The organism is Aureimonas sp. Leaf454 (assembly GCF_001424685.1).
Lineage (GTDB): Bacteria > Pseudomonadota > Alphaproteobacteria > Rhizobiales > Rhizobiaceae > Plantimonas.
This window is the reverse complement of record NZ_LMQT01000012.1, coordinates 113,295-225,139: the sequence shown is the minus strand read 5'-3', so window position 1 is coordinate 225,139 and position 111,845 is coordinate 113,295. Positions and strand designations below refer to the sequence as shown.

Annotated in this window: 105 protein-coding genes and 1 tRNA gene (2 of these 106 cut by a window edge); 55 read left to right on the top strand and 51 right to left on the bottom strand. The window is 67.0% G+C overall.

The window, feature by feature from the left end:
• From ASG43_RS09925 to ASG43_RS09910, 4 genes are all read right to left on the bottom strand, one after another.
• Window positions 1–580, bottom strand: partial view of a hypothetical protein gene (locus ASG43_RS09925; RefSeq protein WP_082490829.1) — the 5' portion only. 434 nt of this gene lie to the left of the window's left edge; the window shows 580 of its 1,014 coding nt (coding positions 1–580); its start codon is at window positions 578–580; the stop codon falls past the left edge of the window.
• A 182-nt stretch (window positions 581–762) separates the two neighbouring features.
• A complete protein-coding gene (gene rpsR / locus ASG43_RS09920) occupies window positions 763–1,011 on the bottom strand; it encodes a 30S ribosomal protein S18 (protein ID WP_056503817.1) in 249 nt (82 codons plus the stop codon).
• A 6-nt stretch (window positions 1,012–1,017) separates the two neighbouring features.
• On the bottom strand, window positions 1,018–1,464 hold the full coding sequence (rpsF, locus tag ASG43_RS09915) for a 30S ribosomal protein S6 (RefSeq protein ID WP_056503814.1): 447 nt from the start codon (window positions 1,462–1,464) through the stop codon (window positions 1,018–1,020).
• A gap of 305 nt (window positions 1,465–1,769) precedes the next feature.
• Entirely contained in the window at window positions 1,770–4,178 is a 2,409-nt protein-coding gene (locus ASG43_RS09910) for an EAL domain-containing protein (protein ID WP_056503811.1), read from the bottom strand.
• Between the two features lie 226 nt (window positions 4,179–4,404).
• On the opposite strand from ASG43_RS09910, the gene fabD reads away from it, so the two are divergent.
• The 7 genes from fabD (at window position 4,405) to gmk (ending at window position 10,761) form a co-directional block, all read left to right on the top strand.
• A complete protein-coding gene (gene fabD / locus ASG43_RS09905) occupies window positions 4,405–5,349 on the top strand; it encodes an ACP S-malonyltransferase (protein ID WP_056503809.1) in 945 nt (314 codons plus the stop codon).
• 73 nt (window positions 5,350–5,422) lie between these two features.
• A complete protein-coding gene (gene fabG / locus ASG43_RS09900; RefSeq protein WP_056503807.1) occupies window positions 5,423–6,160 on the top strand; it encodes a 3-oxoacyl-[acyl-carrier-protein] reductase in 738 nt (245 codons plus the stop codon).
• A gap of 161 nt (window positions 6,161–6,321) precedes the next feature.
• Entirely contained in the window at window positions 6,322–6,558 is a 237-nt protein-coding gene (locus tag ASG43_RS09895; RefSeq protein ID WP_026358398.1) for an acyl carrier protein, read from the top strand.
• A gap of 39 nt (window positions 6,559–6,597) precedes the next feature.
• Window positions 6,598–7,863, top strand: a complete 1,266-nt coding sequence (fabF, locus tag ASG43_RS09890; RefSeq protein WP_056503805.1) for a beta-ketoacyl-ACP synthase II — start codon at window positions 6,598–6,600, stop codon at window positions 7,861–7,863.
• 93 nt (window positions 7,864–7,956) lie between these two features.
• Window positions 7,957–9,105: an endolytic transglycosylase MltG gene (gene mltG / locus ASG43_RS09885; protein ID WP_244488050.1), complete on the top strand. Its 1,149-nt coding sequence runs from the start codon at window positions 7,957–7,959 to the stop codon at window positions 9,103–9,105.
• A gap of 103 nt (window positions 9,106–9,208) precedes the next feature.
• Entirely contained in the window at window positions 9,209–10,099 is an 891-nt protein-coding gene (locus ASG43_RS09880) for a YicC/YloC family endoribonuclease (RefSeq protein WP_056503802.1), read from the top strand.
• The gene (gmk, locus tag ASG43_RS09875; protein WP_056503801.1) at window positions 10,096–10,761 is read left to right on the top strand and encodes a guanylate kinase; all 666 of its coding nucleotides are present in this window, start codon (window positions 10,096–10,098) and stop codon (window positions 10,759–10,761) included. Before ASG43_RS09880 ends, gmk begins: the two co-directional genes overlap by 4 nt.
• A 60-nt stretch (window positions 10,762–10,821) precedes the next feature.
• Here gmk and rsmA read toward each other — a convergent pair whose 3' ends face one another.
• The 6 genes from rsmA to ASG43_RS09845 all read right to left on the bottom strand — a co-directional run bounded on the left by rsmA (window position 10,822) and on the right by ASG43_RS09845 (window position 18,468).
• Window positions 10,822–11,652 (bottom strand): 16S rRNA (adenine(1518)-N(6)/adenine(1519)-N(6))-dimethyltransferase RsmA, encoded by an 831-nt coding sequence (gene rsmA, locus ASG43_RS09870; RefSeq protein WP_056503799.1) that lies wholly within the window; start codon window positions 11,650–11,652, stop codon window positions 10,822–10,824.
• Entirely contained in the window at window positions 11,649–12,686 is a 1,038-nt protein-coding gene (pdxA, locus tag ASG43_RS09865; protein ID WP_056503797.1) for a 4-hydroxythreonine-4-phosphate dehydrogenase PdxA, read from the bottom strand. Before pdxA ends, rsmA begins: the two co-directional genes overlap by 4 nt.
• Window positions 12,683–13,633 carry a SurA N-terminal domain-containing protein gene (locus ASG43_RS09860; protein WP_056503794.1) on the bottom strand — a complete coding sequence of 317 codons (951 nt, stop codon included), beginning with the start codon at window positions 13,631–13,633 and terminating at the stop codon, window positions 12,683–12,685. The genes pdxA and ASG43_RS09860 overlap by 4 nt, the downstream gene beginning before the upstream one ends.
• A 101-nt stretch (window positions 13,634–13,734) precedes the next feature.
• On the bottom strand, window positions 13,735–16,050 hold the full coding sequence (locus ASG43_RS09855; RefSeq protein WP_244488049.1) for an LPS-assembly protein LptD: 2,316 nt from the start codon (window positions 16,048–16,050) through the stop codon (window positions 13,735–13,737).
• Window positions 16,051–16,198: 148 nt separating this feature from the next.
• Entirely contained in the window at window positions 16,199–17,278 is a 1,080-nt protein-coding gene (gene lptG / locus ASG43_RS09850) for an LPS export ABC transporter permease LptG (RefSeq protein WP_056503785.1), read from the bottom strand.
• Window positions 17,275–18,468 (bottom strand): LptF/LptG family permease, encoded by a 1,194-nt coding sequence (locus tag ASG43_RS09845; protein ID WP_056503782.1) that lies wholly within the window; start codon window positions 18,466–18,468, stop codon window positions 17,275–17,277. Before ASG43_RS09845 ends, lptG begins: the two co-directional genes overlap by 4 nt.
• Before the next feature lie 290 nt (window positions 18,469–18,758).
• Between ASG43_RS09845 and ASG43_RS09840 the strand changes: the two genes are divergently transcribed.
• Complete coding sequence (locus tag ASG43_RS09840; protein WP_056503779.1) at window positions 18,759–20,267, top strand: leucyl aminopeptidase; 1,509 nt, start codon at window positions 18,759–18,761, stop codon at window positions 20,265–20,267.
• Between the two features lie 40 nt (window positions 20,268–20,307).
• On the top strand, window positions 20,308–20,760 hold the full coding sequence (locus ASG43_RS09835) for a DNA polymerase III subunit chi (RefSeq protein WP_056503776.1): 453 nt from the start codon (window positions 20,308–20,310) through the stop codon (window positions 20,758–20,760).
• A 32-nt stretch (window positions 20,761–20,792) separates the two neighbouring features.
• Here the strand turns inward: ASG43_RS09835 and ASG43_RS09830 are convergent, their stop codons facing one another.
• On the bottom strand, window positions 20,793–21,587 hold the full coding sequence (locus tag ASG43_RS09830; RefSeq protein WP_056503773.1) for an alpha/beta fold hydrolase: 795 nt from the start codon (window positions 21,585–21,587) through the stop codon (window positions 20,793–20,795).
• 100 nt (window positions 21,588–21,687) lie between these two features.
• The gene (locus ASG43_RS09825; RefSeq protein ID WP_056504471.1) at window positions 21,688–23,574 is read right to left on the bottom strand and encodes an ABC-F family ATP-binding cassette domain-containing protein; all 1,887 of its coding nucleotides are present in this window, start codon (window positions 23,572–23,574) and stop codon (window positions 21,688–21,690) included.
• Between the two features lie 181 nt (window positions 23,575–23,755).
• Between ASG43_RS09825 and ASG43_RS09820 the strand changes: the two genes are divergently transcribed.
• Together ASG43_RS09820 and ndk are read left to right on the top strand one after the other, a co-directional pair.
• Entirely contained in the window at window positions 23,756–24,445 is a 690-nt protein-coding gene (locus ASG43_RS09820; protein WP_056503771.1) for a glutathione S-transferase family protein, read from the top strand.
• A 151-nt stretch (window positions 24,446–24,596) separates the two neighbouring features.
• Entirely contained in the window at window positions 24,597–25,019 is a 423-nt protein-coding gene (gene ndk / locus ASG43_RS09815; protein ID WP_056503768.1) for a nucleoside-diphosphate kinase, read from the top strand.
• Between the two features lie 100 nt (window positions 25,020–25,119).
• Here ndk and purN read toward each other — a convergent pair whose 3' ends face one another.
• Together purN and purM are read right to left on the bottom strand one after the other, a co-directional pair.
• Entirely contained in the window at window positions 25,120–25,785 is a 666-nt protein-coding gene (purN, locus tag ASG43_RS09810; RefSeq protein WP_056503765.1) for a phosphoribosylglycinamide formyltransferase, read from the bottom strand.
• Complete coding sequence (gene purM / locus ASG43_RS09805; protein ID WP_056503762.1) at window positions 25,782–26,864, bottom strand: phosphoribosylformylglycinamidine cyclo-ligase; 1,083 nt, start codon at window positions 26,862–26,864, stop codon at window positions 25,782–25,784. Before purM ends, purN begins: the two co-directional genes overlap by 4 nt.
• Window positions 26,865–27,120: 256 nt before the next feature.
• On the opposite strand from purM, the gene ASG43_RS09800 reads away from it, so the two are divergent.
• From ASG43_RS09800 to ASG43_RS09780, 5 genes are all read left to right on the top strand, one after another.
• Entirely contained in the window at window positions 27,121–28,311 is a 1,191-nt protein-coding gene (locus ASG43_RS09800) for an AI-2E family transporter (protein ID WP_056504468.1), read from the top strand.
• On the top strand, window positions 28,292–29,026 hold the full coding sequence (locus ASG43_RS09795; RefSeq protein ID WP_082490791.1) for a hypothetical protein: 735 nt from the start codon (window positions 28,292–28,294) through the stop codon (window positions 29,024–29,026). The genes ASG43_RS09800 and ASG43_RS09795 overlap by 20 nt, the downstream gene beginning before the upstream one ends.
• 185 nt (window positions 29,027–29,211) lie before the next feature.
• The gene (locus ASG43_RS09790) at window positions 29,212–31,494 is read left to right on the top strand and encodes an RNA degradosome polyphosphate kinase (protein ID WP_082490790.1); all 2,283 of its coding nucleotides are present in this window, start codon (window positions 29,212–29,214) and stop codon (window positions 31,492–31,494) included.
• Window positions 31,487–33,001 (top strand): Ppx/GppA phosphatase family protein, encoded by a 1,515-nt coding sequence (locus ASG43_RS09785; protein ID WP_056503758.1) that lies wholly within the window; start codon window positions 31,487–31,489, stop codon window positions 32,999–33,001. The genes ASG43_RS09790 and ASG43_RS09785 overlap by 8 nt, the downstream gene beginning before the upstream one ends.
• 3 nt (window positions 33,002–33,004) lie before the next feature.
• Complete coding sequence (locus ASG43_RS09780; RefSeq protein WP_056503755.1) at window positions 33,005–33,247, top strand: hypothetical protein; 243 nt, start codon at window positions 33,005–33,007, stop codon at window positions 33,245–33,247.
• A 152-nt stretch (window positions 33,248–33,399) separates the two neighbouring features.
• Here ASG43_RS09780 and ASG43_RS09775 read toward each other — a convergent pair whose 3' ends face one another.
• The 4 genes from ASG43_RS09775 to ASG43_RS09760 all read right to left on the bottom strand — a co-directional run bounded on the left by ASG43_RS09775 (window position 33,400) and on the right by ASG43_RS09760 (window position 35,235).
• The gene (locus tag ASG43_RS09775) at window positions 33,400–33,867 is read right to left on the bottom strand and encodes a molybdenum cofactor biosynthesis protein MoaE (protein ID WP_056503752.1); all 468 of its coding nucleotides are present in this window, start codon (window positions 33,865–33,867) and stop codon (window positions 33,400–33,402) included.
• A 1-nt stretch (window position 33,868) separates the two neighbouring features.
• Window positions 33,869–34,120: a molybdopterin converting factor subunit 1 gene (moaD, locus tag ASG43_RS09770; RefSeq protein WP_056504464.1), complete on the bottom strand. Its 252-nt coding sequence runs from the start codon at window positions 34,118–34,120 to the stop codon at window positions 33,869–33,871.
• Window positions 34,121–34,183: 63 nt separating this feature from the next.
• Entirely contained in the window at window positions 34,184–34,765 is a 582-nt protein-coding gene (gene pgsA, locus ASG43_RS09765) for a CDP-diacylglycerol--glycerol-3-phosphate 3-phosphatidyltransferase (protein ID WP_056503748.1), read from the bottom strand.
• A gap of 149 nt (window positions 34,766–34,914) precedes the next feature.
• On the bottom strand, window positions 34,915–35,235 hold the full coding sequence (locus ASG43_RS09760) for a helix-turn-helix transcriptional regulator (protein ID WP_056503745.1): 321 nt from the start codon (window positions 35,233–35,235) through the stop codon (window positions 34,915–34,917).
• Between the two features lie 92 nt (window positions 35,236–35,327).
• On the opposite strand from ASG43_RS09760, the gene ASG43_RS09755 reads away from it, so the two are divergent.
• A complete protein-coding gene (locus tag ASG43_RS09755; protein WP_056503742.1) occupies window positions 35,328–36,086 on the top strand; it encodes an SDR family oxidoreductase in 759 nt (252 codons plus the stop codon).
• A gap of 28 nt (window positions 36,087–36,114) precedes the next feature.
• Here ASG43_RS09755 and uvrC read toward each other — a convergent pair whose 3' ends face one another.
• A complete protein-coding gene (uvrC, locus tag ASG43_RS09750; protein ID WP_056504461.1) occupies window positions 36,115–38,181 on the bottom strand; it encodes an excinuclease ABC subunit UvrC in 2,067 nt (688 codons plus the stop codon).
• A gap of 343 nt (window positions 38,182–38,524) precedes the next feature.
• Between uvrC and ASG43_RS09745 the strand changes: the two genes are divergently transcribed.
• The gene (locus ASG43_RS09745) at window positions 38,525–39,184 is read left to right on the top strand and encodes an outer membrane protein (RefSeq protein ID WP_056504460.1); all 660 of its coding nucleotides are present in this window, start codon (window positions 38,525–38,527) and stop codon (window positions 39,182–39,184) included.
• A 28-nt stretch (window positions 39,185–39,212) separates the two neighbouring features.
• Here the strand turns inward: ASG43_RS09745 and ASG43_RS09740 are convergent, their stop codons facing one another.
• The 3 genes from ASG43_RS09740 to rlmJ form a co-directional block, all read right to left on the bottom strand.
• Window positions 39,213–39,809, bottom strand: coding sequence for a glutathione S-transferase family protein (locus tag ASG43_RS09740; RefSeq protein ID WP_056503738.1), 597 nt, complete (start codon window positions 39,807–39,809; stop codon window positions 39,213–39,215).
• Between the two features lie 47 nt (window positions 39,810–39,856).
• Entirely contained in the window at window positions 39,857–40,312 is a 456-nt protein-coding gene (locus ASG43_RS09735; protein ID WP_082490789.1) for a hypothetical protein, read from the bottom strand.
• Window positions 40,313–40,378: 66 nt separating this feature from the next.
• Window positions 40,379–41,212: a 23S rRNA (adenine(2030)-N(6))-methyltransferase RlmJ gene (gene rlmJ, locus ASG43_RS09730; RefSeq protein WP_056503735.1), complete on the bottom strand. Its 834-nt coding sequence runs from the start codon at window positions 41,210–41,212 to the stop codon at window positions 40,379–40,381.
• 134 nt (window positions 41,213–41,346) lie between these two features.
• On the opposite strand from rlmJ, the gene ASG43_RS09725 reads away from it, so the two are divergent.
• The gene (locus ASG43_RS09725) at window positions 41,347–42,459 is read left to right on the top strand and encodes an alkene reductase (protein WP_056503732.1); all 1,113 of its coding nucleotides are present in this window, start codon (window positions 41,347–41,349) and stop codon (window positions 42,457–42,459) included.
• Between the two features lie 119 nt (window positions 42,460–42,578).
• Window positions 42,579–44,681 (top strand): molybdopterin oxidoreductase family protein, encoded by a 2,103-nt coding sequence (locus ASG43_RS09720; RefSeq protein WP_056504457.1) that lies wholly within the window; start codon window positions 42,579–42,581, stop codon window positions 44,679–44,681.
• A 200-nt stretch (window positions 44,682–44,881) separates the two neighbouring features.
• Here ASG43_RS09720 and rnd read toward each other — a convergent pair whose 3' ends face one another.
• A complete protein-coding gene (gene rnd, locus ASG43_RS09715; protein ID WP_056503728.1) occupies window positions 44,882–46,036 on the bottom strand; it encodes a ribonuclease D in 1,155 nt (384 codons plus the stop codon).
• A 240-nt stretch (window positions 46,037–46,276) separates the two neighbouring features.
• On the opposite strand from rnd, the gene aspS reads away from it, so the two are divergent.
• Window positions 46,277–48,073: an aspartate--tRNA ligase gene (aspS, locus tag ASG43_RS09710; protein ID WP_056503725.1), complete on the top strand. Its 1,797-nt coding sequence runs from the start codon at window positions 46,277–46,279 to the stop codon at window positions 48,071–48,073.
• A gap of 3 nt (window positions 48,074–48,076) precedes the next feature.
• Here the strand turns inward: aspS and ASG43_RS09705 are convergent, their stop codons facing one another.
• Both ASG43_RS09705 and ASG43_RS09700 read right to left on the bottom strand, forming a co-directional pair.
• Window positions 48,077–48,589, bottom strand: coding sequence for a 2'-5' RNA ligase family protein (locus tag ASG43_RS09705; RefSeq protein WP_056503722.1), 513 nt, complete (start codon window positions 48,587–48,589; stop codon window positions 48,077–48,079).
• A gap of 75 nt (window positions 48,590–48,664) precedes the next feature.
• Window positions 48,665–49,843, bottom strand: coding sequence for a hypothetical protein (locus ASG43_RS09700; RefSeq protein ID WP_056503719.1), 1,179 nt, complete (start codon window positions 49,841–49,843; stop codon window positions 48,665–48,667).
• 316 nt (window positions 49,844–50,159) lie between these two features.
• Here ASG43_RS09700 and parC point away from each other — a divergent pair, with 316 nt between their 5' ends.
• On the top strand, window positions 50,160–52,406 hold the full coding sequence (gene parC, locus ASG43_RS09695) for a DNA topoisomerase IV subunit A (protein WP_056503716.1): 2,247 nt from the start codon (window positions 50,160–50,162) through the stop codon (window positions 52,404–52,406).
• A 33-nt stretch (window positions 52,407–52,439) separates the two neighbouring features.
• Here parC and ASG43_RS09690 read toward each other — a convergent pair whose 3' ends face one another.
• The 3 genes from ASG43_RS09690 to hemB form a co-directional block, all read right to left on the bottom strand.
• Window positions 52,440–53,201: an arginyltransferase gene (locus ASG43_RS09690; RefSeq protein ID WP_056503711.1), complete on the bottom strand. Its 762-nt coding sequence runs from the start codon at window positions 53,199–53,201 to the stop codon at window positions 52,440–52,442.
• Window positions 53,202–53,364: 163 nt separating this feature from the next.
• A complete protein-coding gene (locus ASG43_RS09685; RefSeq protein WP_056504454.1) occupies window positions 53,365–53,826 on the bottom strand; it encodes an RDD family protein in 462 nt (153 codons plus the stop codon).
• Between the two features lie 200 nt (window positions 53,827–54,026).
• Window positions 54,027–55,049, bottom strand: a complete 1,023-nt coding sequence (hemB, locus tag ASG43_RS09680) for a porphobilinogen synthase (RefSeq protein ID WP_056504453.1) — start codon at window positions 55,047–55,049, stop codon at window positions 54,027–54,029.
• Window positions 55,050–55,403: 354 nt separating this feature from the next.
• Here hemB and ASG43_RS09670 point away from each other — a divergent pair, with 354 nt between their 5' ends.
• From ASG43_RS09670 to ASG43_RS09625, 10 genes are all read left to right on the top strand, one after another.
• Entirely contained in the window at window positions 55,404–55,946 is a 543-nt protein-coding gene (locus ASG43_RS09670) for a DUF6163 family protein (RefSeq protein ID WP_244488048.1), read from the top strand.
• 168 nt (window positions 55,947–56,114) lie between these two features.
• The gene (locus ASG43_RS09665; protein WP_056503706.1) at window positions 56,115–56,624 is read left to right on the top strand and encodes a MarR family winged helix-turn-helix transcriptional regulator; all 510 of its coding nucleotides are present in this window, start codon (window positions 56,115–56,117) and stop codon (window positions 56,622–56,624) included.
• Between the two features lie 244 nt (window positions 56,625–56,868).
• Entirely contained in the window at window positions 56,869–58,215 is a 1,347-nt protein-coding gene (locus ASG43_RS09660; RefSeq protein ID WP_056504449.1) for a L,D-transpeptidase family protein, read from the top strand.
• 150 nt (window positions 58,216–58,365) lie between these two features.
• A complete protein-coding gene (gene glyA, locus ASG43_RS09655) occupies window positions 58,366–59,685 on the top strand; it encodes a serine hydroxymethyltransferase (protein ID WP_056503703.1) in 1,320 nt (439 codons plus the stop codon).
• 26 nt (window positions 59,686–59,711) lie between these two features.
• Window positions 59,712–60,230 carry a transcriptional regulator NrdR gene (nrdR, locus tag ASG43_RS09650; RefSeq protein ID WP_056503700.1) on the top strand — a complete coding sequence of 173 codons (519 nt, stop codon included), beginning with the start codon at window positions 59,712–59,714 and terminating at the stop codon, window positions 60,228–60,230.
• A gap of 3 nt (window positions 60,231–60,233) precedes the next feature.
• Window positions 60,234–61,361 carry a bifunctional diaminohydroxyphosphoribosylaminopyrimidine deaminase/5-amino-6-(5-phosphoribosylamino)uracil reductase RibD gene (ribD, locus tag ASG43_RS09645; RefSeq protein ID WP_056503698.1) on the top strand — a complete coding sequence of 376 codons (1,128 nt, stop codon included), beginning with the start codon at window positions 60,234–60,236 and terminating at the stop codon, window positions 61,359–61,361.
• Between the two features lie 10 nt (window positions 61,362–61,371).
• A complete protein-coding gene (locus tag ASG43_RS09640) occupies window positions 61,372–61,983 on the top strand; it encodes a riboflavin synthase (RefSeq protein WP_056503696.1) in 612 nt (203 codons plus the stop codon).
• 105 nt (window positions 61,984–62,088) lie between these two features.
• A complete protein-coding gene (locus ASG43_RS09635; RefSeq protein ID WP_056504447.1) occupies window positions 62,089–62,535 on the top strand; it encodes a 6,7-dimethyl-8-ribityllumazine synthase in 447 nt (148 codons plus the stop codon).
• A 5-nt stretch (window positions 62,536–62,540) separates the two neighbouring features.
• A complete protein-coding gene (nusB, locus tag ASG43_RS09630) occupies window positions 62,541–63,026 on the top strand; it encodes a transcription antitermination factor NusB (protein WP_056503693.1) in 486 nt (161 codons plus the stop codon).
• A gap of 155 nt (window positions 63,027–63,181) precedes the next feature.
• Window positions 63,182–65,332, top strand: a complete 2,151-nt coding sequence (locus ASG43_RS09625) for a sodium-translocating pyrophosphatase (protein WP_056503691.1) — start codon at window positions 63,182–63,184, stop codon at window positions 65,330–65,332.
• Between the two features lie 174 nt (window positions 65,333–65,506).
• Here ASG43_RS09625 and ASG43_RS09620 read toward each other — a convergent pair whose 3' ends face one another.
• The gene (locus ASG43_RS09620) at window positions 65,507–66,004 is read right to left on the bottom strand and encodes an outer membrane protein assembly factor BamE (protein WP_056503687.1); all 498 of its coding nucleotides are present in this window, start codon (window positions 66,002–66,004) and stop codon (window positions 65,507–65,509) included.
• Window positions 66,005–66,159: 155 nt separating this feature from the next.
• On the opposite strand from ASG43_RS09620, the gene ASG43_RS09615 reads away from it, so the two are divergent.
• The 7 genes from ASG43_RS09615 (at window position 66,160) to ASG43_RS09585 (ending at window position 70,884) form a co-directional block, all read left to right on the top strand.
• Window positions 66,160–66,699, top strand: coding sequence for a ubiquinol-cytochrome C chaperone family protein (locus ASG43_RS09615; protein WP_156386617.1), 540 nt, complete (start codon window positions 66,160–66,162; stop codon window positions 66,697–66,699).
• A 5-nt stretch (window positions 66,700–66,704) separates the two neighbouring features.
• Complete coding sequence (locus ASG43_RS09610) at window positions 66,705–67,271, top strand: DUF177 domain-containing protein (protein WP_056503684.1); 567 nt, start codon at window positions 66,705–66,707, stop codon at window positions 67,269–67,271.
• Between the two features lie 243 nt (window positions 67,272–67,514).
• Complete coding sequence (plsX, locus tag ASG43_RS09605; RefSeq protein WP_056504438.1) at window positions 67,515–68,615, top strand: phosphate acyltransferase PlsX; 1,101 nt, start codon at window positions 67,515–67,517, stop codon at window positions 68,613–68,615.
• Window positions 68,612–69,589, top strand: coding sequence for a beta-ketoacyl-ACP synthase III (locus ASG43_RS09600; protein WP_056503682.1), 978 nt, complete (start codon window positions 68,612–68,614; stop codon window positions 69,587–69,589). The genes plsX and ASG43_RS09600 overlap by 4 nt, the downstream gene beginning before the upstream one ends.
• 107 nt (window positions 69,590–69,696) lie before the next feature.
• Complete coding sequence (locus ASG43_RS09595) at window positions 69,697–70,074, top strand: integration host factor subunit alpha (protein WP_056503679.1); 378 nt, start codon at window positions 69,697–69,699, stop codon at window positions 70,072–70,074.
• Between the two features lie 88 nt (window positions 70,075–70,162).
• The gene (locus ASG43_RS09590) at window positions 70,163–70,732 is read left to right on the top strand and encodes a MerR family transcriptional regulator (RefSeq protein WP_056503677.1); all 570 of its coding nucleotides are present in this window, start codon (window positions 70,163–70,165) and stop codon (window positions 70,730–70,732) included.
• A 75-nt stretch (window positions 70,733–70,807) separates the two neighbouring features.
• Window positions 70,808–70,884, top strand: a tRNA-Pro gene (locus ASG43_RS09585).
• Window positions 70,885–71,438: 554 nt separating this feature from the next.
• On the opposite strand, the gene ASG43_RS09580 is transcribed toward ASG43_RS09585, so the two are convergent.
• Window positions 71,439–72,119, bottom strand: coding sequence for a MarC family protein (locus ASG43_RS09580; RefSeq protein ID WP_056503675.1), 681 nt, complete (start codon window positions 72,117–72,119; stop codon window positions 71,439–71,441).
• A 277-nt stretch (window positions 72,120–72,396) separates the two neighbouring features.
• On the opposite strand from ASG43_RS09580, the gene ASG43_RS22685 reads away from it, so the two are divergent.
• Complete coding sequence (locus ASG43_RS22685) at window positions 72,397–72,555, top strand: DUF3563 domain-containing protein (protein ID WP_156386616.1); 159 nt, start codon at window positions 72,397–72,399, stop codon at window positions 72,553–72,555.
• A 154-nt stretch (window positions 72,556–72,709) separates the two neighbouring features.
• Window positions 72,710–73,249 (top strand): formaldehyde-activating enzyme, encoded by a 540-nt coding sequence (locus ASG43_RS09575; RefSeq protein WP_056504436.1) that lies wholly within the window; start codon window positions 72,710–72,712, stop codon window positions 73,247–73,249.
• 24 nt (window positions 73,250–73,273) lie between these two features.
• Here the strand turns inward: ASG43_RS09575 and ASG43_RS09570 are convergent, their stop codons facing one another.
• The 4 genes from ASG43_RS09570 to ASG43_RS09555 all read right to left on the bottom strand — a co-directional run bounded on the left by ASG43_RS09570 (window position 73,274) and on the right by ASG43_RS09555 (window position 78,144).
• The gene (locus ASG43_RS09570; RefSeq protein WP_244488047.1) at window positions 73,274–74,563 is read right to left on the bottom strand and encodes an O-antigen ligase family protein; all 1,290 of its coding nucleotides are present in this window, start codon (window positions 74,561–74,563) and stop codon (window positions 73,274–73,276) included.
• Complete coding sequence (locus ASG43_RS09565) at window positions 74,563–76,104, bottom strand: undecaprenyl-phosphate glucose phosphotransferase (protein ID WP_056503672.1); 1,542 nt, start codon at window positions 76,102–76,104, stop codon at window positions 74,563–74,565. The genes ASG43_RS09570 and ASG43_RS09565 overlap by 1 nt, the downstream gene beginning before the upstream one ends.
• 111 nt (window positions 76,105–76,215) lie before the next feature.
• Window positions 76,216–77,457 carry a glycosyltransferase gene (locus ASG43_RS09560; RefSeq protein WP_056503669.1) on the bottom strand — a complete coding sequence of 414 codons (1,242 nt, stop codon included), beginning with the start codon at window positions 77,455–77,457 and terminating at the stop codon, window positions 76,216–76,218.
• A 126-nt stretch (window positions 77,458–77,583) separates the two neighbouring features.
• Window positions 77,584–78,144, bottom strand: coding sequence for a polysaccharide biosynthesis/export family protein (locus ASG43_RS09555; RefSeq protein WP_056503660.1), 561 nt, complete (start codon window positions 78,142–78,144; stop codon window positions 77,584–77,586).
• 181 nt (window positions 78,145–78,325) lie between these two features.
• Here ASG43_RS09555 and ASG43_RS09550 point away from each other — a divergent pair, with 181 nt between their 5' ends.
• Complete coding sequence (locus ASG43_RS09550) at window positions 78,326–80,491, top strand: GumC family protein (protein ID WP_056503655.1); 2,166 nt, start codon at window positions 78,326–78,328, stop codon at window positions 80,489–80,491.
• Between the two features lie 3 nt (window positions 80,492–80,494).
• Here the strand turns inward: ASG43_RS09550 and ASG43_RS09545 are convergent, their stop codons facing one another.
• Window positions 80,495–81,544 carry a GNAT family N-acetyltransferase gene (locus tag ASG43_RS09545; protein WP_162244702.1) on the bottom strand — a complete coding sequence of 350 codons (1,050 nt, stop codon included), beginning with the start codon at window positions 81,542–81,544 and terminating at the stop codon, window positions 80,495–80,497.
• 80 nt (window positions 81,545–81,624) lie between these two features.
• Here ASG43_RS09545 and ASG43_RS09540 point away from each other — a divergent pair, with 80 nt between their 5' ends.
• The gene (locus ASG43_RS09540; protein ID WP_056503648.1) at window positions 81,625–82,659 is read left to right on the top strand and encodes a polysaccharide deacetylase family protein; all 1,035 of its coding nucleotides are present in this window, start codon (window positions 81,625–81,627) and stop codon (window positions 82,657–82,659) included.
• 6 nt (window positions 82,660–82,665) lie between these two features.
• On the opposite strand, the gene ASG43_RS09535 is transcribed toward ASG43_RS09540, so the two are convergent.
• A complete protein-coding gene (locus ASG43_RS09535; RefSeq protein WP_056503646.1) occupies window positions 82,666–82,890 on the bottom strand; it encodes a DUF2842 domain-containing protein in 225 nt (74 codons plus the stop codon).
• Window positions 82,891–83,084: 194 nt separating this feature from the next.
• On the opposite strand from ASG43_RS09535, the gene ASG43_RS09530 reads away from it, so the two are divergent.
• Window positions 83,085–84,158, top strand: coding sequence for a COX15/CtaA family protein (locus tag ASG43_RS09530; RefSeq protein ID WP_056504429.1), 1,074 nt, complete (start codon window positions 83,085–83,087; stop codon window positions 84,156–84,158).
• Between the two features lie 75 nt (window positions 84,159–84,233).
• Here the strand turns inward: ASG43_RS09530 and argC are convergent, their stop codons facing one another.
• From argC to rplM, 4 genes are all read right to left on the bottom strand, one after another.
• A complete protein-coding gene (gene argC / locus ASG43_RS09525; protein WP_056504427.1) occupies window positions 84,234–85,289 on the bottom strand; it encodes an N-acetyl-gamma-glutamyl-phosphate reductase in 1,056 nt (351 codons plus the stop codon).
• Between the two features lie 100 nt (window positions 85,290–85,389).
• Window positions 85,390–86,346, bottom strand: a complete 957-nt coding sequence (speB, locus tag ASG43_RS09520; protein WP_056503643.1) for an agmatinase — start codon at window positions 86,344–86,346, stop codon at window positions 85,390–85,392.
• Between the two features lie 314 nt (window positions 86,347–86,660).
• Window positions 86,661–87,131, bottom strand: coding sequence for a 30S ribosomal protein S9 (gene rpsI, locus ASG43_RS09515; RefSeq protein WP_056503641.1), 471 nt, complete (start codon window positions 87,129–87,131; stop codon window positions 86,661–86,663).
• A gap of 1 nt (window position 87,132) precedes the next feature.
• Window positions 87,133–87,597, bottom strand: a complete 465-nt coding sequence (gene rplM, locus ASG43_RS09510) for a 50S ribosomal protein L13 (RefSeq protein WP_056503638.1) — start codon at window positions 87,595–87,597, stop codon at window positions 87,133–87,135.
• Between the two features lie 276 nt (window positions 87,598–87,873).
• Between rplM and ASG43_RS09505 the strand changes: the two genes are divergently transcribed.
• The 4 genes from ASG43_RS09505 to ASG43_RS09490 all read left to right on the top strand — a co-directional run bounded on the left by ASG43_RS09505 (window position 87,874) and on the right by ASG43_RS09490 (window position 90,877).
• A complete protein-coding gene (locus ASG43_RS09505) occupies window positions 87,874–88,686 on the top strand; it encodes an enoyl-CoA hydratase (protein ID WP_056503636.1) in 813 nt (270 codons plus the stop codon).
• Window positions 88,683–89,114: a CoA-binding protein gene (locus ASG43_RS09500; protein WP_056503632.1), complete on the top strand. Its 432-nt coding sequence runs from the start codon at window positions 88,683–88,685 to the stop codon at window positions 89,112–89,114. The genes ASG43_RS09505 and ASG43_RS09500 overlap by 4 nt, the downstream gene beginning before the upstream one ends.
• A gap of 122 nt (window positions 89,115–89,236) precedes the next feature.
• Entirely contained in the window at window positions 89,237–90,514 is a 1,278-nt protein-coding gene (locus ASG43_RS09495) for an O-acetylhomoserine aminocarboxypropyltransferase (RefSeq protein WP_056503630.1), read from the top strand.
• An 18-nt stretch (window positions 90,515–90,532) separates the two neighbouring features.
• The gene (locus tag ASG43_RS09490) at window positions 90,533–90,877 is read left to right on the top strand and encodes a cupin domain-containing protein (RefSeq protein ID WP_056503627.1); all 345 of its coding nucleotides are present in this window, start codon (window positions 90,533–90,535) and stop codon (window positions 90,875–90,877) included.
• A gap of 109 nt (window positions 90,878–90,986) precedes the next feature.
• On the opposite strand, the gene ASG43_RS09485 is transcribed toward ASG43_RS09490, so the two are convergent.
• Window positions 90,987–92,042: a heme-binding protein gene (locus ASG43_RS09485; protein ID WP_056503626.1), complete on the bottom strand. Its 1,056-nt coding sequence runs from the start codon at window positions 92,040–92,042 to the stop codon at window positions 90,987–90,989.
• A 413-nt stretch (window positions 92,043–92,455) separates the two neighbouring features.
• Between ASG43_RS09485 and ASG43_RS09480 the strand changes: the two genes are divergently transcribed.
• Window positions 92,456–92,914 carry an SRPBCC family protein gene (locus ASG43_RS09480; RefSeq protein WP_056503623.1) on the top strand — a complete coding sequence of 153 codons (459 nt, stop codon included), beginning with the start codon at window positions 92,456–92,458 and terminating at the stop codon, window positions 92,912–92,914.
• Between the two features lie 7 nt (window positions 92,915–92,921).
• Here ASG43_RS09480 and ASG43_RS09475 read toward each other — a convergent pair whose 3' ends face one another.
• Window positions 92,922–93,710, bottom strand: coding sequence for a metallophosphoesterase (locus ASG43_RS09475; RefSeq protein WP_056503620.1), 789 nt, complete (start codon window positions 93,708–93,710; stop codon window positions 92,922–92,924).
• A gap of 265 nt (window positions 93,711–93,975) precedes the next feature.
• On the opposite strand from ASG43_RS09475, the gene ASG43_RS09470 reads away from it, so the two are divergent.
• A complete protein-coding gene (locus tag ASG43_RS09470) occupies window positions 93,976–95,601 on the top strand; it encodes an EAL domain-containing protein (protein ID WP_056503618.1) in 1,626 nt (541 codons plus the stop codon).
• 232 nt (window positions 95,602–95,833) lie between these two features.
• Here ASG43_RS09470 and ASG43_RS09465 read toward each other — a convergent pair whose 3' ends face one another.
• From ASG43_RS09465 to ASG43_RS09440, 6 genes are all read right to left on the bottom strand, one after another.
• Window positions 95,834–96,178, bottom strand: a complete 345-nt coding sequence (locus ASG43_RS09465; RefSeq protein ID WP_056503615.1) for a hypothetical protein — start codon at window positions 96,176–96,178, stop codon at window positions 95,834–95,836.
• A gap of 207 nt (window positions 96,179–96,385) precedes the next feature.
• Window positions 96,386–97,048, bottom strand: coding sequence for a 2-dehydro-3-deoxy-6-phosphogalactonate aldolase (locus ASG43_RS09460; RefSeq protein WP_056503613.1), 663 nt, complete (start codon window positions 97,046–97,048; stop codon window positions 96,386–96,388).
• Window positions 97,045–97,983: a 2-dehydro-3-deoxygalactonokinase gene (locus tag ASG43_RS09455; RefSeq protein WP_056503610.1), complete on the bottom strand. Its 939-nt coding sequence runs from the start codon at window positions 97,981–97,983 to the stop codon at window positions 97,045–97,047. Before ASG43_RS09455 ends, ASG43_RS09460 begins: the two co-directional genes overlap by 4 nt.
• Complete coding sequence (locus ASG43_RS09450; protein WP_056503607.1) at window positions 97,983–99,785, bottom strand: IlvD/Edd family dehydratase; 1,803 nt, start codon at window positions 99,783–99,785, stop codon at window positions 97,983–97,985. Before ASG43_RS09450 ends, ASG43_RS09455 begins: the two co-directional genes overlap by 1 nt.
• A 44-nt stretch (window positions 99,786–99,829) precedes the next feature.
• Window positions 99,830–100,753, bottom strand: coding sequence for a Gfo/Idh/MocA family oxidoreductase (locus ASG43_RS09445; protein ID WP_056503605.1), 924 nt, complete (start codon window positions 100,751–100,753; stop codon window positions 99,830–99,832).
• Window positions 100,746–101,588 (bottom strand): FadR/GntR family transcriptional regulator, encoded by an 843-nt coding sequence (locus tag ASG43_RS09440; RefSeq protein WP_082490786.1) that lies wholly within the window; start codon window positions 101,586–101,588, stop codon window positions 100,746–100,748. Before ASG43_RS09440 ends, ASG43_RS09445 begins: the two co-directional genes overlap by 8 nt.
• 320 nt (window positions 101,589–101,908) lie before the next feature.
• Between ASG43_RS09440 and chvE the strand changes: the two genes are divergently transcribed.
• The 3 genes from chvE (at window position 101,909) to mmsB (ending at window position 105,936) form a co-directional block, all read left to right on the top strand.
• Window positions 101,909–102,928: a multiple monosaccharide ABC transporter substrate-binding protein gene (gene chvE / locus ASG43_RS09435; protein WP_056503600.1), complete on the top strand. Its 1,020-nt coding sequence runs from the start codon at window positions 101,909–101,911 to the stop codon at window positions 102,926–102,928.
• Between the two features lie 225 nt (window positions 102,929–103,153).
• Window positions 103,154–104,719 carry a multiple monosaccharide ABC transporter ATP-binding protein gene (gene mmsA / locus ASG43_RS09430; RefSeq protein ID WP_056503598.1) on the top strand — a complete coding sequence of 522 codons (1,566 nt, stop codon included), beginning with the start codon at window positions 103,154–103,156 and terminating at the stop codon, window positions 104,717–104,719.
• The gene (mmsB, locus tag ASG43_RS09425; RefSeq protein ID WP_056503594.1) at window positions 104,716–105,936 is read left to right on the top strand and encodes a multiple monosaccharide ABC transporter permease; all 1,221 of its coding nucleotides are present in this window, start codon (window positions 104,716–104,718) and stop codon (window positions 105,934–105,936) included. Before mmsA ends, mmsB begins: the two co-directional genes overlap by 4 nt.
• Window positions 105,937–106,003: 67 nt before the next feature.
• On the opposite strand, the gene ASG43_RS09420 is transcribed toward mmsB, so the two are convergent.
• The gene (locus ASG43_RS09420; RefSeq protein WP_056503591.1) at window positions 106,004–106,738 is read right to left on the bottom strand and encodes a phosphatase PAP2 family protein; all 735 of its coding nucleotides are present in this window, start codon (window positions 106,736–106,738) and stop codon (window positions 106,004–106,006) included.
• 184 nt (window positions 106,739–106,922) lie between these two features.
• On the opposite strand from ASG43_RS09420, the gene pncA reads away from it, so the two are divergent.
• Window positions 106,923–107,552 (top strand): bifunctional nicotinamidase/pyrazinamidase, encoded by a 630-nt coding sequence (pncA, locus tag ASG43_RS09415; RefSeq protein ID WP_056504424.1) that lies wholly within the window; start codon window positions 106,923–106,925, stop codon window positions 107,550–107,552.
• A gap of 7 nt (window positions 107,553–107,559) precedes the next feature.
• Here the strand turns inward: pncA and ASG43_RS09410 are convergent, their stop codons facing one another.
• Window positions 107,560–108,060, bottom strand: coding sequence for a DUF427 domain-containing protein (locus ASG43_RS09410; RefSeq protein ID WP_056503587.1), 501 nt, complete (start codon window positions 108,058–108,060; stop codon window positions 107,560–107,562).
• Between the two features lie 152 nt (window positions 108,061–108,212).
• Between ASG43_RS09410 and ASG43_RS09405 the strand changes: the two genes are divergently transcribed.
• A complete protein-coding gene (locus tag ASG43_RS09405; protein ID WP_244488062.1) occupies window positions 108,213–110,138 on the top strand; it encodes an AI-2E family transporter in 1,926 nt (641 codons plus the stop codon).
• A 602-nt stretch (window positions 110,139–110,740) separates the two neighbouring features.
• On the opposite strand, the gene glgX is transcribed toward ASG43_RS09405, so the two are convergent.
• Window positions 110,741–111,845: the 3' portion of a glycogen debranching protein GlgX gene (glgX, locus tag ASG43_RS09400; protein ID WP_056504423.1), read on the bottom strand. 1,160 nt of this gene lie beyond the right edge of the window; the window shows 1,105 of its 2,265 coding nt (coding positions 1,161–2,265); its start codon lies beyond the right edge, outside the window; it ends in the stop codon at window positions 110,741–110,743.

The following is a 111,845-nucleotide window of genomic DNA, read 5'->3' as shown; positions in this document are numbered from 1 at the left end:
CGAGCGTTTGGATCTCGGCCTCGGAGGCCGGGTCCGTGCCGGTCGCGCCGAGCTGCGCCTTCAACGCCTCGCCGACGGCCGGGCCGATCTCGTTGACGTCGTAGCCGACCAGCCAGCCGACGAAGAGGCAGGCGGTGGTCGTGATGGCGGCGATGGCGAAGAGGATGCGCGAGAGCGGATACCAGTCGAGCGCTGGCGCCGCGGCCGGCACCGCCGCATCGGACATCGGGCCCGCGGCGGATGCGGCCGCGTGCGACGGTTGCGGGACGGTGGCGGCACTGGGCTCGCTTGGCCGGGCGAGCCCGGCGAGATGGCCGATGATCGCGGCCGGCAAGGCCATCGTGGCGAGCAGCATGAGGGCGCTCGACCATGTGCCGGTGAGGCCCGTGATCGCGAGCGCCGAGGCCGCCGCGGCGATGAAGCCGGCGACGCTGCCCCAGCCGAGGCTGGCGATGAAGATCGGAACGGGGGTCGCGAGCGACAGGACGACGGCGGTCGGCGACTGGAGGATCAGCCCGGCGAAGAGGAGCGCTGCGGCGGCGCCGGCGACGAGGCCGATGAGGATCGCTTGGGGCTTCATGATGTCTCGGTCGCTGTCCTGCGGCATTCGCAGTTAGGGGCTCGGCCCCAGCTCGGCGGGTGAAAAGGTCGGTCTCGGCTTCTTGCCGGAAGCGAGAGGGCGGCGCGCCGGATCCCGAAGGGAACCGGCGCGCCGCAGATATCGAACCGTCCGACGCGAAACATCGCGGCGGACGGCGCGCCTTACTTGATGACGTAGGGCAGGAGGCCGAGGAAGCGGGCGCGCTTGATCGCCTGGGCGAGGGCGCGCTGATTCTTCTGCGAAACCGCCGTGATGCGGGACGGAACGATCTTGCCGCGCTCGGAAATGTAGCGCTGCAGGAGACGGACGTCCTTGTAGTCGATCTTCGGCGAATCGCTCGCCGCGAACGGGTCGGACTTGCGGCGGCGATGGAACGGCCGGCGCACGGTCGAGGAGGAAGTGTCGCTCATCGGGGCTTACTCCGCGTCTGCAGGGCGGGGACGGCGCGGACGGTCGTCGTCGTCGCGACGCGGGCGATCGTCGCGATCACGGCGCGGGCGGTCGCCGCCGGGGCGGTCGCCGTCGCGGCGCGGACGATCGTCGCGCTTCTGCATCATGACGGACTGCGCGTCGTCGTGCTTCTCCACCTTGATGGTGATGTAGCGCAGGATGTCCTCGTTGAAGCGCATCTGGCGCTCCATTTCCTGAACGGCCGATGCGGGCGCATCGATGTTCATGAGGGTATAGTAGGCCTTCCGGTTCTTGCGGATCCGGTAGGTGAGGGTCTTCAGACCCCAGCTCTCGACCTTCCCGACATTGCCGCCATTGGCTTCGACCACGCCGCGATACTGCTCGACGAGTTGGTCGACCTGCTGGCCGCTGATGTCCTGGCGGGCGAGAAAGACATGCTCATAGAGAGCCATTGCTTTCGCCTTTCCTTTTGCATCGTCGCAACCTGCCCGAAACAGCGGCTAAGCCTCTGCGACTCTCCAAATGCACGGGGCACCGGCGGAAAGGCGCGTCTTCGAGAAACGGTCGAGAGCGGGGACACGGGACATCGGCATCGCTGCCGCTTGTGCGCCGCCGCCCAAGAGGACAGTTGCGCCGCAGTCCGTTCAGCCCCCGGCTGTTCGCCGGGCAGTGAGACGAGGGGTGCCATAGCGGCAAAGTCGGTGAAAGGCAAGGGCGCTCACGCCGGGCGACGCCCGCCCGCCCGGAGCGGCGAGGATCAGGCGCCGGCCGCGGCGCCCGAGACGAGCCGGCTGTCGTCGAGGCCGTCCTGCCGCAGCAGCCGGCGCAGCGCCGCGTCGGCGGGTTCCGGCATCCCGAGCAGCGATCCCTGGCCGTCGATCTCGCCGATGCCGCGCAGCGCCGCCAGCTGCTGGTCGGTCTCGATGCCTTCGGCGGTGAGCTTGCGGCCGAGCCGCCGGCAGATGGACAGGACGGCGGAGGCGATGGCGCTCGCGTCCTCGTCGCGCCCCACGCCCTCGATGATCGAGCCGTGCAGTTTCACGCGGTCGAAGGGAAGGGCCTGCAGCATGGCCAGTCCGCTGCCCGCAGCGCCGAAATCGTCCAGCGCGACGGTCAGTCCGCCCGCGCGGATCGCGTCGAGCGTCTGCCGGACCGCCGCCATGTCCTTCTCCAGCGGACTGCGCGTCATCTCGATCTCGATCTGCGCGGGGTCGAGCCCGGCGGTTCGCAGATAGTCGATCATCCGCTCCGCGATGCCCGGACGCGACAGCGTCGTCGGCGAGATGTTGACGGACAGGCAGGGCCGCGCGATGCCGGCGCTGTGGAAGGCGCCGATCTGCCGCACCGCGCAGCGCAGCGCCCAGAGGTCGACGAGAACGATCAGGCCCGCTTCCTCGGCGACCGGCAGGAAGACGCCCGGGCTCACCGACGTGCCCAGACGCTTGTTGTGCCAGCGCAGCAAGGTCTCCATGCGCACGATTCGGCCGGATGCGAGATCCACGGTCGGCTGGAAGAACAGCTCGAGGTCGTCATGCGCCAGCGCCAGCGCCAGTTCCGCCGCCAGGCGCCGCTGATCGCTGGTTTCCGACACCTGCGACGGGTCGTAGCAGACGAAGCCGTTCCGGCCGTTGCGCTTGACGCTGTAGAGCGCGACGTCGGCCGCGCGCTGCACTTCGAGACCCGTCGCCCCGTCGAGCGGCATCGACGCGACGCCGGCCGAGCAACCGATGGAGGCGACGATGCCGCCGAGATCGAACGGCTCGCCGATGATGGAGACGATCGCCTCCGCGATGTCGAGCGTCGTTCCTCGGGTGCCGTTGGAAACGATGACGGCGAATTCGTCGCCGCCGAGCCGGAACAGCTCTCCACGCCCGGCGACGACCTGTCTCAGACGTCTGGCGACCTCCTTCAGGAGGAGATCGCCGACGGGGTGGCCGTGATCGTCGTTCACGATCTTGAACCGGTCGAGATCGAGCGCGATGAGATGCGCCGGATAGGCCTCGGTGTCGCTCGCCTCGATGGCGGCCCAGCGGATCGCGAAGAGGCCGCGGTTGCCGAGGCCCGTCAGGGGATCGTGGCGCGCCAGATGCTCGATCTGCTGCTTGGCGTGCCGCAGCTTGGTGAAATCGGCGAGCGTGATGATCGAGGTGCCGCGCTCCTCCACGCTCGGCGCCACCGTCACCATGACGTGGCGGATGTCGGCACCCTCGTGGACCTCGGCGTCGAAGGTCGCGCTCCGTTCGATATGCTCGGCGAGCGAGCGTCGATCGGCAGGCACGAGCGTGCCGAACAGATCGATGTCGGGCGCCGCCGCGCCGAGCAGCGCGCTGGCCGCCGCGTTGGCGAAGATCACGCGACCCGAAGCGTCGAGCTTCACGATGCCGGTGGGCGCCGTTTCCGCGATCGTCCGGTAGTGCTCCTCGGACGCGCGCAGCGCCTCCAGTTCGATCATCCTCTCCGTCACGTCGAGATGGAGCGCCAGCGATCCGCGTCCGTTCGGCCGCTTGCGGGAGCGGCTTTCGACGTAGCGCCCCGACGGGCGATGCGCGGCCCGATACGGCGTTTCCCCGGCGACGATCCGCTCGAGATGGGCCCGCCAGTCGACGACGCCGTTGTCGCCCCGCTCGTAGCAGTGGTGCAGGATCGCTTCGCGCCGCAAGCCTCGGCGAAGAAACCCCGCCGGCGCCTCGATCATCTCCTCGGCGCGAGAATTGAAAAGCCGCACGACATCGCGGCCCTCGGCGTCGCGGTCGTAGAGGATGATACCCTGATCCGTCAGCGTCAGGATCTCGTCGAGCAGTTCGCGGTCCGACAGCTCGCCGAGGCCGGCGGTCTCGGCGTAATCCTCGGACCATTCCACGATGCGGAGCCGGTCGCGACAGGCCGTCGCCTCGATGCGCAGGCGCGTCAGGCCGACGTCGAGCGTCACGATCCCCGTCGACCCCGCGACGAGACGCAGGGCTTCGTTCCGCTCCTCGCGACCGCCACCGCCAAGACGTGCCAGCAAGAGGTCGACGAGGTCCTCCGCGTCGCCGGGCGCCCGGCCGAGATAGCGAAAGGCCGCCAGCCCGACATGTCGCAAGCTGCCGTCACTCGCGACGACGACCTGCGGACGATCGGAGCATGCCAGTTCGCCAAGCCAACCGCTTTGCGCCTCGTCGGTCATGAAGTTCCTTCGTCTGGCAGAATCGCCTCGGCCTCCCGGGCGCCGATCGATCTGGGTCCGGCTATCAGTCTAACGGCGACAAGGTTGCGCTCTTCTTAAGGAAGCACCTCGACTGCAAGCGGTCTCCCGTCTTGACACAACCTTGCCGATCCGCGTTCAAAGCCGACCATACAGGTTTCACCCGCGCGAGGCGCTCGGGAGAGATGAAGAGACTGCGGGAGCGACCATGACGCTGGCACTGATCTTTCCTGGCCAGGGCAGCCAGAGCGTGGGGATGGGCAAGGCCCTCCACGACGCCTTCGCCGAGAGCCGACGGGTTTTCGAAGAGGTCGACGAAGCGCTGGGGGAGGCGCTGTCGAGTGTGATCTTCGAGGGTCCGGAGGACCGTCTGACCCTGACGGCGAACGCCCAGCCCGCTCTCCTGGCGGTCTCGATGGCCGCTTTGCGGGCGATGGAAGCGCGCGGTTTCGACCTGAAGAGCCGCGCGGCCTTCGTCGCGGGGCACTCGCTCGGCGAGTATTCCGCGCTGGCGGCGGCGGGCGCGCTGGAGATCGGCGACGCCGCCCGCCTCCTGCGCATCCGGGGCGATGCGATGCAGGCGGCGGTGCCGCCCGGCAAGGGCGCCATGGCCGCGATCCTCGGCCTCGATCACGATGCGGTCGCCGCCGTCACGGCGGAGGCGAGCGAAGGTGGGAGCCTCTGCCAGCCCGCCAACGACAATGGCGGCGGTCAGATCGTCATTTCCGGCGACGCGGACGCCGTCGAGCGCGCCATGGCGCTGGCGACGGCGCGGGGCGCCAAGCGAGCGATCGCGCTGAGCGTATCGGCGCCCTTCCATTCCGCGCTGATGGCGCCGGCCGCCGAGCGGATGCAGGAGGCCCTGGCCTCCGCCGCCATCCGCCGACCCGCCGTGCCGCTCATCGCCAACGTGCTGGCGAGGCCGGTCGAGGAGCCGGACGAGATCCGCCGGCTTCTCGTCGAGCAGGTCACCGGGCAGGTCCGCTGGCGCGAGTCGATGGAGTTCCTGGCGGCGGCCGGCGTCGACGAGCTCTATGAGGTCGGCAGCGGCAAGGTTCTGGCCGGCCTCGCCAAGCGGATCGACAAGTCCCTGAACGCCCGGTCGATCGGCGCGCCCGCCGATATCGACGCGGTGCTGCCGTCCTCCAGCTGATCCTGTTCAACGCGCAGCCGACCGGGAGACGGTCGGCATCCGGCCCTTGCGGCCGCGTTTCCGGAGATATCCCATGTTCGATCTGACCGGCCGCAAGGCCCTCGTCACCGGCGCATCCGGTGGCATCGGCGAGGCCATTGCCCGCGCCCTCCATCGCAGCGGCGCGACCGTCGGCCTGCACGGCACGCGGCGCGAGAAGCTGGACGCCCTGGCGAGCGAGCTCGGCGAGCGCGCAGCCGTCTTTCCCGCCGACCTTTCCAGCCGCGACGACCAGAAGGCGCTGGCCGAGGCTGCGGAAAAGGCGCTGGATGGCGTCGACATCCTCGTCAACAATGCCGGAATCACCAAGGACGGCCTCTTCGTCCGCATGTCCGACGAGGATTGGGACAAGGTCATCGAGATCGACCTCACGGCGGCCTTCCGCCTGACGCGCGGACTGACCCACGCCATGATGCGCCGCAGGTTCGGCCGCATCATCAACATCACCTCCATCGTCGGCGTCACCGGCAATCCCGGGCAGGCCAATTACTGCGCCGCCAAGGCGGGGATGATCGGCTTCTCCAAGTCGCTCGCCCAGGAAATCGCCTCGCGCAACGTCACGGTCAACTGCATCGCGCCGGGCTTCATCGCGAGCGCCATGACCGAGAAGCTGAACGACAAGCAGAAGGAGGCCATCATGTCGGCCATTCCGATGCGCCGGATGGGCGAGGGCGCCGAGATCGCGGCGGCCGCCGTGTTCCTGGCCTCCAACGAGGCCGCCTACGTCACCGGACAGACGCTTCACGTCAATGGCGGGATGGCGATGATCTGACGGCAAAGGTCCCCGGCCTTTGACCTTCTCCGCGAGCATGCTAAGCGCAATCCTGGAGCGGGGGCATGCCCCGCTTTCCACGGCGCCCGATCGCGAGTGCTTGATTCACCAACGGCCCGCGTCTAACGAGAGCGGCGAAGAAACTCAATTGAGGACGAGACATGAGCGATACCGCTGAACGCGTGAAGAAGATCGTGGTCGAGCATCTTGGCGTCGAGCAGGAGAAGGTGACCGAGAACGCGAGCTTCATCGACGATCTCGGCGCGGACAGCCTCGACACCGTCGAGCTGGTCATGGCCTTCGAAGAAGAGTTCGGCGTCGAGATTCCGGACGATGCGGCCGAGACGATCCTCACGGTCGGCGACGCCGTGAAGTTCATCGAGAAGAACCAGGCCTGATCGCAAGGCTGCGACGCCGCGGGCGCTGAAGAGTGTAGCATGAGACGAGTCGTCATCACCGGCATCGGGATGGTCAGCCCTCTCGGAGCGGGCGCGGACACGACCTGGAAGCGCCTGCTGGCCGGGGAGAGCGGAGCCCGAAAGGTCACGTCCTTCCGGGTCGACGATCTGGCCTGCCAGGTCGCCTGCCAGATTCCGGTCGGCGACGGCTCGGACGGGACCTTCAACGTTGACGATTGGGTCGAACCCAAGGAGCAGCGCAAGGTCGATCCCTTCATCATCTATGCCATCGCGGCCGCGGCCGAGGCTCTGGAGGATGCCGGCTGGCATCCCAAGACCTACGAGGACCAGATCGCCTCCGGAGTCCTGATCGGCTCCGGCATCGGCGGCCTGGAGGGCATCGAGCGGACCTCGCTGCTCATGGCCGAGAAGGGGCCGCGACGGATCAGCCCCTTCTTCATTCCCGGCAGCCTGATCAACCTGGCGTCCGGGCACGTCTCCATACGGAACGGCCTCAAGGGGCCGAACCATTCGGTCGTGACGGCCTGTTCGACGGGGGCGCACGCCATCGGCGACGCATCGCGCCTGATCGCGCTCGGCGATGCCGACGTGATGGTGGCCGGCGGCGCCGAATCGCCCGTCTGCCGCCTGTCCATGGCCGGTTTCGCGGCCTGCCGGGCTCTCTCCACCCATTTCAACGACGATCCGACGCGCGCCTCGCGTCCCTACGACCGCGACCGCGACGGTTTCGTCATGGGCGAGGGCGCCGGCATCGTCGTGCTCGAAGAGCTGGACCATGCCAGGGCCCGCGGCGCCCGCATCTATGCCGAGATCGTCGGCTACGGCATGTCCGGCGACGCCTATCACATCACGGCGCCCGCCGAGGACGGCGACGGCGCCTATCGCTGCATGAAGGCCGCGCTGAAGCGGGCGGGGATCACGCCGGCCGACATCGACTACATCAACGCGCACGGCACCTCGACGCCGCTCGGCGACGAGATCGAGCTGCGCGCGATCGAACGGCTGCTCGGCGATGCCGCGTCCGGCGCGGTCATGTCCTCCACCAAGTCGTCCATCGGACATCTGCTCGGCGCCGCCGGCTCGGTCGAGGCGATCTTCTGCGCGCTCGCCATCCGGGACGGCGTCGTGCCGCCGACGATCAATCTCGACAATCCGTCCGTCGAGACGGCCATCGACCTCGTGCCGCACAAGAGCCGCGAGAAGCGGGTCGACATCGCGCTCTCGAACTCCTTCGGCTTCGGAGGAACGAACGCTTCCCTGGTCATGCGGCGCTTCGCGGACTGAAGAACCGGTGCAGCGTCCGACCGACAGCCGGGCTTTCGCCACAAAGGGATGGTGCTTCGGCCCCTCCTGAACGACATTGCCGAAGGGGGCTGCGTGAGCGAAGACTTGAAGGGCGGAGAGGATCGCAAATTCACGCCTCGCTCGGCCAACGAGGTCCTGCGGCCGGGTGCGGGACCGCTACCGCCGAAGCGTTCGCGCGGGGCCCGCAACCAGGTCGTCGTCTTCTTCAACTTTCTATTCTCCTCGACCCTGGTGATCCTCCTCGTGGCGGCGGCGATCGCCTATTGGGGAAAGTCCGAGTTCGAGGCGCCCGGCCCGTTGAAGGCGCAGGCCTCGCTCATCGTGCCGCGCAGCTCCACGCTCGACAGCATCGCCTCCAATCTCGAGCGGTCCGGCATCATCTCGGATGCACGGATCTTCGAATACGGCGTGCGGTTCTCCGATGCGGCCGGCCAGTTGAAGGCCGGTGAGTACGGTTTCGCGCCGGGATCGAGCATGCGCGACGTCATGGAGAAGCTGCGGAGCGGCGCCTCGATCCTCTATTCCGTGACCATCCCCGAAGGCTGGACCGTCCAGCAGATCTTCGATCGCGTCGGTAAGGAAGAGGTCCTGACCGGCGCGCTTCCGCCGATGGTCGCGGAGGGAACGCTCCGGCCGGACACCTATCGCGTCCAGCGCGGCATGAGCCGGACGGAGCTGATCGCCAAGATGAAGGCTGCCCAGAACGAGTTGGTCGAAGAAATTTGGAAGCGCCGGGACGCCACGCTCCCGGTCGCGGATATCGGCCAGTTCGTGACGCTCGCCTCGATCGTCGAGAAGGAGACCGGTCGCGCCGACGAGCGCTCGCGCGTCGCATCGGTCTTCCTCAACCGTCTCAACGAGGGGATGCGGCTGCAGTCGGATCCGACCGTGATCTACGGGATCTGGGGGGGCGCGGGAAAGCCGGCCGACGAGCCGATCCGCCAGTCGCACCTGAAGAGCGACACGCCGTACAACACCTATGTCATCAAGGGCCTGCCGCCCGGCCCGATCGCCAATCCCGGCCGCGCGGCTCTCGAAGCCGTCGCCAATCCGTCCTCGACGGACGATGTCTACTTCGTCGCCGACGGGACCGGCGGGCATGTCTTCTCGAAGACCCTCGACGAGCACAATGCCAACGTGAAGCGATATCGCCAGATCGAGCGCGAACGCAACGCCGCTGCGGCCGCGGCCGATCCCGCCGATCCGATCGTCGGAGAATGAGACGCTTTTGCCGGACACCGCCCGATCGGCATGCCACGGTGCCTGACGGGCAGGACGACCGCAGCTTTCCCGCCGCCCGCCACCGTCCGACGAGGAACGCCTGATGCCCGTTGCGAGCATGACGGGTTTTGCGAGGATCGAGGGCGAGGCGGACGGCACGGCCTTCGTTTGGGAGATCCGCTCGGTCAACGGCAAGGGTCTCGACCTGCGCCTACGCTTGCCGCCGGGCTACGAAGCGGCGGAGACGGAGTTGCGAAAGCTGGCCGGCGCACGCCTGTCGCGAGGCAACCTGCAGGTCTCCCTCTCGATCCGCCGCTCCGAGACCCTGCCGAGCTTCGCGGTCAACGAGGTCATGCTGGCCGACGTCCTGGCGCTGAGCGATCGTCTGATCGCCGCCGGCCATGCCGTGACGCCGACGGCCGACGGGATCTTGGCGCTGAAGGGCATCATCGAACCCGTGCAGGAGGCCGCGCTCTCGCCCGATGCCGAGGCGTCGCGCCGGACGATCGCGCTGGCCGCCTTTCCCCAGGCGCTCGATGCGCTCGAAGCCTCGCGCTGGACGGAAGGCGCCGCGCTGCGGACGGTGCTCGGCGATCGCCTCGCGGAGATCGGCGCCCTGGCCAACCGGGCCGAGCACGAGCCGTCCCGCCGCCCGGACGCCATCCGGGCCAGTCTCGCGACCCAACTGGCGGAGCTGATGGACGCCGCCCCGCGCCTCGACGAGGCTCGGCTCCACCAGGAAGTGGCGCTGCTCGCGACCAAGGTCGACATCCGCGAAGAACTCGACCGCCTGCGCACCCATGTCGCGGCCGCGGAGAAACTTCTTGTGGACGGCGGTCCGATCGGTCGCCGGCTCGATTTCCTGTCCCAGGAATTTAACCGGGAATCCAACACGATCTGTTCCAAGTCCAATTCCGCGGATCTGACCGCGATCGGACTCGACCTGAAGGTCGTCGTGGATCAGTTTCGCGAGCAGGTCCAGAACATCGAATGAGGCCGATGACCCAAACTTCACCTGTCGCGGAGATCCAGCGCCGCGGCCTGATGCTCGTCCTGTCCTCGCCGTCTGGCGCCGGCAAGTCGACCATCGCGCACAATCTGCTCGAGAGCGACCCGCGCTTCTCGCTGTCGGTCAGCGTCACGACCCGGCAGCGCCGGGGCAGCGAGATCGAAGGGCGACACTATCACTTCATCTCGGTGGACGAGTTCGAGGCGCGCCGCGCCAGCGACCAGCTGCTGGAATGGGCCGAGGTCCACGGCAATTTCTACGGAACGCCCCGCAAGGCGGCGGAAGCGGCGATGCGCGAGGGGCGGGACATGCTTTTCGACATCGACTGGCAGGGCGCCCGCCAGCTCCAGGAGCAGGCCCGGTCCGATATCGTCTCGATCTTCATCCTGCCGCCCTCCATGGCGGAACTGAAGAACCGCCTCCTGCGGCGCAACGAGGATTCCGGCGAGACGATCCAGATGCGCCTGAAGAACGCGCGGGTCGAGATCGAGCGCTGGCGGGATTACGATTATGTCGTCGTCAACTACGACCTGAACCAAGCCTTCTCCGAGGTTCAGTCGATCGTGGAAGCCGAGCGCCTTCGCCGCGACCGGCGGCCCGGCCTCTTCGACTTCACCGCGGCTCTGCTCGCCGAAGAGCTCGACTGATCGCGCGGCGCCCTCGAGAGTTTCCCTCGGGAGCCGTCGGTCCGGAGCATTCCGGCCCGTTCAGGCGAGCTTGGCCAGACGACAGAATTCGGCGATGTCGAGCGTTTCGGCCCGGCGCTGCGGGTCGATGCCGGCCCGCAGGAGAAGCGCTTCGCCGCCGAGCGACTTCAGGCTCTGCCGCAGCATCTTGCGCCGCTGTCCGAAGGCGGCGGCGGTCACGGCCTCCAGACGCGCCAGCGGCACGTCGATCGGCTCCGCGCGCGGCTCGATGCGGATCACCGAGGACGTCACTTTGGGCGGCGGCGTGAAGGCCTCGGGAGGAACGTCGAAGAGAATGCGCGAGCGCGTTCGCCAGCCCGCGAGCACGCCGAGCCGGCCGTAGGCGTCCGAGCCCGGAGCTGCCACAATGCGCTCGGCCACCTCGCGCTGGAACATCAGCGTCAGGTCGCTCCAGGCGGGCGGCCAGGTCTCGCCGCCGATCCAGTTCAAGAGGAGTTGCGTGCCGACATTGTAGGGAAGATTCGCGACGACCTTCATGCGGCGTCCGTCGGCGAGCGTTGCGATGTCGACCTTCAGAGCATCGCCGGAGATGACGGTCAGCCGGCCGGGATGGTGCGCCGCGATCTCGGCGAGCGCCTCCAGGCAGCGCGGGTCCTTCTCGATCGCGACGACATGATCGGCGCCCTCGGCGAGAAGCGCCCGCGTCAGTCCGCCGGGTCCCGGCCCGATCTCGACGACGACATGCCCGCCGAGCGGAGCCGCCTGCCGTGCGATCTTTCCCGTCAGGTTGAGATCGAGAAGGAAGTTCTGCCCGAGGGCCTTCTTCGGGTCCAGCCCATGCCGGCGCAGGACCTCGCGAAGCGGCGGCAGGCCGTCCGGAGCGGCGCTCACGCGGCGCGGATCGCGGCGCGGCGGACCATCCGGTCGGCGAGGACGAGCGCGGCCATGAAGCTCGCCGGGCGCGCGCGCCCCGTGCCGGCCAGCGTCGCGGCCGTCCCGTGGTCCGGGGAGGTGCGGATCAGCGGCAGGCCGAGCGTCACGTTGACCGTCTCGTCGAAGGCGAGGGCCTTGGCCGGGATCAGCGCCTGATCGTGATACATGCAGAGCGCAACGTCGTAGCCGGCGCGCGCCTCGGCGTGGAACATCGTATCGGCGGGGAGGGGGCCGAAGGCTTGGATTCCCTCGGCCGCGAGCCGCGCCACGGCCGGCGCGATCACGTCCTCGTCCTCTCGTCCGATCGCTCCGCGCTCGCCGGCATGCGGATTGAGGCCCGACACGGCGATGCGCGGCCTGGCGATGCCGAAATGGCGAACGTAATGGTCGGCGACGATGCGCCCGGTCTCGACGATCAGGGCGGTCGTCAGAAGCTCCGGAACGTCGCGCAGGGGCACATGGATCGTGACGGGCACGCAGGAGAGTTCGGGGCCGGCGAGCAGCATGACCGGCATGAACGAGCCCGCGCCCCGGGCCGCGCAGAGGTCGGCGAGATATTCCGTGTGGCCGGGATGGCGGAAACCGGCGTCGTAGAGCGCCTTCTTGTCGATCGGCCCGGTCACCATCGCGCCCGCACGGCCGTCGAGGACCGCCGCCGCCGCGCGATCGATCGCTTCGACCGTGCCGAGCGCGTTGAACGGGTCGAGACGCCCCGGACGTTCGTCCTGGCGATTGACCAGCGGCAGGATCGGCAACGCCGCCGCGAAGGCGGCCGCCGTCTCGTCCGGCGAGTCGATCTCCCGGAAGGGGATGTCGTAGCCGAGACGGTCGGCCCGGGCCCGGAGCATGGCGGGATCGGCGAAGACGGCGAACGGCGCGAGCTTACGCTCGGCGCGGCGACGATAGGCGTCGAGCGCGATGTCGGGGCCGACGCCGCTCGGCTCGCCGAGCGTGACGACGAGGCAGGGGGACGAGGCGGGTCCGGCCCTCATCGCCGGATGATCGCCGCCTTGTCCTTCAACTGCTTCAGGAGCTTGGCATCCGGCCCATCGCCCGACTTCCCGAGCTTCTCCATGTCCTGCGTCTGGAAGACCATGGCCGCGACCTTGTCGTCGGACACGCTGCGCGTCTCGCAGATGGCGAGATATTCGACGCCGCGCTCGGTCTCCTGTGCGGGCGTGGTGCCCTTGCCGGCCTTGATGATCGGGTCCTTCCAGCGCTCGGGCAGCGCCGGCTGCGGCACGCGGCCGAGTTCGCGCACGGTGACGTCGCGCAGGCCCTTGGCGAGATCGTAGGTCGCCGGGCAGGACTGGAACCTCTGCCGCATGGCATTGGCTTCCTTCATGCGCTGGCCGACCATCGCCTTGCGCTTGGCCTCCGGCACGACGAAGATCACCTGCTGCAGGGTGTATTCCGTCGTCGAGGGCTTGTTTCCGCCCTCCTTCAGCATGCGCTGCACGACATCCTGCTCGCTCATCGTTTCGGACTTGCGCATGTTGGCCTGGACGGCCTGACCCCAGCCCATCTGCACCCGGATGTAGTCCTTGAAGGCCTTTTCCGAGAAACCGGCCTGCGTCAGGACCTGACCGAGCTGCTGCGTGGTCAGCTTGTTGTCGCCCGCGAACTTCTGGAAGGCCTGTTCGACCATCGCATCGGGAATGGAGATGCCGCGACGCTTGGTTTCCTGGCGCTTCAGCGCTTCGTCGATCAGCTCGTCCGTCGCCTGCTGCTGGAGATTGCCGCTGACGCGCCGGAGCTTCAGGAAGGCCGACCGCTGCCGGACCTGGAAGGTCGTGATCGGCTCCTTGTTGACGATCACGGTGATCTCGGATGCCGCCAGGGCCGGCGTCGCGCCGACGAGACCGGCCGATGCGGCGCCGGAGGCCACGAGGATCAGTGCGAGCGCCGGGCGCAGGAGAAGGTTTCGTGCGATCGGCATGCGTCGGGCTCCCGAAGGGTCTGTGCGGCGGGATCGTTCCCCGTCTCGCTGGGCGTTGGAAGGCTCCCTAGTCTCAAGCTTTGGCGAAACGATGGTCGCGATCAGTTCTGGCTGAGATCGTAGGAATAGTCGAAGTCGGCGATCGTCCGAAGCCCGATCTTGAAGAGCAGCGTGTTCTGCGCGTCGTTGATCCGGTAGCTGTCCTCGGTGCTGCGATAGCTCGCCATGATGCTGAAGCACTCGTCGAGATACTGAAGGCCGACCGAACGCGAGATCAGCGTCGCGTTTTCGATGTCGTAGCCGAGGGCGCCGAACGCCGTCCAGTTCTCGTTGAGCTTCAGCGAGGCGTTGGTGCCGACCTGGCTGCGATCGGTGGCGAAGCCGTAGATCGGCTGGTCCGCGATATAGGAATAGGATACGCCGACGCCGCCGCGCGCGAAATTGTAGCTGGCCGCCAGATCCGTGCGGCGCACCTCGAGATTGTCCTCGTCGAAGCGGCCCTGGACGCCGAGCTCCACGCCGATCGGGGTCGAGAGCGCGAGCGAGCCGAGATAGTCCGAACGGTCGCTCTCAAGCCCCGAATCGTAGCCGACCAGCGCGAGATCGGCGTTCCGGAAGGGGTTTTCGCCGGCGAGGTGGAAGGACTGTCCGACGGTCGCGTCGAGCGCATAACCGCCCTCGAACGTGCCCGCGTAGCGCAGGCCGACATTGGCGCGGGTGCCGCCCTCGACGCGGTCGTAGCCCGAGAACTTGTCTTTCGCGAAAAGGTTGGACGCATCGAAGACGAGGCTCTGCGCATCCTCGTTCGGAAGGAGGCCGGCCTCCATCTCGTCCGGCCGCACCAGAAGCTGGGCGATCGGCTCGATCACGTGCGAGGAATTGGCCGTCTCGACGACGACGGGATAGCGCGCTTCGAGCGCGGCCGTCGCCATGCCGCGGAACCCCTCCTCGTCGACGGTGATGCCGCCGAGGGTGCGAGCGTTGCGGCGCCCGACCGCGATATCGGCGGGGAAGACGAAGCCCGGGCTCGACATGTCGGCGCGATAGGCATCGCCACGAACGCCGAGCGAGGGTGTCAAAACGAGGCCGGCTTCGGTCACTAGCGAACGGCGCCATTCCGCCTCGATCGTGCCGCGGCTGTAATCGCCCTCCAGCGCCTGACGGCGGAAGAAGTCGTCGCGATAAGGGAAGGTGCGCCCCACCCCGCTGGCCGCCGTGAACGAGCAGAGGTCGTTCACGATGAAGCGTGGCTCGCAGAGGAGGAAGTTGGCCGCCCGCGTGTCGGCATCCCCGCGATGGAGGTTGGTGGCGTTGACGTCGATCTCGACCTCGCCGCCGAGCGGGCCCTCCTCGATGCGCTCGTAGTCGAGCGTCGGGAACACCTCCGGCTGCACGTCCTGGTCGCGCGGATCGTCGCTCTGGTTGTCGAAGCGCTGCGCCCGCAGGTCGAAGAAGCTGCGGTCGCCGAGGCCCGTCAGGTAGATCTCCGACGTGTGGAACGTCTCGTCGAAGTTCTCGATCTCGTAGGTGCGCGCGAAGTTCTGGTCGCTCTGCGCGAGGATGTCCCAGCCGAAGGTCCACTGGTCGCTCAGCGCGAACTGTCCGGTCGTGCCGATCATGCCGCGTTCGGTTTCGAACGTGTCGGGCGTGCCGGCGTCGAAGGCGCCGGGATCGTTCTGCGAGATGCCCGCGGCCTGGATCGTGAAGTAGCCGTTCTCGGTCGCCTGCCGGAACTCGACCTCGCCGAGGAAACCCTGCTTGGAATAGTAGGTGCCCGCGACCGTCGCATCCATCGAATCCGACAGGGCGATGAAATAGGGCACGCGAAGGCCGACGCCCGTCTCGGAGGACGACTTGACCGTCGGAACGAGGAAGCCGCTCTTGCGCTTCACCGTCGGATCGGCGGCCTGGAAATAGGGGAGGTAGGCGATCGGCTGGCCGTAGAGCTCGAACTTGGCCCCGTAATAGCGGACGACCTTCTCCTTCTGGTCCCAGACGATCTTGCGCGCCTTGACCTGCCAGAGCGGGGCCCGTTCGGGATGCTCACGGCAGGCTTCGCAGGCCGTGTAGACGCCCTGCTCGAAGGTCGTGACATTGCCCTCCTCGCGCACGGCGCCGGCCGCGGCGAAGCGCGTGTTCTCGGTCGTCTCGATGCGAAGGGCCGAGACGAAGCCGTCGGCGAAGTCGTCCGTGATGTCGGCGCTGTCGGCATAGACGCGCGTGCCGTCCGGCTGCAGCAGCACGACGTCCCCCTTGGCGACGAGGCGCCGGGTCTTCTGGTTGTAGACGACCTCGCGCGTGACGAGCTTGTAGCCGCCATAGTCGATCTGCACGCCGCCCGATGCCGTCACGATGGCGGAATCGCTCTCGTAGGTGACGGTGTCCGCCTCCAGGAAGAGCTGCGCGTCGGACGGCACACTGACGGTCGCCGCCAGCGGATTGATCGCGTCCTGCGCGGACGCCGGAAATGAAGCGCACCAAAGGGCACAGAACGCCACGCTCGCAGTCCATGCGAGCTTGCGGCCACCAGCCTTCGACGGGCGCGAGTTCCCCCTCGCTACCATACTAACCATCCTCCTGGTGGAGCAGAATCGTCACCCCGAACAACCCTGCCGCCAACACCGGGAACCATGCCGCTACCACCGGCGGAACCACAGAGTTGCTGCCGAGTGCCTGTGCCAGGAACGTGACGACATAAAGCACGAAGCCCGCCGCGATGCCACCGGCGATCGTTCGGCTGGATTGGCCCGTGCGGTTGAACCTCACCGCGACGGTCGCGGCGAGAAGAGTCATGGCGACGAAGAGCGCGGGCTTTGCGATCAACGTGTTGTAATGCATGGCAAAAGCTTCGGCGTTGTAGCCGAGGCTCCGGGCCACCTCGATCTTCGAGCCGAGATCCCAGATCGGAATGGCCTGTGGATCGGCGAGGCGCTGCTCGACATATTCGGGCCGCAGCGAGGTCGGCAGATCGTAGAAGGGCAACCGGTCCGGCGTGAAGCCCGGCCGCGTGACGATCGGCGACTCGATGCGCCAGACGCCCTCGTCGAGCCGGGCGGAGGGCGCGTCGATGCGCTGGCTGACCGTTCCGTCCGCGGCCATGACATAGGCGGTGACGCCGCCGAGCCGCAGCCCGCCGTCGGAGACGGCCTTGGCGCCGATGATGGAATCCACGCCTTCGCCGAACTGGCGCAGGAACGGCGCGCGCGTATCGCCCGATGTGGTGTCGCCGCCGGTCAGCTCCGTCTGGATCCCCGCCGAACGCGCCTGCGCGAAGGCGGCGAGGGGATTGTAGAGGAAGGTCGCGGCGAGGCCGAGCAGGATCGATCCGAGGATGAAGGGAAACAGGATCTGCCAGACCGAGACGCCGGCCGCTCGCGCCACGACCAGCTCGAGCTTCCGGTTCAGCGACAGGAGCGTGAAGATCGCGGCGAAAAGGACCGCGAACGGGAAGGCCTGTTCGATGAAGGCCGGCACCCGCAACGCCGATATCGCGGCGATCGTGCTGAATCCGGCGTCCGAGAAGCGCCCGCGACGGCTGACCTCGATCATGTCGATGAGATAGACGAGCGCGAAGAGCACCGCGATCGTGGCGAGGAAGTTGGCGACGAAGCGGCGCAGGAAGTAGACGTTGAGGGTCCAGCTCACGGTCGCGGACCTCCACCGGCCGTCGTCGCCGACGGCAGCAGCCGCTTCAGCCCGCGCGCCGTGGCGCGGAACCCGTCCGAGATGCGGTCGATGATCGGCAGTTGCGAGACCGCGATATCGGCGCGGATCAGCACGAGGCTCGCCGTGATCGATAGAAGCGGGACGGCGTAGACCAGCCACTGCATCCGCGTGTCGCGTTCGACCAGCGACAGGGTCACGAAACCCAGCGCCTTCAGGAAGAGTGCGCCGACCAGTCCGAGCAGCATGGCCGGTCCCGCCCCCTGGCGGTTGGTGCGCGGATGCGCGGCGACGGCGACGGCCCAGAGCGCGAAGGCGATCGGGTAGAGCCAGTCGGTGAAGCGCTGCGCGAGCTCGCGCGTGAAGCCTTGGGGCTTGGCCTGATAGCTCTCGTCGTTCGGATCGGGATGGAAGAGCTCGAGGGTCGAGCGCTCGGATGTCCGGATCCAGTCGCCGTCGCTGCGCGGCTTCAACGTGGCGAGATCGAAGGCGTAGGTCTGGAACTGGATGATCGAGATCGCCGCGTCGTCGTTCGTCTTGCGATGGAGCTGGCCGTCGTAGAGGAGGAGCAGCGATTGCCCGTCCTCTTCCACGAGGCGCGCTTCCTTGGCGAAGTAGGTGAGGTCGACCGTCGGGTCGCGCTGGTCGGACAGGAACAGCCCTTCCACCGTGGAGCCGCGCACCTCCGAAACGCTCATCACGAGCCCGTCCTGAACCTCTTCGAAACGGCCGGGCTGGAGAAACAGCGTGATCGCGTCGGCGTTGATCGTGCGAAGGCCGTCGTGGAAGCCGCGCTGCGCGGCGGGGCCGAGCACGTGCGAATTGAAGAGCGTCGCGAGGGCCGCGATGAAACCGAGGACGAGGATGGGCGTCAGAACGACCTTGCCGGAGGCGCCGGAGGCCGCGATCACCGCCCGTTCCGAATCGGCGTTCAGCGAGTTCAGCGCCTGTACGGAGCCGATGAGCACCGCGAACGGGATCACGCCCGCCGCGAGATCGGGCAGCAGCATGAGTGCGATGTAGAAGATGTTGCCGACCGCCGACGCGCTGGTGCGAACGATGTCCACGCGCTGGAGCGCCTGCACGACCCATACGATGACGACCAGCGATCCGAGCGACCCGAGGGCGAAGGTCATCGCCCGGCGGAAGATGTATCTCTCGAGAAGGCTCATGGGCACGATCGCTTCAGTGGTCTTCTCATCGTTGGAGCGGGTCCCGGTGTTCTGGGACGCGGAAGATCGCCCTTTCGGCTGGATGGCGTTTGCACAGACTGCGCCAGCTTGGCTAAAGAAGGACGAACGAACATGGTTGATCATGCCTTAACCCTCGCTCGTGGCCTTGCAAAGACGGGGCCGGTGTCCACCATTGCGGCTGTGTCCTTTGCAACACGTCGGCCGCACGCTGCCCGGCTCCGTTCGGAGCCGTCCGTCCGCGGTCCCATGCCCATCCGATCGGAGCCTTCATGTCCACCAAACCGACCATCAGCTTCTCGGCGCTGACCGCGCCCGCCGGCGGCGTGCTCGCGGTGCTCGCAGGGGAGGGCGGGTCCCTGGCGGCCTCGGTGCCGCAGCCGGTCGCGACCGCGATCGCACGCGGCGCGGGCATCTCGAAGTTCAAGGGAAAGAGCCTCGCCAGTCTCGATCTCCTCGCTCCCGCCGATAGTGAACTCGACCGCGTCCTCGCCGTCGGCATCAAGGGCGAGAAGCCCTATGGCGAGGAGGACTGGCTGAAGGTCGGCGGTTCGATCGCGGGGAAGACCAAGGGCGCCGAGACGATCACGATCTGGTGCGAGGGCCCGGACGGCGCACTCGGCCCCGACGAAGCCGCCGCCATCGCGGCCGGCATCGTGCTGCGCGCCTACAATTTCGACACCTACAAGTCGAAGAAGCCGAAGAAGGGCGCCGAGGAGGAGGAGGCTTCCAAGGACGTCGCCGCCGCCGTGACGCTCGCCGTCGCAGATCCCGACGCCGCACGGGCGGCCTATGCGCTGCACGAGGCGGTGGTCGAAGGCGTCGTGCTCGCGCGCGATCTCGTGAACGAGCCGGCGAACGTGCTCGGCCCCGTCGAATTCGCAACGCGCATCGAGGCTCTCTCGGCCGTCGGCGTCGAGGTGGAGATCCTCGACGAGAAGCAGATGGCCGCGCTGAAGATGGACGCTCTGCTCGGCGTCGCGCAGGGCTCGCCGCGGCCCGGCCGCATGGCGATCATGCGCTGGAACGGCGGCAAGGACGGCGAGGCGCCGGTCGCCTTCGTCGGCAAGGGCGTCGTCTTCGACACCGGCGGCATCTCGATCAAGCCGGCCGCATCCATGGACGAGATGAAGGGCGACATGGGCGGCGCCGCCGCCGTCACAGGCCTCATGAGGGCGCTGGCCGGGCGCAAGGCCAAGGTCAACGTCGTCGGCATCGTCGGCCTCGTCGAGAACTCCGTGGACGGGCTCGCCCAGCGCCCCGGCGACATCGTGACGGCCATGTCCGGCACGACGATCGAGGTCCTGAACACCGACGCGGAAGGCCGGCTCGTCCTCGCCGATGCGCTCTGGTATTGCCAGGACCGCTTCAAGCCGAAGTTCATGGTCAACCTCGCGACGCTGACCGGCGCCATCATCGTCGCCCTCGGCAGCCACCATGCCGGCCTCTTCTCCAACGACGACGACCTCTCCGAGAAGCTCCACGCCGCCGGCAAGGCGACGGGCGAGAAGGTCTGGCGCCTGCCGCTCGGACCGGAATACGACAAGATGATCGAAGGCAAGTTCGCCGACATCAAGAACATCGGCAACGGGCGCGCGGCGGGCTCGATCACCGCGGCGCAGTTCCTGCAGCGCTTCGTCAACGACGTGCCCTGGGCCCATCTCGACATCGCGGGAACGGCCATGGGCTCGCCGGCCAACGAGTACAACCAGTCCTGGGCGTCCGGCTTCGGCGTCCGGCTGCTCAACCAACTGGTCGCGACGAGCTACGAGACCGCCTGAGGACCGGCCGGGGTCCGGCCAGGGTCCGGAAAGCCGAGGGATGGCCGAGGTCCTCTTCTACCACCTGACCGAAAGCCGGCTCGAGGAGGCTCTGCCCGACCTCCTCGAGCGGTCGCTCTCGCGCGGCTGGCGGGTCGTCGTGCAATGCACGAGCGCCGCGACGCGCGACGCGCTCGACCAGCATCTCTGGACCTTCCGGGAGGATTCGTTCCTGCCGCACGGCACCGACGCGGCCTCCAGCGGCGCGCTCCAGCCGGTTCTCCTGACCCTCGATCCGGCGCAGGTGGCGAACGATCCGCAGGTTCGGTTCATGGTGGAGGGAGCCGTGCCCTCCTCGCTCCAAGGCCTTCAGCGCGGCGTCTATCTCTTCGATGGCCATGACCAGGACCAGCTCGCCGGCGCCCGCGAGCGCTGGAAGGTCGAGAAGGCGGAGGGGCACGCGGTCACCTATTGGCAGCAGACCGACGAGCGCCGCTGGGTGAAGAAGGCCTGACGGGCCGTCCCGGCCGGAGGGGTCGTCGCGCGTCAGCTGGTCCCGTCGATGAAGTTCAGCACCGCTTCGGCATAGCCTTTCGGATCCTCGACGGGTGCGGAATGGCCGACATCGGGCAGGATGACGAAGCGCGCGCCGGGAATGGTGTTGGCGATGAAGATCGTGTGCTCGCGGCTGATCGCCTCGTCATGCTCGCCGATGACGATCTCCGTCGGGACGGAGATCGACGACAGCTGGTCGGGCGTGAAGTTCGGCTCGTTCGCCCAGAGCGCGTGGATCTCCTTGCCGACATCCGCGTAATGCTTCAGCTCCGGCACGTCCTTCGTCGGATCGTAGGCCAGCGCGCCGTCCGGTGTGGCGTTCGCGGCCTGGATGAACATGCGCGTCAGACGTTCGGGATGGCGGATCGCGATGTCGAGCCCGATGATCCCGCCGTCGCTCCAGCCGACCAGCGCGACGGCGCGCTCGCCGAGCTGATCCAGCAACGCGAGATAGTCGTCCGCCATCAGCGCGTAGGTGATCGGCGTCTCGTCGCGGGTCGAGCGGCCCTGGCCGCGGCTGTCGGCGACGATCACGCGATGCTTCCGGGACAGGATGCCGAGCTGCCGACGCCAGACGTCGCTGTCGGACAGGCCGCCATGGATGAGAAGGATGGGATCGCCCGAACCGTAGACCTGATAAAACAGCGAGATGCCGTCGACCTCGGCGAACCCTGAAACGCTCGGCCGCGGAACGCGCTCGATGGCGTCCGCGGACCCCGCGATCTGCAGTGCGAGAAGTCCGGCGAGCCCGAGAGAGATCCAGCGTGCGCCGGTGACGGAAATCATGGCCCGCAACTCTCGTTAAGATCTTCTTAACGATAGCGCCGCGACGACCCGGTAGCGAGGTCGCGGGGAGATGAAATTCCGGACAGGGTTAACGTCAGGCTCAGCTTTCGGCCAGAAGCGCCTCGTGCTCCTCCGACATCAGCAGCCAGGTCTCTTCGATCTCGGCCAGGGACTTCGCCGCATCGGACCGCTTCTTGGCGAGCTCGGAGGCCTTGGCGGGATCTTTGGTGTAGAGGGAGACGTCGGCGAGCTTTCCGTCGAGATCCCCGATCGACGCCTGGAGCTTGGCCATACGGCTCTCCAGCGCCTTGATCTCCTTTCGCATCGGGGCGAGCGCCTCGCGCTTCTGCGCGGCGTCGCGCCGAAGGTCCGCGCGGCTCGCCTTGCCGTCCTCCGCGTCGTCCTTGGCCCCGCCGCCGCGTCGCGCCGACAGGATCAGCTGCTTGTACTCGTCGAGATCGCCTTCGTAGCGCGAGACCGTGCCGTCGCCGACGATCCACAGCCGGTCGACGGTCGCCTCCACCATGTGGCGGTCATGGCTGATCAGGATGACGGCGCCGGGATAATCGTTCAGCGCGCGCACGAGCGCCTCGCGCGAATCGATATCGAGATGGTTCGTCGGCTCGTCGAGGATGAGGAGGTTCGGCGCGTCGAAGGTGGCGAGCCCCATGAGAAGACGCGCCTTCTCGCCGCCCGACAAGGCGTCGGCCGGCGTGTCCATCTTCTCCGTCGCAAGGCCCATCCGCGCGACGCGCGAGCGGACCCTGGCCTCCGGCGCGTCGGGCATCAGCCGGCGGACGTGCTGGACGGCGGATTCGGCGGGCCGGAGGTCGTCGATCTGGTGCTGGGCGAAGAAGGCGATCTTCAGCCCCGGTGCCCGCGTGACCTCGCCGGACTGCGCGGTCAGTCGTTCCGCGAGCAGTTTGGCGAAGGTCGACTTGCCGTTGCCGTTCGCGCCGAGCAGCGCGATGCGGTCGTCCGTGTCGATCCGCAATGTCAGGTTCGACAGGATCGGCTTGGCCTCGCCGTAGCCGACCGCGACCTTCTCCATCCGGATGATCGGCGAAGCGGGCCGCTTCACCGGCTCCTCGAAGGCGAAGGGCTGGACATGCTCCTCGATGACGGAGGCGAGCGGCTTCATGCGCTGCAGCGCCTTCAGGCGGCTCTGCGCCTGTCGCGCTTTCGTCGCCTTGGCGCGGAAGCGCTCGACGAAGGCCTCCATGTGCTTGCGCTCGGCGTCCTGCTTCACCTTCGCCTTCTGCAGCAGCTCCATCTTCTCGGCGCGCTGGCGTTCGAAATTGTCGTAGTTGCCGCGGTAGAGGACGAGCTTCTTCTGGTCGAGATGGACGATCGTGTTGACGGCGTTGTTGAGGACGTCGCGATCGTGGCTGATGAGGAGCACGCTGTAGGGATAGCGCGCGACGAAGTTCTCCAGCCAGAGCGTGCCTTCGAGGTCGAGATAGTTCGTCGGCTCGTCGAGGAGGAGAAGATCGGGACGCGAGAACAGGACGGCGCCGAGCGCGACGCGCATGCGCCAGCCGCCGGAAAAGGACGAGGCGGGCCGCGCCTGCGCCGCCGCGTCGAAGCCGAGGCCGGACAGGATCGCGCCGGCGCGGGCCTCCGCCGAATGCGCCTCGATGTCGGAGAGGCGAAGCTGGATCTCGGAAATGCGTCCCGCATCGCTCGCCGTCTCGGCCTCCGCGAGGAGCGCCAGCCGCTCGGTATCCGCCTTGAGCACGATCTCGATCAGCGATTCCTCGGTACCGGGCGCCTCCTGCGCCACCTGACCGATGCGCGTGCCCCGCGGAATCGAGACGCTTCCCGATTCGGAGGCGAGATCACCCGTGATGACGCGGAACAGCGTGGACTTGCCCGCGCCGTTGCGCCCGACGAGCCCGGCCTTGGTTCCCGCCGGTAGCGTCAGGCTGGCATGATCGATGAGGAGGCGCCCGGCGACGCGCGCCGAAAGGTCGGTGATCTGAAGCATGCGGGGAGGTTTGCCATGCGGACGGGCGAGGGGGAAGAGCGCGTCGACCTGCGGGGAATGGGAACCCGCGTCGAAGATGAGGTTCGCGGTGACGCCATGCCGGGCGAAGACGAGGTGACGGAAAACCCGCATGCTTTATGCTGAACGCAGGCTTGGTCCCCTTTTCCTTGGAAACACCCCCATGATCCTCTACGAACTCGTCGGCGCCGATCCCTCTCGGCCCTTCTCGCCGCATTGCTGGAAGGCGCGCATGGCGCTGCGGCACAAGGGCTTCGAGATCGAGACCCGGCCGGTGCCCTTCACGCAGGTGCCGCTCGTCGAGAACGGGTTTTCGAAGATCGTTCCCGTGCTGCGGGACGGCGGAACGCTCGTCGCCGACAGCTTCGCCATCGCCGAACACCTGGAGGACGCCTATCCCGATCGCCCGACGCTGTTTGCGGGCGAGGGCGGGCGGCGGCTGTCGCGTTTCGTTGAGAGCTGGTGCCAGACGGCTCTTCACCCCTTCATCGTCTCGACAGCCGTGCTCGACCTCCATGACGGGCTCGACGGGACCGACCAGGCTTATTTCCGCCAGAGCCGCGAAGCCCGGCTCGGGACGACGCTCGAAGCCGTGCCGGTCGGCCGCGAGGCCCGCCTGCCGGCCTTTCACGCCGAGACGTTGAAGCCGCTCAACTTCCTCCTCGGCCGCTCGCCGTTCCTTGGCGGCGAGAGCCCGCTCTTTGCCGATTACATCGTCTTCGGCGCCTTCCAATGGGCGCGCATCTCCTCGCCCTTCGCCATCCTGCCGGCGAGCGCCGCAGTGGCGGACTGGTTCGAGCGGTGCCTCGATCTTCATGGCGGGGACGGACGGAGCGTTCCGGCGGCGGCCTGACGAGGACGCAGCGCCGGACCTCGATCCCCCCGAAAGCCCCGGTCGCCGTTTGCCGGCGGGCGGGCGGCGTCCAGCGGAGCCTTGCCGCCCGGGGGACGCCCGTCTATAGAGCGCCCATCCCATTCCCCTTCAGACATCAAGGACGAACACGATGGCGGTCGAACGCACCTTTTCCATGATCAAGCCCGACGCGACGCGTCGCAACCTCACCGGCGCGATCACCAAGATGCTGGAAGAGGCGGGCCTTCGGGTCGTGGCGTCCAAGCGCGTGTGGATGAGCCAGCGCGATGCGGAGGGCTTCTACGCCGTCCACAAGGAGCGTCCGTTCTTCGGCGAACTCGTCGAATCCATGTCGGCCGGCCCGACGATCGTCCAGGTTCTGGAAGGCGAGAACGCGATCGCGCGCAACCGCGAGATCATGGGCGCGACCAACCCGACCCAGGCCGCCGAGGGCACGATCCGCAAGGCGCATGCGCTGTCGATCGGCGAGAACTCGGTCCACGGTTCGGATGCACCGGAAACGGCAGCCGAGGAGATCGCTTACTGGTTCTCGCAGACCGAGATCGTCGGCTGAACCCAGCCCTCGACGTCTCGACATGACGAACCCGGTCGCTCGAAGGAGCGGCCGGGTTTTTTCGTGGGCCGGGCTGCGTCGCCGTCCGGCGCTTCCGCGCTCAGGCGATGGCCGGCGCGATCAGCCGGACGGCGTCGTCGGCGGGTTCGATCCCCGCGAACACGGTGCGCCCCTCCTCGAACCGTGCCTTGCCGTCGAGCACGAGTCGCAGCGCATGGGGATAGAGATGATGTTCGGCCTTGAGGACGCGAGCGGCGAGGCTGTCCGGCGTGTCGTCCGCCGAGACGGGAACCGCGCCCTGGGCGATGATCGGGCCGCCATCCATTTCGAAGGTCACGAAATGGACGCTCGCGCCATGGAGGCGAACGCCTGCGGCCAACGCGCGGGCATGGGTGTCGAGGCCGGGAAAGAGCGGGAGCAGCGAGGGATGGATGTTGATCATCCGTCCCGCGAAGCGCTCGCAGAAATCGGCCGAGAGAAGGCGCATGTAGCCGGCGAGGCAGACGAGATCGGGCTCTGCCGCCTCGATCGCCGCGATCACCGCCGCCTCGTGAGCGGCCTTGTCGGCGTGGCCCTGTCGCGGCACGGCGATGGCGGGAATGCCGTGCTCGTGCGCGAGACCCAAGCCCCCGGCATTGGCCTTGTCGGAGATGACCGCAACGATCTCGGCCGGATAGTCCGGCGATTTCGCGGCCTCGACGAGGGCCCCCATGTTCGAGCCGCGCCCCGAGAGGAGCACGACGACGCGCTTCTTCGGAACCGTCAAAGAGCGAGCTCGCCGTTGAAGAGGACCGCCTCGCCGTTTCGGTGGACGAGGCGGCCGAGCGGGACGACGCTTTCACCCTCGCTCTGGAGGATCGCCGAGACCGCGGCGGCCTCGGCCTGCGAGACGACGACGATCATGCCGATGCCGCAGTTGAAGGTGCGCAGCATTTCCGCGGGCGCGACGTTGCCGGTCCGGGCGAGCCAGCGGAAGACCGGCGGGGTCTGGATGGCGAAGAGGTCGATCTCGGCGGCGAGATGATCCGGCAGGACGCGCGGGATGTTTTCGGGGAAGCCGCCGCCGGTGATGTGGGCGAGGGCCTTGATGCCGCCGAGCTCGGCGACGTGCTCGTTGCGGATGGCGGCCAGAAGGCTGCGGACGTAGATCCGGGTCGGCGTGATGAGCGCTTCGCCGAGGCTGGCGGCCCTCGTCTCGAAGGGCGCGGGCGCGGCATAATCCGCGCCGGCCAGCGCCACGATGCGGCGGACCAGCGAATAGCCGTTGGAGTGGACGCCCGACGAGCCGAGGCCGAGGATGACGTCCCCGGCCGCGAGCGCGCCGCTCGGCAGAAGCTTGCCGCGCTCGGCGGCTCCGACGGCGAAGCCGGCGAGATCGTAGTCCTTCTCCGCGTAGAGGCCCGGCATTTCCGCCGTCTCGCCGCCGATCAGCGCGCAGCCGGCCTGCTTGCAGCCCTCGGCGATGCCCTTGACGATCGCCTCGCCCTGCTCCGGATCGAGCTTGCCGGTCGCGAAATAGTCGAGGAAGAAGAGCGGCTCGGCGCCCTGCACGACGAGATCGTTGACGCACATGGCGACGAGGTCGATGCCGATCGTCTCGTGCAGGCCCGTGTCGATGGCGATCTTCAGCTTGGTGCCGACGCCGTCATTCGCCGCGACCAGAACCGGATCGTTGAACCCGGCGGCCTTGAGGTCGAACAGGCCGCCGAATCCGCCGATCTCGCCGTCGGCGCCGGGGCGGCGCGTCGAACGCACCAGCGGCTTGATCCGGCGCACCATTTCGGTGCCGGCATCGATGTCGACGCCGGCATCGGCGTAGGTGAGGCTGTTGGTCGTCTCGCTCATGGCCACCTGTCCTGTGAAATCGTGAGGTCGCACGGAAGTCCGGTCGCGGCAAGTGCCGCGCGCCCTTGCCCATGGCCGCGTCGAGGCTCCAGGAGACAAGGAGGGCCCGTCGGGGGACGGCGAAGAGGGTTCGGGAGACGGGGAGGGGCAGGACGGCCGCATCTGCGCCTTGACCCCGCCATGCACCGCTGACTATCTCCTGCGCACCGCAGGATCGGGAAGCCTCCCGTTGGCGGGCAGTGCGGAGACGGCCGAGATGAGCAGCGACCGAAGCCGGATGCTTCGCCGGCAGGCCTTCTTCTGGGGCATGACGGCCCTCGTCGTGCTGACCCTTCTCTATATCTTCAGCGGCATCCTCCTGCCCTTCGTCTTCGGCATGGCGATCGCCTATTTTCTCGATCCCGTGGCCGATTGGCTGGAGCGGCGGGGACTGTCGCGGCTGACGGCCAGCCTCGTCATCCTTCTCGTCTTCATCATCGTCCTCACCGGAACCGTTCTCGTCATCGTGCCCGTCATCGGCAGCCAGATCGCCTCCTTCGTCGAGCGGCTGCCGACCTATCTCGACCGGCTGCAGCAACTGGCGCTCCAGGCGCGCGCAGGGCCGCTGCAATGGCTCTTCCCCGGCGACGAGGCGACCTTGAAGCAGGATTTCGGAAAGATCGTCAGCGAAGGCTCGGGTCTCGTCTCGACGGTCATGGCCTCGCTCTGGACGTCGAGCCTCGCCGTCGTGAACTTCCTGTCGATCTTCGTCGTGACGCCGGTCGTCGCCTTCTACCTCCTTCTCGACTGGGACCGGATGGTGAAGCGGATCGACGACTGGATCCCGCGCCAGCACGTGACGACGGTTCGCCGCCTCGCCAACGAGATCGACCGGGCGGTGGCCGGCTTCATCCGCGGCCAGAGCAGCGTCTGCCTCCTTCTCGGCACCTATTACGCCGTCGGCCTGTCGCTGGTGGGCCTGAACTTCGGGCTCCTGATCGGCCTCTTCGCCGGCCTCATCTCCTTCGTGCCCTATGTCGGCTCGACGATCGGGCTGATCCTGGCGCTCGGCGTCGCGCTCGTGCAGTTCTGGCCGGATTGGATCTGGGTCGTGGCGACGCTCGCCGTCTTCTTCACCGGGCAGTTCCTCGAGGGCAACATCCTCCAGCCCAAGCTCGTCGGCGCGTCGGTGGGCCTCCACCCGGTCTGGCTGATGTTCGCGCTCTTTGCCTTCGGCGCGTTGTTCGGCTTCGTCGGCCTCCTCATCGCGGTTCCCGCGGCCGCGGCGGTCGGCGTGCTGATGCGCTTCGTCATCAATCAATATCTCCAGAGCGAGATGTATTTCGGCCGCTCGCTCGGCCAGGAGCCGGTGCTGCCCGGCGCCATCGAGGGTCATCCGATGCGTCAGGCGCTCGATGCCGAGTTCAAGCCTTCGGCCACGGCACCCGATGCGTCCTCGACGGCCTGATCCCGAGGCGCAGGGCGGGTCGCCGGCCCAGCTGCCGCTCGACCTGCCGCATCGCGCCTCGCTCGCCCGGGACGATCTGATCGTCACCGAGGCGAACGACATGGCCGTGGCCGCCGTCGACCGCTGGCCGGACTGGGGGCATCCCGTCCTTCTCGTCGTCGGGCCGGCCGGCGCCGGCAAGTCGCATCTGGCATCGGCCTGGGCCGCGATGGCCGGCGCCGTGCCGCCCGCGCCCGATGTGCTCGACGTCGCGCCCTTCGCCGTCGTCATCGACGATGTCGATCGCGGGAACTGGCCGGAATCGGACATCTTCGCCATCGTGAACGCGGCGCGACTGGGGGGAGGAACGGTGCTCCTGACATCGCGCGTCCGGCCATCGGAGATGGACGTGGCGCTGCCGGACCTGCGATCGCGCCTGAAGGCGGCGACCATCGCGGAGCTCGGCGCGCCGGACGACGCGCTCCTCGAAGGCGTCCTCGCCAAGCTTTTCGCCGACCGGCAGATGGCCGTCGACCCTCGGCTCGTCGCCTATGCCGCCGCGCGGATGGAGCGCTCCCTCGACACGGCCAACCGCTTCGTTGCGTGTGTCGACCGCGAGGCGCTCGCCCGCAAGGAGCGCATCTCGCGCAGCCTTCTCGCCCGTGTGTTGCGCCTGCCCGAATTTGAGGGACGGGTGGAGGAGGGCGACGACGTCGAATGCGGGGGAATCGAGTGAAATATCGGTAAGATGGCTGACCATGACACCGAAATGAGCAACAAGGGTTCGTAGAGCGCCGACGAGCGGCCCGGGACGGAGAGTGAAGCGTGGAGCCAGAGGACACCGCCGCCAGTGCAGCGCGGCCGAGCCGGCGTCGATCGCGTCGGCCTGCCCACACGATCGATGCTGCGGCCGTGAGCGACATGGTGAGTTCGCCTGCGCCTGCGAAGGGCAACGGCGCGGCGGCGTCCGGCCATTCGGTGGCGAGCATCGCCGAACGGCTCGCCGCCCATTCGACGGAAGCGCAGTCCGAGGCGCTGGCGGCCAAGGCCGAGGCCGTCGCCACGGCCGAACTGCCGGCCGACCGCTTCATCAACCGCGAGATCTCCTGGCTCCAGTTCAACCGCCGCGTCCTCGACGAGGCCCAGAACCCGTCGCATCCGCTGCTCGAACGCGTCCGCTTCCTGTCGATTTCCGCCGGCAATCTCGACGAGTTCTTCATGGTGCGCGTCGCCGCGCTCGCCGCGCAGGTGCGCGCGCTCATCACCATGCGCAGCGACGACGGCCTGACGCCCCAGGAACAGCTCGACAGCATTCTCGCCGAGGTCGGCCGCCTGCAGGAGGAGCAGCAGGCCTCGCTGGCCGATCTCGTCAAGGAACTGCGCAACGAGAACATCCTGATCGTCGGGGCGGGTGATCTCAAGAAGGAGGACCGCGTCTGGCTGGAGCAGCATTTCGAGGACGCGATCTTCCCCGTGATGACGCCGCTCTCGATCGATCCGGCGCATCCCTTCCCCTTCATCCCCAATCTCGGCTTCTCGATCGCGCTCGCGCTCCTGCGCGAGCGCGACGGGCAGAAGATGAACGCCCTTCTCCGGCTGCCGACGGCCCTGCCGCGCTTCGTGGAGCTGCCGGCCAATGCCGCCGGGCAGTTTCGCTTCGTGCCGCTGGAGAGCGTCGTCGCGCTCTTCATCTCGCGCCTGTTCCCTGGCTACCGCGTTCGCGGCGCGGGCACCTTCCGGCTCATCCGCGATTCCGACATCGAGGTCGAGGAAGAGGCCGAGGATCTCGTGCGCCTCTTCGAGACCGCGCTGAAGCGCCGTCGTCGCGGTCAGGTGATCCGGATCGAGTTCGATTCGATCATGCCGGAGGATCTGCGCAGCTTCGTCGCGAGCCAGCTGAACGTGCCGGAAAGCCGCGTCTCGGTCATGGACGGCATGCTGGCGCTGGAATCGGTGTCCCAGATCGTCCGCTGCAAGCGCGACGACCTGAAGTTCGCGCCTTACATCCCGCGCTTTCCCGAGCGGATCCGCGAGCACAACGGCGATTGCTTCGCCGCCATCCGCGAGAAGGACATCATCGTCCACCACCCGTACGAATCTTTCGACGTCGTGGCGCAGTTCCTGCGCCAGGCGGCGTTCGATCCGAACGTCATCGCGATCAAGCAGACGCTCTACCGGACCTCGAACGATTCGCCGATCGTGCGCGCGCTGGTGGATGCGGCCGAGGCCGGCAAGTCGGTGACGGCGCTGATCGAGATCAAGGCGCGTTTCGACGAAGAGGCCAACATCCGCTGGGCGCGCGACATGGAGCGCGCCGGGGTGCAGGTCGTCTTCGGCTTCATCGAGAAGAAGACCCATGCCAAGCTTTCGCTCGTCGTCCGGCGCGAGGAAGGAAAGCTCGTCAACTTCGTGCACATCGGGACGGGCAACTACCATCCGATCACGGCCAAGATCTACACAGACCTCAGCTACTTCACGACCGACCCGGACATCGCTCACGACGTCCTTCTGATCTTCAACTACATCACCGGCTATGCCGAGCCGGTGGAGCTCCGAAAGCTCGCCGTCTCGCCGCTCACCATGCGGCGCACCATCCTCGACGCCATCGCCGCCGAGGTCGCGCATGTGAAGGCGGGCCGGCCGGGCCAGATCTGGATGAAGATGAACTCGCTGGTCGATGCGCAGATCATCGACGCGCTCTACCGGGCGAGCCAGGCGGGCGTCGAGATCGACCTCATCGTGCGCGGCATCTGCTGCCTGCGCCCGCGCGTGCCGGGCCTCTCCGACAACATCCGCGTGAAGTCCATCGTCGGGCGATTCCTGGAGCACAGCCGCATCTTCTGCTTCGGCAACGGTCACGGCCTGCCCTCCGATCAGGCGATCGTCTACATGGGCTCGGCCGACATGATGCCGAGGAACCTCGATCGGCGGGTGGAGACCATGGTGCCGATCACCAATCCGACGGTTCACAGCCAGGTTCTGTCCCAGATCATGCTCGGCAACATCCTCGACAACCAGCAGAGCTGGTCGGTGATGTCCGACGGCACGTCCCGCCGCATCGTTCCACCGCCCGAAGAGCAGCCGTTCAACACGCAGCGATACTTCATGACCAATCCCAGCCTCTCCGGGCGCGGCAAGGCGCTGAAATCCGACGCCCCCCGCCTGATCGCCCGGCAGCGAGCGGAGCATTCGCGCTTTGACTGAGCTCGTCGCCCAGGGACGGATCGCCGGGCGAACGCCCGTCGCCGTCGTCGATATCGGGTCGAACTCGGTCCGCCTCGTGATCTACGAGGGCAATTCGCGTGCGTTGACGATGCTCTTCAACGAGAAGGTCCTGTCCGGTCTCGGCAAGGGTCTCGCCCAGTCCAAGCGCCTCGACGAGCGGTCCGTATCGAGCGCCCTCGCGGCGCTGGCGCGCTTTCGCCGCCTGATCGATCAGGCGGGGGTGACCGAGGTCCATCCGCTCGCGACCGCCGCCGCCCGCGAAGCGGTCAACGGGCCGGACTTCGTCGCCGCGGCGGAAGCGGCCATCGGCACGCCGATCAAGATCCTGTCGGGCGCCGACGAGGCGCATTACGCGGCCGAGGGCGTGGTCGCCGGTTTTCACGATCCCTCGGGGATCGCCGGGGATCTCGGCGGCGGCAGTCTCGAACTCGTCGACATCGCCAACGGCCGGATCAACAAGGGCCTGACCCTGCCGCTCGGCGGTCTTCGCCTGCAGGACCTGTCGGGCAACGACATCGGCAAGGCGCGCGCGCTCGCCGATTCCTACGTTGCGGGTTGCGGCATGACGGGCAGCGGCGAGGGGCGGCCCTTCTTCGCCGTCGGCGGCACCTGGCGCAACCTCGCCAAGCTGCACATGGAGCAGCGCCGCTACCCGCTCCACGTCATGCACGGCTACGAGTCCCCAGTGTCGGAATGGACCGACTTCCTCGATGCCGTCGCCAAGGGCGATCCCGACAAGATGCCGGGCATCGCGGCCGTCTCCAAGCAGCGCCGGGCGCTCCTCGCCTTCGGCGCGGTGACGCTGCAGGCGGTCATCAAGCATATCCGTCCCTCGACCATTCTCCTGTCCGCGCTCGGCGTTCGCGAGGGATATCTGCATTCGCTGCTGCCGGACGAGGAGCGCCGCAAGGATCCCTTGATCGAGGCGGCCTTGGAATTCGCGGTGCTGCGCGCGCGATCTCCGGCGCATGCCGTGGAACTCGCCGCCTTCAGCCGTCTGACCTTCGAGCGGCTTCGCATCGAGGAGACGCCCTACGAGGAGCGGCTGCGCGAGGCCGCGTGCCTCCTGTCCGACGTCGGCTGGCGGGCGCATCCCGATTATCGCGGGGCTCAAAGCCTCTCCATGCTGACGCATGCCTCCTTCTCGGCGGTCGACCATGCCGGCCGGGCCTATCTCGGCCTTGCCAATTTCTACCGTCACGAGGGCAGCTTCGAGCAGTCGATGATGCCGGAAATGCTGGATCTCGTCGGGCCGCGGCTGCTGGAGCGCGCGCGCTTCATCGCCGCTTTGTTCCGCGTGGCCTACATCCTGACGGCGTCGGTGCCCGGCATTCTCGGGCGGCTGCAATGGCGGCAGGACCCGCGTGGCGGGTTCACCCTGCTGCTGCCGCGCGATCTCGGCGGCCTCATCAGCGAGAAGCCGGTGTCGCGGCTGGAGACCTTCGCCAAGATCGTCGATCGCAAGCTGCGCATCGAAGCCGCCTGAGCGATGCTGCGGTTCCTCGGTCTTGCCGCCGGCGTCGCGTTCGGCGTCGGCCTTTTTCTCGGCGGCAAGTGGTACGTCTATGTGACCTCGACCGCCAATCCGCACGATGCGGAGGGAACGTCGCTGAACGCTTCCATGCCGGAGAGATGGAACCGCTGGGGCTGCGCGCAGCTGCGGATGCGGTTTCCCCAGGCGAACGCGCCGGAGGGATGCAAGGCGGCTGACGGGGTGAACTGGCGGGAATAGACCATGTCCAGCCGTAGCGTCTCTTCACTCCAGGCAGACGTGGCGGGCAGGCCACGAGACATGACGGCCGGCCTTCACCGATGCGGATCGGGCAGCGCCTCGCCCTGTCGGGACCGTCGCCCGACGAGACCAAACGGTGGCGCCGCGTTCCGCTAGCGGCTCCAGCGCTCCAGCGACGCCGCATCGGAAGCCTTGGCCGCGACCCAGCCGCCGACGGATCCGTCGACGAGATGTTCGCGCTTCCAGAACGGCGCGTGGGTCTTCAGGTAGTCCATCAGAAAATGCGCGGCCTCGAAGGCGGCGGTGCGGTGGGCGGAGGCGCAGGCGACGAGGACGATCTCCTCGCCCGGCTTCACGAGGCCGAAGCGATGCACGACGCGGCAGGCGAGAAGCGGCCACCGCCGGCAGGCCTCGCCCGCGACGCGCGCCATCTCGCGCTCGGCCATGCCGGGATAGTGTTCCAGTTCCAGCGCCGCCAACGTGCCGCCTTCGTCGCGGCAATAGCCGGAGAAGGTGACGAGCCCCCCGATCGCGCCATCGCCCTCGAGCGCCGCGATCTCCGCGCCGATCTGGATGCGCTGCGAGGTGACGGCGACGGACGGCAACGCGAGAGCCGTCATGTCAGCCGCCCGTCATCGGCGGAAACAGGGCGATCTCGTGCGCGGCGTCGATCGTCTCGGAATGCTCGACATGCTCCTGGTCGATCGCGACGCGGATCACCTCCGGTGCCTGCAGCGCTTCGGCATAGCCGTCGCCGCGCCCGCGCAGCCAATGCAGGAGATCGTCCACCGTGTGGACGCCGGCGGGGAGCACGACCTCCTCCTCCGAGATCCCGATCCGCTCGCGGACCCAGGCGAAGTAAACGAGCTTCATGGCCTTCTCCTTCTCCATGGACGGCGACATCCGGGAAACGTCTGCCGAGCCCGTTCGGTCCGTTCAGTCCGGAATATGGCGAAGGCCCGCGCGGAAATAGTCGTAGCCCGTGTAGAGGGTGACGATCGCCGAGATCCAGAGGAGCGCGATGCCGGTTTCCGTCGCGAAGGAGACGATCTTGTCCGCGGCCGGGCCGGCGAGGAGCACGGAGACGGCGACCATCTGCAGCGTCGTCTTCCACTTCGCGAGCTGCGTGACGGGAACGCTGACCTTCAGTTCCGCGAGATATTCGCGAAGGCCGGAAACGAGGATCTCGCGGCAGAGGATGACGATCGCGGCCCAAAGAGACCAGCCCTTGATCGTCTCGTCCGCGGCGAGCAGCAGGAGGCAGGCGGCGACGAGGAGCTTGTCGGCGATCGGGTCCAGCATGCGTCCGATGGTCGAGGTCTGCTGCCAGGCCCGCGCGAGGTAACCGTCGAAGAAATCGGTGATCGAGGCCACGGCGAAGATGACGAGCGCCCACCAGCGTGCCGTGTCCGTCGGCTCGAACCCGCCGCTCCCGAAAAAGCAGAGCACCACCAGCGGAACGGCCAGGATGCGGGCATAGGTCAGGATGTTGGGAAGGCTGAGTGCCCGAGATGCCATGGATGGGTCCGGTTCGATCGATGCGCGCGCCGGGCGCGGCGGACGAGCGTCCACCGGCATCCTTGAATAGCGGCTTGGTGTCGGCGTCAACAGGCGATCATCGGCAGGTCGTCTCGTTCCGGCCGGACCGGCCCGACCGGATGTCGGTGTCAGGCAGGCGGTCGCTCGCAGCTGAGGATCAGCTTCAGCAGGCCGGGGAAGCGCTTTTCGAGATCCTCGCGCCGCAGGACATTGATGTTCTCCACGCCCTTCTTCGTCGTGAAGACGAGGCCGGCCTCGCGCAGGATGCGAAAGTGCGAGGTGAGGGTCGATCGCGCGACGTCGGGGAATGGCGCCGAGGCTGAGCAGTTCTGCCCCTCGCGGCTTTCCGAGAGCTTCCGGACGATCTCCAGCCGAAGCGGATCGCCGAGGGCCGCGAGAACGGCGGTCAGGTCGATGTCGTCGGCGGAGGGATGAAAGAACTTCGTCATGCTTATCGATACGCCGGTCCTTGACCGAATTCAATCCTACGAATAAACCGTAATACGAAAATATTGGAAGAATGTTTTAGCGGGAATTTCAAATGGCCAATCGTTTCGAAGGCAAGGTCGTGGTCGTCACGGGCGGATCCAGCGGCATTGGGCTTGCCGCCGCCAAGGCTTTTCTCCACGAGGGCGCAAGGCGGGTCTATGTCACGGGGCGCAACGAGCAGACGCTGACGACGGCCGTGGCGGATCTCGGACCCGGCGCGACGGGCATCGCCTCCGACGTCGCCGTCCTTTCCGACATCGAACGCGTGGTGCGCGAGATCGAAGGGGCGGGCGATCTCGTCGACGTCGTCCTCGCCAATGCCGGCATCTCGGAATACTCGCCCTTCGAGGCCACCGGAGAAGCCGATTTCGACAGGATCTTCGACATCAACGTGAAGGGCATGTTCTTCACGGTGCAGAAGCTTCTGCCGGTGATGCGGGACGGCGGTTCGGTCGTCTTCACCGGCTCGATCGTCGGCAACAAGGGCATGGCCGATCTCAGCGTCTACAATGCCTCGAAAGCGGCCGTGCGCTCCTTCGCGCGCAGCTGGGCGAACGATCTGAAGGGGCGGGCTATCCGGGTCAACACGGTGAGCCCGGGCGTCACGCGCACGCCGATCATGGAGAACGGCCTCAAATTCGACCAGCAGGCGATCGACGGTTTCGCCGCCTATCTGAAGGAGGTGTCCCCGATCGGGCGCATGGGCGATCCCAAGGAGATCGCCGCCGCCTTGCTCTTCCTGGCGTCCGATGAGGCGAGCTACATCAACGGCGTCGAACTCTCGGTCGACGGCGGCTTCGCGCAGGTCTGACCGACGCGCGATAAGCTTCCACGCGCGCTCAGCCGCGCTCGTGGAAGTGGTCGTAGACGAGCTTCGCCATGCCTTCCGAAATTCCCTCGACCTTGGAGAGGTCGCCGAGCGCGGCGCGGGAGACGGCCTTGGCCGTTCCGAAATGGTGGAGGAGGGCGCGCTTGCGCGAAGGGCCGATGCCGGCGATCTCGTCCAGCGGATTGGCGACGAGCTCCTTCTTGCGCTTGGCGCGATGGGTGCCGATGGCGAAGCGATGGGCCTCGTCGCGCAGGCGCTGGACGAAATAAAGCACGGGATCGCGCGGCGGCAGCGAGAAGGGCTCTCGCCCCTCGACGATGAAGCGCTCGCGGCCGGCGTCGCGGTCGACGCCCTTCGCGATGCCGATCGTCGTGACCTTCTCGGCGATGCCGAGTTCGGTCAGGATCGCCCTGACAGCGGAGATCTGGCCCTTTCCGCCGTCGACGAGGACGAGGTCCGGCCAGGCCGGCAGGTCCGGCGCGTCGGCCGCGTCCTCCACCGGCGGGGCCTCGGGTGCCGGCCCGGCATCGCCGTGTTCCTTGACGAGCCGCGAGAAGCGCCGCGTCATCACCTCGCGCATCATGCCGAAATCGTCGCCCGGCGTGATCTCGGTGCTCTTGATGTTGAACTTGCGGTACTGGTTCTTCACGAAGCCCTCCGGCCCCGCCACGATCATGGCGCCGACGGCGGCCGTTCCCATGATGTGCGAATTGTCGAAGACCTCGATGCGGCGCGGCACGCGCTCCAGCTTGAACGTCTCCGCGAGTCCCTTGAGGAGCCGGGCCTGCGAGGAGGTCTCCGCGAGACGCCGTCCGAGAGCCTCCCGCGCGTTGGACGAGGCGTGGTCGACGAGATCCTTCTTCTCGCCGCGCGCCGGCACCTGGATCTGCACGCGCCGTCCCGCCTTGACGCTCAGCGCGTCGCACAGGAGTTCGCGGTCTTCCATCTCGGTGGAGGCGAGGACGAGCCGGGGCGCCGGCGTGGAATCGTAGAACTGGCCGAGAAAGGCCCCGAGCACCTCTGCCGGCTCCAGGGAGGCGTCCGCGCGCGGGAAATAGGCGCGGTTGCCCCAGTTCTGCCCGGTGCGGAAGAAGAAGACCTGAATGCAGGTCAGACCCCCCTCGGCATGGATGGCGAAGACGTCGGCCTCCTCCACGCCATGCGGATTGATGCCCTGGTGGCCCTGGATGTGGGCGAGTGCGGACAGGCGGTCGCGATAGATCGCGGCGCGCTCGAAATCGAGATCCTCGGACGCCGCCTGCATGGCTCGCGCCATGCCCTGCTTGACCTCGGTGGAATGGCCGGACAGGAAGCCCTTCGCCTCCGCGACGAGGCCGCGATAGTCCTCGATGGAGATCTCGCGCGTGCAGGGACCCGAACAGCGCTTGATCTGGTAGAGAAGGCAGGGGCGCGACCGGCTCTCGTAGACGCTGTCGGTGCAGGTGCGCAGCAGAAAGGCGCGCTGCAGCGAATTGATCGTGCGTCCGACGGAGCCGGCCGAGGCGAAGGGGCCGAAATAGCTGCCCTTGCGCGAGCGGGCGCCGCGATGCTTCATGATCGCCGGGGCCTCGTGGTCGTCGCCGACGAGGATGTAGGGAAACGACTTGTCGTCCCGCATCAGGACGTTGAAGCGTGGCCTCAGGCGCTTGATGAGGTTCGCTTCGAGGAGAAGCGCCTCGGTCTCGGTGCGCGTCGTGACGAACTCCATGTGCCGCGTCTCGCGGATCATGCGCGCGATGCGGTTGGTGTGCCCGCCGAGCCGCGTGTAGCTCGTGACGCGCTTCTTCAGCGACTTCGCCTTGCCGACATAGAGGACCTCGCCGTCCTTGCCGAACATGCGGTACACGCCGGGCGCGTTCGGCAACCGGCGGACGAAGGCCGCGATCAGCGGCGCGCCCTCCAGCGTCTGGTCGATGTCGCGACCGCCGTCGCTCCAGTCGATGGCGGCGATCAGCGCGGCGTTTCCGGGCGCCTCCGCGACGGCCTCGGCGGAATCGTCATCGAGAGGCGTGTCCCCGTCGGCGACGTCGTCGTCGTCGAGGTCGATATCGTCGATGGAATCGGTGGATGAGGCCATATCGTCTTCGCTGGGCATTCGCGGCATGAGGGCGCGGCCGGCGAGCCGGCGGGTGTGCTGAAATCGGCGGCGGCGGCGAGCCGGACCGCTCGCGGCCCGGAACGTCATCTGTCGTCTCTGAACGTCATCGGTCTCATCTATATGATTCATGTCGGCCGCATTGGGAGGGGTGGATTGCGGCCGGCGCAAGGACGGGCGGCCTTGCGCCGCGTCTGCGCGCTCACCAGATCTTTCCCAGGCGCTTCGATGGTCGGCCCGACGTTCGGCGGTCGCCTCGGAACCTTCCGGCCCCATCGGGGCGTTGGAGGAGTGCGGATCGGTTTTTCTCGCCGGAGGGCATGCGATGACACGATTGCAAGGCTCGATCCTCGTCGCCCTCGCGCTGTTCGGGGCCACGCCGGCATGGGCTGCCGATGCCGTGACGCCGGACGTCGCGCCAATCGCGCCGATCGAGGGCGCCGCTCCGATCTATATCTGGTCCGGCGCCTATGCCGGCGCCTTCGTCGGTTACAACCGTGCGAATTTCGACCAGTCCGCCGGCGCGAGCTTCGACGGGGAGGGCATCGTCGGGGGCGCCTATGGCGGGTTCAACGTCCAGAACGACCGCATCGTCTACGGCATCGAGGCCGATCTCGGCGCGTCCGGGGTCGAGGCCGGCGGCTTCGACCGCAGGGTGGGTCTCCCCGTCGAGACCGACACCAACGTCTTCGGATCGCTCCGCGGCCGTGTCGGCGTTGCGGCCGATCCGTTCCTGGTCTTCGCGACGGCGGGCGTCGCGGCATCCGATCAGACGCTGAAGCTCGGTCCAGCCGAGGATTCCAACACCCATGTCGGCTACACGGTCGGCGCGGGCGTCGAGGCGAAGGTCACCGACAGCATCGATACCCGCCTGGAATACCGCTATTCGGATTTCGGCTCGAAGACCTACGATTTCGGCGCGGCTTCCACCTCGTCGGGTTTCGACGAGCATTCGATCCGGGCCGGCATCGCGCTGAAGTTCTGAAAAAGGTGCTCGATCGCGCGAGCCCCGCTCACGCCTTCGGCTTCAGATCCTCGTAGGCGGGGAAGATCGCCGGAAACCCGTCGATCCAAGCCTTCAGGCCGGGATATCGCTCTTCCCACTGACCCTTGAAGCGCAGGTCGAACCAGCCGAGCAGTCCGGCGACGGCGAAATGCGCCGTCGTCGGCTGTGTTCCGAGTGAGCCGATGGCGCCCTCCAGCACGTCCATGCCCCGCCACGCCTTGCGCATCTGCTTGTCCACCCAAGGCTGGTGACGCTTGTCCTCCGGCCGGAAGCGCACCTCGTAGACGCTGAGGATGGCACCGTCGACGACGCCGTCCGCCGTCGCTTCGATGCGCTTGCAGAGAAGCCAACCGGCCTCGTCCTGCGGCACGAGGGCATGACCGCTCTGCCGGTCGAGCCAGTCGCAGATGACGGCGCTGTCGTAGAGCGCGCTTGCGTCCGGCAGCACAAGCGCGGGGATCTTGCCGAGCGGGTTCGCCTCGAGGAGGTCGGCCGGTTCGGCGCCCGTGTCGGTCGACACGGGTTCGAGCTCGATGTCGCAGTGATGGGCCGCCATCCGGACCTTCGAGGCGAAGGGCGAGGCGGAGGCGTAGAAGAGACGCATGAAGAATTCTCGAGTTGATCCGGTCGACGAGCCCGTGACGGCTCGCGTCAGAAGCGGCGGAGCGACTGGCAGTTGGCGCCGTAGACGTACCACTTGTCGAGGCCGAGCACGCAGCCCTCCGCCTTCCAGCCGATCGAGGCGAATCCGAGCGGATAGGAGATCACGTAGTAGATCGTGTGCTTTTCCAGATTGGAGAGCACGACCTCGCCCTGGCAGTAGCGGCGCTCGATCGGGCGGTCTTCGCTGAGCGGAAAGAACGCCTTCTCGAAGGGATCCCGGAATTCGTCGATCGTCAGATCGGCCTTCAGCATGTAGGCCGCGCCGTATTCGAACTGGTCCTCGACCTGGGCCAGCACCTTCTCGTCCTGGCAGGACGGAACGAAGGCCGCCTCGTTCATCGGCGCGGCCGGCTCGGCGCCGTAATAATCGGCGGCCACCGAGGGCGCGGTCGCGCCGGACAGGATGCAGGCGGAGAGGACGAGCCCGGACAGGAGCTTGCGCATGAATTCGGTTTCCCGCTCGGTTGACCCGTGACGGGCCGAAGTTGGGGCAGAACTGTGACGGCGATGTTAAGGTTGCTCTCCTGCGAGCGCAACGATCTCCGAGCGGCCTTGCCCCTCTTTGCCCAGCACCTGTTCCAGAATTGCCATGATGCGGGCCGCGTCCTGCGCGAAGGTGAAGGGCGGATTCACGACGACGAGGCCGCTGCCGACGAGCCGGTCCTCGGGTGCGAAGGGCTCGCGGAAGAGGTCGGCCGCGATGATTCGCGCAATGCCCGTCGCCTTCAATCCGTCATGCAGGCGCTTGCGCTCGGCCGGCCGCTTGATGGGATACCAGAGGGCGTAGAGGCCGGTCGGCCAGCGGCGATGGGCGGCGGCGAGTCCCTCGATCATGCGGCCGATCTCGTCCGGCTGCTCGAAGGGCGGATCGACCAGCACGATTCCGCGCTTCTCCTTCGGCGGCACATGCGCGCCGAGCGCCAGCCAGCCGTCGAGTTCGATCACCTTGGTCTGCGTGTCGCCGGCGAAGAGGTCCGCCAGCGCCGCCGCGTCGACGGGATGAAGCTCGTAGGCCGAAAGGCGATCCTGCCGCCGCAGAAGGGCCCGCGCCAGAAGCGGCGAGCCGGGATAGAATCCCGGCTCGGCTCCCGCGACCTCGAGATAGGCGCGAAGCTCCTCGGCCCGCGCCGCCGGCGATGCGAGAAGCCGCGCGATGCCATCGACCTGTTCGCCGGTCCGCGACGCCTCGTCGGAGGCCAGATCGTAGCGTCCGCGCCCGGCATGGGTGTCGATCACCCGGAACGGCTTGTCCTTGCGCTTGAGATACTCGACGAGGGTGACGAGCAGCGCGTGTTTGTGGACGTCGGCGAAGTTCCCGGCATGGAAGGCATGGCGATAGTTCAAGCGGGTCTCCTCGGTAAGGCGGCGATGGCGAACGCATCGTTCACCGCCTTGACCTTGCTGCGGCGCAGCGCCACCTCCAAAAACCTTACAGCGGCGGAAAGGCCGCTTGGCAATACCGGAAAAGGACGTGTCACGTGGCGAAATCCAAACTCTTCGAAGCCTTCGACCTCGGGCCGACCCCGCTCGCCAACCGGATCGTGATGGCCCCGCTGACGCGCAGCCGCGCCACGTCCGACGGCGTGCCGAAGGCGATGCATGTCGAATACTATCGTCAGCGCGCCGGCGCGGGGCTCCTCATCACGGAGGCGACGAACATCTCCGTCGAAGGGCGCGGCTATGCCTGGACGCCGGGCATCTACACCGACGAGCAGGTCACCGCCTGGAAGAGCGTGACGGACGCCGTCCACGAGGAGGGCGGCCGCATCTTCCTCCAGCTCTGGCATGTCGGCCGCATTTCCCATCCCGATCTTCAGGAGAACGGCCAGCTTCCCGTCGCGCCCTCTGCGGTGCAGCCGAGCGGCAAGGCCTTCACCGAAGAAGGCTTCAAGGACCACGTGACCCCGCGCGCTCTGGAAGAGGCCGAGCTTCCCCGCCTGATCCAGGACTATGTCCGCGCCACCCGCAACGCCCGCGCGGCCGGCTTCGACGGTGTCGAGCTTCATTCGGCGAATGCCTACCTCCTCGACCAGTTCCTGCGCGACGGCACCAACATCCGCACCGACCGCTACGGCGGCTCCATCGAGAACCGCATCCGCTTCCCGCTCGAAGTTCTGGACGCTGTCATCGCAGCTTGGGACGCGGCCCATGTCGGCGTCCGCATCTCGCCGGTGACCGTCATGGGCGGCTCGTCGGAATCCCAGCCGCAGGCTGTCTTCAACGCCTTTGTCGAGGAGCTGGAGAAGCGTCATCCCGTCTATCTCCATGTGGTCGAGGGACAGACCGGCGGTGACCGCAACAAGGACAATTTCGACTACGCCGCGCTGAGGAGCCGCTTCTCCGGCGTCTATGTGGGCAACAACGACTACGATCTCGATCTCGCCCAGAAGCGGCTCGATGCCGGCGAGATCGATCTGGTCTGTTACGGCAAGGCCTTCATCTCCAACCCGGATCTCCCCGTGCGCCTCGAACTCGGGGCTCCGCTGGCGGAGTGGGACCCATCGACCTTCTACGGCGGCGACGAAAAGGGCTACACGGACTATCCCGCGCTCACCAAGGAAGAGCGCATGCGCTACGCCGTCGCCGCCTGACGCTGGCGCGACCTCGCGAACTCGAGCGGCCGGCGCGGTGATGCGTCGGCCGTATTCGTTGATGATCGGCATCGCCAAAAGGAATGACGATCGCCGCCCTGGCGCGTTATGATGGTGCCATGAACATCGCTCTTCCCGCCGCCACCGGCCACAGCGCCTGTCCGCACGATTGTCCCTCGACCTGCGCGCTCGATGTGGAGGTGCTCGACGGCCGCATCGGCCGTGTCCGCGGCGCTCCGGGCAACAGCTACACGGCCGGAGTCATCTGCGCGAAGGTCGCGCGCTATGCCGAGCGGATCCACCATCCCGGCCGGCTCCTGACGCCGCGCCAGCGCACCGGCGCGAAGGGCGGCGGAAACTGGCGCGAAATCGGCTGGGACGACGCGCTCGATCTCGTCGCGGAAGCCTTCGTCAAGGCCGAGGTTCGACACGGGTCGCAGGCGGTCTGGCCCTACTACTACGCCGGCACCATGGGCCTCGTGCAGCGCGACGGCATCAATCGGCTGCGCCACGCCAAGCGCTACTCGAACCAGTTCGATTCCATCTGCACCAACATGGCCTGGACCGGCTGGCATGTCGGCGCGGGGCGCCTGTCGGGCGTCGACCCGCGCGAGATGGCCGAGGCCGACTGCGTCGTGATCTGGGGCACGAACGCGGTGGCGACGCAGGTCAACGTGATGACCCACGCCACGCGCGCCCGCAAGGAGCGGGGCGCCGCGATCGTCGTGGTCGACATCTACGACAATGCCACGATGAAGCAGGCGGACATCGCGCTGAAGCTGCTGCCGGGAACGGACGGCGCGCTGGCGGCCGCTCTCATGCATTGCGCCTTCCGGGACGGGACCGCCGACCGCGCCTACATGGCCGGGTTCACCGACGATCCCGCCGGCCTCGAAGCCCATCTCGTCACCCGCACGCCCGAATGGGCGGCCGGCATCACGGGCTTGTCCGTCGCCGAGATCGAGGCCTTCGCGGCGCTCCTCGGACGCACGCCGCGCACATTCTTTCGCCTCGGCTACGGCTTCACGCGCCAGCGCAACGGCGCGGCCTCCATGCATGCGGCGCTCTCCGTGCCCGCCGTCTACGGCCATTGGCGGCACCGGGGCGGCGGCGCCTTCCATTCGAACTCCGATATTTTCGGCCTCGACAAGTCCCTCGTCATGGGCACGGCCGACCGCGATCCCGCGATCCGGCATCTCGACCAGTCGCGCATCGGCCCGGTCCTGACCGGTGACGCCGGGGCGCTGCAGAACGGCCCGCCCGTGCTCGCCATGCTGATCCAGAACACCAATCCCGCCAATGTCGCGCCGGAGCAGCGGCTGGTGCGCGAGGGGCTGGCCCGCGAGGACCTCTTCGTCGCGGTGCACGAGCACTTCATGACCGACACGGCGGATCTCGCCGATCTCGTCCTGCCCGCGACGATGTTCCTCGAACACGACGACATCTATCGCGGCGGCGGACAGAGCCACATCCTTCTCGGCCCGAAGGTGGTGGATGCGCCGCCGACCGTCCGCACCAACCATTTCGTCGTGGAGGAACTCGCCCGGCGCCTCGGCGTCGCCGACCGGCCCGGCTTCGGCATGACCGAGCGCGATCTCATCGACGACATGCTCCGCCGTTCCCGGCGCGGCACGCTGGCGGACCTCGAGGCGGGGCGCTGGCTCGATGTCCAGCCGAGCTTCGAGGATGCGCACTTCCTGAACGGCTTCGGCTGGAAGGACGGACGCTACCGCTTTCGCGCGGACTGGCTGAACCTGTCCGCCCCGAACACGCCGCCGCCCTCCATGGGCCTGCAAGGGCCGGCCTCGGCGCTGCCGGTCTTTCCCGACCATGCCGCGCTCGAAGAGCGCACGGACGTCGAGCATCCGTTCCGCCTCGCGACCTCGCCGGCGCGGCAGTTCCTGAATTCGAGCTTCGCGGAAACCGACGGCTCGCGATCGCGGGAGAAGCGTCCGGAATTGACGATGCACGGCGAGGACGCCGCCCGGCTCGGGCTCGCCGACGACGCCGTGGTCGAGATCGGCAACCGCCGGGGCTCGCTGCGGATGGCGCTCCGCATCTCGGACACGGTGCGGCCGGGCGTCGTGATCCACGAAGGGCTCTGGCCGAACTCGGCCTTTCCCGGCGGGGAGGGGATCAACACGCTCGTCGGCGCGGACTCGGTCGCGCCCGCGGGCGGTGCGGCGTTCCACGACACGACGGTCTGGGTGCGCGCGGGATAGGGCTTCGGCTTTTTTGGCAGAGGACTGCTGAGCGCTCGACGGCGCCCCCCTCTGTCGTGCCGGACATCTCCCCCTCGAGGGGGAGATCGGCAGCTTTGGCGTCGAATATGCCCATGACGAGAGTGATCTCCCCCCTTGAGGGGGAGATGCCGGCAGGCTGAGGGGGCGCTTCGAACTGACGCGAGAGAAAGGCGTCCGCGTTAATCCAGCTCCACGATCGCCACCCGGCGGTCCCGGAAGCAGAGCGCCGCCTTGCCGTCGAGGAGTTCCAGCGCCCGATTCCCGAAGATCGTGCGGCGCCATCCCGACATGGCCGGAATGTCCGCCTCCGCGCCCTTGGCGGCGAGCTGTTCGAGATCGTCGGTGGAGGCGAGCATCTTACCGGCGACGCCCTTCTCCTCGACGACGATCTTCAGGAGAACCTTGAGGAACTCCACCGCCGCAGCGGTGCCCTCCGGCATCTGCGTCTGCTTGGGCAGGGGCGGCAGCTCGGACTTCGGGATCGACATCGCGCGCTCCACCGCGGCCAGGATCTGAACGCCTGTCGCCGAGCGCTCGAAGCCCTTGGGGATCGCGCGCATGCGGCCGAGCGCCTGCTCGTCGCGGGGCTGCTGCTGGGCGATCTCGTAGATCGCGTCGTCCTTGAGGATGCGCCCGCGCGGCACGTCCCGCTCGCGCGCCTCGCGCTCTCGCCAGGCGGCGACCTCCTTCAGGATCGCGAGTTCGATCGGCTTCCTCACCCGCAGCTTCAGCCGCTTCCAGGCGTCGTCGGGATGAAGATCGTAGGTTTCGGGATTGGCCAGCACCGCCATCTCCTCGTCGAGCCACCGTGCGCGCCCCTCCTTGACGATCTCCGCGTCGAGCGCCTTGTAGACGTCGCGCAGATAGGTGACGTCGGCCAGCGCGTAGACGAGCTGCTGCTCCGACAGCGGCCTGCGGCGCCAGTCGGTGAATCGCGAGGTCTTGTCGATCCTCCCGTTCGTCGTCTTGGCGACGAGCTGGTCGTAGGCGATCGATTCGCCGAACCCGCAGACCATGGCGGCGATCTGGGTGTCGTAGAGCGGAGCCGGAATGAGGCCGCCGAGCTTGTAGACGATTTCCAGATCCTGCCGCGCGGCGTGGAAGACCTTCAGCACCCGGGTGTCGCGCATGAGCTCGAAGAACGGCTCGAGATCGATGCCGGGCGCGAGCGGATCGACGAGGACGGCGAGGTCGTCGGAGGCCATCTGGACGAGGCAGAGCTCGGGCCAAAAGGTGGTCTCGCGGATGAATTCGGTGTCGACGGTGACGAAGGGGGCCTTCGCGAGAGTGCGGCAGGCTTCGGCAAGGCCGTCGGTCGTGGTAATGGGCTCCATGGCCATTTCATAGCCGAACTGCGGCGAAAGGCGAACCCTATCGCGATGTCCCGGCTACGAGCGTCCCGCGCTTCGCCGGGGCTTCTCGGCCGGCCTGCCGCGAAATCTTGACAGGGCAGGCATCGCATGCGCTTTTCCGCGCGATTTCCGCACCGCCTCGGGCGTGGCGGAGCCGCAGCCTTTCGTGCGGGAAATTCCGCCGGACGCGCGGTTGAGACGAACAGCCGGAAAGACCACGCCATGCATCGCTACCGCAGCCACACCTGTGCGGCCCTGCGCCGGGAGAATGTCGGGCAGACCGTGCGCCTGTCGGGCTGGGCCCACCGCGTGCGTGATCATGGCGGGCTCCTCTTCATCGATCTCAGGGATCATTACGGCCTGACGCAGATCGTCATCGATCCCGATTCGCCGGCTTTCAAGACCGCCGAGACGATCCGCGCGGAATGGGTCGTGACGGTCACGGGGCAGGTGAAGGCGCGCAGCGCCGAGACGACCAACGCCAAGCTCCCCACCGGCGAGGTCGAGCTCTTCGCGGACGAGATCGAGGTTCTCTCGACGTCGCGCGAGCTGCCGCTGCCGGTCTTCGGCGAACCCGACTATCCCGAGGACGTGCGCCTGAAATACCGGTTCCTCGACCTGCGCCGCGAGACGCTGCACAAGAACATCGTGCGGCGGACCGAGATCATCGCGGCCATGCGCCGGCGGATGGGCGAGGCGGCCTTCACCGAATTCTCGACGCCGATCCTGACCGCATCCTCGCCCGAGGGCGCGCGCGACTTCCTCGTGCCCTCGCGCATCCACCAGGGCACGTTCTACGCGCTGCCGCAGGCCCCGCAGCAGTACAAGCAGCTGATCATGATGTCGGGCTTCGACCGGTATTTCCAGATCGCGCCCTGCTTCCGCGACGAGGATCCGCGCGCCGACCGCCTGCCCGGCGAGTTCTACCAGCTCGACGTCGAGATGAGCTTCGTCGAGCAGGAGGACATCTTCCAGACGATGGAACCCGTCATCCGCGGCATCTTCGAGGATTTCGCCGACGGCAAGCCGGTCACGCAGAGCTTCGAACGCATTCCCTATGCCGAGGCGATCCGCAAATACGGCTCCGACAAGCCGGACCTGCGCAACCCGATCGAGATGTCGGCCGTCACCGAGACCTTCGCGGGCTCGGGCTTCAAGGTCTTCGCGAACATGATCGCGAACGATGGCGACGTAGAGGTCTGGGCGATCCCGGCGAAGACCGGCGGGAGCCGCGCCTTCTGCGACCGCATGAACTCCTGGGCACAGGGGCAGGGGCAGCCGGGTCTCGGCTACATCTTCTGGCGCGAGGAAGCCGGTGCGATCGAGGGCGCCGGCCCCGTCGCCAAGAACATCGGTCCCGAGCGCACCGAGGCGCTTCGCCAGCAGCTGAACTTGAGCGCGGGCGACGCCTGCTTCTTCGTGGCGGGCAAGCCGAAGGCCTTCGCTTCCTTCGCGGGTCTGGCGCGCACGCAGGTCGGCGAGGAGCTCAACCTGGTCGATCGCGACCAGTACAAGCTCGCCTGGATCATCGACTTCCCGTTCTACGAGTGGGACGAGGACAACAAGAAGGTGGATTTCGCGCACAATCCCTTCTCCATGCCGCAGGGCGGGATGGGAGCGCTGGAAAGCCAGGATCCGCTCTCGATCAAGGCCTTCCAGTACGACATCGTCTGCAACGGCTTCGAGATCGCGTCCGGCGGCATCCGCAACCAGCTTCCGGAAACCATGGTCAAGGCCTTCGAGATCGCCGGCTACAGCCGCGCCGATGTCGAGGAGCGCTTCGGCGGCCTCTACCGCGCCTTCCAGTACGGCGCCCCGCCGCACGGGGGCATGGCAGCCGGCGTCGACCGCATCGTCATGCTGCTCTGCGGGGTGAAGAATCTCCGCGAGATCACGATGTTCCCGATGAACCAGCAGGCCTACGACCTCCTGATGAACGCGCCGGCGGCGGCATCGCCGACGCAGCTGCGCGAACTTGGCCTGCGCGTCGCGCCTCAGCCCGCCAAGACGGCTGGCTGAGTCTCAGCCTCGGAAGGAAAACGCGCCGGCCTCGTCCCAGGGGCCGCCGCGATAGCGCCAGAGGCGAAGCCCGGTGCCGGTTGCCTCGAACGGTCGGAATTCGGAGTCCAGCGTCTCGAAGAGGCGCCTCGCCTCCGGCGCAGACGCCTTGTTCTGGATCGTCACGTGCGGGCGAAAGCCTTGCGCGTCCTGCCGCGTCAGCCGGTCCCGCCACCGCGCGGCAAGCGCCGCGCGCAGCGCCGCCAGAGGCGCGCTTTCCAGCGTATAGGCCGAGCCGTAGCCGAGAAAGCGGAGGCCGGTCACCTGGAGCGTCAGAGGCGCGGTCGTTTTCGCGACATCCTCCAGCATCCTCGCGATCTCCGCCTCGTCCTCGCCGGGGAGATGATGGAAGAGCGTCAGATGGGCCGGGATGTGGTTGCGCGCCTTCGGGAAGTGCCGGCGACGCATGTCGTTGAAGTGCCGGAAGCTGTCGTCGTCGAAGGCGAGCGTCAGGATGAGCGGGGCGATGTCGGTCATCACATCAGAACGAAAAACGCCGCCGCGAGGGTTCCCCGCGGCGGCGTTTGGTCTCGGACCGGAAACGGTCCCGGATCAGTTCGTCTCGTTCGCCGTCACCGAGAGCTGGAGCACGCTCGGCAGCGTCTGCGGCGCGCCCATGGCCGCGCCCATGATCTGCGTCGCGGGGATCGGGGCGTCCGGCTCGATGGCGATGCGCAGCGACTGCGGATCCTTGAGGAAGGTCTCGACCGCCGTCGTCACCTCGGTCTGGAATTCCGGGTTCTGCAGCATCTGCAGCATCGGTCCGACCTGTCCGACGAGGCCTGCGACCAACGCCTCGCGCGTCGTTCCAGCCTGCTTGGCCTGATGGTCCAGCATCTTGTTCGTGAAGCTGTCGTCCTCGAATTCGATGACCGTCGAGGCGAGGCTCAGCTGCGACATCAGCCCGAGGATCGCCATGCCGCTGTTGCCGCCGTCCGGATTGGCGGCCATCTGCTTTTGAACCTCGCGCAAGGAGGCGATGAAGGCCGGCGTGTAGCCGTTGATCTGATAGGAAAGATCGAGCTTGCCGACATCGTCGAAGGAAACGCTGAACGGCTCGAGGCTGAGCTCCCCGTTCGTCGGATTCCAGGCGGCCGAAAACGAGCCGGTTCCCTTCAGCTGGGGATAGCCGAAGTCGGCGATCGCCTTGGCCGTCTCGTCCGGCGAGCCTTTGGTGAAGTCGGCCATGATCGTCTCGACACCGCCCTCGGTCGTCAGACCTCCGCCATCGGACGGCGTGTTGGTGAGCGTGGCATCGGCGAGACTGAAGACCTCCGCGCCGCCGTCCTCGATCTTGACGCTGCCAACCTTGGCGCTGTCGAAGAAGAAGTCGGAGAGGCCGGGCAGGGTCGACGGACCGGAGGTGCCCGCGATCTGGAAGCCCGTGACCTCGCCGCCGGTCATCGTCAGCTTGCGGGTGCCCTCGGTCTTGTCGATGTCGGCGATCGGGATGCGCGTCACCGTCCAGCCTTCGGCGTCCGAGCCGGACACGCCCTCGAAGGTCACGTCGACGGGCGCGGAGGCATCCGCGCCGGTGCCGACGGACAGGCCCTTGACCACGACGTCGTCGCCGCTTTCCTCGGCGCCCGTGAAGGCGAGGGGAAGGCCCTGCGCGGTGGCGAGCGTCTTCAGGCGGTTGGCGAAGGCTCCGGCATCCGCCGCCATCGCGGAGGTCGAGCCGAGGAGAAGAACGGCCAGACCGGCCAGGAGGCGAGGGGACGTAACGGACATTCAATATCCTTTCGAAAAAAGTTCGGGCTCAGCTGTGACGGGCGAAGTGCGGCGGCAGGAAGGCGAGCTGACGGTTCGATGAGATGGAGCAGACCGCGAGAAAATCGAGGCTCGTTCGTCGCAGAGAACACTTGAAGCGGGCGGTCCGGACCCTCCGCATGGGCGAGGCACTGCCACGGCGTCAAGCCGCTCGACCGCATTTCGGAGCCGCCACGAAGGCTGCGTAGGGATCAAGGATAACGTTCGTTGAAAATTCTGCGTGGGATTAGAATGTTCCGGTCTTGTTCCCCGCACGCGCATTGGATAAGGAGGCGGCATGGGCAAGCCAAGTGATCCGCCGGCCGATGGCGGGGATATCGAACCGGTCGATCTGAAGGCCGCGCTCGAGGAGCGCTACCTCGCCTATGCGCTGTCGACCATCATGGGCCGAGCCTTGCCCGACGTGCGCGACGGCCTGAAGCCGGTTCATCGCCGCATTGTCCATGCCATGCGCGTGCTGCGGCTCGATCCCGGCCAAGGCTACAAGAAGTCCGCCCGCATCGTCGGCGACGTCATGGGCAAGTTCCATCCCCATGGCGACGCCTCGATCTACGACGCGCTCGTGCGGCTCAGCCAGGACTTCGCGATCCGCTATCCGCTGATCGACGGCCAGGGCAATTTCGGCAATGTCGACGGCGATAGTGCGGCGGCCATGCGCTACACCGAAGCGCGGATGACCGAGGTCGCGACCCTGCTCCTGCGCGGGATCGACGAGGACGCGGTCGATTTCCGCCCGACCTACAACGAGGAGGACCAGGAGCCGGTCGTCCTGCCCGGCGCCTTCCCGAACCTTCTCGCCAACGGCTCCTCCGGCATCGCGGTCGGCATGGCGACCTCGATCCCGCCGCACAACGCCGCCGAGCTATGCGATGCCGCGCTGAAGCTGATCGAGGCGCCCGAGACCGATGTGGATGGTCTCCTGCGTTTCGTGCAGGGGCCGGACTTCCCGACGGGCGGCATCGTCATCGACAACCAGGCCTCGATCCGCGAAGCCTATGCGACGGGGCGCGGGTCCTTCCGGGTGCGGGCGCGCTGGACCAAGGAGGACCTCGGCCGCGGGGGCTACGTCGTCGTCGTCACCGAAATTCCCTATCTCGTCCAGAAGTCACGGTTGATCGAGAAGATCGCCGATCTTCTCACGGCGAAGAAACTGCCGCTTCTGGCCGACGTGCGCGACGAATCGGCGGAGGACGTGCGGGTCGTCTTCGAGCCCAAGAGCCGGACGATCGATCCCGAGATCTTGATGGAATCGCTGTTCCGGCTGACCGAGCTGGAGAGCCGCATATCGCTGAACATGAACGTCCTGTCCGGCGGCAAGGTCCCGAAGGTCCTGAATCTCAAGGAGGTTCTGACCGAATGGCTGGACCACCAGCGCGACGTGCTCCTTCGCCGCGCCCGCTTCCGGCTCGCCGCCATCGAACGCCGGCTCGAAATCCTCGCCGGCTATCTCATCGCCTTCCTCAACCTCGACGAGGTGATCCGGATCATCCGGACCGAGGACGAACCCAAGCCCGTGCTGATCGAGACCTTCACGCTGACCGACGTGCAGGCCGAAGCCATCCTCAACATGCGCCTGCGCTCGCTGCGCAAGCTCGAGGAGTTCGAGCTGAAGCGCGAGTTCGACGCGCTGACCGAGGAAAAGGCGGCCAAGGAAGCGCTGCTCGGTTCGGCGGAGAAGCAATGGTCGGCCATCGCGGCCGAGGTGCGCGAGGTCCGCGAGGCCTTCTCCAAGAAGACCAAGCTCGGAAAGCGCCGCACCAGTTTCGCCGATGCGCCGCAGCGCCAGGCGGTCGACATCGAGGCCATGCTGATCGAGAAGGAGCCGGTGACGGTCGTGTTGTCACGCAAGGGCTTCCTTCGCGGGATGCGCGGCCATCTCACCGACCTCACGGCCTTGACCTTCAAGGAAGGCGACCAGCTGAAATTCGCCTTCACGGCGATGACGACGGACAAGATCGTGTTCCTGTCGACGGACGGGCGCGCCTTCACCATGGGGGCGGATAAGCTGGCGGGCGGGCGCGGGCAGGGCGAGCCGATCCGCCTCGCCTTCGAGCTCGAGGATGCCGCCGACATCGCGCTCGGTTTCGTCGCGAGTTCGAAGCAGCGACGCCTTCTCTGCTCGTCGGACGGCTACGGCTTCGTCGTGGAGGAAGGCGAGATGCTGTCGGCCACGCGGCGCGGCAAGCAACTGATGAATCTCGGCACGGACGTGCGTCTCGCCGCTGCGATCCCGGTCCAAGGCGACACGGTCGCCATCGTCGGCGAGAACCGCAAGATGCTGGTCTTCCCGCTGATCCAGGTGCCGGACATGGCGCGCGGCAAGGGCGTGCGCCTCCAGCGCTATAAGGACGGCGGCTTCTCCGACGCGCGGATCTTCACGCTCGCCGAGGGCCTGGGTTGGCAGGGCGCGGGCGGGCGAAGCTTCCAGCGCTCCGCGGACGAGCTTTTCGAATGGCGCGGCGATCGCGGTCAGGCCGGTCGGATCGTGCCGAACGGCTTTCCGAAGACGAACAAATTCAGCTGAGCCCTGACGCGCGGCGACGGGATGCGCCGTTCGTCAGACGGTCTCGTCCGGTGCCACGAACCGCTCCCAGCCCTTCGGCTGCAGGTGCTCCTGCGGCTGGAAGCGGATCTTGTAGTCCATCTTCCGCGATCCCTTCACCCAGTAGCCGAGATAGAGATAGGGCAGGCCGAGCTTGCGGGTGCGCTCGATGTGATCGAGGATCATGTAGGTGCCGAGACTCCGGTCGGCTTCCTCGGGCTCGAAGAAGGAATACACCATCGACATCCCGTCGCCCATGACGTCGCTGAGGGCGGTCGCGACGAGGGCGCCGTCGGACGCGGCGAGAAAGCGCGAATCGGGGCCGCGGCGTCGGTACTGGATGACGCGCGTGTCGACCTGGCTGTCCTCCACCATCATCGCGTAGTCGAGGACCGACATCTCCGACATGCCGCCGCGCGCATGCCGCCCATCGAGATACCGCCGGAACAGAGCGTATTGCTCGGCCGAGGGCTCGGGGTCGCCCATGCGGCCGATGAGGTCGCGATTGGCCTGCTGGACGCGGCGCATGGACTTGGTCGGCTGAAACTCGTCGACGAGGATGCGCACGGAGATGCAGGCCCGGCACCGTTCGCAGGCCGGACGATAGGCGATGTTCTGCGAGCGACGGAAGCCGCCCTGGCTGAGGAGGTCGAGAAGTTCGGGCGCCCGCTCGCCGATGAGATGGGTGAACACCTTCCGCTCGAACTCGCCGGCGAGATAGGGGCAGGGCGATGGCGAGGTCAGGAAGAACTGCGGGGTCTGCGGATGGACCGTCATGCAATCTGGAGCCTTGATTCGATCCGACATGCTCGGCCGAATGAACCAAATGATAACCACAACCGCCGGCACATGAAAATATGCCGGCGTGGATCCTTCACATCGAGGTGAACGCGAACATCGCGCGAGGCGGGCACAACCGCAGCGTTACGCCCGGTCGGGCTCAGCGACGCGTGACGACCGTGCCGAGGAGCAGGTCCTGAAGCAACTGCTTGCGCGGCGTGAACAGCGCGACCAGAAGCACCGCCGGAGTCAGGAGCGCGTTCGACGCCCAGAAGATCACCCCGTGCAGCACCGCCAGCACGGGGTCGACGAGCCCGCCGTCGAGCCGGTCGATCCGCAGGCCCATCGCCCGCATGCCGGGCGTGCCCTGCGACCGGCCGCCCATCGTGAAGCCGACATAGGGCACCGCGATCAGCGGAAACAGGATCGCGTAGAGCCCCCAGCCGAGGCCGAGCGTCACGATCCCGAGGAAGAAGATCAGGATCGAGGCGGGAATCATCAGGAGCGCGACGATCGCATAGTCGATGACGAAGGCGGCCATCCGCCGCGTCCGCACGCCGTCGAAGAGGCGTGCATCGTCGTGCGGCCGGCGGTCGAAGGAAGCGGAAGAGGAGAAGGTCATCGTTGTCCAGGTCGGGAGATGGGCCGAGCGCGTCGGCGACAACCTTGAGATGGGGATGTCCGATCGCCTTCGCAATCTCCTTCGTGGGCTCCTTGGCGTGCTCCGTCGCGGGGCGGCGCGACCGTCCCCGCAAAGGTCGGTCGCTTCAACGCGCAGGGGAATTCCACGTGCAAGACGGCATGCGGTCTTTGGACCGACCCCTAAAGCGGGCGACCGGCCATCGCCCGTGCGGCGCGTGGCGCGAAATAGGTGAGGATGCCGGCCGCTCCCGCGCGCTTGAAGGCCGACAGGCTTTCCATCATGGCGCGGTCGCCGTCGATCCAGCCGTTCTGGTGGGCCGCCATGATCACCGCGTATTCGCCCGAGGTCTGGTAGGCGAAGGTCGGCACGGCGAGCTCGCGCGAGAGGCGCGAGACGATGTCGAGATAGGGCATACCGGGCTTCACCATCACCATGTCGGCGCCTTCGGCGATATCCTGCGCGGCCTCGCGCAGCGCCTCCTCGCTGTTGCCGTAGTCCATCTGGTAGGTGCGCTTGTCTCCCTTCAGCAGACCGCCCGACCCGACCGCGTCGCGGAACGGCCCGTAATAGGCGGAGGCGTATTTCGCCGAATAGGCCATGATCATCGTGTCGCGGAAGCCTTCCGCGTCCAACGCCGCTCGAATGCAGGCGACGCGGCCGTCCATCATGTCGGACGGGCCGAGAATGTCGCAGCCCGCCCGCGCCTGCGCCAGCGCCTGCGCGCACAGCACCTCCACCGAGGCATCGTTGTCGATCCGGTTGCCGATCATGATCCCGTCATGGCCGTGGCTCGTATAGGGATCGAGCGCCACGTCGCAGAGAATGCCGATCTCGGGAACCGCCGCCTTGATCGCGCGGGTCGCGGTGCAGACGAGATTGGTCTCGTTCAGCGCCTCGGTGCCGCGCTCGTCGCGCAGGGACGGCGTCGTGTAGGGGAACAGCGCGACGAGGGGAATGCCGAGGTCCCGAGCCTCCCGGGCCGCGTCGACGCAGCGGGCAACCGACCGCCGGACGACCCCCGGCATGGAGGCGACCGGCTCGTCCTCGCCCTCGCCCTCGCGAACGAAGATCGGCCAGATCAGATCGGCGGGCTGGAGTTCGGTCTCGCGCACGAGCCGCCGGATCCAGTCGTTCTGGCGCAGGCGGCGCATCCGCAGACCTCCGGTCGCGAGATCGATCCGTTCGCTGATGCGGCTGACCATGGCGTTCGTCCCGTTGCCTCTGGCGAAGGTGTGCTCGTGCGGGCCGCCGGGGCCGGGGTCCGTCACGTTTCGACCGGCGGTCTAGACCCGCACCGCCTCGCCGACAACCGGGCGGATGCGTTTTCGCCGGCCCGCCTGCGTCGGAGTTCGCTCGACGCCGGGGATCGGCCGAGGGGAGTCCGCGCCGACGAATCGTTCTTCCCGTGGTTGAGGTCCTTCGCTCGGTTGACGCCCGTCCGGCGCGACCCTAGCCTTGCGGCGAGGGCGACGAGCCGCTGACCGACGAGCCCGTTCCGAACGAGCCGTCAGCGCCACCGGCACGCCCTGTTGTCAACGACGATCGGACCTGAAGCCATGGCGCGCCTTTTCTCGATGGCGACCGGCCGGACCCAGGCCAGCCCTGCCGCCGCGGCCCAGACCGTCACCGAGCGCGCGGAGCTCGCTCGCATTAAGGACGAGCGGGCCGAGCGGCTGAACCGCCGTCTCACGGTCGTCCTCTGCCGGCTGGCCGGCTTCATGCTCTTCGGTCTCGGCGCCGTCTACTGGGTTCGGATCGTCGGCATCCACGAAGGCGCGCTGTGGCGCTTCGACCTCATGCCGGTTGCGTGGAAGGTTTCGGTGGCGTCGCTGGCCGTCCTCTACCCCGTAGCGGGCGTCGGCCTCTGGATGACCGCGTCCTGGGGCGCGGTGATCTGGGCGATCATCGTCCTCGCGGAGAGTCTGATGCATCTCGCGCTGCCCTACATCTTCGGAGAGCCCGGCCTCTTCCTCTTCCTCAATGCCTTCGGCTTCCTGATGCTGATCGTGCTTCGTCTCGTCGGCTGGTGGGAGGCGCGACATCGCCTTTCCCGGGGCCTGTCGCATGCGGCCCGGCCCGGTGCCGACAAAGCGTCTTAAAACTTTCCACCTCGATGCACGTCGCATTAAGCAAGCCAAACGGTCGGCCTCCAGTAACACCGTGTTAAGGCTGGGTTTTAAGTCGAATTTTATAAGGCCTCGCTATGGTCGTAGCCAAGATGGAGCCGAACAAGAGCATCCGTCACCAGCAACAGCGGAGCCGATACTATGAAGAATGTCGTCAAGACTGAAGTGGCAGCCCAGGTCGAGCCGAAGATCGAACTGAAGGCGCTGTACATGGAGACGCTGCAGCTCGTCGAACGGCTGCACCGCCGCCTTCTCGACGTGGTCAAGGACGAGTTCGACCGCGCCGGCCGCACCGACATCAACGCCGTCCAGGCCCTGCTTCTCTTCAACATCGGCGACAGCGTTCTCACCGCCGGCGAGCTGCGCACCCGCGGCTTCTACCTCGGCTCCAACGTTTCCTACAACCTGAAGAAGCTCGTCGACCTCGGCTTCATCGACCACAAGCGCTCCCGCGTCGACCGCCGCGCCGTCCGCGTCCAGCTGACCCCCGCGGGCATGGAAATCGCCGCGAAGGTGGCCGATCTCTACGATCGCCACATCGGCTCGATCGACAAGGTCGGCGGTCTCGACGAGCAGGAATTCCAGAAGCTGAACAAGGCCATGCAGCGCCTCGACCGGTTCTGGAACGACCAGATCCAGTATCGTCTCTAAGCCTTCGAACCACCGTTCCCGAAAGGCCTCGCGATGGACCGTCGCGAGGCCTTCGTTCGTTCGGAGGGCTTTTCTTGTTCCGTTCGACCCCTGGTTTCGGCGAGGGTCCACGCTTTGGCCATATTGACGTGGATTCAACAGCCTAACCGCGCGCGGTCCGGTCAGGCCGTCCGACGCGTTTTCCAATCGTTTACCACGGACGCGCATAACGGACGGCAGGTGAACGACAATGAAGAGGGTCGAGATGAGCGAAGGAACCAAGAGGATCGAAGGTCGGGCGATCTCGCGCCGCAAGCTTTTGGCCGGAGCCGCGGCCGCCGGCGCCGCGATGATGCCGGGCGTGGCCCTCGCACAGTCCGCGCTCAGCGATCTCCTCGCCGCTCCGACCCGCGGCAATTGGGACGATCAGTTCGACACCCGCGGATCGAACGGCGGCTCGGCCAAGGTCAGCTCCAACCAGCCGGTCTTCTCGCCGAACACCGTGACCTCGATGCAGCAGGCGATGTCGCAGTACCAGCAGATCGTCGGCGCCGGCGGCTGGCCTGCCGTTCCCGAGGTCGGCAAGCTGCAGCTCGGCGTCCAGAACGCCGCCGTTTCGACGCTGCGCCAGCGCCTCATGGTGTCGGGCGATCTTTCGCAATCGGCCGGCCTCTCCCCGGCCTTCGACAGCTATGTCGACGCCGCGACCAAGCGCTTCCAGACCCGGCACGGCCTGCCCGACGACGGCGTGATCTCGACCTACACCTACAAGGCCCTCAACGTTCCCGCCGACATCCGGCTCGGCCAGCTCCAGACGAACATCGTTCGCCTTCAGTCCATGTCGGGCTTCCTCGGTGATCGCTTCGTGATGGTGAACGTACCCGCCGCCGCCATCGAGGCGGTCGAGAACGGTCGCGTCGTCCAGCGTCACACGGCCGTGGTCGGCAAGATCGATCGGCAGACGCCGATCCTGAACTCCAAGATCACCAACCTCAACCTCAATCCCTACTGGCATGCGCCGGAATCGATCGTTCGCAAGGACATCATCCCGCTGATGCAGAAGGACCCGACCTACCTCGCCAAGAACGACATCAAGATCTTCGCGCCGGACGGCACCGAGATCCCGCCCGAATCGATCGACTGGAACACGGACGAGGCGGCGCGCTACCTTTTCCGCCAGGAGCCCGGCAAGAACAACGCGATGAGCTCGGTGAAGATCAACTTCCCCAACACGCACGCGACCTACATGCACGACACGCCCCAGCAGAGCCTCTTCTCGAAGCTGATGCGCTTCGAATCGTCGGGCTGCGTGCGCGTCCAGAACGTGCGCGACCTCGTCGTCTGGCTCGCCCGCGACGAAGCGGGCTGGGATCGCCAGTCGATCGAGCGCGTCATCGCCACCCGCAAGCGCCAGGACATCGACCTGAAGAACCCGGTGCCGGTCTACTTCACCTACATCTCCGCCTGGGCGACCGACCCGAGCGTGGTGCAGTTCCGCGACGACATTTATCATCGCGACGGTGCCGAGCAGCTCGCGATGAACGATCTGCAGGCCGTGGCCTATTCGCCCAACGAGCAGGTTCTGACGCAGGCGGCCGATCAGGCCTACTGATCGTCTTCTTTTCGCGTGTTCAAGAAGCCGAGGGCGCAAAGCGTCCTCGGCTTCGTCGTTTTTCAACGACGATTGGCGCGACGGCGGCGGCATGGTATCGGCGACCGTCGCCAGCGATCCTTCCAAGGCGGCCCGAAACGGAGAGTCCCGATGTCCGAAGCGCAGCGCGCCGATTCCGAGTCCGATTTCGCCACCTTCTTCGAAGACGGCATCGCCACCAGCGATGCCGCGCTCTTCGACGCCATGAAGGGTGAACTGCATCGCCAGCAGAACGAGATCGAGCTCATCGCCTCGGAGAACATCGTCTCGCGCGCCGTTCTCGAAGCGCAGGGGTCCGTGCTGACGAACAAGTATGCGGAGGGCTATCCCGGCCGGCGCTACTACGGCGGTTGCCATTTCGTCGACATCGTCGAGGACCTCGCCATCGAGCGCGCCAAGCAATTGTTCGGCTGCGGCTTCGCCAACGTCCAGGCCAATTCCGGCAGCCAAGCGAACCAGGCCGTGCTGCTCGCCCTGTCGAAGCCCGGCGAGACGCTGCTCGGCATGAGTCTGGATGCCGGCGGCCATCTGACGCACGGCGCCAAGCCGAACCTGTCCGGCAAGTGGTTCAACGCGGTCCAGTACGGCCTCGATCTCGAGACGGGCCTCATCGACTACGACCAGGTCGAGGCTCTGGCGCACGAGCACAAGCCGGCGATCCTCATCGCGGGCGGCTCGGCCTATTCGCGCGTGATCGATTTCGCCCGCATGCGCGCCATCGCGGACGCCGTCGGCGCGATCCTCTGGGTCGACATGGCCCACTTCGCCGGCCTCGTGGCGGGCGGCGCCCATCCGAGCCCGTTCCCGCACGCCCATGTCGCGACCTCGACGACGCACAAGACCCTGCGCGGTCCGCGCGGCGGTCTCGTCCTGACCAACGACGAGGCGATCGCCAAGAAGATCAACTCGGCGATCTTCCCCGGCCTTCAGGGCGGGCCCCTGATGCATGTGATCGCCGGCAAGGCGGCGGCCTTCGGCGAGGCGCTCCGGCCGTCCTACGCGTCCTACATCGCCTCGGTCGTCTCGAACGCCAAGGTGCTCGCCGAGACCGTCCGCGAGGGCGGCTTCGACATCGTCTCCGGCGGTACGGACACGCATCTGATGCTGGTCGATCTTCGCCCGAAGAACCTCACCGGCAAGGCCTCCGAGGTCGCGCTCGGCCGGGCGGCGATCACCTGCAACAAGAACGGCGTTCCGAACGATCCGCAGAAGCCGACCATCACCTCCGGCATTCGCCTCGGCACCCCGGCCGCCACCACGCGCGGCTTCGGCAACGCCGAGTTCCGCGAGGTCGGCAAGTTGATCGTGGAGGTGCTGGATGGTCTGAAGGCGTCCAATTCCGACGAGGGCAACGCCACGGTGGAAGCGCATGTGAAGGAGAAGGTCGAGGCCTTGACCGCGCGCTTCCCGATCTACGCCGGCCTCGGCTGAAGCGCGGCGACGCGAGGCGCTGACGGATGCGTTGCCCCTACTGCGCCTCGCAGGACAGCCAGGTGAAGGACTCTCGGCCGGCGGAGGATGGCGCGGCCATCCGCCGCCGCCGCGTCTGTCCCGACTGCGGCGGCCGCTTCACGACCTTCGAGCGCGTCCAGCTGCGCGAGCTTCAGGTGACCAAGAAATCGGGGCGCCGGGTTCCCTTCGATCGCGACAAGCTGGCCCGCTCGGTCCAGGTGGCCCTGCGCAAGCGGCCGGTCGAGGCCGACCGGGTGGAGCGGATGATTTCCGGCATCGTGCGCCAGCTGGAATCCACGGGGGAAAGCGAGGTCACCTCCGACCAGATCGGCCATCTCGTCATGGAAGCCCTGCGGGGCCTCGACGAGATCGCCTATGTCCGTTTCGCTTCCGTCTACCGCGACTTCCGCGAGGCGAAGGACTTCGCCGCCGTCCTGGGCGAACTTGCGGTGAACCGCGTCGAAGGCGAGACGCCCGACGAGCGCCCGACCCGACCCGACCCGGCCCGACCCGATGAGCGCTGAACGATGATCGACGACGCGGCGACGGCGCTCGACCGCCGCTTCATGGCCGCCGCGATCCGCTTCTCGGAGCGCCACACCGGCCTGACCGGAACCAATCCCTCGGTCGCGACGCTCCTCGTGCGAGACGACGGTCGGGGCCCCTGGATCGTCGGGCGCGGCATCACCGCGCCGGGCGGGCGACCCCATGCCGAAACGCAGGCGATCAACGAGGCCGGCGCGCTGGGGCCGGGCGCCACCGCCTATGTCACGCTGGAGCCCTGCGCCCACCACGGCCGCACGCCGCCCTGCGCCGAAGCGCTCGTGCGCGCCGGCATCGCGCGGACGGTTTCCGCGTCCGGCGATCCCGACGACCGCGTCGACGGACGCGGCCATGCGATCCTGCGCGCGGCCGGGATCGAGGTCGCGACCCGCGTGCTCGCGGCAGACGCCGCGCGCGCCATGTCCGGCTATCTTCGCCGCAGCACGGAGCGACGACCCGAAGTGACGCTGAAGCTCGCGATCTCGCGCGACGGCTGCATCGGGCGCAAAGGCGAGGGGCAGATCTACATCACCGGGCCGATCGCCAACCGGCAGACGCATCTTCTGCGAGCCCGTTCGGACGCCATTCTCGTCGGCCTCGGCACGCTCCTCGCCGACGATCCGCAGCTTACCTGCCGCCTGCCGGGTCTGGAAGGCCGCTCGCCGCTGCGCATCGTCCTCGACACGCGTCTGGAAGCGCCGCTGTCGGCCGGGCTCGTTCAGACCGCCCGCCGCGTCCCCACCGCGCTCGCCGTCATCGCCGAGAAGGCGTCGGCGAGCGCCGAGCCGTTCCGCGCGGCGGGCTGCGCTATCCTCGCCTGCGAAGCCGATCCGGCGAGCGGGCGTGTCGCGCTGCCCGAACTCCTGGAAGACCTTGCCGCACGCGGCATCTCCAGCGTCCTCGTCGAGGGCGGAGCGGGGGTGGCGCGCGCTGTTCTGGAGGAGGATCTCGTCGACCGGCTGATCCTCGTCGAGGGCGCGGACGAGATCGGGGCAGGGGGGCTTGCATCTCCTCTCGATCCGCACGACGTGCCGGATCGATTCCTGCGATCGCGCATCCTCCATCTCGGCCGGGATCGCTGGACTGAATACGAACGCCGCGTCCGCTCTTGAGGCTTCCCCCATGTTCACCGGAATCGTCACCGATATCGGCCGCATCGCCAAGGCCGAGCCGCTCGACCAAGGCCAGCGCTTTCGGATCGAAACGGTCTACGACCCCGCCGGCATCGCGCTCGGCGCGTCGATCGCCTGCTCGGGCGTCTGCCTCACCGTCACCCGGCTTCCCGAGGCCGGGTCGAGGGAGCGCTGGTTCGAGGTCGAGGCCTGGGAGGAGGCGCTGCGCCTGACGACGGCGGGCGGCTGGACCGAGGGAAGCCGCATCAATCTCGAACGCGCCCTGAAGGTCGGCGACGAGTTGGGCGGGCATCTCGTCTCCGGCCATGTCGACGGCATTGCCGAGATCGTCGCGGTGACCGAGGAAGGCGAGGCGACGCGCTTCCGGCTTCGCGTTTCCCCCGAGCACAAGCGATACATCGCCCGGAAGGGATCGGTCTGCCTCGACGGCACGTCTCTCACGGTCAACGGCGTCGCCGACGACGTTTTCGACGTCCTCCTGATCCGCCACTCCCTCGGCGTCACGACCTGGGGCGAGCGGCGGGCGGGCGATCGGGTCAATCTCGAGATCGACCAGATCGCGCGCTATGCCGAGCGCCTCTTCGCCGCCGAGACGCGCTGACGCCGCCGCGCATCGCTTTCATGCGCGAGCGAGATACCGCCCGGGGCCGACTTGCTCTATAGGCTCGTCCTCAATCCCAAGACCGATGTTCCGGAAAGCCCGTCCATGTCGAATCCGCATCTCCTCATCGTCGAGGCCCGCTTCTACGATCACCTCGCCGACGGTCTCCTGACCGGCGCGAAGGGAGCGCTCGAGAAGGCCGGCGCGACCTTCGACGTGGTGACCGTCCCCGGCGCGCTCGAAATACCGGCGGCCATCGGCTTCGCGCTCGGCGGCGAGGATGCCGGCGGCAAGGCCTATGACGGCTTCGTCGCGCTCGGAACGGTGATCCGGGGAGAGACCTACCATTTCGAGATCGTCGCGAACGAGTCCTCGCGCGCCCTCATGGACCTCTCCGTCTCCGACGCGATCGCCATCGGCAACGGCATCCTGACGGTCGAAAACGAGGAGCAGGCGATGGACCGCGCCCTCGTCGAGCGCAAGAACAAGGGCGGCGCCGCTGCCGAGGCCGCGCTGCAGATGATCGCGCTCAAGAAGAAGCTCGGAGCCTGAGCGTCATGTCCGACACCGCGCCCAAACCCGTCAAGCAGGCCAACAAGCGAGGCGCCGCGCGCCTCGCCGCCGTGCAGGCGCTCTACCAGATGGATGTCGGCGGCACCGGGCTGCTGGAGACGGTTGCGGAATACGAGTCCTTTCGTCTCGGCCAGGAGGTCGACGGGGAGACCTATCGCGAGGCCGACGCCGCCTGGTTCCGCGACATCGTTTCCGGCGTCGTGCGCGGTCAGACCGCGATCGATCCCCTGATCCACACCTCGCTGACGCCCGACTGGCCGCTCGCCCGCCTCGATACGACCCTGCGCGCCATCCTGCGCGCCGGCACCTACGAGATCACCGGGCGCAAGGACGTGCCGGTCGCCGTGATCATCGTCGAATATGTCGATATCGCCAAAGCCTTCTACACCGAGGACGAGCCCCGCCTCGTCAACGCCGTCCTCGATCGCGTCTCGCGCCGGGTGAGGGGCGAGGGGCGCGGAACGAGCTGACGCCGGATCGGGGCCGCCGCGACAGCGCTCGCTTGACGCGGCATCGCCCTTCTATAACGTCCCCTTTGTTCGAAGCGGCCAGGAAGAGTCGTCCGAACATGGCTTTTCGAAGCATGACGGCCTGACAGCGTCGGCCGTGGGGGGACAAGAACGGCATGGCGACCATACTTCTGATCGTAATTCTCTGCGGCGCCCTATCGATCGCCTATGCGATCTGGGCTACGCAGTCCGTGATGGCGGCCGACCAAGGCAGTCCGCGCATGCGCGAGATCGCCGGTGCGATCCGCGAGGGCGCGCAGGCCTATCTGGCGCGCCAGTACACCACCATCGCCATCGTCGGCGTCATCGTTCTCGCGCTCACCTGGTGGCTGCTCTCGGGCTACGCCGCGGGCGGCTTTCTGATCGGTTCGGTCCTGTCGGGCCTCGCCGGCTTCATCGGGATGAACGTTTCGGTGCGCGCCAACGTGCGCACGGCGCAGGCGGCTTCGCGCTCGCTGTCCGCCGGCCTCGACATCGCCTTCAAGTCGGGTGCGATCACGGGCATGCTCGTCGCGGGCCTCGCCCTCATCGGCGTCGCCGCCTACTTCCTGATCCTGACGAGCCAGCTCGGCTTCGCGCCCTCCGACCGCACGGTGATCGACAGCCTCGTCTCGCTCGGCTTCGGCGCGTCGCTGATCTCGATCTTCGCGCGCCTGGGCGGCGGCATCTTCACCAAGGGCGCCGATGTCGGCGGCGATCTCGTGGGCAAGGTCGAGGCGGGCATCCCCGAGGACGATCCGCGCAACCCGGCCACCATCGCCGACAATGTCGGCGACAATGTCGGCGACTGCGCGGGCATGGCGGCCGATCTCTTCGAGACCTATGCCGTGACCGTCGTCGCGACCATGGTCCTCGGCGCGATCTTCTTCGTCGGTCAGCCGATCCTCGAAAGCGTGATGATCTACCCGCTCGTGATCTGCGGCGCCTGCATCATCACCTCGATCGTCGGCACCTTCTTCGTGCGGCTCGGCGCCAACGGCTCGATCATGGGCGCGCTCTACAAGGGGCTCTGGGTGACGACGCTCCTGTCGATCGTCGGCCTCGCCGTCGCGACCTATGCGACCGTCGGCTTCGGCGACGTCGGCACGACCTCGCAGGGCCTGACGATCAACGGACTGAACCTCTTCATCTGCGGCGTGATCGGCCTCGCCGTCACCGGGCTCATCGTCTGGATCACCGAATACTACACCGGCATCGGCTTCCGGCCGGTGCGTTCGATCAGCCAGGCCTCGGTCTCGGGCCATGGCACGAACGTGATCCAGGGCCTCGCCGTCTCGCTGGAATCCACCGCGCTGCCGACGCTCGTCATCGTCGGCGGCATCATCTCGACCTTCCAGCTCGCCGGGCTCTACGGCACGGGCATCGCCGTCACCGCCATGCTCGGCGTCGCCGGCATGATCGTCGCGCTCGATGCCTTCGGTCCGGTCACGGACAATGCGGGCGGCATCGCGGAAATGGCGGGACTGCCGGCCGACGTGCGCAGGTCCACCGACGCGCTCGACGCGGTCGGCAACACCACGAAGGCGGTGACCAAGGGCTACGCGATCGGTTCGGCTGGTCTCGGCGCGCTCGTCCTCTTCGCCGCCTACAATTACGATCTCCAGTATTTCGTGGCGGAAGCGGCGGCGGGACGGGGCTACGCCTACTTCGCGGGCGTCGTGCCGGACTTCTCGCTGACCAATCCCTTCGTGGTGGTCGGCCTCCTGCTCGGCGGTCTCATTCCCTATCTCTTCGGCGGCATCGCAATGACCGCCGTCGGCCGCGCGGCGAGCGCGGTGGTGGAGGAGGTGCGCCGCCAGTTCCGCGAGAAGCCCGGTATCATGGCCGGCACGGAACGGCCGGACTATGCCCGCGCGGTCGACATGCTGACCCGCGCGGCGATCCGCGAGATGATCGTGCCCTCGCTCCTGCCGGTGCTGGCGCCGATCGTGGTCTACTTCGGCGTGCTCCTGATCGCCGGCAAGAGCCAGGCCTTCTCGGCGCTGGGGGCCATGCTGCTCGGCGTGATCGTCACCGGTCTCTTCGTGGCGATCTCGATGACCTCCGGCGGCGGCGCCTGGGACAATGCCAAGAAGAGCTTCGAGGACGGCTTCGTCGACACGGCCGGCACCCGCCACATGAAGGGATCGGACGCGCACAAGGCGTCCGTCACGGGCGACACGGTCGGCGATCCCTACAAGGACACGGCCGGGCCCGCGGTGAATCCCGCGATCAAGATCACGAACATCGTGGCCCTTCTCCTGCTGGCGATCCTCGCCCACAGCTGAGACGCGGCGACCTGCCGCCGATCGGGTGGACTTCGCCCGGTCGCAAAGACGGGCGGTGGCGGTCGAACGACCGCCTCGCCGTCCGTCGGCGGCGGCCAGAACCGCACGACGACATGAAAAAGCCCGCCGATGTCGACATCGGCGGGCTTTTCGCGTGATCGAGGAAGACGGTCTCTACCGATCGGGACCGATCGTCGAGGGACCCTGCTGGCCGACGCTGCCGGGCACGCCGGGCTGCAGGATCTGGCCGAGGAAGCTCACGTCCTTGCCGCCGGTCGGCGTCGTGCGCGAGATGAAGTCGAAGAGCTTGCCGTTCTGGAGGCCGTAATTGCCGAGGCGCTCCACGGTGCCGTCGTCCTTGAAATAGACCGCGAGCACGCGCTGGTCGACCAGCGTCGGCTTCATGAACGCCATCTGCCGGACGCGCTTCTGCGAGATGTAGTAGAACACCTCGTTGTCGAAGGTGGCTGTCGTCGACGGGGAGCCGAGCGCCAGGATCACCTGTTCGCGGCTCGATCCGACGGGGACGAGTTCGATCGTCTGCTCGTCGACGATATAGCCCTGGTTCAGCGTCTCGCTCGTCGAGCAGGCGCTGGTCGACAGCAGGCCGACAGCGAGGGTTGCGCCGAGCGCGGCGCGCTGAATTCGTCCGTTGCGGATCACGCGTGACATCTCCCCTGGAACGGCGTCCGGACGTCCCTAATCCCCATGCAAGGCAGGATCGCGGCGAAAGCTGCGATCCCATCCGGTGGGCATCAACTAAAGCACTCCGTCAAACGTTGCAATCGGACCCGCGGCGTGTCACGGCGCCCCGGAAGGAGGGCGTCATGTCGATGCTGGAGAGATGGCGGCAGCGCAGCCGCAACCGCGAGCGAAACCGGGAAATCGTCGACGATCTCTATGCTGGGATCGTGGAGACCTCGCGCCGCCCGATGCTCTTCGTCGAGGCTGGTCTGCCCGACACGGTCATGGGCCGCTTCGAATCGCTGTCGATTTCCGTCTTCCTCGTGCTCGCCCGCTGCGGCGAGGACCCGGAGCTGAAGCCGCTGGCGCAGGATCTCGTCGATCGCTTCATGCTGGATGTCGAGGATTCCATCCGCGAACTCGGGATCGGCGATGTCTCGGTGCCCAAGCGGATGCGAAAGCTCGCCGGCATGTTCTACGAGCGGGTCGGCGCCTATGACGCCCCCCTCGCCGTCGGCGACCGCGAGGCCTTGGCCCTCGGCCTGCAGCGATTCGCATTGGCGGACGCCCCGGCCGGAACCGACGCCGCACCGCTCGCCGCCGACTTGATCGCCCGCCACGCGGCCTATCGCCGCCTGCCCTCGGCCGCGATACTGCGCGGCCGGCTCGACGAGGAGAGTTGAGGACCATGTCCGAAGACAAGACCGAACGACGGAGCGACGGGCCGAGCTTCTGGATCACCGCCTCCCGCCTTCCCCAGAACGGCATGCCGATCCGTTTCGTGGCTCGGGACGACGAGCGCAAGGGGCTGGCGCAGCGTCTCGACATCCCGGCGGTCGAGCGTCTGGAGGCCGACGTGACGGTGGAGGCCTGGCGCAACGAAGGCGTTCGGATCATCGGCGATTACGGCGCCGACGTCGTCCAGTCCTGCGTGGTGACGCTGGAGCCGGTTCGTCAGACGATCGAGGAGACCATCGACCTCGTCTTCGTTCCCGAGCAGTCGCGGCTCGCCCGTCCCGATACGACGGCCGACGGCGAACTGCATCTCGACCCCGAGGGCGACGACATTCCCGAAACTTTTACAGGCGACCGCATCGACTTCGGTGCGGTCTTGTCCGAACTCGTCGCTCTGGCGCTCGATCCCTATCCCCGCGCAGCGGGGATCGAGTTCGACGATTTCGACACCGATCCCGAGCCGGACGCCGGAAAGATCTCGCCCTTCGCCAAGCTCGAAAGCCTGAAGCGCGAGAAATAGCGGGCACCGCGCCGCACCTTCGCCGCCTTCTGCCTGCATCGGACGACCGCGGACGCTGAACACCTCCGGGCGCAGGGGCCGGCCGGTCGTCAGGCGGTGGGGCCCGGCCTGTTGTCAGGCGGTGGGACCCGGCCTCTTGTCAGGCGGTGGGGCCCGGCCTGTTGTCAGGCGGTGGGAAATGACTATGGTCGCGCCGCGTCGAGCGATCCGACAGCCGAAAGCGAGCAGGGTTTGAAGCAGATCATGGGTGTGACCATCTCCATCGATGCGATGGGAGGAGATCATGGGCCGTCCGTCATCCTGCCCGGCGCCAATATCGCTCTTCAGCGCCATCCGGGCCTGCGCTTCGTCATCTTCGGCGAGCAGGATCAGGTCATGCCGGTCCTCGACACGCTGCCGCAGCTGAAGGCGGCTTCGGTCTTCCACCATTGCGACGTGTCGATCCGCATGGACGACAAGCCGAGCCAGGCGCTGCGCCAGGGCCGCTACAAGTCGTCCATGTGGCGCGCGATCGAGGCCGTGAAGACCGGCGAGGCCGGCGTCGCGGTGTCGGCCGGCAACACCGGCGCGCTGATGGCGATGGCGAAGTTCTGCTTGCGCACCATGGCGAGCATCGAGCGTCCGGCGATCGCCGCGATCTGGCCGACGCAGCGCGGCGAGAGCGTCGTGCTCGACGTCGGCGCCACGATCGGCGCGGACGCGCAGCAGCTTCTCGACTTTTCCATGATGGGCGCGGCCATGGCGCGCGCGCTGTTTGGCATCGAACGCCCGACCGTCGGTCTCCTCAACATCGGGGTCGAGGAGGTGAAGGGGCAGGACGAGGTCCGCGAAGCCGGCCGTCTTCTGAAGGAGACGCCGCTCGGGGGGCTCGTCTATCACGGCTTCGTCGAGGGCGACGATCTGGGCAAGGGCACGGTCGACGTCGTCGTGACCGAAGGGTTCACCGGCAACATCGCGTTGAAGACCGCCGAAGGCACGGCACGTCAGATCGCCGGCTATCTCAAGGCCGCGATGACCCGAACCTGGCTCGCCCGGCTCGGCTATCTCCTCGCCAAGGGCGCGTTCGACCGTCTCCGAGACAAGATGGATCCGCGCAAGGTCAATGGCGGCGTGTTCCTCGGCCTCAACGGCATCGTCATCAAGAGCCATGGCGGCACGGACGCGGAGGGCACGGCCGCCGCGATCGACCTCGCCTATGCCATGGCGGAAAACCGCCTTCAGGAGCGGATCGAGGAAGACTTGCGCAATTTCTATCTCCGCGTCTCCGACGAGGCGGCGGCCGATGCCGCTCCGAGCTCGGCTCCCGTGCTTCCCGAAGCCGATGCCCCGGAGATCGCCCGATGAGCGTCGTGAGATCCGTGATCCGTGGCACCGGCTCGCGTCTGCCCGAGCGCGTCATGGCCAATGCCGACTTCGCTGGCATGGTGGAGACCTCCGACGAGTGGATCGTGCAGCGCACCGGCATCAAGCGGCGCCACATCGCCGCCGCCGAGGAAACGACCGTTTCACTGGCCGAAGGGGCCGCCCGCGAGGCTCTCGCGGCCGCCGGCCTGGAGCCGGGCGACATCGACCTCATCGTGTTGGCCACGGCGACGCCGAACAACACCTTTCCCGCCTCCGCCGTCCAGGTGCAGCGCCGGCTCGGCATCCATCACGGCTTCGCCTTCGACGTCGCCGCCGTCTGCAGCGGGTTCGTCTACGCGCTGACGACGGCCGACCTCTACCTGCGCGGCGGCATGGCGAAGCGAGCGCTGGTGATCGGCGCGGAAACCTTCTCGCGCATTCTCGACTGGCAGGACCGCTCGACCTGCGTCCTCTTCGGCGACGGCGCCGGCGCGGTGGTTCTGGAAGCCGTGGCGGGGGAGGGAACACCGGCCGACCGCGGCGTCCTCGTCTCGCGCCTGCGCTCGGACGGAGCCCACGAGCAGAAGCTCTACGTCGATGGCGGACCCTCGACGACGGGAACCGTCGGCAAGCTGCGCATGGAGGGCCGCGAGGTCTTCAAGCATGCGGTCGGCATGATCACCGACGTCGTGGAGGACTCCTTTGCCGCTCTCGGCGTCGCCGCCGACGATGTCGACTGGTTCGTTCCGCATCAGGCCAATCGGCGCATCATCGATGCGTCCGCCAGGAAGCTCGGCATCCCGCCGGAAAAGGTGGTCGTCACGGTCGACGATCACGGAAACACATCCGCCGCTTCGATCCCGCTCGCGCTCGATCGCGCCGTTCGGGACGGACGTATCCGAACGGGCGACCTCGTTTTGCTGGAAGCCATGGGTGGCGGCTTCACCTGGGGCGCCGTGCTCGTCCGCTGGTAGGCGGCGCTTGATTACGTCAGCAACTTCGATATCTTGGCGCGAATTCAAAGTGCTGGGGGGTCCGCTGGGGAGCGGGGCTTCGAGGTCATTCATCAAGGGGATTTCGAATGGGCGATCGAACGGTCACGCGTGCTGACCTCGCCGAGGCGGTGTTCCGCAAGATCGGCCTGTCCCGCACCGAATCGGCCTTCCTCGTGGAGACCATTCTCGAAGAGATCTGCGCGACCATCGCCCGCGGCGAATCCGTCAAGATCTCGTCCTTCGGGTCCTTCCTGGTGCGCGACAAGAACGAACGGGTCGGACGCAATCCGAAAACCGGCGAGGAGGTCCCGATCTCCCCGCGCCGCGTCGCGGTCTTCAAGCCGTCGAACGTCATGAAGGACCGCATTCTCGAATCGCATGCCAAGCGACGGGTTGCCAGCGCCAGCGGCGGTGTTTCCGCCGGGGCTTCGACGCCCGTCGAGATGCTGAAGGCCGCCGAGTAATCGCGGCCGTCGTCGGCTGGCCCTCCCGGCCTCTCGAATCGGCCTGCTCCAATGGCCCTTCCGACGTGGCCCCTCTCCTGGGATCGACATGACCGACAAGAGCATCGACGCGTTCCGCACCATCAGCGAGGTCGCCGAAGACCTGAACCTGCCGCAGCATGTCCTGCGGTTTTGGGAAACGCGCTTCGCACAGATCAAGCCGATGAAGCGCGGCGGGGGCCGGCGCTACTATCGTCCCGACGACGTGGAATTGCTGAAGGGCATTCGCTTCCTGCTCTACGTCAAGGGTTTCACGATCAAGGGCGTGCAGCGCATCCTGAAGGAAAACGGCAATCGCTTCGTCATCTCGATCGGGGAAGGGAACCTCACCGGTCTCGACGACATGCAGACCGGCCGTGCCCTCGGTCCGCTGCCGGAGGATGCGGAGGGCGAAGCGGAGGTCGAGATGGACGAAGGCGAGTTGATCTCCGACGAGCCGCGCGCGCCCGAACGCCTGCAGGTCGAGAAGCCGCGCGGCCTTTCCGCGCTCCTGCGCCGCGGCGAGCGGGATGTGGAGGCCGGTCCACAGCTCGGCCTCCCCACCGAAACGGCTGCGAGCCTTCAGGACGTCATCATGGAACTCCTGGAGTGCAAGCGCCTGCTCGATCAGGTCCGCTGAAGCGTCCGCGATCCCGAGATCCGGCTTGAAAAAGACTTGCGCCGGAAGCCCGCACTCTCTAAGGGTTCCCGCAGTCGGAGCGTAGCGCAGCCTGGTAGCGCACTTGGATGGGGTCCAAGGGGTCGGAGGTTCGAATCCTCTCGCTCCGACCAGTCACGAGGCCGGTTCGGCCGTCGGACGATGGAGCGGCGAAGACCCTCCACTGATCGCGGATGCGGTTTTATCTCATTCAAGCATTGATCATGGACATCTCGTCACAAGCGCATCGTGGCGGGTCGGATAACGGCGCCGCGCATCGGCGATGGACATGGCTATGGCCCTGGGTCGCCGGGCCCGATGCTGGGATCGGGACCGACGTGATCGTCAGATCCCTGCGACTTCGCTCATGCCGCTTCATGACGAAGCCTTCTGATCGCCCCTCGAGACGTCTTCTGCGCGCCTGATGCATCGAGCCGGCTGCAACTCTGCGAACCCACGCGTCGGTCCGAACGTCGAACGCCGCGCTTGGATGGTTCGGTTCGCGCCGGCAAAAGAAAACCCGCCGCGGCAAGCCGGGCGGGTTGAGTTAGTGCATGTATCTGGGAGGAAACGATGCAGGAACCAATATACATGCTGCGCTGCGTCATGGGAGACGGGGCGCTGCATGGCAGCCATGCGCTGAACGCCGGTCCCGGTCGAAAGCCCCGCGCCAACGGCGTCGACCCCGTCAGTTCGCGGCGCCGTGGCCGATCCCCGCCATGGACAGCGCATCGAGGACGCCGTTCATCATAATCTGGGTGCCGACGCACAGAAGCAGAAAGGCCGACAGCCGCGTGACGATCTGGACCCGGGTCTCGCCGAGAAGGGCTGTGATCGAATCGGACGAGCGATAGGCGAGCCAGATCAGGATCGCCACGCTGAGGGCGGCCAGCGAGGTCGCCGTGATGAACCCGATCGAACTCGCGGCGCCCGTCGGGCGATTCGATCCCAAGGCGATCGCGACCGAGATGGTGCCGGGACCGGTCGTCATGGGCAGCGTCAACGGAAAGAAGGCGACATCCTGCGCACCGACGGCTTCTCCGGCCTGCCGATGCTTGCGCTGGTCGCGCGCTTCGGGTGCCGACAGCAATTCCCAGGCCCAGGCTGCGACGACGAGACCACCGGCGATGCGCAGCGCCGCGATGCTGACGCCGAAGAAGTCCATCACGACCGTTCCGCCCCAAAGCGCGCCCAGCATGACGAGGGCGGAATAGAAGCCGATACGCCGGGCGAGCTGCGCGCGCTGGAGATGCGTCCGGTCGGCCGTCACCTGACTGAAGATGAACGCCGTTCCGACGGGGTTGACGATGGAGAAGAGGGCGGTGAAGGCGAGGAGAAAGGTCCGCACCACACCGAAATCGTCGCTCATGACATCTCCTCCGCCGTGCCGGATCGTGCCGGGTGCCGGAGCCGAGGGCAAGAGCGCCGGGCGCGGACGCCATGGGCAACCCGCAGGGCGCCAGAGCCGCCATCACCGCTCGACGCGATCGTCCCGCCCCGCGCCGAGGCGGACATACATTCGAGAGGTGGAGATACCGTTAACGATCGATCAACGCGCCGTCCTGCTACGGCATGGCCGTCATGCAGGATTGTGCATTGCAACATAAATCGGTTCGCATCATCTTCAGGCACGAAAGGAGATCACAATGAACCTGATCCAAAAGCTCCGTTCCGCCCTTGGCGAAGACCGCGCCACCCGCATGGAACTCGACTATCTCAACGAAGCCGTCTCCATCGTCGACCTGGAAAGCCGCCAGCGTCAGATCGATCGCGGGCGCTTCCGCAAGCGTGCGTTCACGCTCTGACGAGACGGACGCGGTGCGGAGACGTTTGCGGCTAAGCCGTGAAATGCCTCCGTCAGACTTTTCACATCGATGAAAATCGACGTGTTCGGCTTGCGGCTGGTCTCGGCTTGCCCCAATGCTCCCTCGATCACAATGGCAGTCGAGGATGAGCGACATGACAGACATCTGGTTCCGCACGGGCGAGGCGACCGTTCTGGCGGCCGAAGGCCAGTACACCGACGCGATGCCGGAGGTGCTGATCGGTTCCGTCCGCGGCCCGGTGGGTCAGGCCTTCGCGTCGATGATGGGACAGGTCGAGGGCCACACGCGCATGTTCGTCGTGCGGGACCTGAACCAGCTCGTTCGGCCGGCCACGATGATGACGACCAAGGCGACCATTCGCGAAGAGGGCTATATCGCCTTGCTGGGCGGCGTCGTGCAGGGCGCGACCGGCGACGCGATCGTCGATTGCCTGATCGAGGGCATCCTGCCGAAGGACGATGCGGACGAGCTGTGCATGATCATCATGATCTGGCTCGATCCTCGCTGTCCCGGCCATGCCGAGATCGACCTGAAGGATCTCTACCGGACCAATTACGAGGCGACCAAGATCGCGATCTCGCGCGCCATGACCGGCAAGCCGACGGTCGAGGATCTCATCGCCAATCGTCGCACGATCCAGCATTACGCGCTGAGCGGTATCGTCGAGAACTGAAGGACCGGGGGCCGGTCTGCGGCGTCAGTCGAGAGGCGAGGCGGTCCCCACCGGGACCGCCTTTTTCATGGGCCTACCCCACCGCCGTTCCAGCGCGATACAGCCCCAGAGGATGCCGGCGATCAGGTAGAAATGCCGCCAGTGGTCGGTGTCGATGACGTTGCCGACGACGACATGGCAGACGAAGACCGAATAGGCGCTCATCAGATACGGCTGCCACGGGCGTTCGCGCAGCAGGATCTTCAGCCCGAGGGACAGCGTCAGGATCGTGAACGTGACGTAGGCGATGAAGCCGAGCCAGGAATAGTCGAGCAGGCTCTTCAGCCAGATGTTGTGCGTGTCCTCGCCGTAGATCGGGCCGAAGACCAGCGGACCGATGCCGAGCGGATGCTCCATGGCCATCTCGAAGCCGAGGAGATGGCGCGCGAAGCGGCCGAGCCGGGCCGAATCGTAGGACTGGACGAGCTGCGCGCGCTCCGAGAAGAGGCTCGACACCTTGTCGGACTGGAGCGCGACGAGGATCACGAGGAGCATCAGCACGATCCCGGCGATGGCGATGGTCGCGATCTTCAGGCGGAACTTCGCCGAGCGCTCCTTCAGCAGCAGGAAGCCGACGCACAGGACGATGGACCCTCCGTAGAGGCCCCAGGCCGCCCGCGAGAAGGACAGGAAGACGGCGAGCGTGAGAACGCCGAGCGCCGCGACCTTCCAGGGCGCCGTGACGAGCCGCTCGCTGACGAGACGCTGCACCAGATAGACCGCGGGCAGGGTGAGGAAGGGTCCGAAGACGTTCGGGTCCTGAAAGGCGCCTTTGGCGCGTTCGTAGAGCGTGAACTGGGCCGCGCCGGGAAAGGCGTTGAAGTAACCGAGAATGCCGAGAGCGCCCGTGGCGAGCGCCGCGAGGAGATAGGCATTGTAGATGAGGCGAAGGCGACGCCAGTCGGCCTCGACGACGCTCGCGTAGAAGACCGCGGACAGCGCGAGGAAGGTGGAGACCGCGACATACATCGGGCCGTCGCCCAGATCCTTCATCTGCGTGACGGAGACGAGGCCCCCTAGGTTGAACACGATGAGAAGGACGAGGAGCGGCGCCGTTCCCGCACTGATCGTCAGGCCGCCGAAGAGGGCCCAGAGCGGGATCAGCCCCGCCATGAAGAGTTCGTAGGGCGCCGGCTCCGAAATGACGAAGCCCGACAGGAAGACGGCGGCCGCGATCGCCGCGCTGCCGATCAGCGCGAACTGGCGGCGGCCGAGATCGGCGAAGGCGGCGCGGGGGGCATCGAACCCGCCGCCGATATGCGCCGCGCTCGCCATCAGTAGGCGTGTTCGGTCTGGAAGAGACTGAGCGGCGTGCGGATCAGGATGGCGAGATCGAGAAGCACCGACCAGTTCTCGATGTAGTGCAGGTCGAGCTCGACCCGCTTCTTGAGCTTTTGCGGATCGTCGATCTCGCCGCGAAAGCCTTTGATCTGAGCAAGGCCCGTGATGCCCGGCTTCACCTTGTGGCGCCCGAAATAGCCGTCGACAATCTCGACGAAGGCTTCGTTGCCGCTGGATTTGGCATAGACCGCATGCGGACGGGGACCGACGAGCGACAGCTGGCCGCGGATGACGTTGAAGAGCTGGGGCAGCTCGTCGATGGAGCTCTTGCGGATGAACCGGCCGACGCGCGTCACGCGGGGATCCCCGCGCGTCACGATCTTGGCGGCCGCCGGATCCGACATTTCGTGGAACATCGAGCGGAACTTCAGAACTTCGATGATCTGATTGTTGAAGCCGTGCCGCTTCTGCCGAAAGATCACCGGACCCCGGGAGTCCCATTTGATCGCCACGGCCGTCGCCAGCATGATCGGCGACAGCGCCACGATCGCGAGGGAGGCGAAGACGAGGTCGAAGATCCGCTTGGCGATCCAGTCCCAATCCGCCAGGGGCCGGTCGAAGACGTCGAGCAGCGGGATCTCGCCGATGAAGGAGTAGGAGCGCGGGCGAAAGCGCAGCTGGGCCGTGTGCGCGGAAAGGCGGATGTCGAGCGGCAGCACCCAGAGCTGCTTCAGGAGCGCCAGCACGCGCTGCTCCGCGGTGATCGGGAGGGTGACGATCAGCATGTCGACCTGCGCGAGGCGGGTGAATTCGACGAGTTCGCTGATGTTGCCGAGTTTGGGATAGCCGGCCACGATCGGCGGCGAGCGCCGGTCTCCGCGGTCGTCGAAGATACCGCAGATGCGGATGTCGCTTTCGGGCTCGAGCTCGAGCCCTCGAATGAGATCTTCCGCGCCCTTGCCGCCGCCCACGATCACCGCGCGTCGCTCGATGATGCCGTTGCGGGCCCAGCGCCGGAGCTTGACGCGGAGAAGGAGCCTGGCGAGGCCGAGCACCCCGGAGCCGAAGAGGAACCAGCTGGCGAGCCAGACGCGCGAGACGTCGTCGGTCAGCTTGGCGAAGAAGAGGCCCACGGCGACGAGCGCGAGCGCAGCGCCCCAGCACAGCGTGATCCGCGTCAACTGCCGAAGGTGGGAGCGGAGGAAGGAGATCTCGTAGCCGTGTCCGAGCTGAATGGCTGCGACGCCGAGGGCGGCGCCCGTCAGGGACGCCAGGAGATACGGGACCTGCGATCCGTTCGGATCGTGACCGACATAGAGGACGAAGATGGCCGCCGAGACCGACAGGAGCAGCGTGAACTCGACGAGGCGCCAGATCCCGCTGAGCAGCGTCGGCGAGATGACCTTCTTCCTGAACTGCAGCGCCGCGCGCGCGGCATGGTCGTTCAGCTGCACGCTGCCCGGTTGCGAGGACGGAGCCTCGAACGCCCGCACGGCTTCCGTCGTGTAGGGTAGGTGTCCGTCGATCGTATCCATCTCGCCTTCCGGCTCAAGCAGCGCGTTGTTGCCTCGGCTCCCGCCGCAGCTTTCCCTCGCGAGGGGAGGGGATCTGCCAAGTCGAGCCTCGTCTTCCGTACAGGTCGGAGCTTAAGATTCCTTTGGGTGAGCCAGGTCGGCGGTCCGTCGTCGAAGGGCGCCCGGCAGGATCGTCGCGGCTTCCCGTCGCTCCGCCGCCTGCGTCGTCCGGGCGCTCCCGGCGAGGCGGGCGCCGCCGGCCCAGTGGTAGGCCGCCATCGTGTCGTCGGCCATCTTCGAGGTGACGAAGCGGGAGCGAAGGTGCTGGCGCAGGGCGACGGGCACGATGGGGCCGGCGGTCAGCCGCGCCTTCAGGGATTCCGCGAGGGCTCTCGGGTCCTCCGGACGGATGAGGGGCTGGATCTCCGGCGGCACGATCTCCCGCACGCCGCCGACGTCGACCGCGGCGACGGGAAGGCCGGCTGCCAGCGCTTCGAGAAGGACGTAGGGGAGCGAATCGGCCCGCGACGGCAGGACCAGCATGCGACCGAGCGCGAACGCCTGGCGCGCCGGCATCGGATCGAAGAAGCGCACGGTGCCCGGCATCAGGCGCTCGGCCGCCGCTTCGAGGCGGGCTCGCTCGTCGCCGGCTCCCACGATGTTCAGCGTCACGGCGCGGCCGGTCTGCGCCTGGAGGAGGCCGACGGCCTCCAGCAGGATGTCCGGACCCTTCAGCTTGCGCAGCATGCCGAGATAGAGAAGGTCCGCCGCGTCGCTCCGGGGCGGAACGGGTTCGAATTCGCCGTCCGACAGGCCGTTGTGGACGACGCGTGCGGCGATCCGGGGTCTGCCGACCTTGGCATGATAGGCTGCCTCTTCGTATCTCGACACGAAGAGCAGGTGATCGGTCGCCTGTTCCAGCAGCCGCTCCATCGCGAAATAGAGACGACCGCCAATCGTCGCGGGATCGTAGTGCATGCTCCCGCCATGCGGCGTGTAGAGGCGGCCGACCGGCTTGCCCGGCCGGCGGATCGCCGTTCCGACCAGCCGTGCGTAGGCCCCGCCCTTGGCGCCATGCCCATGCAGGATGTCGGGTCCGATGGATTTCAGGATGCGGTAGGTGCGGTAGAGATCGAGAAGATCCGACGGCGCGATCGATCGGCGCATCGTGACGCGGTGCACGCCGAGCGCCAGACGCGGCGCGATCTCCTCGATCAGCCGTTCCTCGAAGTCCCCGCCGGTGATGGAATCGCAGAGAATGCCGACCGCATGGCCCGCGGCGATCTGCGCGTCGATGAGGTCGCGAACATGCCGGAAGATCCCGCCGACCGGCGAGCGGAAGCAGTGAATGATCTTCAGGGCTGGACCGTCCATGCAGCGCTACTCGCGTGAAGGACGCAGACCGAAGGTCCTCGTCCAGCTTCGGGAACAGGACCAGCATAGGAAGGGGAGGTTACCGCACGACCGGCGGAATCGTTCGAATTTGAACGATCTCGACGATCAGAAGTAGCGCTCGCGAACGTAGATCGTGTCGCCGGGCAGGATCGGATCGGACGTCAGCACGCGTCCGCTGATGACCTTGCCGTTGACCTGCCGCGTCACGTCGACCGTGCGCTGTTCGGCGCGAGGCGAGAACCCCCCGGCAATGGCGATCGCGTTCTGGACGGTCATGCCGGGAACATAGATGTACTGGCCGCCGGTGCCGACCTCTCCCATGATGAAGAAGGGTCGATACTGATCCACCTCGACGGAGATGTCGGGATCGCGAAGATAACCGTCGCGCAGCTTGGCGGAGAGGGTGGCTTCCAGCTCCTTCGTCGTCGAACCCCGCGCGGGCACCGTTCCGACGAGCGGCATGGAGACGTAGCCGCCCTTGTCGATGGCGTAGGTGTTGGTCAGACCCTCCTGCTCGAAAACGGTGACGCGGATCTTGTCGCCGGAATCGAGATGGTAGGGTTCGTTCAAGGCCTTGTGGAAGGCAGGCGGCGCGGGCTGGTAGCTGGCGCAGCCGGACAGGCTGGCGCAGACGGCTCCGGCGAGGCTGAGGGCTCGAAAGTGCATGTCACCAGGTCCCGATCGTCTGGGTGGGGCGTTCGTTCGACGTTCGCTGCCAAGCTTTTAGGTTCATTAACCTTAATCTCCGGTTAATGGGCCAAGTCGGTGTCGGAGCGGCAGGTCGGGCGTTAACGGTTTCCTAACCTTGTCGGCAGATTTTTCCGGAAGGAAGATCTGGAGACTGATCATGGCCATGGTGCCGATGCACGAGAAGGATGTCGACATCGACATCGGCCATCTGGTCCGCGCCGTATGGCGGCGCAAGCTGACGGTGCTTCTCTCGACGGTTGCTTTCGCAGGCGGCGCCTTCGCCCTCTGCAGCCTCGTTCCGCCGGTCTACAAATCCGAGACCCAGATCGTCGTCGAGGATCGCGAATCGACCTATACGAGGCCCGCGACGAACGGCGGCGCCAGCGACAGCCTCAGCGCCGAGAGCGTCGAGAGCCAGGTCTCGCTGATGACGTCCGACCAGATTCTCGGCGACGTCGCCGATCGCTTCCGGCTGTCCGACCGCGCCGAATACGCGCCGGACCCGTCGCTTCTCGACCGGATCATCACGCGCGTCCAGCCGGCGAGCCGCGTCACGTCCGGCGAAGTCATCGAGACGATGCACAAGAAGCTCAACGTCTATCGCAAGGAGAACACGCGCGTCCTCGTGGTCGAATTCTCCTCGCACGATCCGGCACTGGCCCGCGACGTTCCCAATGCCATCGCCGACGAATATCTCGCGCGGCAGAAGGGGGCGCTCCTGTCCTCGAACACCAGCGCCACCGGCTGGCTCGAGACCGAGATCGCGGATCTGCGCGAGGCCGTGAAAGCGGCGGAACAGAAGGTGGCGGCGTTCCGCACCTCCTCGGATCTTCTCGTCGGGCAGAACCAGAGCGTCCTCGCCACCCAGCAGCTGTCCGAGATGGCGAGCGAACTCTCGCGCACGCGCGCCTCGCGCGCCGCCGCCGAAGGGCGTGCCGCCAGCATCCGCGATGCCCTGAAGCGCGGCCGGGCGCTCGACAGCGCGGCGGAGGTCCTCGGCTCGCCGACGGTCCAGGCCCTGCGCGAGCGTCAGGTGACGCTCCGCTCCGAGATCGCCGATCTCTCGACGACCCTTCTCGACAATCATCCCCGGCTCCGCTCGCTCCGCTCACAGCTGCGCGACATCGACACGGAAATCGCGGGCGAGGCCGTCAAGGTTCAGTCGTCGCTGGAAACGGAGGCGGACTCGGCACGCCAGCGTGAAGCGGCCCTCGCCGCCGAGATGTCGCGCCTCAAGACGGAGGCCTCCCGCGCCGGCAGCCAGGAGGTGGAACTCCGCTCGCTGGAGCGCGAAGCCGATGCGCAAAGTCAGCTCTTGGAAAGCTACCTGACGCGGTACCGCGAGGCGGTGGCGCGGGGCGCTCGCGATTATCTCCCCGTCGACGCCCGTGTCTTCTCGGAAGCGCGGCTGCCCGCCGAGCCCTACTTCCCGAAGATCGTGCCCATCACCGCCGCAGCGGGCGTCGCCGGCTTCCTCATATCCGTGCTCGGCCTTCTCGTCGTCGAGATTTTTTCCGGTCGCGGCCTTGCGCCGCTGCGTCGCGAGGAGGACGGGGTGGACAGCGCCGCAGCGCCTGCTCCCGCGGATCGACGAAACGATGCGGGCGAGCTCCCCGTCCCGACAGGGCTAGCAGTTCCGGCCACAGCAGCCGCAGCCGTCAGCGCTACCGAAGGCTCGGCGTCGGCTCCGCTGATGCCGGCGCCCGAACAGACTTCCCCGGCCATGCTCGCCTTCTCGCCCCGCGAACGCGTCGCGATCGCGCCTGGCGACCTCGCCGATGCCGTCCTGTCGAGCGGCATCCGGACCGTGCTCGTGCTGGAAGCCGATGCCGAACGCGACTTCGGCGGGCTTGCGCTCGTCCGCGCCCTCGCGGCTCGCGGTGCGAATGCCGTGATCCTCGACTTCGGGGTCGATTTCGCCCTGTCGGAGGCGATGGGCGTGCCGGCCGATGCCTACGGCATTTCCGACTACATCGACGGCTCGTCGGGTCTGTCCGACATCCTCTACCGCGACCTCGCGAGCACCGCTGACGCGATCGTGTGGGGACGCGACGGCAACGGCGAGGGGTTCGATTTCGATCGCTTCGAGCAGCTTTTCGCCGCCATCGGCGCGGCCTACGACTGCGCCGTGGTCGACGGGGGCACCTTGCCCGCGTCCGGCCTGCTCGGCTTCCTCGACGAGGAGGCCGCGATCGTCGTCGCCGCCTCGTGGCGGTCCTCGGCGGTCCAGCGGCTCGCGGAACTCGCGAAGGCCGGCCAGCCGGACGCGCTCGTCATGTCGACACGCGCCGTCGTGGCTCCGCAGAAGACGGAAGCGGCCTGACCGTCAGCGGCGCGGCAGGACGCGCCGCACCCGCTGCACGACCGCGAGCAGCTTCGGCTTCTCCTTGATCCGCCGCACGATCGACCGGCGGAGCCTGGAGGCGGCCAGATAGGTTCGCCCGCCTGCCGTGACCGCCATGACGGCATCGAACTGCGGAACGACGAGGTCGCACCAGGATCGCTTGTAGCGCTCCTCTCCCGGCCCGAGGTCGAGCGTGGCGAAACCCTCGGCCGAAAGTCGCTCCACCAGATGCCAGAGGAGCAGTTCGCCCGGACTGGCATCGGCGTCCTCGTCGTCGGCGAAGGCCGAGAACATGCCCCAGAAGGTCCGGCCCGACGCAAGGCCTCCCATCAGCGCCTTCACCGTTCCTCCGCTTTCCACGATGTAGAGGCGCGCCCCGGCATCCGCATCGGCGAAGAGCCGCTTCAGGAAGGCCTCCGTTCCCGGATCCTGAAACGGATCGGGCCGGCCGAGTTCGGCGAAGCGCGCGATCTTGAGGGCGAAGAACGTGTCGAGGACGACGCTTCGCGCATCCGGCGGAACGTCGCGGAAGACGTAGCCGCCGAGCCCTTCGAAATGGCGCTGCTGCGCGCGGAACTTCTTGCGCTTGCGCTTGGCGTTGCCGTTCGCCAGCACCGCCTCCATGCCGCCGTCGAGCGTGATCGCGAAGCGGTCTTCCAGAGCCGGCCGCACGCTCGCAGCCTCGGGCAGCCAGGACGTGTCGGGCAGCCGTCGAAGGTCGAGCGCGTCGAGCCGGACGCGCTTCGCCGCCGAGGCGAGGTCGAGCCGGCCGGTGGGATGCCCGGACGGGTGAGCCGCATTGGCATGCGTTTCGCCGGGGAAGGACCCGATCCGGAGCGGGCCGAAACGGCGGATTTCGAGGGGGATGCGGTGCGAGCGACCATCCGCGCCCGGGACCGTCAGAACGGTCTGGACGCGACCGGAAAGAGCGCCGCGCGTTTGCGCCCAGGCCGTGAGAAACGGCGTGGACTGGAAGGGCAGGGAGGCTTCGTCCTGCGCAGTGTCAAAAGCGGACCGGGAGACCGATGTCATCTCCCCTTGAACCATGAATTTTTTAAGGAAAACCCCCTAGTGTTCGCCTGCGCCGCTGCGACGGCGACGCGGGCGGACCGATGACCGATCTGAAGACCCTGGCTGGCCGCATGGCGCTCGATGCGGCGCGCTGGAGCGGTTCGTCGACCTTGGCGCGTCGGACCACGCGCCCCTTCGGCGCGATCTTCACCTTGCACCACGTCTCGCCCTGCCCGGTCTCCAATTTCCCGCCGAACGGCCACCTCAGCATCCACCCGAACTTCCTGCGCGACGTCATTCGCCATCTCAAGTCGAGCGGCTGCGACATCGTCGATCTCGACGAGGCCGTATCGCGGATCGAGGACCGTCGGCACGACCGGTTCTTCGCGGCGTTCACGCTCGACGACGGCTATGTCGACAATGCCGATCACGCCGCGCCGGTGTTTCGAGACGAAGCCGTTCCCTACGCGATCTTCGTGTCTCCGGGCCTGTCCGACGGCAAGATCCTGCCGTGGTGGGAGGTGGCGGAAAGCGTGGTCATGGCCTGCGACCACGTCGTCCTGCCATGGCGGCCGGGGCAGGCGATCGACACATCCGCAAAACCGGCGAAGCGGCGGGTCTTCGACGACATCAGCATCCATCTGACGACGATCTGCCCGGAACGGCTCGTCGCGGATACGGCATGGCGTCTGGCCGAGATGAACGCCGGGCTGACGCCGGCGCCGCGCTCCCGCGTCATGGATTGGGACCGCCTCGCCGAGCTCGCGCGCGACCCTCTGGCGACGATCGGCGCGCATTCCATGACGCATCCGCGCCTCGCCCGGCTCTGCGATGACGAGGCCTATGCCGAGATCGCGCTCTCCCGCCACGTCATCGCGGAACGTCTCGGCACGATGCCGCGGCATTTCGCCTATCCCTACGGCTCGACGTCGGCCTGCGGCGAGCGGGAGTTCGCGATGGCGGCGACGGCGGGTTATCGCGCCGCCTACACGACGCGCCTCCATGCCCTCACGCCCGCCCGAAGCCGACAGATGCAGGCGCTGCCGCGTCTGTCCCTCAACGGCTATTATCAGGACGTGCGTCATGTCGACGTCCTGATGTCGGGGCTTCCCGGCCTCTGGAAGGACGTGCGCTGATCTCCCTCAGCGACGCTCGCGAGCCTTCGGGGCATAGCCTTCCATCCAGCGGATGACGACCATGGCCGGCACGATCCAGAACATTCCGGTCACCAGGAAGTAGGCGAGATGGACGAAGCCGTTGGCCTCTCCGAGATAGACGGTCGCGAAGGCCGTCGCGAAGATGGCGTAGACGACGACGAGGACGATCAGGACGATCGCTCCGATGAACTTCTTCAGCCGGATGGGCATCGGCTCTCCCCGGAAACGGTTGCTTTCATCCGCGGTCTATGAGCCTTCGCACGTCCCGACGCCAGTCCCGCGCGGCTGCGGCGGATCGCTGCTTGAAAAGGCGACCGGGGCGCGTCACATGGGCCGCGCGCCCTGCGGCCCTCGCGGGATGCGCGCGGAAAGGACCTGGCCCCCGCATGTCGACCACATTTCCGATGACCCGCACCGTGTCGCCACAGACACGTCGAAGCCCCGACGATGCCGATCGTCGCCTCGTTCGCGCCTGGCTCTATGTCGTCGCCTTCATCGTCTTCGCGCTCGTCCTCGTCGGCGGCGCCACGCGACTGACCGAGTCCGGTCTCTCCATCACCGAGTGGAAGCCGATCCACGGAATCGTGCCGCCCCTGTCGATCGCGGAATGGCAGGAGGAGTTCGACCTCTACCGGCGCATCCCCCAATATCAGGAGATCAACCAGGGCATGAGCCTGGAGGCATTCCAGACGATCTACTGGTGGGAGTGGGCGCACCGGGTGCTCGCCCGCTTCGTCGGCATCGTCTTCGCCGTGCCGCTGGCGATCTTCTGGATCACGGGCCGCCTTCCCGCGGGCCTCAAGCCGAAGCTGCTCGGCATTCTCGCGCTCGGCGCGCTGCAGGGCGCGATCGGCTGGTGGATGGTCGCGTCCGGCCTCTCCGTGCGCACCGACGTCAGCCAATACCGTCTCGCCGTCCATCTCACGACGGCCTGCCTCATCTTTTCCGCCACGATCTGGGTCGCGCGCGGCCTCGCGCCGCACACGGAGGAGGACGCGCCGTCGGAGCATTCCGTCCATGCGGCGGGCCTCATCGTGCTTCTGTCCCTGGCGCAGATCTATCTCGGCGGCCTCGTCGCCGGTCTCAATGCCGGGCTCACCTTCAACACCTGGCCACTGATGGACGGGCGGATCGTGCCGGATGGTCTGTTCGTCATGCAGCCCGCCTGGCGAAACCTCTTCGAGAACGTCATGACCGTGCAGTTCGTGCATCGCATGAGCGCCTATCTGCTGCTCGCGGTCGTGCTGGTCCACTGGATCGCGGCCACGCGACAGGCGCCGGGCACGACCCATGCGCGGAGGGCGGGCGTGCTCTTCGCGCTGGTGATGGTTCAGGCCGCGATCGGCGTCACGACCCTTCTGCTGGCCGTTCCCATCGGCTGGGCGCTGCTGCACCAGGGCGGCGCCCTCGTGGTCCTCGCCTTCGCCGTCGCGCATGCGCGCGGCCTCAAGGGTCCCTATCGCACCCGAGCCGCCTGATCGACATGGCTCGACGACGAAAGGGCCGCGGATCGAAGGATCTGCGGCCCTTTCTTCATGGAAAGCTCGAAACGGTCAGGGGAACAGCGGAAGCTGCTCGATGCCGAGCGTTTCCTCCAGGCCGTAGGCGACGTTGAAGTTCTGGATCGCCTGTCCCGCCGAGCCCTTCACGAGATTGTCGAGCGTCGAGATGACGATCGCACGGCCGGGGATGCGGTCGGGCACGACATTGACGACGACGTAGTTGGAGCCGCGCACCATCTGCGTCTGCGGCAGAACGCCGGGCTCGGCGACGGTGACGAAGGGCTCGTCCGCATAGCGCTCGACGAGGGTCTGGCGAAGATCCGCCGCCGTCGCGCCGCCGGCGAGGCGAACGTAGCTCGTGCAGAGCTCGCCCCGGCTCATCGGGATGAGGTGGGGGGTGAAATTGACGCGCAGATCCGGGGCGCCGGCCACCTTGCCGATCTCCTGCTCGATCTCCGCCATGTGCCGGTGCTTGCCGACGGCATAGGGGCTCATGCCTTCGCCCGCCTCGCAGAAGAGGACGTTCTCCTTGAGGCTCCGGCCCGCGCCGGAAACGCCGGATTTGGCATCGATGACGATGTCCGACACGTCGATCTGGCCCGCGCCCGCGAGCGGCAGCAGGGCGAGGAGCACGGCGGTCGGATAGCAGCCGGGGCAGGCGACGAGGCGCGCCTCGGCGATCTCGGCGCGGTAGTGCTCGGTCAGGCCGTAGACCGCTTCGGGCTGAATCTCCTCCGCGACGTGATCGAGCCCGTACCACTCCTTGTAGGCGGCGGGATCGCGCAGGCGGAAGTCGGCGGACATGTCGAGGATCTTCACAGCCGGGTGCGCCTCGAAGATCGACTTGGTGATCGCCTGCGTCGTGCCATGGGGCAGGCCGCAGAAGATGGCGTCGACCGAGCCCCAGTCCGCGTCCTCGATGCGCACGAGATCGGGCAACGGCACATGGGCGAGGTGCCGGAAGACCTCCCGCATCGGCTTGCCCGCATGGCTGTTCGCCGTCAGCGCGACGATCTCCATCCGAGGATGGCGGATCGCGAGGCGCACGAGATCGGCGCCGGTATAACCACTGGCGCCGAGCACGCCAATCCTGATGCTGTCCGCCATGACGGTCTCCATTGTCTATTCGTTTGAGGCGCTTGCATCCGACGGCGGATCCAAGTCCGAAGGGTCTTGAACCAGGATCCGAAGCGCGTGATTCAATCTCTCAACGCGCCGTGGCCGCTCGCTTGTCCGCGAGGATGCCGAGGATGTAGAGGGCGACCGTCGCGCCCGCGATGGCGGTCATGTCGGCATGGTCGTAGGGCGGCGACACCTCCACCACGTCCGCGCCGACGATCTGCAGGTTCTTGAGGTGGTGCAGGACCGCCAGCATCTTGGCGCTGGAAGGACCGCCGGCCACCGGCGTTCCCGTGCCCGGCGCGAAGGCGACGTCGAGGCAGTCGATGTCGAAGGTGAGATAGACGTTCGTGCCGCCGGTGCGCTCGTAGATGCGCTGGGCGATCGCCGCGGAGGTCAGGTCCTCCACCGCGTTGCCGTGGATGATCTCCAGCCCGCCGGTTTCCGGCGCATGGGTGCGGATGCCGATCTGGATCGAGGTATCGGGGTCGATCAGCCCGTCGCGCAGCGCGGCGGTGAGGAAGGAGCCGTGGTCGACGCGTGCACCGGCGAGGGGCCACGTGTCCTGGTGGGCGTCGAAATGGACGAGGGACAGCGGCCCGTGCTTGCCGGCATGGGCCTGGAGAAGCGGGAAGGTGATCGAGTGATCGCCGCCGAGCGTCAGGAGGAAGCCGCTCTGGCCGAGAAGCTTCTCGGCCTCCGCCCGGATCGTCTCGTGCGCGGTCTCCGGCAGCCGGTAGTCCAGCCGGCAGTCGCCGTAGTCGACGACGCCGAGATGCTCGAAGAGATCGGCATGGAACGGATATTGCGGATCGTTGTCGAAGATCTGCGAGGCGCGCCGCAGCGCGGACGGCCCGAAGCGCGCGCCCGGACGGTTGGAGACCGAGGCGTCGAACGGGATACCCCAGACGGTGACGTCGGCCCCGACATTCTCCTTGGTGAGGCGCCGCCGCATGAAGGAGGCGATGCCCGCATAGGTCGGATCGCCGGCCGCGCCAAGAATGCTCGTCGCGGTGAAGGCATTGTCGATGGTCGTGCCGGCCATGAGGAAGGTCCCGTTGGATGGGTTCAGGCGCGAGCCCTACTGCATTGCGGTGTCCGGTTGAAGACGCCTTCGCCGCGCGCCGATCCGATCGAACCGGCGCACCTCCGCTTTCGGGGAAGGCGGGATGCCCGGGAGGATGCACCGGGGCGAGGTCGCGGCGGTTCCGATCGCCGTCCCTCGTCCGCCTGCGCGAACGAGCGGATCGCTCCGTGTCGAACGTCGACCGGTCCCGGCATGGAACGCCGTCTCCATGGAAAAAGGCCGCGGAGCTCGACGCTCCACGGCCTTTTCCCTGAACGGTGGTCGAAGGACGCTTAGCGCTTCGAGAACTGGAAGGAGCGACGGGCCTTGGCCTTGCCGTACTTCTTGCGCTCGACGACGCGGCTGTCGCGGGTCAGGAAGCCACCCTTCTTGAGCACGGCGCGCAGGCCCGGCTCGTAATAGGTGAGGGCCTTCGAGATGCCATGACGGACCGCGCCGGCCTGACCGGACAGACCGCCGCCGGCGACCGTCGCCACGATGTCGAACTGGCCGTCGCGGTTTGCCGCGACGATCGGCTGACGGAGCACCATCTGCAGGACCGGACGCGCGAAATAGGCCGCGAATTCCTTGTCGTTGACGATGATCTTGCCGGAGCCGGGCTTCACCCAGACGCGGGCGACCGCGTCCTTGCGCTTGCCGGTCGCATAGGCGCGGCCGTGGGCGTCGAGCTTCTGGACGTGGACCGGAGCTTCCTGGACGCCTTCGATGCTGCCGAGAGCCTGGAGCGAGTTCATGTCGGCCATGTTATGCAGCCCTCTTGTTCTTCGAGTTCATCGCGCCGACGTCGAGCGTCTCCGGCGTCTGGGCGGCATGCGGATGCTCGGAGCCGGCGTAGACGCGCAGGTTCCGGAGCTGCTGGCGGCCGAGCGGGCCCTCGGGCAGCATGCGCTCCACGGCCTTCTCGACGACGCGCTCGGGAAAGCGGCCTTCCAGGATCTGGCGAGCCTTGCGCTGCTTGATGCCGCCGGCATAGCCGGTGTGCCAGTAATAGGTCTTGTCGGTGAACTTCTTGCCGGTGAAGACGACCTTGTCGGCATTGATGATGATGATGTTGTCACCATCGTCGATATGCGGGGTGAAGGTCGGCTTGTGCTTGCCGCGAAGGCGGAGCGCGACGATCGATGCGAGGCGGCCGACGACGAGCCCTTCGGCGTCGATCAGGATCCACTTCTTCTCGACCGTCTCGTTCTTCTGCGAGAAGGTTTTCATGGGTTCTTCCTTGGAACAGCGTCACGTCGGCGCGTTCCAGAGAACCGCCATACGAAAAGAGCGGCCCACGGGCCGCGCTCTGGCTGCTTCCATAGTCCCGCCAGCCGCTTCGGTCAAGGTCCCGGAATGCGCGCTTATCGAGCCATTGCTTAACGCAAACAACGTCTTATCGGAAGAGGTATTTGAATACCGCATCAAACTTGTCGTGGGGAAGCCGGGGCGTTGGCAGCCTCGTCTCGATCGGATAGCAAGGATGCAACGGGAAAGGAGCCGCTCGTGGCCGATATCGTGGAACTCAACCAGACCCCGCCCGTGCTCGTGGCGCGGGAAGGGCCGGTGCATCGCATCACCCTCTCGAGCCCGCCGGCCAACGCGCTGTCGATCCGGATGATGACGGCCCTGCGGGCCGCGCTGTCCGAGGCGGCCGGCGATCCGGATTGCCGGGCGGTGGTGATCGCGGGCGAAGGCCGGGTCTTCTGTGCCGGCCACGACCTCAAGGAGCTGACCGCGCACCGTGCCGATGCGGACGGCGGGCGCGCCTTCTTCGAGACGACGATGCGCCTCTGCGCCGATCTCATGCAGGACATCGTGCGCCATCCCAGGCCCGTCATCGCCGAGGTCGGCGGCGTCGCGACGGCTGCGGGATGCCAGCTCGTGGCGAGCTGCGATCTCGCCATCGCTTCCGAAGAGGCGACCTTCGCGACTCCCGGCGTCAATATCGGCCTCTTCTGCTCGACGCCGATGGTGGCCCTGTCGCGCAATCTCAAGCCCAAGCACGCGATGGAGATGCTTCTCACTGGCGAGACGATCGATGCGCGCAGCGCCCGCGAGTTCGGGCTCGTCAATCGCGTCGTGCCGCCCGAATACCTGCCGACGATCGTCCACAAGTACACGTCCTCCATCGCGTCGAAATCGGCGCTCGCGATCAAGATCGGTAAGGCACTCTTCTACCGACAGGCCGAGATGGGCCTTGCCGAGGCCTACGACGAAGCCGCCGCCACGATGGTCGAGAACATGATGGCGACCGACGCCGGCGAAGGGATCGGAGCCTTTCTGGAAAAGCGCCGCCCGGTCTGGACCGATCGATGAGCGCAAGGATCGACGACGATGCCGGCCTGCGCCGCATCCTGTCCGAGGTGACGACGATCGCGCTTCTCGGCGCCAGCCCCAAGCCCGAGCGCCCGTCGCACGGCGTGATGCGCTTTCTTCTGTCGAAGGGCTACCGCGTCATCCCCGTCAATCCGGGACAGGCCGGCGGCGAGATCCTCGGACAGCGGGTCTATGCCGATCTCGCCTCGATCCCCGAGCCCATCGACATGGTCGACGTCTTTCGGACAAGCGAAGCGCTGCCCGGCATCGTCGCGGAAATCCTCGCGCTGGCGAACCGGCCGCGGATCCTCTGGACACAGCTCGGCGTCCGCCATGCCGAGGCGGCCGAGGCGGCGGCTTCGGGGGGCCTCGACGTCGTGATGGATCGCTGTCCCGCGATCGAGCATCCCCGGCTATTCACTCGCTGAGGCGATCGCGCCGGAATGTTTTTCGCCCCGGCATCGCTTTTTTGGATCGGGGCGTGCTTTGTCCATTCGGCCGGGCGGGGCACAGTCTTCCCGCCCGCCGTGGCGCGAGGAGGAGGAACGACATGACGACACCGGGTTTCGAGACACTGGCGGTGCATGCGGGCGCCGCGCCCGATCCGGCGACGGGCGCGCGCGCGACGCCGATCTATCAGACGACGTCCTTCGTCTTCGACGATGTCGACCATGCCGCGGCGCTGTTCGGCCTCCAGCAGTTCGGCAACATCTACACGCGCATCATGAACCCGACGCAGGCCGTGCTGGAGGAGCGCGTCGCTGCGCTCGAAGGCGGCACGGCGGCGGTGGCGGTGGCGTCGGGCCATGCCGCCCAGCTTCTCGTCTTCCATGCGCTGATGCAGCCGGGCGATGAATTCGTCGCATCGCGTCGTCTCTACGGCGGCTCGATCAACCAGTTCAATCACGCCTTCAAAAGCTTCGACTGGCACGTCAACTGGGCCGATCCGAGCGATCTCGCGACCTTCGAGGCGGCGATCGGCGAGCGGACCAAGGCGATCTTCATCGAGTCGATCGCCAATCCCGGCGGCATCGTGGTCGACATCGCCGGCATCGCGGAGATCGCCCACCGCCACGGACTGCCCCTCATCGTCGACAACACGCTGGCGAGCCCCTACCTCTGCCGCCCTCTGGAGCACGGCGCCGACATCGTCGTCCATTCGCTGACGAAGTTCATGGGCGGCCACGGCAATTCCATGGGCGGGGTCATCGTCGACGGCGGCACGTTCGACTGGTCGGCGACCGAGCGCTACCCGATGCTGTCGAAGCCGCGACCGGAATACAACGGCGTGGTGCTGCACGAGACCTTCGGCAATTTCGCCTTCGCCATCGCCTGCCGGGTCCTCGGCCTTCGCGATCTCGGGCCGTCGATCTCGCCCTTCAATGCCTTCATGATCCTGACGGGCATCGAAACTCTGCCGCTGCGCATGCAGCGCCATTGCGAGAACGCGCAGAAGGTCGCCGAATTCCTGTCGACGCACGAGAAGGTTTCCTGGGTGTCCTACGCGGGCCTTGCATCCGATCCGTCGCACGCCCACCAGCAGCGCTACACGCCGAAGGGCGCGGGCGCCGTCCTGACCTTCGGCCTCGCCGGGGGCTACGAGGCGGGCGTCGCCTTCGTCCAGGGGCTGGAGCTCTTCTCGCATCTCGCCAATATCGGCGACACGCGCTCGCTCGTGATCCATCCCGCTTCGACGACGCACAAGCAGTTGGCCGACGACGCGAAGGTTGCGGCGGGCGCGGGGCCCGACACCGTCCGTCTGTCCGTCGGGATCGAATCGATCGACGATATCCTGGCCGATCTCGGCCAGGCGCTCGCGCGCACCTGACGAGCGGGAGAGCGCGCCATGTCGGATCGCATCCTCGTCTTCGACCGTGCGGGCGAGCCCGAGATCGGCGCGCCCGCGCCGGAGCGCCTGATCGCCGGCGAGCCGGTTCACCGGACGTGGAACATCGAGGACGACGGACGGGGGCTCTATGCCGGTTTCTGGGAATCGACGCCGGGCGAGTGGCGCATCGAATACACCGAGTGGGAGTTCTGCCAGATCGTCTCGGGACGCTCGGTCGTCACCGAGGAGGGCGGCGCGGAAACGGCGCTGACGGCGGGCGACGCCCTGGTGTTGCGGCCGGGCTTCAAGGGAACGTGGCGCGTGATCGAGACGACGCTGAAGCACTACGTCATCAAGCTCTGATGGGGGCGCCGTCCAGCGCAGCCGCTAAACGATCTCCTGCATCGAACAGAAAGCCCCGCGTCTTCGAGGGAAGGCGCGGGGCTCGTCATGTCAGCGTTTCCGTCGTCGATCAGCGCTCGATTTCGATCAGGATCTCGTTGCGCTTGAAGAGACCCGGTGTCCACGGCGGATTGTAGAAGGCGTATTCCGGATCGCCCTTCTGCTTCAGGTTCTCGTCCGCGATGTAGTTGTAGAGCAGCATCAGCTTCTTCGACGCCAGCGACGCCGTGAAGTTTCCGCTGAAGCGGATCACGACGACGCGTTTGGCAGGAACGTCCTTCAGCTTCACGTCGCTCGACGCGGGCTGCGGCAGGGCCGCCTTGGTGAAGCGCTTCGGCATGACGAAGCGGATGGCCCAGCCGCGCGTCTGGCCCTCGGCTTCCGACAATTGCTGCAGGACCGGCGCCGTCATCGGGATCTTCTTGCCCGAGCGGTTGTTGGCGAAGATGTAGTCCGCCAAGGTCTCGAAGCCGACCCGCCGCGCCTTCTCGTGGTATCCGCTCTTCACCGTTTCCGCGACGACCATCCCGTCATAGTCGCGGATCTCGATGTCGCCGTCCTGGCGAACGACGTTGTAGTCGGGCTCCTCGGTGTGATCGGACACCTTCTTGGCGACGTAATAGGCCGCACCCGCGACGGCGATCGTGCCGCCGAGGACCGCGAGCGTCGTCAGGCCCGGCCGATCGCGGAAATAGTCGAGGCGGCTCTGCGCCTTCATCCCGCGGCGGAAGCTGCCCCAGCGGGGCAGGCGCGCATCCGGGAGATCGACGCGGGACAGGCGACCGCGCACGTCCGACAGCCGGTCCTGGACGTCCGGCAGATCGTCGCGAAGGCCGTAGAGCGAGGAGCCCAATCCCGAGACCTGATTGCGCAGCGAACGGTAGGTCGAACGCGCATCGTCCGTCGACGGCAGAGTCCAGCCGGTCAGGAAATCGGGCACGTATCGCGAGACGCCGCTGGAATGGCCCGGCAGGTTGCGCTGGATCGCGCGCCGCATCCGCTCGGTCGTGGACGGCGCCGGGTTCACCCGCTCGACAACCCGCTCTTCGAGATCGACGATCCGGTCGCCGATATCGCTGATGGCGTCCGAGATTCGTTCCAGCGCGGTCGGCTTGTGTCGAAACATGAAGAACTCCTAGCTGTCCGTGCCGAACCCCATGCGGGTGCGAGCGCGGGAAGGAGGGCGGACCTGGCCGCACTCCGGGAAATGCCCTCTCAACGCGGCGTGACTTCGATGGTTGCGCGCGGGGTCGACATCTTCCGTTCACTGGACTTCTGGACGCGGTCTTCACCATGCCGAACGACGCCGGGAGACGCTTTCTGCGACGGGATGCAACCTTTACCGTTCCTACCGATTTTAAGCCTATCAGGTTTTTCATGGCCTGATACTCCAGCCAAATCTTCGAGGGCGGCCTTTGTGCCGCCCCTTTTTTTGCCCGGCCTCCCGCTCCGCCTCGACCTCCGAACCGCATTGTCCTACCTTCCATCCGGTCCCGAAGAGAGCGGACGACCGCCACCGGGCCGAAATGGGAGTGAGACATGAGCGACGCGAGTGCGAGTGCCGAAGGCCAGGACCGAATGATCGACGTGGCGAGGTCCACGACCGTCTCGGTCGCACCCGATGCCGTCTGGCAGGCGATCGGCGATTTCTGCGGCATAGCGGACTGGCATCCCGCCGTGACCGCCTGCAGTCTTTCCAAGCCGGGCTCCGCGTCGGTGCGCACGCTGACGCTGGCCGGAGGGGCGACGCTCTCCGAGGAACTCGTTCACTGGGACGACGCAGCGATGAGCTACACCTACAAGATCGTCGAAGGCCCGCTTCCGGTCGAAAACTACACCTCGACCATCGCCGTGTCGGACGGCGGAGACGGCAGCGCCCGCATCGACTGGAGCGGGCGGTTCGAAGCCAGCGGCGCCAGCGTGGACGAGGCGTCCGGCGTCATCGCCGGCATCTACGAATCGGGTCTGGCGGCGCTCGTCGCGAAGGTCGAAGGCTGAGGCCGGATCAGGCCAGCGCCCGGAAGAGATCGAGGGCCGTCCCGAGGCCCCGATCCTTCGGAACCGGCATGCCATAGGCCGTCCCTCCCTCGCGCGTGGTCGCCAGGGTTTCCAGTCGGCCGGCGCGACGGTCGATGACGAGCGCCGTCAGGACATCGCTGGCATAGGCGCCGGTGTCCATCGAGATCCGGTTTTCCGTGGCGACGGCGATCGGCGGCTTCTGCGGCGTGTGTCCATGCACGACGATCCGGTCGAGGCGGCCGACATGGTTCATGAAGCGACCGCGGATGTTGAGGCAATCGCGGCGCGTCTGCGCATCCAGCCGGCGACCGGGATCGATGCCGCCGTGGACGAAGGCGAAGATCTCGCCGACGAGGATGACGGATGCCGACGCCAGAAGTGCGTGGTGTTCGCCGTATCGCTCGCGCAGGAGACGGCGGGCGGCCTTGGGATCGTCGGGATCGGCGCCGTAGGAGAGGAGCGTCTCGCGCCCGCCCTGGCCCTGCCACGTCACGAACCCGTCCTCACCCAGGCTTCGTCCTTCGAAGAAGGCGAGGAGGGCGTCGTCGTGATTGCCGAGAAGGAGGCGCGAGGTGGGCCAGCGCTTCAACGTATCGGCCACCATTTGCAAGGCGCCGCGACTGTCGGGCCCACGATCGACGATATCGCCGAGAAAGATCACCCTTGGCTCCGCACCCCCGCGACTTGCGTCCGAGGCGATGGCGTCGAGCAGACGCGCCAGAAGGTCGGATCGTCCGTGGACATCACCGATCGCATAGAGGAGGCGGCCGTCCATCGTTTCATCCTGATGTGACGATTGGGCACCGGCGATGCGTCGAAGACGTTCGAACGACGTCCTGACCCACCGCCCTCCACGAAAACGGATGAAATCGAAGCCTGCCGCAAGGAGAGGGAAAACCGTCGTCACGAATTTCCGCAACGTCGTCGTCTGCGAGACTTCACGTCCACATTAAGAGCCTGGAAAGCGCATCTGTGTCAGGAAAATTACGCAGGGTTTCATATTTTCAGGGAGCCTTCGATACGGGTGAGCGGAGCGACGCGTGACACTGTTCAGACTGACCCAGGCCGTCCGGGATCGCAAGGTGGAACTCGGCCATGCCGTCTTCGGTATGGCGCTGGGGCTGGCCTTCTGTGGCTCCAGCCTTCTCGTCGACATGCAGGTGCGAAGCTGGCGCGGGGTCGACGGTTCCGTCTACGGAACCTTCACCTCGACCTTGATGCACAGCCTCGCTTTGCTCTCGCCGTTGGTCGTGGGGCGTGTCTTCTGGTCGCTCGGCAAGCATGAGCGCCGGTTGCGCGAAAAACTGATGCAGCTGTCGCAGACGGAGGTGATGCTCCGCGAGCAGGCGCATCACGATCCCCTGACGGGTCTGCACAATCGCGCGCATCTCGCCAAGGTGCTGGAGGAGGGCATCGCGACGCGGACCTGGGCGCGGCGCGGCGCGCTCATCTACATGCTCGATCTCGACGACTTCAAGCACATCAACGACACGCTCGGTCATCGCGCGGGCGATCTCGTTCTCATGGAAATCGCCCGCCGCCTCGAGGCGGCCTCTGGGCCGGAGGATCTCGCCGTTCGGCTGGGCGGCGACGAGTTCATCCTCGTCCACTTCCCCGCGCCCGATGAAGCCCTTCCCGAACGATTCGCCGAGATCCTGATCGCCTCGGTCGGCACCCCGATCGCCATCGACCAGACCCTCATCGAGCCGGGCACCTCGATCGGCATCGCACGGGTGGCCCATGACGGCTCGACATGGTCCGACGTCATCCGGGCCGCGGACATCGCGCTCTACGAAGCCAAGGCCGAGGCGGGATCCAGTTATTGTCTCTTCCGACCCGCGATGCGCGACGAGCGCGATCGGCAGTCGGTTCTGGAAGACGACATGCGCCGCGGCATCGACGCCGGCGAGTTCGAACTTCACTATCAGCCGATCTACGGCACCGAGAGCGGCGTCGTGCGCAGCTTCGAGGCGCTGGTTCGCTGGAACCATCCCGAGCGCGGGCAGATTCCGCCCCTCGATTTCATCCCGCTGGCCGAGGCCACGGGGCTGATCGTCCGACTTGGCCGCAACCTTCTGATGGAAGCCTGCCGGACGGCCGCGAGCTGGCCGAAGCCGGTCGGCATCGCCGTCAATCTGTCGCCCCTCCAGTTCAAGGACCCCCACCTCGTCGACCACGTGTCCGATGCGTTGCGGGAAAGCGGTCTGGCACCGGGACGTCTCGATCTCGAGCTGACGGAATCCCTGATCCTGGAAGCCTCGCCCCGCGTCCGTCAGGCGATGGAGGCTCTGCGCCGACTGGGCGTGCGGATCACGATCGACGACTTCGGGAGCGGCTATTCCAGCCTGAACAACCTGCGAACCTTCCACTTCGACCGACTCAAGATCGACCGCAGCTACACGCGGGAGGTCGGAATCGAGAGCGAAGAGGCCGACATCGTCCGCACCATCGTCGGTCTGTCCCGGTGCCTGCGAATGGAAACGGTTCTGGAGGGTGTCGAGACGGAGGACCAGTTGGCCTTCGCCAGAAGCGAGGGGCTGACCGAGGTCCAGGGATTCTTTTACGCGAGGCCGATGACCAAGATGGCCGTTGCTGAGCATTTCGCTCAGCAGGCCGCATCGACGCCGCTCGACGCCGCTCGTCGCGCAGCTTCCGCGGCGGCCTGACATCGCCCGTCGTCGGCCACGCCGCCCTCGCGGCCCTGCGCGGAGGTGACCTTGCCACGAACGGCAGCGACGCTTCGCCGGCCGGTCCGCTGGCCGGTCCGTCAGCCGCCCGGTCGCGACGTCGCGAAGGCCGGACCGCTCCATCCAAGACGCGAGGCCGGGCAGGGCGTTGCGGCGTGGAGCCGGGTCTGCGCTCGATCCCGGCTCTGACAGCCGACCGGCGCCATCGCGTTCAGTCGAGCGAAGCGCGGACCATGAGGGGCTCGACCGGAGCGACGACGAGGACTTCGCCGGTGCGGGTGATCTCGATCTCGCGGGCGTCCTGACCCTCGACCGGGACGGAAACCGTCATGGCCTGTCCGTCGTCGAGCGTCGTCACGAAGCGAACGGGTGCCGCGCCTTCACTGCCGGACAGGGTGGCGACGACGCGGAAGCCCGCAGCTTCCTTCGTGTAGTAGATCGTGCCGGAGGCATCGGCGAGTTCGATCGTGCGGCCCGCGAGAGGAGCGAGATCCTCGGCGTGGGCAGCGGCGACGGAAGCGAAGGCGGTGGCGGCGAACAGCATGGTCTTGAGCATGGGAACGTCCTTAACAAAGAAGAAAAAATCCTCCGAGACCGTTCGTATACCCCTTCGCTGCAGCGCACAATGACGTCAGCGCATGTCTGCTATGCTTTGGTAAAGAGAAGCCATTTCAGTTGCTTGCGACCGTCAGTTTATCTTTTGCACTGCGAAAGAATTTCTGATGGAGCGGCGACGCTTCGGGCTGCCGACCTCGCCTCCGCCTCAGCGGGCGAAGGCCGCGTCGTAGGCCGCCACGGCCGCGCGGCCGCGACGGATCACCTCCGCCGGATCGAGCCCGGCCTTGTAGAGGCTGGAGCCGAGACCGAACGTGCGGACGCCGATCTCCGCAAATCCCGCGAAGTCGCCGTCCGATACGCCGCCGACGACCCCGACGGGGATCTCCTTCGGCAGCACCGCCATGATCGCCGAAACGCCCGTACGACCGAGCACGCCGGCGGGGAAGAACTTCAGCGCCGATGCGCCGGCCGCGATCGCCTGGAACGCCTCCGTCGGCGTGAAGACGCCCGGCATGGTGACCATGCCGTGGGCGGCGGCCCGGGCGATCACAGCCGCGTCGACATTCGGACTGACGAGAAGCCCGCCGCCGGCCGCGGCCAGCCGGTCGACGGCTTCCGGAGACAGAACGGTGCCGGCGCCGATGAGGACGCCGCTCGGAGCGAGCTTGGCGGCCATTTCGATGGAGCGGAAGGGCTCGGGCGAGTTCAGCGGGATCTCGATCGCCTCGAAACCCGCCTCGATGAGGCCGGCGACGACCGTTTCGGCATGATCGGGTCCGATGCCGCGCAGGATCGCGACGAGCCCGCGCTTCAGGGACGGCCAGGCAATCCGGGCAGAAGCGTTCGGAAGGTCGGTCGGCACGGTCATCGGGCACTCGCTGCAAGTTCGGGAAAGAGCTGGCGGCCTGCTGCGAACAGTCCGCGTCGGACCGCTTCGTCGGCATCCGCCGCTTCGTAGGAGAAGCCGGCCACGCCGAGAGCGGTCGAATAGAGGTCGAGCATCACGCCCGACGCCGCGAGGCGAACCGTCTCGGAACCTGGATGAAGGCGACGCGCGCCCGCCAGTTCGAGGCCGATCACGAGGCCGGACAGCCGGGCGGCGCTCTCGGCGGTGCCGGCGGCGCCCAGGAGCCCGGCGGCACGCAGCGCGAAGAGACGGTTCAGCGTCAGGTCCGGCGCCTTGATGCTCGCCTCGATGCCGGCCGCGAAGGCGTCCCGCTCGGACAGGATGTCGACATCTCCGTCGATGGCGTGACGCAGGATCGAGTGGCCGGCGAGGAGAGCGTAGGTCTCACCGGTCATGAAGGTCGAGAAGCCCATGATGCGCCGCTCCCGAACGTCGACCCACTTGGAATGCGTGCCGGGAAGGCAGACGAGCGCGTCGCTGCCGCCGGCAAGGCCGACGACGATCGTCTCTTCGCCGCGCATCACGTCGGGCCGTCCGCCGGCCTTCTGCGCGACGCCCGGCAGGATGCGGACCTCGCGCGTGAGCCCTTCGACGGCGATCGCTCCGGACGCGAGCTCGTCGAAGGAGGCCGGCGTCTCGACATAGGGCGCCTCGACCCAGCCCTGCCGGGCTCCCGCCATGCCGCAGATGACGACGGGAAGGCCGGACGACGCATCGAGCGCCCGGAGATGATCCTCGAGGATCGCGCGAAAGCCGGTCTCGGCCGCGACCTGCATGCCCTCCCGGCTGCGCCGTTCGCCGAGCACCGTCCCGTCCGGCCCGAGCAGCCAGACGCGAAGGCTCGACGTTCCCCAATCGACGGCCGCGAAGACCGCCGAGCCCGGTGACGCGCTCATCAGTGGTTGTCGCGCGGCAGGCCCATCGTCTGGGCGATCCGCTGATAGGCGATGGCCGGCTCCAGCACGGCGCCCGTCGACAACTGGCCGACGATGCCCCGCTGGATCTCCTGCCAGGGGGTCTGGTTCGAGGGATACTTGTAGCCGCCGTCGGCCACGAGCGCCTTGCGCCGCTCCTCCAGCTCTTCATCCGAAATGAGAATGTCGGCCGTTCCTCGGCCGATGTCGATTCGCACGCGGTCGCCCGTGCGCAGAAGGGCAAGCCCGCCTCCGGTCGCCGCTTCCGGCGATGCGTTGAGGATCGAGGGCGAGCCGGACGTGCCGGACTGGCGGCCGTCGCCGATGCAGGCGAGCGAGGAGATGCCACGCTCGAGGAGGTAGTTCGGCGCGCGCATGTTCACGACCTCGGCCGCGCCGGGATAGCCGATCGGGCCGGCCCCGCGCATGAAGAGGACGCAGTGCTCGTCGATCGCCAGAGCCGGGTCGTCGATCCGGTGATGGTAGTCCTCCGGTCCGTCGAACACGATGGCGCGGCCTTCGAAGGCGTCGGGATCGGCGGCATTGGCGAGGTAGCGCTCGCGGAACTCCGGCGAGATGACCGACAGCTTCATGATGGCGCTGTCGAAGAGATTGCCGCGCAGGACGCGGAAGCCCGCATGGGTCTTGATCGGGCTGTCGAACGGCCGGATTACCTTTTCGTCCTCGATCTTCGCGTTCCGGCAATTGTCGCCGATCGACTTGCCGTTGACCGTCGGCGCATCCTCGTGGATCAACCCTTGCGTCATCAGCTGTGCGACCACGGCCGGCACGCCGCCGGCATGGTAGTAGTCCTCGCCGAGATATTCGCCGGCCGGCTGGAGATTGACCAGCAGCGGGATGTCCTCGCCATAGGTCTGCCAGTCGTCGATGTCGAGCTCCACGCCGACATGGCGGGCGAGCGCGTTGAGATGGATCGGCGCATTGGTCGAGCCGCCGATCGCCGAGTTCACGCGGATCGCGTTGATGAAGCTATCGCGCGTCAGGATGTCGGAGGGCTTCAGGTCCTCGTGCACCATGTCGACGATGCGCTTGCCCGTCAGATACGAGATCTCCTGCCGGTCGCGATAGGGCGCGGGAATGGCGGCCGAACCCGGCAGCTGCATGCCGAGCGCCTCGGCGAGCGAGTTCATCGTGGTCGCCGTACCCATCGTGTTGCAATAGCCGGTCGATGGCGCGGAGGAGGCGACGAGCTTGATGAAGCCCTGGTAGTCGATCTCGCCCTTGGCCATCAGCTCGCGGGCCTTCCAGACGATGGTGCCCGATCCCGTGCGCTCGCCGCGGAACCAGCCGTTCAGCATCGGGCCGACGGATAGGGCGATGGCGGGAATGTTCACGGTCGCCGCCGCCATGAGGCAGGCGGGCGTGGTCTTGTCGCAGCCGATGGTGAGGACGACGCCGTCGAGCGGATAGCCGTAGAGCACCTCGACGAGGGCGAGATAGGCGAGGTTGCGGTCGAGACCGGCGGTCGGACGCTTGCCGGTTTCCTGGATCGGATGAACGGGGAATTCGAGCGGAATGCCGCCGGCCTCGCGGATGCCGTCGCGCACGCGCTTGGCGAGTTCCAGATGGTGGCGGTTGCAGGGCGAAAGATCGGAGCCGGTCTGCGCGATGCCGATGATCGGCATGCCCGACTGCAGCTCCTCCAGGCTGAGCCCGAAGTTCAGGTAGCGTTCCAGATAGAGCGCCGTCATGTCCGTGTTGGCGGGATTGTCGAACCAGGAGCGCGAGCGCAGCGGCTTGGCGTTTTCGTTCTTCTTGAGCATGGGACCAGCTTCTTGACGAGTGGGGAAGGGACGGATTCGGTTCGTTAAAGGAAGGGTTCGACGATCTCGCGGCGGCCCAGCAGGAAGGCGTCCGCGACGTGGGCCAGGGGCGAAAGATCGACATCGGACCGGCCGGAGCCGACGAGGTCGACGAATCGCCGATAGATGCCGGCATATTCCGCATCGGGTTCTTCGGAAACGACCGTGCCGTCGATCGAGAGCACGCTGCCGCCCTTGGAGAGGGTGAGGCGCCCCTTGTCGGCGAGGATCGTGACGTCCCAGGTCTGCGGACCCGTCTGGCGCCAGTCGAACTCGGCGGTCACCGGTATGCCCTCGCTGTCGCGAAAGGCGAGGCTGGCCGCGATCGGCTGCGCGCGGTTGGCCGGGAAGGAGAGGGTCGAGCGCTCCAGGAACATCTTGCGCGGCAGAATCGCGGTGACGATGGACAAGGCGTTGATCCCGGGATCGAACACGCCGAGACCGCCCGGCTCCCAGATCCAGTCCTGACCCGGATGCCAGTGGCGGACGTCTTCCTTCCACTCGACATGGACGCTCTCGATCGCCGCGTCCGCCGCCCAGGCCCGCGCGGGCTCGACTGCCGGCGCGAAGCGCGAGTGCCAGGTCGCGAAGAGGCTGACGCCGGCGCTCCTGGCGGCGTCGATCAGGGGATCGATCTCGGAAACGGTGGCGCCGGGCGGCTTCTCCAAAAGGACGTGCTTGCCGGCCTTCAGCGCGAGAAGCGCGTCGGCATGGCGCACCTGCGGCGGCGTGCAGAGCGAGACGGCGTCGATCTCGACGTCGGCGGCCAGCATCTCGGCGAGCGAGCGGAACTGCGGGAGGCCTTCGACGAAGGCGTGGCGGCTGGCGCTCGCCACGATCGAGATGCCGTCGGTCTTCGCGATGGAGGGTATGTGCTGGTCTCGGGCGATCTTGCCGACGCCGACGATACCAAGGCGAATGTCAGTCATGAAGAAATGTCTCTCCTGAAAGCCCCTGAAAAGGAAGCTCCAAATGGTCGTCGCGGAAGGCCTTCAACGTGCGTCCGGCCTCCTCCACGTAAAGCGCCGCGATCACGTCCTCGAAGGCGCTCTCGATCAGCCGGCGCATGAAGAGGGCGGCGGCCTCGCCGTCGCCTCGCTTGATCGCGTCGTGCACGCGGGCATGTTGGCGCACCGTCTCTTCCTGGGGATTCTGCCGCCAGCTGAGCGAGAACGAAATGGACAGGCTGCGTTCGATCATGGAGCCGAGCGATCGCAGGATCGAGTTGCCCGTGGCCTCCAGGACGATCCGGTGAAAGGCGAGGTCGGCCACGATCAGCTCGTTCGACCCCCGTGGATTGTCCGCCATGGCGCGAAGGGCCTCGCCGAGCCGCGCCAACTGCTCCGGCGTGATCCGGGTCGCGGCCAGGCGCGCCGCATCCGGCTCGTTGATGAGGCGCATCTCGTAGAGCGCCTCGACGAACGGGCGTCGGCCCGGCGCAACGAGATGCCAGCGCATGACCTCGGCATCCAGCATGTTCCAGTCGATGCTCTCGCGAACCCGCGTGCCGACCTTGGGCCCGACCGTGACGAGGCCCTTTGCCGCGAGATGCCGTATGGCTTCCCGGACGACAGTGCGCGATACGCCGTACTGGTTCTGGATCTCGATCTCGGTCGGCAGGGCCGAGCCGGCCGCAAGTTCGCCCGACGCGATCTTGCAACCGATATCGGCGGCAAGGCTCATCGTCCGGTTCGGCTTGTCGCCGATCTCCTCCCGCCGTCCGGCTCTCTGCTGCACGCGCCCGATTTCCGCATTCGCTCCCATTCATCCGATCATTGACCAGACTGGTCGGCAAAGCAATCCAGTTTGAGGCCTTTTACCATCTTTGATACGATCAATGGCGTTGGAGCCTCTTGACTCGGCCACCGTTCCTGATGATGGTCCCGAAACTTGCCGAGGCGTCGTCCGCGATCGGAGGCATCGGGGTCCCTTCAGGTGGACTTCGACGGATCGGTGGACGGACGACGGAGCCGGGGCGGGAAGGATCGTCGAGACGGAGAGACGAGACGCGTTGCCGAGCGGGCGGGGGCCCGAAGGTGCGCTCGTCATCCGTGGCGACTGAAGGTTTCACCAGGGAGAGAGAAATGAAATCGTTGAAGCTTCTGATGGCCGGCGCCGTCTTCGGTGCCGCCGCGTTGTCCTCGTCCGCCTTCGCGCAGGACAAGGGCACGGTCGGCGTGGCCATGCCCACCAAGTCGTCCGCCCGCTGGATCGCCGACGGCGACAACATGGTGAAGGCGCTGGAGGCCAAGGGCTACAAGGCCGATCTGCAGATGGTCACCAAGGGCGCCAAGGTCCTCGTGATCGCCTCGATCGACGGGACCACGCTGACCGACGTCCTGCAGCAGGCCGCCGATGCCGGCATCAAGGTTATCGCCTACGACCGTCTCATCAAGAACTCGCCGAACGTCGACTACTACGCGACCTTCGACAACTTCCAGGTCGGCGTGCTCCAGGCTCAGTCGATCGAGAAGGCCCTCGACCTGAAGAACGCGGCCGGTCCGTTCAACATCGAGCTCTTCGGTGGTTCGCCGGACGACAACAACGCCTTCTTCTTCTACGACGGCGCGATGAGCGTCCTGCAGCCCTACATCGACTCGGGCAAGCTCGTCGTCCAGTCCGGCCAGACCGGCATGGACAAGGTCGGCACGCTGCGTTGGGATCCCGCGACCGCCCAGGCTCGCATGGACAACATCCTGTCGGCCAACTACACCGACAAGAAGGTCGACGCGGTCCTGTCTCCCTATGACGGCCTCTCCATCGGCATCATCTCGTCGCTGAAGGGCGTCGGCTACGGCTCGGGCGACCTCAAGATGCCGGTCGTTTCCGGTCAGGACGCCGAGGTGCAGTCCGCGAAGTCGATCCTCGCCGGCGAGCAGAACTCGACGATCTACAAGGATACGCGCGAGCTCGCCAAGGTCACCGTCGACATGGTCGACGCCATGGCGGCCGGCACGGAAGTCCCGGTCAACGACACCAAGACCTACAACAACGGCGTGAAGGTGGTTCCGTCCTACCTCCTGAAGCCGGTGGCGGTCGACAAGTCGAACCTCGAGGAAGTCCTCGTGGGCGGCGGCTACTACACGGCCGACCAGCTCAAGTAAGTCGGATCCCAGGATCTTCGGCTCGGGGTGCCTTGCGGCGCCTCGAGCCTTTGGCATTCGCAGCCGTCCCGCAGGCCGGCTCGACCGCCACCCTCGCCAAGGGGCGGGCACGATCCGGTGATCGGACGCGCCGGTTGTATCGCAGGCCTTGTTCCGGCACGCAAAATGCCGGATCTGAGGAGAAACAGGCGCTCGCGAAGGCGAGCTCGACCGGTGGGGAGACCGATGAACACGCCCATCCTTGAAATGCGCGGCATCACCAAGACGTTCCCGGGCGTCCGCGCGCTCGACAACGTCAATCTCGCCGTCCACTCGGCCGAGATCCACGCGATCTGTGGAGAAAACGGCGCCGGCAAGTCGACGCTGATGAAGGTTCTTTCCGGCGTCTATCCCGCCGGCACCTACGACGGCGAAATCCGCTACGAAGGCGAGGAGCGGCACTTCAAGAGCATTTCCGATAGCGAGAAGATCGGCATCGTCATCATCCACCAGGAACTGGCGCTCGTGCCGCTCCTCTCGATCGCCGAGAACATGTTCCTCGGCAACGAGATGGCGAGCTGGGGCGTCATCGACTGGGACGCGGCTCACGCCCGAACCTCCGAGCTCCTGGCCAAGGTCGGCCTCTCCGAGGCGCCGACCACGCTGATCAAGGATCTCGGCGTCGGCAAGCAGCAGCTGGTGGAGATCGCCAAGGCCCTCGCCAAGCGCGTGAAGCTCCTGATTCTCGACGAGCCGACGGCCAGCCTCAACGAGACCGACAGTCAGGCGCTTCTCGACCTCCTGCTCGAGTTCAAGCGCCAGGGCATCGCCTCGATCATCATCTCGCACAAGCTGAACGAGATCTCCCGCGTCGCGGACAAGATCACCGTCATCCGCGACGGCGCGACCGTGTCGACGCTCGACTGCCGCGCCGAGCCGATCTCCGAGGATCGCATCATCCGCGACATGGTCGGCCGCAGCCTCGAAGACCGCTATCCCCCGCGCGAGCCGAAGATCGGCGAGGTCTTCTTCGAGGTGAGCGGCTGGAACGCGTTCCACCACCTCAACTCGCAGCGCCAGGTGCTGAAGGATGTGTCCTTCAACGTGCGCAAGGGCGAGATCGTCGGCATCGCGGGCCTGATGGGCGCCGGCCGCACGGAGCTCGCCATGAGCGTCTTCGGCAAGTCCTACGGTCGCAACGTCTCGGGCGAAGTGCGCATGCACGGCAAGCCGATCGACGTCTCGACGATCTCGAAGGCGATCGACAACGGCATCGCCTACGTCACCGAGGACCGCAAGCACTACGGTCTCGTGCTCGACGACGACATTCGGCAGAACATCTCTCTGGCCAATCTGGAGGGCATCTCCAAGGGCGGGATCATCGACAACGAGCGCGAGCGCGAGGTCGCCGAGAGCTTCCGCGAGAAGCTGCGCATCCGCTGCTCCGGCATCTTCCAGAAGACGCTGAACCTGTCCGGCGGCAACCAGCAGAAGGTCGTCCTGTCGAAGTGGCTCTTCTCCGAGCCCGAGCTTCTCATCCTCGATGAACCGACGCGCGGCATCGATGTCGGCGCCAAGTTCGAGATCTACAGCATCATCAACAAGCTGGCCGACGAAGGCCGGGGCGTCGTCGTCATCTCCTCGGAGATGCCCGAACTCCTCGGCATGTGCGACCGGATCTACGTCATGAACGAGGGCCGTCTCGTCGCCGAAATGTCGGCGGCGGAGGCGAGCCAGGAGAGGATCATGCGCGCGATCATTCGATCCGGGCAGGACGCCGCGACGCACCCAGCGGGAGGTAACGCGCAATGAGCATCAAGACGATCGACGAACCGGTGACGGCCGGCGAGCCCAAGGGCGGCTTCGACTTCACCTTCTTCAAGGGCCATATCCGCGAATACGGCATGCTGATCGCGCTGGTCGTGATCATGGCCTTCTTCCAAGTCATGACCGGCGGTCTCCTCGACGGCGTCCTGATGAAGCCGGTCAACCTCACCAATCTCGTCCTGCAGAACAGCTACATCGTCATCATGGCGATCGGCATGCTCCTGATCATCATCACCGGCCATATCGATCTCTCGGTCGGCTCCATCGCCGGCTTCATCGGCGGTCTCGGCGCCGTCCTGATGGTGCAGCAGGGCATGGACGGCTTCTCCGCCGCCGCCATCTGCCTCTTCGTCGGCGGCATCATCGGCGCGGTGCAGGGCTATCTCGTCGCCTACTTCAAGGTGCCGTCCTTCATCGTGACGCTGGCGGGCATGCTCGTCTTCCGCGGGCTGACGCTGAAGGTCCTCGGCTCGGCTTCGGTCGGACCCTTCCCCGAAACCTTCCAGCTTCTCTCCAAGGGCTTCATCCCGGACTTCGCGCCGGGCTTCGGCTTCCACATGACGACGCTCCTCATCGGTGTCGCCGCCTCCGCCGCCCTCGTCTTCTTCTCCATGCGCAAGCGCCAGAAGCAGGCTCGGTTCGGCAAGGTGGAAGAGCCGTTCGGCATGTTCGTCGGCCGCAACTTCTTCATCATCGCGGCGCTGATGCTGATCTCCTGGCTGCTCGCGACCTATCGCGGCTTCCCGAACGTCCTCATCGTGATGGCGCTCCTCATCGCCGTCTACGGCTTCATGACGACGCGCACGACGATCGGTCGGCGCATCTACGCCGTCGGCGGCAACGAGAAGGCGGCCAAGCTCTCCGGCATCAAGACCGAGCGCCTGACCTTCCTCACCTTCGTCAACATGGGCGTCCTCGCCGCGCTTGCCGGCCTCATCTTCGCCGCCCGCCTGAACTCGGCGACCCCGAAGGCGGGCGTCGGCTTCGAGCTCGACGTCATCGCGGCCTGTTTCATCGGCGGCGCCTCGGCCTATGGCGGCGTCGGCAAGGTGGTCGGCGCGGTGGTCGGCGCCTTCATCATGGGCGTCATGAACAACGGCATGTCGATCCTCGGCATCGGCATCGACGATCAGCAGGTGATCAAGGGCATCGTGCTGCTCGCGGCCGTCTGCTTCGACGTCTACAACCGCAACAAGGCCTGATCCCGGTCTGTCTCGCGAATGGCGAAGCGGCGCGGCGCTCCCCGGTGGGGCGCCGCGCCGCTTCGTTTCAGCCTGCCGGTGCCGCCGTGGGTTCGGACTGCTCCGGCTCCACGACGCCGCGCAGCTCCAGCCAGTTGGCGAGCGCCCACCACATGATCGCCCAGGCCGAGCCGGCGACCCAGCCGGCGACGACGTCCGTCGGCCAGTGCACGCCGAGATAGACACGGCTGAACCCGACCGCGAGCGTCAGGAGAATGGCGACCGTGAAGACGTAGATCTTCATGGCCCGGCGCGGCTGGACCCGCGCGACGATGGTCGCGAGCGTCAGGTAGGTCACCGAGGACAGCATGGCATGGCCGCTCGGAAAGCTCGCGGTGTAGACGATCGAGCCGTGCGGCACGAGTTCCGGACGCGGCCGGCTGAAGCCGTGCTTCAGAAGCGAGGACATGAGGAACCCGCCTCCGACCGCGGCCAGCACCACCCACATCGACCGCTTGTTGCCCTGGAGCCGCAGAAAGAGCGCGGTGGCGATGGTGAGAAGGGTCAGGATGCCGGTTCCGCCGAGCGCGGTGAAATCGCGCACGAGTTCCCGCAGCCAGCCGGGGCCGTAGGGGTTGGCGGGATCGGCCGCATCGCGCAGCGACAGGAGGAGCCAGGTGTCGAACTGGTGCGTCTCGCCTTCCATCACCTCTCCGGCAAGGGCAACGAAACCCCAGATCGCGGCGCAGACGATGACGAGGACGACCAGCGTCGGACCGGCGAGGGGATGGGCGGACGGGTTGAGCGGCGAGGGGATCTTCATCGCCTTCTAGACAAGTCGGGTCGGCGAACTTTCAAGAGCCCGTGCCGTCGAGAGGCCAGCTTTTTGACGCGTGATCGAGAAGGGCGCGCCGACGGAAGCGTCCTCGGACGGACCGCGACCGCTTTCCGTGTCGTCGCAGGCTGCTATGAAAGGGCTCCGGATCGAGTTCGATGACATCTCCGCCATGACGACCCTCCTGCCCAGCGATGCCCTGCTCGTCATCGACGTCCAGAACGATTTCTGCACCGGCGGGGCGCTGGCCGTGCCGGGCGGCGAGGAGGTCGTGCCGCTGGTCAACCGCATCGCGGCCGGCATGGCCAATGTCGTGCTCACGCAGGACTGGCACCCGAGGGGGCATATCTCCTTCGCCTCGACGCATGGACGGATGGCCTTCGAGACGATGGAAGTGCCCTATGGCCTCCAGGTGCTCTGGCCGGATCACTGCATAGGGGGCACGACGGGCGCCGACTTTCACAGGGATCTCGACATGCCGCATGCGCAGGCGATCATCCGCAAGGGCTACCGCTCCGACATCGACAGCTATTCCGGCCTCGTCGAAGCCGACCGCCGCACGCCCACGGGCCTGGCCGGCTACTTCGAGGAGCGTGGCATCCGCCGCATCTTCGTCGCAGGCCTCGCGCTCGACTTCTGCGTCGCATGGACCGCTCTCGATGCGCGGGCCCGCGGGCTCGAGGTCGTCCTCGTCGAAGATGCGTGTCGCGCGATCGATCTGCACGGCTCGCGCGCCGCAGCCTTGTCCGACATGGATGCCGCCGGCGTCGTCCGGTCGTCCATGGGCGACCTCTTCGCCTGACCGCTTCCTACCAGTTCGAAGTTCCCGGTGGTCCCTTGAATGGCCCGGCGACGAAGCGCGTGATCCATCCGCCATAGAACGAGCCGGCCTGGGGGATCACGCGTTCGCCGTCGACGAAACACGCGTCGACCCGCGCGGGGTAGAAGGCGATGTGATCGGCCGCCGCGAGGAAGTCCGCGGTCGGACGCGGATAGGACCAGGCCGCGTCCGGTCGGATGTCGGGCCCGACGACGAGGTCGTGATAGACCGCACCGCCCTTCCACTCGCAAAGCGTCCGCCGGGAAGCGGGGACGAGCAGCGTCAGATCCACGTCGCCCGGCGGGAAGTAGTAGCTCGGGGGATGGCTCGTCTCGATCGCGCGAAATCCCTGCCGCGTCTCGGCGACGATGCGTCCGGCCAGCACCACCTGGAGATGGCGCGCATTGGCTTCGAGGCGGGCGGGGCGGGGGAAGTCCCAGACGTTTTCCTGTTCGGTGGATGTCGGGTCCCGGGGCGGCGGATATCTCATGACGGTGAGATGGCGCCGCGCACGGTCCTGTCGAGCCGAGCGACTTGGTCAGTCTGACGCAGCAAGTTTGGCGGAAGGCATATTCAACCCGCGATCCCGACCTATCTGTTCGGGCGACTGAGCTCGCAGGACCGGAGAGTGCGTTGGATATCGTGACGTCGGAAATGTTGCGGCGGGCTCTGCCCCTGTTCACGGCGCTGGCCATCGGCGTGCTCGTCCTGTGCATCTCGTCGATCCTCTATCTGGGGCGCGAGATCTTCGTGCCCTTCGCGCTCGCCATTCTCCTCAGCTTCGCGCTCGCCCCGATCGTCAACGGACTGCAACGCATCGCCGTGCCGCAGAGCGTCGCGATCATCGGCGCGGTGACGGTCGCGATCGTGGCGATCGGCTTCGTCGGCTTCGTCATCGCCAACCAGCTGGCGACGCTCGCCAACGATCTCCCGACCTATCGCACCACCATGCAGGAGAAGATCCAGAGCCTGTCCGACCCGACCGTGGGCAATGGCCCGATGGCCCGAGCGGTGCGCACGATCCAGGAACTTGTCGGCGACTTCCAGACCGTCGGCGGCAACGATGCCGTCCAATCCGCGGTGGACGCCAAGCCCATGCTGGTGGAACTCGCGACGCCGGCGAACAAGCTGGAGACGATCTCCTCGATCGTCTCGCCGCTTCTCCATCCCCTGGCGATGATCGGCATCGTGCTCGTCTTCGCCTGCTTCATCCTCGCCCAGCGCGAGGATCTTCGGAACCGCTTCATCCGTCTGGCGGGCACCGAGGATCTCCAGCAGACGACGGGTGCGATCGACGACGCCGCGCGCCGCCTGTCGCGCCTCCTCCTGACGCAGCTTCTCGTCAACACGGTCTTCGGTGTCGTGATCGGCACGGGTCTCTGGCTGATCGGCGTTCCGAGCCCCTATCTCTGGGGCATCCTGGCCGGGATCCTGCGCTTCGTTCCCTATATCGGCGCCTTCGTCGGCGCGGCCCTGCCGCTCGCTCTCGCCTTCGCGGTCGATCCCGGCTGGTCGATGGTGATCTACGTCGCGCTGCTCTTCGTCGTCGTCGAGCCCGTCCTCGGCCACGTGATCGAGCCGCTGCTCTATGGCCACACCAGTGGGCTCTCGCCCTTGTCGGTCATTCTCGCCGCAGCGATCTGGGCCTTCCTCTGGGGACCCGTCGGCCTGGTGCTCGCCACGCCCCTGACGATCTGCCTCGTCGTCATGGGCCGACACGTCCCGCGTCTCGCCACGATCGACGTCCTGTTCGGTGACCGTCCGGCGCTGTCGCCCCAGCAGATCTTCTACCAGCGCATGCTGGCTGGCGCCGTCCGCGAGGCGGCAGATCAGGCGCGCGCCTTCCTGCGCGAGCGAGCGCTCGCGACCTATTACGACGAGATCGCGCTGGAGGGCATCCGACTCGCGCACGAGGACGTCGCGCGCTTCGCCGTCACGGACGAGCGCCTCGATCTTCTCCGCTCCTCGACGCTGGAACTCGTCGACCGGCTGGAGAAGGTCAAGAGCCCATTGCCGAGCGGTGGCCAGTTGAACGCGGAGGCCGCGGCCGCCGTCGACGCGGCGGGGCCGGACCAGGCGGTCTCGCGCGTCGTCAAGCAGGCCGACGAGCTGGCACCCGCCTTCCGGGGACCGGCTCCTGTGGTCTGCGTCGCCGGCATCAGCGAACTCGATGCGCCGCTGACCTCGATGCTGGCGCAGACGATCCGCAAGCATGGTCTCGGCGCCCGGATGGTGACGTGGAAGGACCTCGCCGAGCGACGGCCGACCCCGGCCGATGCGGAAGGCGTCGCGCTCATCGTCCTCTCCTTCCTGGAGCCGCTGAGCACGGTGCATCTGCGACAGGCAGTTCGCGCCGCCCACAAGATCGCGCCGGGCGCCCGCATCGTCATCGGCATCTGGCGCGAGCGCGATCCCGCCGCGCTGCAGCAGCTTCGGCGACGGGTTCATGCCGACGTCATCGCGACGACCTTCACGACGGCCTTGAAGGCGATCCTCGAAATCGCGAGCGAGCCCGGCACAGAACGGGGCGAGACGGCTTCGGAGCCCGCGAAGCGGATCGCCGCCTGACGATCCGACGCAGGGAAATCTTGTCCCTGCGGAATTCAGCGCCTGACCACGGAGACGGCCAGAGGGGCGAGCACGTTTCGTTCCGTCTTGCCGTCGATCTCCAGCCACAGGTTGAGAGCCAACCGGACGAGACCACGGAGGAGGGCCCCGCAGTCCAGTGCCGCTCGGTTTTTCGGTTCGCCGATCATCTACTCGAACCCGGCTGAGCGAAAACGTCTCAGCGCTGTTTCCTAGAGGCCTCGGCTGGCAGATCATCTCCGGACGGACGAACATCAGACGAAAGAGGCTCGGCTTTCGTCCGGCGTCGGCGATGTAGGCAAGGCCCTGAGGGATCAGGGCCTCGCGGCTCGTCGTGCGCATTTGCCGTTTCGAGATCGCGTCGGCGATCGGCGAAGCCGGTCTCGGTCACGGCGCCGAGCAGCGCCGCCCTGTTCTTGACTCAGCGATAGGACCCGTTCGGTCTGCTCCTGTCGAGCCGCGCCCGACTGGCGCGCGACGCGGCTGGATACGTGCAGGCCAGAAGAGAAGATTCAACGCAAGACCGGGCATGAAAAAGCCCGCCGCGTCTCCGCGGCGGGCTTCGATCGCTCGACGAGTTGGACTTAGTCCTTGAGCGGGAGATGAACGCGGTCGAGGGCTGCGTTCGCGAAGGCTTCCGAGACGTGGGCGAAGGAGCGCTGGGCCTCCTCGTGCCCGTCGTCGCCCGATACCGGCTCCAGCATGAAGACGAGGAAGGACCGTCCCGTCGCCATGTAGTCGGTGCCGAACTCGAAGGGCGTCAGCTCCTCGCGCGTCGGCAGGTTCGTGTCGATCACGCAACGCCAGCGAACGCCGCCCGGTGCTTCCGGCAGGGTGAAGTTCACGACGTCGTGGTGAGCGTTCATGATCACGAGCATGGTCGCATCGGTCCCCGGCCGGCGGATGCCCGTCGACTGCGCCCGGCCATCGAGGAGAACGCCGAAGCAGCGTGCGCCCGCGTCGTTCCAGTGCTCGTCGTCGAACTCGGTGCCGGACGGCGTCAGCCAGGACACGTCCTTGACGCCGAGCTCCTCGTCGTAATTGGCGTGCAGGAACTTGCCGCGGCGCAGCATCGGCAGGGACTGGCGGAGCATGATCAGCTTCTGCACGAACTCGGCGAGATCTCGGCCTTCCGGCGAGACGTCCCAGTTGACCCAACCGATCTCGTTGTCCTGCGCATAGGCGTTGTTGTTGCCGTTCTGCGTGCGGGCGAATTCGTCGCCCGCGAGGATCATCGGCGTGCCGCGCGAGAAGAGGAGGGTGGCGAAGAAGTTCCGCAGCTGGCGGAACCGGGTCTCGTTGATCTCCGCGTCCTCGGTCGGCCCCTCGACGCCATAATTGTTCGAGAGATTGTGCGAGTGACCGTCGCGATTGCCTTCGCCATTGGCCTCGTTGTGCTTGTCGTTGTAGCAGACGAGGTCGTGCATGGTGAAACCGTCATGCGCCGTGATGAAGTTCACGGACGCCCAGGGCTTGCGGCCCCGCTTGTCGAAAATGTCGGCCGAGGCGCTGAACTTCGAGGCGACGGCGGGAACCTTGCCCTCGTCGCCGCGCCAGAACGACTTGATCGTGTCGCGGTAGCCGTCGTTCCACTCGGCCCAGCCCGGCGGGAAGCGGCCGACCTGATAGCCGCCCGGACCGCAGTCCCAGGGTTCGGCGATCATCTTGACACTGGCCAGCAGCGGATCC

Coding starts and splice junctions, on each gene's coding strand:
- ASG43_RS09780 (WP_056503755.1), top strand. CDS start 33,005: ATGCTGCGGTTCCTCGGTCTTGCCGCCGGCGTCGCGTTCGGCGTCGGC.
- ASG43_RS09800 (WP_056504468.1), top strand. CDS start 27,121: ATGAGCAGCGACCGAAGCCGGATGCTTCGCCGGCAGGCCTTCTTCTGG.
- ASG43_RS09660 (WP_056504449.1), top strand. CDS start 56,869: ATGAGCGAAGGAACCAAGAGGATCGAAGGTCGGGCGATCTCGCGCCGC.
- plsX (WP_056504438.1), top strand. CDS start 67,515: ATGGGTGTGACCATCTCCATCGATGCGATGGGAGGAGATCATGGGCCG.
- hemB (WP_056504453.1), bottom strand. CDS start 55,049: ATGGTCAGCCGCATCAGCGAACGGATCGATCTCGCGACCGGAGGTCTG.
- ASG43_RS09550 (WP_056503655.1), top strand. CDS start 78,326: ATGGCCATGGTGCCGATGCACGAGAAGGATGTCGACATCGACATCGGC.
- ASG43_RS09490 (WP_056503627.1), top strand. CDS start 90,533: ATGTCGGATCGCATCCTCGTCTTCGACCGTGCGGGCGAGCCCGAGATC.
- ASG43_RS09670 (WP_244488048.1), top strand. CDS start 55,404: ATGGCGCGCCTTTTCTCGATGGCGACCGGCCGGACCCAGGCCAGCCCT.
- purM (WP_056503762.1), bottom strand. CDS start 26,864: ATGAGCGAGACGACCAACAGCCTCACCTACGCCGATGCCGGCGTCGAC.
- rpsF (WP_056503814.1), bottom strand. CDS start 1,464: ATGGCTCTCTATGAGCATGTCTTTCTCGCCCGCCAGGACATCAGCGGC.
- ASG43_RS09450 (WP_056503607.1), bottom strand. CDS start 99,785: ATGCTCAAGAAGAACGAAAACGCCAAGCCGCTGCGCTCGCGCTCCTGG.
- ASG43_RS09545 (WP_162244702.1), bottom strand. CDS start 81,544: ATGACATCGGTCTCCCGGTCCGCTTTTGACACTGCGCAGGACGAAGCC.
- nusB (WP_056503693.1), top strand. CDS start 62,541: ATGTCCGACACCGCGCCCAAACCCGTCAAGCAGGCCAACAAGCGAGGC.
- nrdR (WP_056503700.1), top strand. CDS start 59,712: ATGCGTTGCCCCTACTGCGCCTCGCAGGACAGCCAGGTGAAGGACTCT.
- speB (WP_056503643.1), bottom strand. CDS start 86,346: ATGGCCGGCACGACCATCGACAATGCCTTCACCGCGACGAGCATTCTT.
- parC (WP_056503716.1), top strand. CDS start 50,160: ATGGGCAAGCCAAGTGATCCGCCGGCCGATGGCGGGGATATCGAACCG.
- chvE (WP_056503600.1), top strand. CDS start 101,909: ATGAAATCGTTGAAGCTTCTGATGGCCGGCGCCGTCTTCGGTGCCGCC.
- ASG43_RS09690 (WP_056503711.1), bottom strand. CDS start 53,201: ATGACGGTCCATCCGCAGACCCCGCAGTTCTTCCTGACCTCGCCATCG.
- glyA (WP_056503703.1), top strand. CDS start 58,366: ATGTCCGAAGCGCAGCGCGCCGATTCCGAGTCCGATTTCGCCACCTTC.
- ASG43_RS09485 (WP_056503626.1), bottom strand. CDS start 92,042: ATGTTTCGACACAAGCCGACCGCGCTGGAACGAATCTCGGACGCCATC.
- ASG43_RS09635 (WP_056504447.1), top strand. CDS start 62,089: ATGTCGAATCCGCATCTCCTCATCGTCGAGGCCCGCTTCTACGATCAC.
- ASG43_RS09575 (WP_056504436.1), top strand. CDS start 72,710: ATGACAGACATCTGGTTCCGCACGGGCGAGGCGACCGTTCTGGCGGCC.
- moaD (WP_056504464.1), bottom strand. CDS start 34,120: ATGAAGCTCGTTTACTTCGCCTGGGTCCGCGAGCGGATCGGGATCTCG.
- ASG43_RS09790 (WP_082490790.1), top strand. CDS start 29,212: ATGGTGAGTTCGCCTGCGCCTGCGAAGGGCAACGGCGCGGCGGCGTCC.
- ASG43_RS09590 (WP_056503677.1), top strand. CDS start 70,163: ATGACCGACAAGAGCATCGACGCGTTCCGCACCATCAGCGAGGTCGCC.
- ASG43_RS09495 (WP_056503630.1), top strand. CDS start 89,237: ATGACGACACCGGGTTTCGAGACACTGGCGGTGCATGCGGGCGCCGCG.
- ASG43_RS09665 (WP_056503706.1), top strand. CDS start 56,115: ATGAAGAATGTCGTCAAGACTGAAGTGGCAGCCCAGGTCGAGCCGAAG.
- ASG43_RS09760 (WP_056503745.1), bottom strand. CDS start 35,235: ATGACGAAGTTCTTTCATCCCTCCGCCGACGACATCGACCTGACCGCC.
- fabD (WP_056503809.1), top strand. CDS start 4,405: ATGACGCTGGCACTGATCTTTCCTGGCCAGGGCAGCCAGAGCGTGGGG.
- ribD (WP_056503698.1), top strand. CDS start 60,234: ATGATCGACGACGCGGCGACGGCGCTCGACCGCCGCTTCATGGCCGCC.
- ASG43_RS09610 (WP_056503684.1), top strand. CDS start 66,705: ATGTCCGAAGACAAGACCGAACGACGGAGCGACGGGCCGAGCTTCTGG.
- gmk (WP_056503801.1), top strand. CDS start 10,096: ATGAGGCCGATGACCCAAACTTCACCTGTCGCGGAGATCCAGCGCCGC.
- aspS (WP_056503725.1), top strand. CDS start 46,277: ATGCATCGCTACCGCAGCCACACCTGTGCGGCCCTGCGCCGGGAGAAT.
- ASG43_RS09455 (WP_056503610.1), bottom strand. CDS start 97,983: ATGAGCGCGTCACCGGGCTCGGCGGTCTTCGCGGCCGTCGATTGGGGA.
- ASG43_RS09560 (WP_056503669.1), bottom strand. CDS start 77,457: ATGGACGGTCCAGCCCTGAAGATCATTCACTGCTTCCGCTCGCCGGTC.
- ASG43_RS09740 (WP_056503738.1), bottom strand. CDS start 39,809: ATGCGTCTCTTCTACGCCTCCGCCTCGCCCTTCGCCTCGAAGGTCCGG.
- ASG43_RS09555 (WP_056503660.1), bottom strand. CDS start 78,144: ATGCACTTTCGAGCCCTCAGCCTCGCCGGAGCCGTCTGCGCCAGCCTG.
- mmsA (WP_056503598.1), top strand. CDS start 103,154: ATGAACACGCCCATCCTTGAAATGCGCGGCATCACCAAGACGTTCCCG.
- ASG43_RS09570 (WP_244488047.1), bottom strand. CDS start 74,563: ATGGCGAGCGCGGCGCATATCGGCGGCGGGTTCGATGCCCCCCGCGCC.
- ASG43_RS09775 (WP_056503752.1), bottom strand. CDS start 33,867: ATGACGGCTCTCGCGTTGCCGTCCGTCGCCGTCACCTCGCAGCGCATC.
- uvrC (WP_056504461.1), bottom strand. CDS start 38,181: ATGGCCTCATCCACCGATTCCATCGACGATATCGACCTCGACGACGAC.
- ASG43_RS09410 (WP_056503587.1), bottom strand. CDS start 108,060: ATGAGATATCCGCCGCCCCGGGACCCGACATCCACCGAACAGGAAAAC.
- argC (WP_056504427.1), bottom strand. CDS start 85,289: ATGGCGGACAGCATCAGGATTGGCGTGCTCGGCGCCAGTGGTTATACC.
- rplM (WP_056503638.1), bottom strand. CDS start 87,597: ATGAAAACCTTCTCGCAGAAGAACGAGACGGTCGAGAAGAAGTGGATC.
- ASG43_RS09620 (WP_056503687.1), bottom strand. CDS start 66,004: ATGTCACGCGTGATCCGCAACGGACGAATTCAGCGCGCCGCGCTCGGC.
- ASG43_RS09720 (WP_056504457.1), top strand. CDS start 42,579: ATGAACATCGCTCTTCCCGCCGCCACCGGCCACAGCGCCTGTCCGCAC.
- ASG43_RS09460 (WP_056503613.1), bottom strand. CDS start 97,048: ATGACCGTGCCGACCGACCTTCCGAACGCTTCTGCCCGGATTGCCTGG.
- ASG43_RS09700 (WP_056503719.1), bottom strand. CDS start 49,843: ATGTCCGTTACGTCCCCTCGCCTCCTGGCCGGTCTGGCCGTTCTTCTC.
- ASG43_RS09830 (WP_056503773.1), bottom strand. CDS start 21,587: ATGATTTCCGTCACCGGCGCACGCTGGATCTCTCTCGGGCTCGCCGGA.
- ASG43_RS09880 (WP_056503802.1), top strand. CDS start 9,209: ATGCCCGTTGCGAGCATGACGGGTTTTGCGAGGATCGAGGGCGAGGCG.
- ndk (WP_056503768.1), top strand. CDS start 24,597: ATGGCGGTCGAACGCACCTTTTCCATGATCAAGCCCGACGCGACGCGT.
- ASG43_RS09640 (WP_056503696.1), top strand. CDS start 61,372: ATGTTCACCGGAATCGTCACCGATATCGGCCGCATCGCCAAGGCCGAG.
- ASG43_RS09595 (WP_056503679.1), top strand. CDS start 69,697: ATGGGCGATCGAACGGTCACGCGTGCTGACCTCGCCGAGGCGGTGTTC.
- ASG43_RS09705 (WP_056503722.1), bottom strand. CDS start 48,589: ATGACCGACATCGCCCCGCTCATCCTGACGCTCGCCTTCGACGACGAC.
- ASG43_RS09820 (WP_056503771.1), top strand. CDS start 23,756: ATGATCCTCTACGAACTCGTCGGCGCCGATCCCTCTCGGCCCTTCTCG.
- ASG43_RS09540 (WP_056503648.1), top strand. CDS start 81,625: ATGACCGATCTGAAGACCCTGGCTGGCCGCATGGCGCTCGATGCGGCG.
- ASG43_RS09685 (WP_056504454.1), bottom strand. CDS start 53,826: ATGACCTTCTCCTCTTCCGCTTCCTTCGACCGCCGGCCGCACGACGAT.
- ASG43_RS09735 (WP_082490789.1), bottom strand. CDS start 40,312: ATGCGCAAGCTCCTGTCCGGGCTCGTCCTCTCCGCCTGCATCCTGTCC.
- mmsB (WP_056503594.1), top strand. CDS start 104,716: ATGAGCATCAAGACGATCGACGAACCGGTGACGGCCGGCGAGCCCAAG.
- rpsR (WP_056503817.1), bottom strand. CDS start 1,011: ATGAGCGACACTTCCTCCTCGACCGTGCGCCGGCCGTTCCATCGCCGC.
- rpsI (WP_056503641.1), bottom strand. CDS start 87,131: ATGGCCGACATGAACTCGCTCCAGGCTCTCGGCAGCATCGAAGGCGTC.
- ASG43_RS09475 (WP_056503620.1), bottom strand. CDS start 93,710: ATGGACGGCCGCCTCCTCTATGCGATCGGTGATGTCCACGGACGATCC.
- ASG43_RS09535 (WP_056503646.1), bottom strand. CDS start 82,890: ATGCCCATCCGGCTGAAGAAGTTCATCGGAGCGATCGTCCTGATCGTC.
- pncA (WP_056504424.1), top strand. CDS start 106,923: ATGACGACCCTCCTGCCCAGCGATGCCCTGCTCGTCATCGACGTCCAG.
- ASG43_RS09565 (WP_056503672.1), bottom strand. CDS start 76,104: ATGGATACGATCGACGGACACCTACCCTACACGACGGAAGCCGTGCGG.
- ASG43_RS09420 (WP_056503591.1), bottom strand. CDS start 106,738: ATGAAGATCCCCTCGCCGCTCAACCCGTCCGCCCATCCCCTCGCCGGT.
- ASG43_RS09625 (WP_056503691.1), top strand. CDS start 63,182: ATGGCGACCATACTTCTGATCGTAATTCTCTGCGGCGCCCTATCGATC.
- fabF (WP_056503805.1), top strand. CDS start 6,598: ATGAGACGAGTCGTCATCACCGGCATCGGGATGGTCAGCCCTCTCGGA.
- ASG43_RS09840 (WP_056503779.1), top strand. CDS start 18,759: ATGTCCACCAAACCGACCATCAGCTTCTCGGCGCTGACCGCGCCCGCC.
- ASG43_RS09530 (WP_056504429.1), top strand. CDS start 83,085: ATGACCCGCACCGTGTCGCCACAGACACGTCGAAGCCCCGACGATGCC.
- ASG43_RS09580 (WP_056503675.1), bottom strand. CDS start 72,119: ATGAGCGACGATTTCGGTGTGGTGCGGACCTTTCTCCTCGCCTTCACC.
- ASG43_RS09500 (WP_056503632.1), top strand. CDS start 88,683: ATGAGCGCAAGGATCGACGACGATGCCGGCCTGCGCCGCATCCTGTCC.
- ASG43_RS09860 (WP_056503794.1), bottom strand. CDS start 13,633: ATGCCGATCGCACGAAACCTTCTCCTGCGCCCGGCGCTCGCACTGATC.
- ASG43_RS09910 (WP_056503811.1), bottom strand. CDS start 4,178: ATGACCGACGAGGCGCAAAGCGGTTGGCTTGGCGAACTGGCATGCTCC.
- ASG43_RS09835 (WP_056503776.1), top strand. CDS start 20,308: ATGGCCGAGGTCCTCTTCTACCACCTGACCGAAAGCCGGCTCGAGGAG.
- fabG (WP_056503807.1), top strand. CDS start 5,423: ATGTTCGATCTGACCGGCCGCAAGGCCCTCGTCACCGGCGCATCCGGT.
- ASG43_RS09440 (WP_082490786.1), bottom strand. CDS start 101,588: ATGGGAGCGAATGCGGAAATCGGGCGCGTGCAGCAGAGAGCCGGACGG.
- ASG43_RS09795 (WP_082490791.1), top strand. CDS start 28,292: ATGCGTCCTCGACGGCCTGATCCCGAGGCGCAGGGCGGGTCGCCGGCC.
- pgsA (WP_056503748.1), bottom strand. CDS start 34,765: ATGGCATCTCGGGCACTCAGCCTTCCCAACATCCTGACCTATGCCCGC.
- ASG43_RS09745 (WP_056504460.1), top strand. CDS start 38,525: ATGACACGATTGCAAGGCTCGATCCTCGTCGCCCTCGCGCTGTTCGGG.
- pdxA (WP_056503797.1), bottom strand. CDS start 12,686: ATGAGGGCCGGACCCGCCTCGTCCCCCTGCCTCGTCGTCACGCTCGGC.
- ASG43_RS09445 (WP_056503605.1), bottom strand. CDS start 100,753: ATGACTGACATTCGCCTTGGTATCGTCGGCGTCGGCAAGATCGCCCGA.
- ASG43_RS09845 (WP_056503782.1), bottom strand. CDS start 18,468: ATGAGCCTTCTCGAGAGATACATCTTCCGCCGGGCGATGACCTTCGCC.
- ASG43_RS09895 (WP_026358398.1), top strand. CDS start 6,322: ATGAGCGATACCGCTGAACGCGTGAAGAAGATCGTGGTCGAGCATCTT.
- rnd (WP_056503728.1), bottom strand. CDS start 46,036: ATGGAGCCCATTACCACGACCGACGGCCTTGCCGAAGCCTGCCGCACT.
- ASG43_RS09615 (WP_156386617.1), top strand. CDS start 66,160: ATGTCGATGCTGGAGAGATGGCGGCAGCGCAGCCGCAACCGCGAGCGA.
- ASG43_RS22685 (WP_156386616.1), top strand. CDS start 72,397: ATGAACCTGATCCAAAAGCTCCGTTCCGCCCTTGGCGAAGACCGCGCC.
- ASG43_RS09825 (WP_056504471.1), bottom strand. CDS start 23,574: ATGCTTCAGATCACCGACCTTTCGGCGCGCGTCGCCGGGCGCCTCCTC.
- ASG43_RS09480 (WP_056503623.1), top strand. CDS start 92,456: ATGAGCGACGCGAGTGCGAGTGCCGAAGGCCAGGACCGAATGATCGAC.
- ASG43_RS09600 (WP_056503682.1), top strand. CDS start 68,612: ATGAGCGTCGTGAGATCCGTGATCCGTGGCACCGGCTCGCGTCTGCCC.
- ASG43_RS09465 (WP_056503615.1), bottom strand. CDS start 96,178: ATGCTCAAGACCATGCTGTTCGCCGCCACCGCCTTCGCTTCCGTCGCC.
- ASG43_RS09755 (WP_056503742.1), top strand. CDS start 35,328: ATGGCCAATCGTTTCGAAGGCAAGGTCGTGGTCGTCACGGGCGGATCC.